This is a genomic window from Acidovorax sp. PRC11 (assembly GCF_031844105.1).
Lineage (GTDB): Bacteria > Pseudomonadota > Gammaproteobacteria > Burkholderiales > Burkholderiaceae_C > Paracidovorax.
Map to the genome: position 1 here is coordinate 1 of NZ_JAUZUQ010000004.1, position 108,572 is coordinate 108,572.

The 108,572-nt window shown below is 67.7% G+C and carries 115 protein-coding genes, 1 tRNA gene and 3 pseudogenes; 33 read left to right on the forward strand and 86 right to left on the reverse strand.

What is annotated here, in order from left to right; translation table 11 throughout:
- On the forward strand, positions 1-1,012 hold a 1,012-nt coding region (locus Q9R47_RS05605), incomplete at its 5' end, for a hypothetical protein (RefSeq protein ID WP_311232225.1).
- Positions 1,013-1,040: 28 nt separating this feature from the next.
- On the opposite strand, the gene Q9R47_RS05610 is transcribed toward Q9R47_RS05605, so the two are convergent.
- From Q9R47_RS05610 to Q9R47_RS05650, 9 genes are all read right to left on the reverse strand, one after another.
- Complete coding sequence (locus Q9R47_RS05610) at positions 1,041-1,400, reverse strand: 5-carboxymethyl-2-hydroxymuconate Delta-isomerase (RefSeq protein ID WP_311232226.1); 360 nt, start codon at positions 1,398-1,400, stop codon at positions 1,041-1,043.
- 103 nt (positions 1,401-1,503) lie between these two features.
- Positions 1,504-1,881, reverse strand: a complete 378-nt coding sequence (locus Q9R47_RS05615; protein ID WP_311232227.1) for a 6-carboxytetrahydropterin synthase — start codon at positions 1,879-1,881, stop codon at positions 1,504-1,506.
- Between the two features lie 42 nt (positions 1,882-1,923).
- Positions 1,924-2,562 carry a 7-carboxy-7-deazaguanine synthase gene (gene queE, locus Q9R47_RS05620; RefSeq protein WP_311232228.1) on the reverse strand — a complete coding sequence of 213 codons (639 nt, stop codon included), beginning with the start codon at positions 2,560-2,562 and terminating at the stop codon, positions 1,924-1,926.
- Positions 2,559-3,794, reverse strand: a complete 1,236-nt coding sequence (gene bioF, locus Q9R47_RS05625) for an 8-amino-7-oxononanoate synthase (RefSeq protein ID WP_311232229.1) — start codon at positions 3,792-3,794, stop codon at positions 2,559-2,561. The genes queE and bioF overlap by 4 nt, the downstream gene beginning before the upstream one ends.
- Positions 3,791-4,480 carry a dethiobiotin synthase gene (gene bioD, locus Q9R47_RS05630; RefSeq protein WP_311232230.1) on the reverse strand — a complete coding sequence of 230 codons (690 nt, stop codon included), beginning with the start codon at positions 4,478-4,480 and terminating at the stop codon, positions 3,791-3,793. The genes bioF and bioD overlap by 4 nt, the downstream gene beginning before the upstream one ends.
- Positions 4,477-5,844 (reverse strand): adenosylmethionine--8-amino-7-oxononanoate transaminase, encoded by a 1,368-nt coding sequence (bioA, locus tag Q9R47_RS05635; RefSeq protein WP_311232231.1) that lies wholly within the window; start codon positions 5,842-5,844, stop codon positions 4,477-4,479. Before bioA ends, bioD begins: the two co-directional genes overlap by 4 nt.
- Positions 5,845-5,899: 55 nt before the next feature.
- Positions 5,900-7,489 (reverse strand): L-aspartate oxidase, encoded by a 1,590-nt coding sequence (gene nadB, locus Q9R47_RS05640; protein WP_311232232.1) that lies wholly within the window; start codon positions 7,487-7,489, stop codon positions 5,900-5,902.
- Positions 7,490-7,601: 112 nt separating this feature from the next.
- Positions 7,602-8,459 carry a ScpA family protein gene (locus tag Q9R47_RS05645; protein ID WP_311232233.1) on the reverse strand — a complete coding sequence of 286 codons (858 nt, stop codon included), beginning with the start codon at positions 8,457-8,459 and terminating at the stop codon, positions 7,602-7,604.
- A 73-nt stretch (positions 8,460-8,532) separates the two neighbouring features.
- Entirely contained in the window at positions 8,533-8,736 is a 204-nt protein-coding gene (locus tag Q9R47_RS05650; protein WP_311232234.1) for a DUF3460 family protein, read from the reverse strand.
- Between the two features lie 148 nt (positions 8,737-8,884).
- On the opposite strand from Q9R47_RS05650, the gene Q9R47_RS05655 reads away from it, so the two are divergent.
- Both Q9R47_RS05655 and Q9R47_RS05660 read left to right on the forward strand, forming a co-directional pair.
- Entirely contained in the window at positions 8,885-9,439 is a 555-nt protein-coding gene (locus Q9R47_RS05655; protein WP_311232235.1) for an outer membrane protein assembly factor BamE, read from the forward strand.
- Positions 9,440-9,522: 83 nt separating this feature from the next.
- Complete coding sequence (locus Q9R47_RS05660; protein ID WP_311232236.1) at positions 9,523-10,158, forward strand: YitT family protein; 636 nt, start codon at positions 9,523-9,525, stop codon at positions 10,156-10,158.
- 19 nt (positions 10,159-10,177) lie between these two features.
- Here Q9R47_RS05660 and Q9R47_RS05665 read toward each other — a convergent pair whose 3' ends face one another.
- The 4 genes from Q9R47_RS05665 to Q9R47_RS05680 form a co-directional block, all read right to left on the reverse strand.
- Positions 10,178-10,450 (reverse strand): hypothetical protein, encoded by a 273-nt coding sequence (locus tag Q9R47_RS05665; RefSeq protein ID WP_311232237.1) that lies wholly within the window; start codon positions 10,448-10,450, stop codon positions 10,178-10,180.
- 11 nt (positions 10,451-10,461) lie between these two features.
- Positions 10,462-12,606 (reverse strand): methionine--tRNA ligase, encoded by a 2,145-nt coding sequence (metG, locus tag Q9R47_RS05670; RefSeq protein WP_311232238.1) that lies wholly within the window; start codon positions 12,604-12,606, stop codon positions 10,462-10,464.
- A gap of 99 nt (positions 12,607-12,705) precedes the next feature.
- Positions 12,706-14,457, reverse strand: coding sequence for a ubiquinone-dependent pyruvate dehydrogenase (poxB, locus tag Q9R47_RS05675; RefSeq protein ID WP_311232239.1), 1,752 nt, complete (start codon positions 14,455-14,457; stop codon positions 12,706-12,708).
- Between the two features lie 128 nt (positions 14,458-14,585).
- Positions 14,586-15,158: a restriction endonuclease gene (locus Q9R47_RS05680; protein WP_311232483.1), complete on the reverse strand. Its 573-nt coding sequence runs from the start codon at positions 15,156-15,158 to the stop codon at positions 14,586-14,588.
- 160 nt (positions 15,159-15,318) lie between these two features.
- On the opposite strand from Q9R47_RS05680, the gene apbC reads away from it, so the two are divergent.
- The 8 genes from apbC (at position 15,319) to Q9R47_RS05720 (ending at position 27,245) form a co-directional block, all read left to right on the forward strand.
- Positions 15,319-16,410: an iron-sulfur cluster carrier protein ApbC gene (gene apbC / locus Q9R47_RS05685; protein ID WP_311232240.1), complete on the forward strand. Its 1,092-nt coding sequence runs from the start codon at positions 15,319-15,321 to the stop codon at positions 16,408-16,410.
- Between the two features lie 170 nt (positions 16,411-16,580).
- On the forward strand, positions 16,581-18,224 hold the full coding sequence (locus Q9R47_RS05690; protein WP_311232241.1) for an OFA family MFS transporter: 1,644 nt from the start codon (positions 16,581-16,583) through the stop codon (positions 18,222-18,224).
- Between the two features lie 14 nt (positions 18,225-18,238).
- Positions 18,239-19,759 carry a methyl-accepting chemotaxis protein gene (locus tag Q9R47_RS05695; RefSeq protein ID WP_311232242.1) on the forward strand — a complete coding sequence of 507 codons (1,521 nt, stop codon included), beginning with the start codon at positions 18,239-18,241 and terminating at the stop codon, positions 19,757-19,759.
- Positions 19,760-19,915: 156 nt separating this feature from the next.
- A complete protein-coding gene (locus tag Q9R47_RS05700) occupies positions 19,916-22,276 on the forward strand; it encodes an FdhF/YdeP family oxidoreductase (RefSeq protein ID WP_311232243.1) in 2,361 nt (786 codons plus the stop codon).
- 367 nt (positions 22,277-22,643) lie between these two features.
- Positions 22,644-23,516: a formate dehydrogenase accessory sulfurtransferase FdhD gene (fdhD, locus tag Q9R47_RS05705; protein WP_404977107.1), complete on the forward strand. Its 873-nt coding sequence runs from the start codon at positions 22,644-22,646 to the stop codon at positions 23,514-23,516.
- Between the two features lie 149 nt (positions 23,517-23,665).
- Positions 23,666-24,064: a hypothetical protein gene (locus tag Q9R47_RS05710; RefSeq protein WP_311232244.1), complete on the forward strand. Its 399-nt coding sequence runs from the start codon at positions 23,666-23,668 to the stop codon at positions 24,062-24,064.
- A gap of 65 nt (positions 24,065-24,129) precedes the next feature.
- Entirely contained in the window at positions 24,130-26,655 is a 2,526-nt protein-coding gene (locus Q9R47_RS05715) for an FtsX-like permease family protein (protein ID WP_311232245.1), read from the forward strand.
- A 95-nt stretch (positions 26,656-26,750) separates the two neighbouring features.
- On the forward strand, positions 26,751-27,245 hold the full coding sequence (locus tag Q9R47_RS05720) for a group II truncated hemoglobin (protein ID WP_311232246.1): 495 nt from the start codon (positions 26,751-26,753) through the stop codon (positions 27,243-27,245).
- Between the two features lie 92 nt (positions 27,246-27,337).
- Here the strand turns inward: Q9R47_RS05720 and Q9R47_RS05725 are convergent, their stop codons facing one another.
- The 16 genes and pseudogenes from Q9R47_RS05725 to Q9R47_RS05795 all read right to left on the reverse strand — a co-directional run bounded on the left by Q9R47_RS05725 (position 27,338) and on the right by Q9R47_RS05795 (position 44,138).
- The gene (locus tag Q9R47_RS05725; RefSeq protein ID WP_311232247.1) at positions 27,338-27,646 is read right to left on the reverse strand and encodes a hypothetical protein; all 309 of its coding nucleotides are present in this window, start codon (positions 27,644-27,646) and stop codon (positions 27,338-27,340) included.
- Positions 27,647-27,813: 167 nt separating this feature from the next.
- Positions 27,814-27,984: an RHS repeat domain-containing protein gene (locus Q9R47_RS05730; RefSeq protein WP_311232248.1), complete on the reverse strand. Its 171-nt coding sequence runs from the start codon at positions 27,982-27,984 to the stop codon at positions 27,814-27,816.
- A 162-nt stretch (positions 27,985-28,146) separates the two neighbouring features.
- A complete protein-coding gene (locus Q9R47_RS05735) occupies positions 28,147-28,731 on the reverse strand; it encodes a hypothetical protein (protein ID WP_311232249.1) in 585 nt (194 codons plus the stop codon).
- Between the two features lie 296 nt (positions 28,732-29,027).
- Positions 29,028-29,213 (reverse strand): annotated as a pseudogene (locus Q9R47_RS24285) (RHS repeat-associated core domain-containing protein); the annotation flags it as partial.
- Between the two features lie 147 nt (positions 29,214-29,360).
- Positions 29,361-29,429: a hypothetical protein gene (locus tag Q9R47_RS24290; RefSeq protein WP_404977108.1), complete on the reverse strand. Its 69-nt coding sequence runs from the start codon at positions 29,427-29,429 to the stop codon at positions 29,361-29,363.
- Between the two features lie 193 nt (positions 29,430-29,622).
- Positions 29,623-29,955 (reverse strand): hypothetical protein, encoded by a 333-nt coding sequence (locus tag Q9R47_RS05745; protein WP_311232251.1) that lies wholly within the window; start codon positions 29,953-29,955, stop codon positions 29,623-29,625.
- On the reverse strand, positions 29,956-31,101 hold the full coding sequence (locus Q9R47_RS05750; RefSeq protein ID WP_311232252.1) for an RHS repeat-associated core domain-containing protein: 1,146 nt from the start codon (positions 31,099-31,101) through the stop codon (positions 29,956-29,958). It abuts the gene before it with no gap.
- Positions 31,102-31,206: 105 nt separating this feature from the next.
- On the reverse strand, positions 31,207-31,653 hold the full coding sequence (locus tag Q9R47_RS05755) for a hypothetical protein (protein ID WP_311232253.1): 447 nt from the start codon (positions 31,651-31,653) through the stop codon (positions 31,207-31,209).
- 30 nt (positions 31,654-31,683) lie between these two features.
- A pseudogene (locus Q9R47_RS05760) lies at positions 31,684-32,497 on the reverse strand (IS5 family transposase).
- A gap of 129 nt (positions 32,498-32,626) precedes the next feature.
- Positions 32,627-33,061 carry a hypothetical protein gene (locus tag Q9R47_RS05765; protein ID WP_311232254.1) on the reverse strand — a complete coding sequence of 145 codons (435 nt, stop codon included), beginning with the start codon at positions 33,059-33,061 and terminating at the stop codon, positions 32,627-32,629.
- Entirely contained in the window at positions 33,046-37,686 is a 4,641-nt protein-coding gene (locus Q9R47_RS05770; protein WP_311232255.1) for a DUF6531 domain-containing protein, read from the reverse strand. The genes Q9R47_RS05765 and Q9R47_RS05770 overlap by 16 nt, the downstream gene beginning before the upstream one ends.
- Positions 37,687-37,729: 43 nt before the next feature.
- A complete protein-coding gene (locus Q9R47_RS05775) occupies positions 37,730-38,833 on the reverse strand; it encodes a hypothetical protein (RefSeq protein WP_311232256.1) in 1,104 nt (367 codons plus the stop codon).
- Between the two features lie 24 nt (positions 38,834-38,857).
- A complete protein-coding gene (locus tag Q9R47_RS05780; RefSeq protein ID WP_311232257.1) occupies positions 38,858-39,889 on the reverse strand; it encodes a DUF2169 domain-containing protein in 1,032 nt (343 codons plus the stop codon).
- Entirely contained in the window at positions 39,886-41,238 is a 1,353-nt protein-coding gene (locus Q9R47_RS05785) for a hypothetical protein (protein WP_311232258.1), read from the reverse strand. Before Q9R47_RS05785 ends, Q9R47_RS05780 begins: the two co-directional genes overlap by 4 nt.
- Positions 41,239-41,251: 13 nt before the next feature.
- The gene (locus Q9R47_RS05790; protein WP_311232259.1) at positions 41,252-41,737 is read right to left on the reverse strand and encodes a hypothetical protein; all 486 of its coding nucleotides are present in this window, start codon (positions 41,735-41,737) and stop codon (positions 41,252-41,254) included.
- Between the two features lie 55 nt (positions 41,738-41,792).
- Positions 41,793-44,138 (reverse strand): type VI secretion system tip protein TssI/VgrG, encoded by a 2,346-nt coding sequence (locus Q9R47_RS05795; RefSeq protein ID WP_311232260.1) that lies wholly within the window; start codon positions 44,136-44,138, stop codon positions 41,793-41,795.
- Between the two features lie 215 nt (positions 44,139-44,353).
- Here Q9R47_RS05795 and Q9R47_RS05800 point away from each other — a divergent pair, with 215 nt between their 5' ends.
- Positions 44,354-46,420, forward strand: coding sequence for a bifunctional 2',3'-cyclic-nucleotide 2'-phosphodiesterase/3'-nucleotidase (locus tag Q9R47_RS05800; protein WP_311232261.1), 2,067 nt, complete (start codon positions 44,354-44,356; stop codon positions 46,418-46,420).
- Between the two features lie 79 nt (positions 46,421-46,499).
- On the opposite strand, the gene Q9R47_RS05805 is transcribed toward Q9R47_RS05800, so the two are convergent.
- Positions 46,500-47,147, reverse strand: coding sequence for a PepSY domain-containing protein (locus Q9R47_RS05805; RefSeq protein WP_311232262.1), 648 nt, complete (start codon positions 47,145-47,147; stop codon positions 46,500-46,502).
- 123 nt (positions 47,148-47,270) lie between these two features.
- Between Q9R47_RS05805 and Q9R47_RS05810 the strand changes: the two genes are divergently transcribed.
- From Q9R47_RS05810 to Q9R47_RS05820, 3 genes are read left to right on the forward strand one after another with little or no spacing between them, the layout of a single operon-like run.
- Positions 47,271-48,008, forward strand: coding sequence for a PepSY domain-containing protein (locus Q9R47_RS05810; RefSeq protein WP_311232263.1), 738 nt, complete (start codon positions 47,271-47,273; stop codon positions 48,006-48,008).
- Complete coding sequence (locus Q9R47_RS05815) at positions 48,008-48,682, forward strand: response regulator transcription factor (protein ID WP_311232264.1); 675 nt, start codon at positions 48,008-48,010, stop codon at positions 48,680-48,682. Before Q9R47_RS05810 ends, Q9R47_RS05815 begins: the two co-directional genes overlap by 1 nt.
- Positions 48,675-50,111, forward strand: coding sequence for a sensor histidine kinase (locus Q9R47_RS05820; RefSeq protein ID WP_311232265.1), 1,437 nt, complete (start codon positions 48,675-48,677; stop codon positions 50,109-50,111). The genes Q9R47_RS05815 and Q9R47_RS05820 overlap by 8 nt, the downstream gene beginning before the upstream one ends.
- Here the strand turns inward: Q9R47_RS05820 and Q9R47_RS05825 are convergent.
- The 5 genes from Q9R47_RS05825 to radC all read right to left on the reverse strand — a co-directional run bounded on the left by Q9R47_RS05825 (position 50,108) and on the right by radC (position 53,531).
- Positions 50,108-50,773, reverse strand: a complete 666-nt coding sequence (locus Q9R47_RS05825; RefSeq protein ID WP_311232266.1) for a Smr/MutS family protein — start codon at positions 50,771-50,773, stop codon at positions 50,108-50,110. The genes Q9R47_RS05820 and Q9R47_RS05825 overlap by 4 nt on opposite strands.
- Before the next feature lie 150 nt (positions 50,774-50,923).
- Positions 50,924-51,292: a hypothetical protein gene (locus tag Q9R47_RS05830; protein ID WP_311232267.1), complete on the reverse strand. Its 369-nt coding sequence runs from the start codon at positions 51,290-51,292 to the stop codon at positions 50,924-50,926.
- Between the two features lie 21 nt (positions 51,293-51,313).
- Entirely contained in the window at positions 51,314-51,556 is a 243-nt protein-coding gene (locus Q9R47_RS05835; RefSeq protein WP_311232268.1) for an AraC family ligand binding domain-containing protein, read from the reverse strand.
- Positions 51,553-52,818 (reverse strand): esterase-like activity of phytase family protein, encoded by a 1,266-nt coding sequence (locus tag Q9R47_RS05840; RefSeq protein WP_311232269.1) that lies wholly within the window; start codon positions 52,816-52,818, stop codon positions 51,553-51,555. The genes Q9R47_RS05835 and Q9R47_RS05840 overlap by 4 nt, the downstream gene beginning before the upstream one ends.
- Entirely contained in the window at positions 52,815-53,531 is a 717-nt protein-coding gene (radC, locus tag Q9R47_RS05845) for a DNA repair protein RadC (protein ID WP_311232270.1), read from the reverse strand. Before radC ends, Q9R47_RS05840 begins: the two co-directional genes overlap by 4 nt.
- A 110-nt stretch (positions 53,532-53,641) precedes the next feature.
- Here radC and Q9R47_RS05850 point away from each other — a divergent pair, with 110 nt between their 5' ends.
- The 3 genes from Q9R47_RS05850 to Q9R47_RS05860 all read left to right on the forward strand — a co-directional run bounded on the left by Q9R47_RS05850 (position 53,642) and on the right by Q9R47_RS05860 (position 56,559).
- The gene (locus tag Q9R47_RS05850) at positions 53,642-54,109 is read left to right on the forward strand and encodes an FKBP-type peptidyl-prolyl cis-trans isomerase (protein ID WP_311232271.1); all 468 of its coding nucleotides are present in this window, start codon (positions 53,642-53,644) and stop codon (positions 54,107-54,109) included.
- Between the two features lie 4 nt (positions 54,110-54,113).
- Positions 54,114-55,112 (forward strand): 4-hydroxy-3-methylbut-2-enyl diphosphate reductase, encoded by a 999-nt coding sequence (ispH, locus tag Q9R47_RS05855; protein WP_311232272.1) that lies wholly within the window; start codon positions 54,114-54,116, stop codon positions 55,110-55,112.
- Between the two features lie 121 nt (positions 55,113-55,233).
- Positions 55,234-56,559, forward strand: coding sequence for a hemolysin family protein (locus tag Q9R47_RS05860; protein WP_311232273.1), 1,326 nt, complete (start codon positions 55,234-55,236; stop codon positions 56,557-56,559).
- 48 nt (positions 56,560-56,607) lie between these two features.
- Here Q9R47_RS05860 and Q9R47_RS05865 read toward each other — a convergent pair whose 3' ends face one another.
- On the reverse strand, positions 56,608-57,321 hold the full coding sequence (locus Q9R47_RS05865) for a CBS domain-containing protein (RefSeq protein WP_311232274.1): 714 nt from the start codon (positions 57,319-57,321) through the stop codon (positions 56,608-56,610).
- Positions 57,322-57,490: 169 nt separating this feature from the next.
- Here Q9R47_RS05865 and Q9R47_RS05870 point away from each other — a divergent pair, with 169 nt between their 5' ends.
- Positions 57,491-58,432: a threonine/serine dehydratase gene (locus Q9R47_RS05870; RefSeq protein ID WP_311232275.1), complete on the forward strand. Its 942-nt coding sequence runs from the start codon at positions 57,491-57,493 to the stop codon at positions 58,430-58,432.
- 24 nt (positions 58,433-58,456) lie between these two features.
- On the opposite strand, the gene Q9R47_RS05875 is transcribed toward Q9R47_RS05870, so the two are convergent.
- Positions 58,457-58,894 (reverse strand): VOC family protein, encoded by a 438-nt coding sequence (locus Q9R47_RS05875; protein ID WP_311232276.1) that lies wholly within the window; start codon positions 58,892-58,894, stop codon positions 58,457-58,459.
- Positions 58,895-59,029: 135 nt separating this feature from the next.
- Here Q9R47_RS05875 and serS point away from each other — a divergent pair, with 135 nt between their 5' ends.
- The 5 genes from serS to Q9R47_RS05900 all read left to right on the forward strand — a co-directional run bounded on the left by serS (position 59,030) and on the right by Q9R47_RS05900 (position 63,112).
- Entirely contained in the window at positions 59,030-60,349 is a 1,320-nt protein-coding gene (serS, locus tag Q9R47_RS05880; RefSeq protein ID WP_311232277.1) for a serine--tRNA ligase, read from the forward strand.
- Between the two features lie 95 nt (positions 60,350-60,444).
- Positions 60,445-61,017 carry a hypothetical protein gene (locus Q9R47_RS05885; protein ID WP_311232278.1) on the forward strand — a complete coding sequence of 191 codons (573 nt, stop codon included), beginning with the start codon at positions 60,445-60,447 and terminating at the stop codon, positions 61,015-61,017.
- Between the two features lie 108 nt (positions 61,018-61,125).
- On the forward strand, positions 61,126-61,542 hold the full coding sequence (locus tag Q9R47_RS05890) for a VOC family protein (protein ID WP_311232279.1): 417 nt from the start codon (positions 61,126-61,128) through the stop codon (positions 61,540-61,542).
- 91 nt (positions 61,543-61,633) lie between these two features.
- Positions 61,634-61,723 (forward strand) — tRNA-Ser (locus Q9R47_RS05895).
- A gap of 183 nt (positions 61,724-61,906) precedes the next feature.
- Positions 61,907-63,112, forward strand: coding sequence for a phage integrase central domain-containing protein (locus Q9R47_RS05900; RefSeq protein ID WP_311232280.1), 1,206 nt, complete (start codon positions 61,907-61,909; stop codon positions 63,110-63,112).
- A 15-nt stretch (positions 63,113-63,127) separates the two neighbouring features.
- Here Q9R47_RS05900 and Q9R47_RS05905 read toward each other — a convergent pair whose 3' ends face one another.
- The 20 genes and pseudogenes from Q9R47_RS05905 to Q9R47_RS06000 form a co-directional block, all read right to left on the reverse strand.
- Entirely contained in the window at positions 63,128-63,892 is a 765-nt protein-coding gene (locus tag Q9R47_RS05905; RefSeq protein ID WP_311232281.1) for a hypothetical protein, read from the reverse strand.
- A 137-nt stretch (positions 63,893-64,029) separates the two neighbouring features.
- Positions 64,030-64,248 carry an AlpA family phage regulatory protein gene (locus Q9R47_RS05910; protein ID WP_311232282.1) on the reverse strand — a complete coding sequence of 73 codons (219 nt, stop codon included), beginning with the start codon at positions 64,246-64,248 and terminating at the stop codon, positions 64,030-64,032.
- A 5-nt stretch (positions 64,249-64,253) separates the two neighbouring features.
- The gene (locus Q9R47_RS05915; protein ID WP_311232283.1) at positions 64,254-65,372 is read right to left on the reverse strand and encodes a phosphoadenosine phosphosulfate reductase family protein; all 1,119 of its coding nucleotides are present in this window, start codon (positions 65,370-65,372) and stop codon (positions 64,254-64,256) included.
- On the reverse strand, positions 65,369-65,998 hold the full coding sequence (locus Q9R47_RS05920; protein ID WP_311232487.1) for a hypothetical protein: 630 nt from the start codon (positions 65,996-65,998) through the stop codon (positions 65,369-65,371). The genes Q9R47_RS05915 and Q9R47_RS05920 overlap by 4 nt, the downstream gene beginning before the upstream one ends.
- A gap of 190 nt (positions 65,999-66,188) precedes the next feature.
- Positions 66,189-66,743: pseudogene (locus tag Q9R47_RS05925) on the reverse strand (DNA cytosine methyltransferase); the annotation flags it as partial.
- 1 nt (position 66,744) lies between these two features.
- Positions 66,745-67,428, reverse strand: a complete 684-nt coding sequence (locus Q9R47_RS05930; protein WP_311232284.1) for a DUF4406 domain-containing protein — start codon at positions 67,426-67,428, stop codon at positions 66,745-66,747.
- Between the two features lie 19 nt (positions 67,429-67,447).
- Positions 67,448-67,675, reverse strand: coding sequence for a hypothetical protein (locus Q9R47_RS05935; protein ID WP_311232285.1), 228 nt, complete (start codon positions 67,673-67,675; stop codon positions 67,448-67,450).
- 3 nt (positions 67,676-67,678) lie between these two features.
- Positions 67,679-67,957, reverse strand: a complete 279-nt coding sequence (locus Q9R47_RS05940) for a hypothetical protein (protein ID WP_311232286.1) — start codon at positions 67,955-67,957, stop codon at positions 67,679-67,681.
- Between the two features lie 29 nt (positions 67,958-67,986).
- Positions 67,987-68,193: a hypothetical protein gene (locus tag Q9R47_RS05945; protein ID WP_311232287.1), complete on the reverse strand. Its 207-nt coding sequence runs from the start codon at positions 68,191-68,193 to the stop codon at positions 67,987-67,989.
- On the reverse strand, positions 68,193-68,414 hold the full coding sequence (locus tag Q9R47_RS05950; RefSeq protein ID WP_311232288.1) for a hypothetical protein: 222 nt from the start codon (positions 68,412-68,414) through the stop codon (positions 68,193-68,195). The genes Q9R47_RS05945 and Q9R47_RS05950 overlap by 1 nt, the downstream gene beginning before the upstream one ends.
- A complete protein-coding gene (locus Q9R47_RS05955) occupies positions 68,411-68,695 on the reverse strand; it encodes a hypothetical protein (RefSeq protein WP_311232289.1) in 285 nt (94 codons plus the stop codon). The genes Q9R47_RS05950 and Q9R47_RS05955 overlap by 4 nt, the downstream gene beginning before the upstream one ends.
- Positions 68,695-70,647 (reverse strand): replication endonuclease, encoded by a 1,953-nt coding sequence (locus tag Q9R47_RS05960; protein ID WP_311232290.1) that lies wholly within the window; start codon positions 70,645-70,647, stop codon positions 68,695-68,697. Before Q9R47_RS05960 ends, Q9R47_RS05955 begins: the two co-directional genes overlap by 1 nt.
- Positions 70,648-70,650: 3 nt before the next feature.
- The gene (locus Q9R47_RS05965; RefSeq protein WP_311232291.1) at positions 70,651-70,980 is read right to left on the reverse strand and encodes a hypothetical protein; all 330 of its coding nucleotides are present in this window, start codon (positions 70,978-70,980) and stop codon (positions 70,651-70,653) included.
- On the reverse strand, positions 70,977-71,132 hold the full coding sequence (locus tag Q9R47_RS05970) for a hypothetical protein (RefSeq protein ID WP_311232292.1): 156 nt from the start codon (positions 71,130-71,132) through the stop codon (positions 70,977-70,979). Before Q9R47_RS05970 ends, Q9R47_RS05965 begins: the two co-directional genes overlap by 4 nt.
- Complete coding sequence (locus Q9R47_RS05975) at positions 71,129-71,281, reverse strand: hypothetical protein (RefSeq protein ID WP_311232293.1); 153 nt, start codon at positions 71,279-71,281, stop codon at positions 71,129-71,131. Before Q9R47_RS05975 ends, Q9R47_RS05970 begins: the two co-directional genes overlap by 4 nt.
- The gene (locus Q9R47_RS05980; protein ID WP_311232294.1) at positions 71,272-71,733 is read right to left on the reverse strand and encodes a hypothetical protein; all 462 of its coding nucleotides are present in this window, start codon (positions 71,731-71,733) and stop codon (positions 71,272-71,274) included. The genes Q9R47_RS05975 and Q9R47_RS05980 overlap by 10 nt, the downstream gene beginning before the upstream one ends.
- Before the next feature lie 90 nt (positions 71,734-71,823).
- Positions 71,824-72,228, reverse strand: coding sequence for an ogr/Delta-like zinc finger family protein (locus Q9R47_RS05985; protein WP_311232295.1), 405 nt, complete (start codon positions 72,226-72,228; stop codon positions 71,824-71,826).
- A 68-nt stretch (positions 72,229-72,296) separates the two neighbouring features.
- Positions 72,297-72,566 carry a hypothetical protein gene (locus Q9R47_RS05990; protein ID WP_311232296.1) on the reverse strand — a complete coding sequence of 90 codons (270 nt, stop codon included), beginning with the start codon at positions 72,564-72,566 and terminating at the stop codon, positions 72,297-72,299.
- Entirely contained in the window at positions 72,559-72,765 is a 207-nt protein-coding gene (locus Q9R47_RS05995; RefSeq protein ID WP_271450664.1) for a hypothetical protein, read from the reverse strand. Before Q9R47_RS05995 ends, Q9R47_RS05990 begins: the two co-directional genes overlap by 8 nt.
- A 38-nt stretch (positions 72,766-72,803) precedes the next feature.
- Entirely contained in the window at positions 72,804-73,031 is a 228-nt protein-coding gene (locus Q9R47_RS06000; RefSeq protein ID WP_311232297.1) for a hypothetical protein, read from the reverse strand.
- A gap of 112 nt (positions 73,032-73,143) precedes the next feature.
- On the opposite strand from Q9R47_RS06000, the gene Q9R47_RS06005 reads away from it, so the two are divergent.
- From Q9R47_RS06005 to Q9R47_RS06020, 4 genes are all read left to right on the forward strand, one after another.
- Complete coding sequence (locus tag Q9R47_RS06005) at positions 73,144-73,812, forward strand: S24 family peptidase (RefSeq protein WP_311232298.1); 669 nt, start codon at positions 73,144-73,146, stop codon at positions 73,810-73,812.
- A gap of 70 nt (positions 73,813-73,882) precedes the next feature.
- Positions 73,883-74,311, forward strand: coding sequence for a hypothetical protein (locus Q9R47_RS06010; protein WP_311232299.1), 429 nt, complete (start codon positions 73,883-73,885; stop codon positions 74,309-74,311).
- Positions 74,298-74,693: a hypothetical protein gene (locus Q9R47_RS06015; protein WP_311232300.1), complete on the forward strand. Its 396-nt coding sequence runs from the start codon at positions 74,298-74,300 to the stop codon at positions 74,691-74,693. The genes Q9R47_RS06010 and Q9R47_RS06015 overlap by 14 nt, the downstream gene beginning before the upstream one ends.
- Positions 74,690-75,118, forward strand: a complete 429-nt coding sequence (locus Q9R47_RS06020; protein ID WP_311232301.1) for a hypothetical protein — start codon at positions 74,690-74,692, stop codon at positions 75,116-75,118. The genes Q9R47_RS06015 and Q9R47_RS06020 overlap by 4 nt, the downstream gene beginning before the upstream one ends.
- A gap of 58 nt (positions 75,119-75,176) precedes the next feature.
- On the opposite strand, the gene Q9R47_RS06025 is transcribed toward Q9R47_RS06020, so the two are convergent.
- From Q9R47_RS06025 to Q9R47_RS06150, 26 genes are all read right to left on the reverse strand, one after another.
- Entirely contained in the window at positions 75,177-76,226 is a 1,050-nt protein-coding gene (locus tag Q9R47_RS06025) for a contractile injection system protein, VgrG/Pvc8 family (protein ID WP_311232302.1), read from the reverse strand.
- Positions 76,223-76,729, reverse strand: coding sequence for a phage tail protein (locus tag Q9R47_RS06030; RefSeq protein ID WP_311232303.1), 507 nt, complete (start codon positions 76,727-76,729; stop codon positions 76,223-76,225). The genes Q9R47_RS06025 and Q9R47_RS06030 overlap by 4 nt, the downstream gene beginning before the upstream one ends.
- 24 nt (positions 76,730-76,753) lie before the next feature.
- Positions 76,754-79,366, reverse strand: a complete 2,613-nt coding sequence (locus Q9R47_RS06035) for a phage tail tape measure protein (protein ID WP_311232304.1) — start codon at positions 79,364-79,366, stop codon at positions 76,754-76,756.
- 36 nt (positions 79,367-79,402) lie between these two features.
- Complete coding sequence (locus tag Q9R47_RS06040) at positions 79,403-79,609, reverse strand: hypothetical protein (RefSeq protein WP_311232305.1); 207 nt, start codon at positions 79,607-79,609, stop codon at positions 79,403-79,405.
- Positions 79,610-79,620: 11 nt separating this feature from the next.
- A complete protein-coding gene (locus tag Q9R47_RS06045) occupies positions 79,621-79,740 on the reverse strand; it encodes a GpE family phage tail protein (protein ID WP_404977101.1) in 120 nt (39 codons plus the stop codon).
- 17 nt (positions 79,741-79,757) lie between these two features.
- Complete coding sequence (locus Q9R47_RS06050; RefSeq protein WP_311232306.1) at positions 79,758-80,093, reverse strand: phage tail assembly protein; 336 nt, start codon at positions 80,091-80,093, stop codon at positions 79,758-79,760.
- Positions 80,094-80,191: 98 nt separating this feature from the next.
- The gene (locus Q9R47_RS06055; protein WP_311232307.1) at positions 80,192-80,701 is read right to left on the reverse strand and encodes a phage major tail tube protein; all 510 of its coding nucleotides are present in this window, start codon (positions 80,699-80,701) and stop codon (positions 80,192-80,194) included.
- Positions 80,702-80,738: 37 nt separating this feature from the next.
- Positions 80,739-81,929 carry a phage tail sheath subtilisin-like domain-containing protein gene (locus tag Q9R47_RS06060; protein WP_404977109.1) on the reverse strand — a complete coding sequence of 397 codons (1,191 nt, stop codon included), beginning with the start codon at positions 81,927-81,929 and terminating at the stop codon, positions 80,739-80,741.
- Positions 81,930-82,079: 150 nt separating this feature from the next.
- Complete coding sequence (locus tag Q9R47_RS06065; RefSeq protein WP_311232309.1) at positions 82,080-82,709, reverse strand: DUF4376 domain-containing protein; 630 nt, start codon at positions 82,707-82,709, stop codon at positions 82,080-82,082.
- Between the two features lie 697 nt (positions 82,710-83,406).
- Positions 83,407-84,429 (reverse strand): pyocin knob domain-containing protein, encoded by a 1,023-nt coding sequence (locus tag Q9R47_RS06070; protein WP_311232310.1) that lies wholly within the window; start codon positions 84,427-84,429, stop codon positions 83,407-83,409.
- Between the two features lie 10 nt (positions 84,430-84,439).
- A complete protein-coding gene (locus Q9R47_RS06075; RefSeq protein ID WP_311232311.1) occupies positions 84,440-87,763 on the reverse strand; it encodes a DUF4815 domain-containing protein in 3,324 nt (1,107 codons plus the stop codon).
- Between the two features lie 9 nt (positions 87,764-87,772).
- Positions 87,773-88,264: a hypothetical protein gene (locus Q9R47_RS06080; RefSeq protein ID WP_311232312.1), complete on the reverse strand. Its 492-nt coding sequence runs from the start codon at positions 88,262-88,264 to the stop codon at positions 87,773-87,775.
- A 3-nt stretch (positions 88,265-88,267) separates the two neighbouring features.
- On the reverse strand, positions 88,268-89,200 hold the full coding sequence (locus Q9R47_RS06085; protein WP_311232313.1) for a phage tail protein: 933 nt from the start codon (positions 89,198-89,200) through the stop codon (positions 88,268-88,270).
- A complete protein-coding gene (locus tag Q9R47_RS06090) occupies positions 89,200-90,051 on the reverse strand; it encodes a baseplate J/gp47 family protein (RefSeq protein WP_311232314.1) in 852 nt (283 codons plus the stop codon). Before Q9R47_RS06090 ends, Q9R47_RS06085 begins: the two co-directional genes overlap by 1 nt.
- Positions 90,048-90,413 carry a GPW/gp25 family protein gene (locus Q9R47_RS06095; RefSeq protein WP_311232315.1) on the reverse strand — a complete coding sequence of 122 codons (366 nt, stop codon included), beginning with the start codon at positions 90,411-90,413 and terminating at the stop codon, positions 90,048-90,050. The genes Q9R47_RS06090 and Q9R47_RS06095 overlap by 4 nt, the downstream gene beginning before the upstream one ends.
- Positions 90,410-91,006 carry a phage baseplate assembly protein V gene (locus Q9R47_RS06100; protein WP_311232316.1) on the reverse strand — a complete coding sequence of 199 codons (597 nt, stop codon included), beginning with the start codon at positions 91,004-91,006 and terminating at the stop codon, positions 90,410-90,412. Before Q9R47_RS06100 ends, Q9R47_RS06095 begins: the two co-directional genes overlap by 4 nt.
- 75 nt (positions 91,007-91,081) lie before the next feature.
- On the reverse strand, positions 91,082-91,555 hold the full coding sequence (locus Q9R47_RS06105; RefSeq protein WP_311232317.1) for a phage virion morphogenesis protein: 474 nt from the start codon (positions 91,553-91,555) through the stop codon (positions 91,082-91,084).
- A gap of 3 nt (positions 91,556-91,558) precedes the next feature.
- Positions 91,559-92,068 (reverse strand): phage tail protein, encoded by a 510-nt coding sequence (locus Q9R47_RS06110; RefSeq protein WP_311232318.1) that lies wholly within the window; start codon positions 92,066-92,068, stop codon positions 91,559-91,561.
- A 2-nt stretch (positions 92,069-92,070) separates the two neighbouring features.
- Positions 92,071-92,607 (reverse strand): DUF2514 family protein, encoded by a 537-nt coding sequence (locus tag Q9R47_RS06115; RefSeq protein WP_311232319.1) that lies wholly within the window; start codon positions 92,605-92,607, stop codon positions 92,071-92,073.
- On the reverse strand, positions 92,604-93,143 hold the full coding sequence (locus Q9R47_RS06120) for a glycoside hydrolase family protein (RefSeq protein ID WP_311232320.1): 540 nt from the start codon (positions 93,141-93,143) through the stop codon (positions 92,604-92,606). Before Q9R47_RS06120 ends, Q9R47_RS06115 begins: the two co-directional genes overlap by 4 nt.
- Before the next feature lie 2 nt (positions 93,144-93,145).
- Positions 93,146-93,352 carry a hypothetical protein gene (locus Q9R47_RS06125; protein ID WP_311232321.1) on the reverse strand — a complete coding sequence of 69 codons (207 nt, stop codon included), beginning with the start codon at positions 93,350-93,352 and terminating at the stop codon, positions 93,146-93,148.
- 5 nt (positions 93,353-93,357) lie between these two features.
- Positions 93,358-93,576 (reverse strand): tail protein X, encoded by a 219-nt coding sequence (locus Q9R47_RS06130; protein ID WP_311232322.1) that lies wholly within the window; start codon positions 93,574-93,576, stop codon positions 93,358-93,360.
- Complete coding sequence (locus tag Q9R47_RS06135) at positions 93,576-94,058, reverse strand: head completion/stabilization protein (RefSeq protein WP_311232323.1); 483 nt, start codon at positions 94,056-94,058, stop codon at positions 93,576-93,578. The genes Q9R47_RS06130 and Q9R47_RS06135 overlap by 1 nt, the downstream gene beginning before the upstream one ends.
- 112 nt (positions 94,059-94,170) lie before the next feature.
- The gene (gene gpM, locus Q9R47_RS06140) at positions 94,171-94,881 is read right to left on the reverse strand and encodes a phage terminase small subunit (protein ID WP_311232324.1); all 711 of its coding nucleotides are present in this window, start codon (positions 94,879-94,881) and stop codon (positions 94,171-94,173) included.
- A gap of 88 nt (positions 94,882-94,969) precedes the next feature.
- Positions 94,970-95,983, reverse strand: coding sequence for a phage major capsid protein, P2 family (locus Q9R47_RS06145; protein ID WP_311232325.1), 1,014 nt, complete (start codon positions 95,981-95,983; stop codon positions 94,970-94,972).
- A 50-nt stretch (positions 95,984-96,033) separates the two neighbouring features.
- Positions 96,034-96,849 carry a GPO family capsid scaffolding protein gene (locus tag Q9R47_RS06150; protein ID WP_311232326.1) on the reverse strand — a complete coding sequence of 272 codons (816 nt, stop codon included), beginning with the start codon at positions 96,847-96,849 and terminating at the stop codon, positions 96,034-96,036.
- Positions 96,850-96,991: 142 nt separating this feature from the next.
- Between Q9R47_RS06150 and Q9R47_RS06155 the strand changes: the two genes are divergently transcribed.
- The 5 genes from Q9R47_RS06155 (at position 96,992) to Q9R47_RS06175 (ending at position 103,328) form a co-directional block, all read left to right on the forward strand.
- Positions 96,992-98,830: a terminase large subunit domain-containing protein gene (locus Q9R47_RS06155; protein WP_311232327.1), complete on the forward strand. Its 1,839-nt coding sequence runs from the start codon at positions 96,992-96,994 to the stop codon at positions 98,828-98,830.
- Positions 98,831-98,832: 2 nt separating this feature from the next.
- The gene (locus Q9R47_RS06160) at positions 98,833-99,906 is read left to right on the forward strand and encodes a phage portal protein (protein WP_311232328.1); all 1,074 of its coding nucleotides are present in this window, start codon (positions 98,833-98,835) and stop codon (positions 99,904-99,906) included.
- A 46-nt stretch (positions 99,907-99,952) separates the two neighbouring features.
- Positions 99,953-100,393 (forward strand): hypothetical protein, encoded by a 441-nt coding sequence (locus tag Q9R47_RS06165; protein WP_311232329.1) that lies wholly within the window; start codon positions 99,953-99,955, stop codon positions 100,391-100,393.
- 943 nt (positions 100,394-101,336) lie between these two features.
- Positions 101,337-102,074 carry a hypothetical protein gene (locus tag Q9R47_RS06170; protein ID WP_311232330.1) on the forward strand — a complete coding sequence of 246 codons (738 nt, stop codon included), beginning with the start codon at positions 101,337-101,339 and terminating at the stop codon, positions 102,072-102,074.
- Between the two features lie 81 nt (positions 102,075-102,155).
- Positions 102,156-103,328 (forward strand): hypothetical protein, encoded by a 1,173-nt coding sequence (locus tag Q9R47_RS06175; protein WP_311232331.1) that lies wholly within the window; start codon positions 102,156-102,158, stop codon positions 103,326-103,328.
- Between the two features lie 161 nt (positions 103,329-103,489).
- Here the strand turns inward: Q9R47_RS06175 and Q9R47_RS06180 are convergent, their stop codons facing one another.
- The 3 genes from Q9R47_RS06180 to Q9R47_RS06190 are packed head-to-tail and all read right to left on the reverse strand — an operon-like array spanning position 103,490 to position 108,303.
- Positions 103,490-106,531 carry a diguanylate cyclase domain-containing protein gene (locus Q9R47_RS06180; RefSeq protein WP_311232332.1) on the reverse strand — a complete coding sequence of 1,014 codons (3,042 nt, stop codon included), beginning with the start codon at positions 106,529-106,531 and terminating at the stop codon, positions 103,490-103,492.
- Between the two features lie 36 nt (positions 106,532-106,567).
- Positions 106,568-107,014 carry a hypothetical protein gene (locus Q9R47_RS06185; RefSeq protein ID WP_311232333.1) on the reverse strand — a complete coding sequence of 149 codons (447 nt, stop codon included), beginning with the start codon at positions 107,012-107,014 and terminating at the stop codon, positions 106,568-106,570.
- A complete protein-coding gene (locus tag Q9R47_RS06190) occupies positions 107,014-108,303 on the reverse strand; it encodes a hypothetical protein (protein ID WP_311232334.1) in 1,290 nt (429 codons plus the stop codon). The genes Q9R47_RS06185 and Q9R47_RS06190 overlap by 1 nt, the downstream gene beginning before the upstream one ends.
- Between the last annotated feature and the right edge of the window lie 269 nt (positions 108,304-108,572).

The following is a 108,572-nucleotide window of genomic DNA, read 5'->3' on the forward strand; positions in this document are numbered from 1 at the left end:
CGGGCCTCCCGGCGTGTCGCACCCCTCCCGCGCCGCCGGAGCGGCCGCGGCGCGGTTGCTGGACGCATTGCGGCAGGATCTGTCGGTGCCCGGCCACCAGGTGGCCGCACATGTCCAGGCCCTGCGGTACGGGCAGGCGGCGGAGGCAGTGCTGGACCGCTCGCTGCCTCCCCATCTGGCGGGCGCGCGCGGCGGGGCGCGTCTGGCGGCCGAGGTGTTCGGCGCGGCGCTGGGCGCGCGCCCCCTGACCCCCGACGCCGCCGCAGGGGTGATGGATGCCGCGGCCGGCCGCCGCGCCGAGGCCCTGCTGGCGCAGGCGGCGCCCATGGGGCCGCTGCCGTTCGAACCGGTCGACGAGCGTGCCGTCGTGCCGGACGAGATGGTGCAGCTCATGCACGCATTGCAGCCGTCGTCGGGCACGGCGCTGCGCCAGCAGGTGCGGGCGCTGCAGCACGACATCACCGACCCGGGCAGCGACGGCAACGTACTGGCGGTGCAGGTGGCCCTGGCATCTGCGGCCCGGTCGCCCGACGGCGCGCCGCGCTCCGTGGCGGCCGCCGCTGCCGGCGAGGTGGTGGGCGCCACGCTGGTGCTGCGCCAGGCGGCCTCGGCGATCGCGGTGCCGGCGCTCGCGGCCTTGCGCGAAGCGGCCGCCTCACCGATGCCGGACGGGGGCGGGGCGGCAGTGCTGGAGAAGGTGATGGCGGGTGCGGCGCAGGCCCCGCTCTTCGTCGTGGAGCCGCTGTCCGCGCCGGACGTGGGCGCCGCCACGCCGGCACAGCGCGGCCAGGCGGCGCGTGCCGCCCGGGGCGTGCGGGAGTCCGCCACGGCCCTGCAGGCGGCGGTCCGTGCGGCCCCTGCCGTGGGCGACGCACGGGCGCGTGCGCTGCCGCCCGGTTCGCCGGATCACGGCAGGCTGCTGCGCAGCGCCCAGGCCACGGGGCGGTCGATCGGGGCGTTCCGCGCCCTGGCGGCGCTTCCGCAACCGTCGGCCCTGTCGGTCGCGGGCTGATCCGGGTCCGTGCCGGCCCGCGGCGGTCTCAGCGCCGTTCCTTGACGTAGGAGGCGCGGTCCATGTCCACGATCTCGACGCTGATCTGCACCATCACGCCCTCGGGCTTCGGGGTGTGCTCGCGCAGGACCGCGCCCACGCGCCCGGCGAGTTCCTTCTTCGTCTCGGGCGAGCGGCCGGAGAGCAGGCGCAATTGCGCGTGCACGAAACCGCGGTTTGCGGTACGGGTGCCGATGGCGTAGCGGTCGGCCGTGATGAAGCGGCTCTTGAGGTCGGCTTCGTCCTGGATCTCGGGGCTCGCCGTGAGCGACGCGTTGACGGCTTCCAGCACTTCGGCTTCGGGGAAGGGGCGGAGGTTGTCGGTGTATTCGATGACGAGGTGGGGCATGGCGTTGGCGGAGCGAGGGAAATGGGCGAGGGGGATGAGGGGGAGAGGGAAGTGGAGCGTCCGGTCCGGGAGGCCGGCAGCCGTGGCCGGCGGGCCGCAGGCGTCAGCCGCGCGGGCGCGCGAGGTCCAGCACGCAGCCGTCGCCGACCGCCTCGCGCCAGACACGCACACGGCTGGGTGGCGGGTCCAGGTCGGCGAGCGCGTCGGCGATGAACACGCACAGGTTCTCCAGCGTGGCGGGGCCCAGGCCCGGCACCTCGTCGAGCAGGTGGTGGTCGAGCCGTTCGCGCAGCTGGCTGCAGCGTGCGCGCAGGTGGCCGAGGTCGATCACCATGCCGTTGGCGGGATGGCGCGGGCCGGTGATGGAAACCTCGGCGTGGTAGGTGTGGCCGTGGATGCGGCGGCTGCCCTCGGTCTCGATCTCGCGCTGCAGCGTGTGCGCGGCGTCGAAGAAGAAGCGTTGGTGGACGGTGAACAGCATGGTCGGGGAAACGGAAAGGAAGGAGGGGCGCGCTGGTTCGCTTCAGCGGATGCCCGTGAGTTTGTGGGTCTGCAGGCTCAGGCGCCACGCCGGGCGCTCCATGCAGGCGGCGATGCAGGCGACGGTGTTCCCGGCCTGCGCGGGACCGTCCATGGGCTGCAGGAAGCGGTGCGCGAAGCGGGTCGCGCCCTCGATCTCCGCGAGGTCGAACCCGGGCTGCGGCCAGACCAGCTTGAGCTCCTGGCCCTCGCGCTGCACCCAGGGCGCGCCGGCCTTGGGGCTCACGCAGAGCCAGTCGATGCCCGGCGGCGCGGCGATGGTGCCGTTGCTCTCCACGGCGATGCGGAAGCCCCGCGCGTGCAGCGCATCGATGAGGGGCGCGTCGAGCTGCAGCAGCGGCTCTCCGCCCGTGACCACGGCGAGGCGGTGGTCGGCGTCGTGCGCCGGCCACTGCGCCGCGATCACGTCGGCCAGCGCATCGGCCTGCGCGAATTTGCCGCCCAGCGTGCCGTCGGTGCCGACGAAGTCGGTGTCGCAGAAACGGCACACGGCGCTCGCGCGGTCTTCCTCGCGGCCGCTCCAGAGGTTGCAGCCCGCGAAGCGGCAGAACACGGCGGGCATGCCGGCCTGGCCGCCCTCGCCCTGCAGGGTGTAGAAGATTTCCTTGACGCTGTAGGTCATGCGGCCTCCCGGCGCAGCTGGTGGGGGGTGGAAGGGGCGAGTTCAGCCAGCGCCTCCACGAGCCGTGCGACGTCCGCCTCGGTGTGCGCGGCCGAGAGCGCGATGCGCAGGCGGGCCGTGCCTTCGGGCACCGTGGGCGGGCGGATCGCCGGCACCCACAGGCCGCGGGCGCGCAGCGCCTCCATGAGGTCCAGCGCCTCGCCGTTGCCGCCGACCACGAGCGCCTGCACGGCCGTGCGCGAGGCGCCCAGCGTCCAGTGCGTGCCCGGCAGCACGGAGCCCAGGCCCGCGCGCAGTTGCGCGATGCGGGCGTCCAGGTGCGCGCGCAGCGCATCGCCGCGCTCGATCAGCTCCAGGCTGGCCTGCAGCGTGCGCGCGAGCAGCGCGGGCGCGGCAGTGGCGAAGATGTAGCTGCGCGTCTTCTGCAGCAGCCATTCGACGAGCACCTCGCTGCCGGCGACGAAGGCACCGGCGGCGCCCGCCGCCTTGCCCAGCGTGGCCATGTAGAGCACGCGCGGCGAGGCCTGCGCGCCCGTCAGCCCCGCTTCGGCGAGCGCCCCCCGGCCCTGCGGCCCGAGCACGCCGAAGCCGTGGGCGTCGTCGAGCAGCAGCAGCGCGTCGTGGCGCTCGCAGAGCGCATGCAGCGTGCGGATGTCGGCCACGTCGCCGTCCATGCTGAACACCGCATCGGTGACCACGAGCTTGCGCCGTGCCGGGCTGGCGGCGAGCAGGGCCTCCAGCGCCGCGAGGTCGGCGTGCGGGTAGCGGTGGATCGTGGCGCGCGAGAGCCGGGCGCCGTCGATCAGGCAGGCATGGTTGAGCGCGTCCGAGAAGATCGCGTCGCCCACGCCCACGAGCGCGGGCACGATGCCGATGTTGGTGGCGTAGCCCGCGTAGAAGTAGAGCGCCCGCGGCAGCTGCACGAAGCGGGCGAGGTCGTCCTCCAGCGCGGCGTTGGCCTGGCTGTGCCCGCTCACGAGCGGCGATCCGCCCGAGCCCACGCCGTACTCGCGCGCACCCGCGCAGGCGGCATCGGTGAGCGCCGGATGGCCCGCCAGGCCCAGGTAATCGTTGCTGCAGAAGGCCAGCATGGGCTGCCCGTCCACGTCCAGGTGCGCGCCCTGCAGCGGCCGCACGGCGCGCCGGCGGCGGCGCAGCTGGGCATCGTCCAGCTCCGCCAGGCGTGCGGGCAGTTCGTCGAGCCAGGAAGGGGCGAAGGGGAAGGTGGTCATGCGGCGGGCGTGGTCCAGGGGGCGGGCAGCGTGAAGCGCGCAGTGCGCGGGTCCGGTGACTGCTGGTGGGGAATGTCCGCCAGCAGCGGGGCCTGCAGGCGCTGGCGCAGCCAGGCGATATTGTCCTCCGCGGCCAGCATGGCCGGGTCGACGCGGCTCGCGATCCAGCCGGCGAGGGGCAGCCCGCGCGCGCGGATCGCGTCGGCGGTGAGCGCCGCGTGGCTGAGGCACCCGAGGCGCAGGCCCACGACGAGCACCACGGGCAGGCGGAGCGCCTCGGCCAGGTCGGCGCCGGTTTCCGTGTCCGAGAGCGGCACGTGGAAGCCGCCTGCGCCTTCGACCACGACGGCGTCGGCCTGCGCGGCCAGTGCCGCGTATGCCTGCACGATGGTGGAAATGTCGATGCGGGTGCCCGCACGCTGTGCGGCGATGTGGGGCGAGAGCGGGTCGGGCAGCAGCACGGGGTTGTCCAGCGCGGGCGCCACGGCCCGCGTGGAGGCGGCGCGCAGCGCGAGCACGTCCTCGTTGGCGAGCGTGCCGCCGGGGCCGATGGGCTCCGCGCCCGCGGCGATGGCCTTCATGCCCACCACGCGCTCGTGGTGGCGCGCCAGCGCATGCAGCAGGCCGGCGCTGGCGAGCGTCTTGCCCACGCCGGTGTCGGTGCCGGTGACGAAGCAGCCGATCATGGCAGGTTCCTTTCCGTGGTGGGGGAGGCCGGGCCGTGCGTGCCTTCCTCGGCCAGCGTGGCCTCCAGGGCCGCGAACGCGGTGCGGCCCAGGTGCGCGATGGCGTCGTCGTCCAGCACGTAGGGCGGCAGGGCGTAGAGCGTGCGGCCGATGGGGCGCAGCAGCAGTCCGCGCGCCAGCGCGTGGCGGTGGTAGCGGCGCGCGAAATCGGGCGCGGTGCCTTCCACGTCCCAGGCCCAGAGCATGCCGAGGTGGCGCGCATGCCGCACCCGCGGATGCGCGGTGAGCGGCGCGAAGGCCGCATGGAAGAGCGGCGCGCGCTGCGCGTTGCGGGCGAGCGCATCGGTCTGCGCGAACAGCTCGAGCGTGGCCAGCGCCGCGCGGCAGGCGAGCGGGTTGCCGGTATAGGAATGCGAATGCAGGAAGCCGCGCGCCACGTCGTCGTCGTAGAACGCGGCATACACCGCATCGGTGGCGAGCACGGCCGAGAGCGGCAGCGTGCCGCCCGTGAGGCCCTTGGAGAGGCAGATGAAATCCGGCCGGATGCCCGCCTGCTGGTGCGCGAACATCGTGCCGGTGCGGCCGAAGCCCGTGGCGATCTCGTCCACGACGAGGTGCACGGCGTAGCGGTCGCACAGCGCGCGGGCCTGCCGCAGGTAGTCGGCGTCGTGCATCGCCATGCCGGCGGCGCATTGCACCAGCGGCTCCACGATGAGCGCGGCGGTGGTGGCGTGGTGCTCCTCCAGCCAGGCCTGCAGTGCCGCGGCGGCGCGGCGCGCCACGGCGGCGGCGTCTTCGCCGGGCAGGGCGCCGCGCGCATCGGGGCTCGGCACGGTGGCGCCCAGGCGCACGAGGGGCGCGTAGGCCTCGCGGAACAGGCCGATGTCGGTCACCGCCAGCGCGCCCACGGTCTCGCCGTGGTAGCCGCCCGCGAGGCCGATGAACCGGCATTTCTCCGGCCGCCCGTGGTTGCGCCAGAAATGCGCGCTCATCTTGAGCGCGATCTCGGTGGCGGCCGAGCCGTCGCTGCCGTAGAACGCGTGGCCCAGCCCGGTGAGCGCGGCCAGGCGCTCGGAAAGGTCCACCACGGGCGCATGGGTGAAGCCCGCGAGCATCACGTGGTCCAGCCGCGCCAGCTGGTCGGCGATGGCTTCGCGGATGTGCGGATGCCCATGGCCGAAGAGGTTCACCCACCAGGAGCTGATGCCGTCCAGGTAGCGCCGGCCGTCCGTGCCTTCGAGCCACGGACCCTCGGCGCGCGCGATGGCCACGGGCGGATCGGCCTCGTGGCGTTTCATCTGGGTGCACGGGTGCCAGACGCTGGCGAGGCTGCGTGCGGCGAGGGAGGAATCGGAGGGGGCCATGCGTGGACGCCGGGAAACGGGATAGGGGCGATCGGAAGGGGCGGCGGGCCGCGCGTCAGCGCACCGGCGGCACCAGCAGCGTGGGCGCTGCGGGCGCGGCCATGGCAGGCCAGTCGCGGCTGTAGTGCAGGCCGCGGCTCTCGCGTCGCTGCTGGGCCGAGCGCACGATCAGCTCGGCCACCTGCACGAGATTGCGCAGCTCCAGCAGATCGCGGCAGACGTGGAAGTTCGCATAGAACTCGCCGATCTCGGCCTGCAGCAGCGCGATCCGGTGCGCGGCGCGCTCCAGGCGCTTGTCGGTGCGCACGATGCCCACGTAGTCCCACATGAAGCGGCGCAGCTCGTCCCAGTTGTGCGAGATGACCACGCGTTCGTCGGCGTCGGTCACGCGGCTGTCGTCCCAGGCCGGCAGGGCGGGCGCCGCCGCCCCGCCGCCGGGCACGGCCAGGATCGCATCGGCCGCCGCGCGCGCGAACACCATGCACTCGACGAGCGAATTGCTCGCCAGGCGGTTGGCGCCGTGCAGGCCGGTGCAGGCCGTCTCGCCGATGGCGTAGAGGCCCGCGAGGTCCGTGCGCCCCGCCAGGTCGGTGAGCACGCCGCCGCAGGTGTAGTGCGCGGCAGGCACCACCGGAATCGGCTCGCGCGTGATGTCGATGCCCAGCTCCGCGCAGCGCGCGAGGATGGTGGGGAAATGCGCCTGCAGGAATTCCGGGCTCTGGTGCGAGATGTCCAGGTGCACGCAGTCGAGCCCGTGGGTCTTCATCTCGTAGTCGATGGCGCGGGCGACCACGTCGCGCGGGGCGAGTTCGGCGCGCTCGTCGTGCTCCGGCATGAAGCGCGTGCCGTCGGGCCGCAGCAGGCGCCCGCCCTCGCCGCGCACCGCCTCGCTGATCAGGAAGGACTTGGCCTGCGGGTGGTAGAGGCAGGTCGGGTGGAACTGGATGAACTCCATGTTCTGCACCCGGCAGCCCGCGCGCCATGCGGCGGCGATGCCGTCGCCCGTGGCCGTGTCGGGGTTGCTGGTGTAGAGGTACACCTTGCCCGCGCCGCCCGTCGCCAGCACGGTGTGCGGCGCGCGGAAGGTGTGCACCGTGTCGGTGGTTTCATCGAACGCGTACAGGCCCAGGCAGCGCTGCGGCCCGGGCAGGCCGAGCTTGCGCGCGGTGATCAGGTCCACCAGCGTGTGCTGCTCCAGCAGGGTGATGTTCGGCGCGGCGCGCACGGTCTCCAGCAGGGTGCGCTGCACGGCCGCGCCGGTGGCATCGGTGGCGTGCACGATGCGCCGCGCACCATGGCCACCCTCGCGCGTCAGGTGCAGCCGGCCGGCTTCCTCTTCGGAAAAAGGCACGCCCAGCGTCTGCAGCCAGCGGATGGCCTGCGGCGCGCCCTCGACTACCGCGCGCGTGGCGGCGAGGTCGCACAGGCCGGCGCCGGCCACCAGCGTGTCCTGCACATGCGCATCGAACGTGTCGCCCTCGGCCAGCACGGCGGCGATGCCACCCTGGGCCCAGCCGCTCGCGCCGTCGGCGAGTCCGCGCTTGGTGAGCACGGCCACCCGGTGCGTGGGCGCGAGGTGCAGCGCGGCCGAGAGGCCCGCCAGGCCGCTGCCGATGATGAGAACGTCGAAGTCGTGTGACTGCATGGGTGGCTCCGTGGGCCCGGGACGGGGGTGGGGTCCGATGACCGGGCCGCCGTGGCGCACGCTGTGCCTGGCCACCTGCTGCGTTCCCCGTCCGCGGACGACTCAGGGGGTGTTATGCCGGTACATAGGCCAGGCGCACGTAGATCGGCGCGAAGGCCTCGGCCTGCGTGATCTCGATCAGGGTTTCCTTGCCCAGTTCCAGCAGGGCGATGAAGGTCACCACCAGCACGGTGGAGCCCTTGGACGGATCGAACAGTTCCTCGAACTCCACGAACCGCCGGCCCTGCAGCGTCTTGAGCACGGCGCTCATGTATTCGCGCACGCTCAGTTCCTCGCGGGTGATGCGGTGGTGCTGCACGAGCTTCGCGCGCTTGAGGATGTCGCGCCAGGCCTCCTGCAGGTCGGCCACGTGCACGTCGGGGAAGCGCTGCACGACGCTCTGCTCGATGTGCACCTGCGCGCGCAGGAAGTCGCGGCCGTACTGCGGGGCGCTGCCCAGGCCCGCGGCGGCGAGCTTGATCTGCTCGTACTCCAGCAGGCGCCGCACCAGCTCGGCGCGCGGGTCTTCCGCCTCCTGCGCGCCTTCCTGCTTCTTCGGCGGCAGCAGCATGCGCGACTTGATCTCGATGAGCATCGCCGCCATGAGCAGATACTCGGCCGCCAGCTCCAGGTTGCGGCTGCGGATCTCGTCCACGTAGCGCAGGTACTGCCGCGTCACATCCACCATCGGGATGTCGAGGATGTTGAAGTTCTGCTTGCGGATCAGGTAGAGCAGCAGATCGAGCGGACCCTCGAAGGCCTCGAGGAACACCTCGAGCGCATCGGGCGGAATGTAGAGGTCCTGCGGCAGCGCGAACAGCGGCTCGCCGTACAGCCGCGCCACGGCATCCACAGCCGCCGAGCCGCCGGCGGCGGCATCCTCCGGCGCGCCCGCGGCGGCCGGTGGGGCCTGCACGGCGTCGGCGTTCATGCGATGCTTCTACTTCCGTAGCAACGAATGCAGGCGTGGCGGGGCCGTGGCCGTGACAGGGCGATCGCGGGGCTCAGCCCTGGGTCTGGTAGACGTAGGGCTTCTGCGACACGCGGGCTTCGTCGTACTCCTGCCAGATGTCGCGGTCGACCTGCTTGTCCCACAGCAGCGCGCGGCCCGCCACCTGCTGGGCGTCGAGTTCGGGCCGGTCGGACTTGAGCTTCTGGATGAACTGCGTGGCGTCGGACTGGTAGTCGGGGCGGCGGAAGAAGGACATGGTGATCTGGTGGACTCGGAAGGACAGCGCGGGATTTTACCGGCGCCGCCGCCGGGCTACATTTCCGGCATCGGCGGACAGGCTTTTCCGGCCCGGCCGGCGATGATCCCGGACATCCCGCGCCCCGCGCGCCTTCACCGATGCAGCCATGTCCTCTCACCTCCCGTCCGCCGCTCCCTCCCGCATTCCCCGCCCCGCCGAGCCCGGCCGGCGGCGTGCCCTGGCCGTCGCTGCCGCCCTGGCGGGCGCTGCATCGTGGCTGCTCGCCGGCTGCGATCCGCAGCGCATCCGCGAGCTGGAGGAGGGCGTTTCCACCGAGGCCGACGTGCGCGCCCGCTTCGGCGAGCCCGAGCGCGTCTGGGACGAGCCCGGCGGCGCCCGCACGCTCGAATACAACCGCCAGCCCGCGGGGCAGCAGAACTACATGATCACCATCGGCCCCGACGGCCGGATGAGCGCGCTGCGGCAGGTGCTCGCCCCGCACGTCTTCGAGACGATCGTGGCCGGCATGCCGATGGGGGAGGTGCGCCGCCGCCTCGGCAAGCCCGCGAAGATGATGACCTTCGAGCGCAAGGGCGAGACCGTCTGGGACTGGCGCTGGAACGACGGCGGCACCCAGCCCATGGTGTTCACCGTGACGTTCGACGACCGGGACCGGGTGCTGCGCAGCGGCAGCACGGCGGAGCTGCCGGACGGGCGTTGACCGATGCCGGCCCGGCTGGCCTGACGTTTGCATGTCCGCCCCCGCGCCCGCGCAAGTTCCCCTGCCACCCTCTCCAGCACGCCATGTCCGACGCCCCGCCCGATCCCATCCCGGTTCCCGTACCGTCGCTGCGCCATGGCCGCTACGAGGATGCGCAGGCGATCTTCGCCGGCACGCTGTTCGTGGCCATGGCGCTCATGCTGTTCGGGCAGGCGGGCCTGCTCATCGGCAGCACGGCCGGCATCGCCTTCCTGCTGCACTACCTGACGGACGTCTCCTTCGGCAAGCTGTTCTTCGCCCTCAACCTGCCGTTCTACTGGTTCGCCTGGACGCGCATGGGCCGCGAGTTCACCGTGAAGACTTTTCTCAGCGTGGCGCTGCTCTCTGCGCTCACGGAGATGTTCCCGCACGTGATGCACGTGGACTACCTCGATCCGCTGTTCGCCGCGGTGCTGGGCGGCCTGCTGCTCGGCACGGGCTGCCTGTTCCTCGCGCGGCACAAGTCCTGCCTGGGCGGGGCCACGATCGTCGCGCTCTACCTGCAGAACCGGCACGGCATGCGCGCGGGCAAGGTGCAGCTGGTCATCGACTGCACCGTGCTGGCGCTGGCGCTCTTCGTGGTGCCGCCGGAGCGTGTCGGCTACTCGGTGCTGGCGGCGGTGGTGATGGGCGTGTTCCTGTGGATCAGCCACCGGCCCGGGCGCTACGTGGGCGAGTAGGAGCGTCTCTGCCCGTGTGTCAGGAGCCCGGCGCCGGCCGGATGGACTCGCGGATCTGGATGCCGCTGTTGTCGGCGGAGCCACCCGTGACCGCATCCGCGGCCATGCCCACGCCCTTGCCGACGATCTTCACCGTGCCGATGGCGGCATCGGCCGCGAGGCCCACGGCGCTCGCGGTGACGCCGACGGCGGTGGTGGCCACGCTGACCGCGGTGCAGCCGGCGAGCAGGGCCAGCGCGGCCGGCAAGGTCAGCCGCAGCAGGACGGCCGGGCCATGGGGTCGGACGGGCATGGCCGGTCCGATCAGCGCACGCGCATGCCGGGCGTGGCCCCCGGCCACGGATTCAGCACGTGGATGCCCGGATGCGCCTTTTCGTCGCCATGGCTGGCGGCGAGCACCATGCCCTCGCTGACGCCGAATTTCATCTTGCGCGGCGCGAGGTTGGCGACCATCACGGTCAGCTTGCCCACGAGTTCCTCGGGGCGGTAGGCGCTCGCGATGCCGGAGAAGACGTTGCGGTGGCGGCCTTCTCCCACATCGAGCGTGAGGCGCAGCAGCTTCGTGGAGCCCTCGACCGGCTCGCAGTTCACGATCAGCGCGATGCGCAGGTCGATCTTCGCGAAGTCGTCGATGGTGATGGTGGGGGCGATGTCCTCGCCGCCGGGGGCCTCCGTGGCGGCGCCGGCAGCGGCACCGGCACCGGATGCTGCGTTCGCCGCAGCCGCAGCCGCAGCCGCAGCCGGAGCCGGCGCCGGCGCCGCAGCGGCCGCCGGTGCCTCGAACAGCGCTTCGAGCTGCTTGATGTCCACGCGCTGCATCAGGTGCTGGTAGGCACCGATGGCGTGTCCATCGCCCAGCAGGGCGGGCGCATCGGCGAAGGTGAGCGGGGCGACGTTCAGGAACGCCTCCACCTGCGCCGCCAGCGCCGGCAGCACGGGCTTGAGGTAGAGCGTGAGCAGGCGGAAGGCCTCGATGCAGGTGGTGCAGGCGGCCTGCAGCGCGGCCTCCTGGCCTTCCTGCTTGGCGAGTTCCCAGGGCTTGCGCGCATCCACGTACCCGTTCACGCGGTCGGCCAGCAGCATGGTCTCGCGCACGGCGCGGGCGGTGTCGCGCCGCTCGTACGCCTCGGCAATGGCGCCGGCCTGGGCGCGCAGGGCCTCCAGCAGTGCCGCGCCATCGGCATCGGGCGTGCCGAGATTGCCGCCGAACCGTTTGGTGAGGAAGCCCGCGGCGCGGCTCGCGATGTTCACGAACTTGCCGATCAGGTCGCTGTTGACGCGCGCCATGAAGTCTTCGGCATTGAAGTCGATGTCCTCGTTGCGGCCGTTGAGCTTGGCCGCGAGGTAGTAGCGCAGCCATTCGGCGTTCATCCCCAGGCCCAGGTACTTGAGCGGGTCGAGCCCCGTGCCGCGGCTCTTGCTCATCTTCTCGCCGTTGTTCACGGTGAGGAAGCCGTGCACGAAGACCGCATCCGGCGTCTTGCGGCCGCTGAACTTCAGCATCGCGGGCCAGAACAGCGTGTGGAAGGTGACGATGTCCTTGCCGATGAAGTGGTACTGCTCCAGCTGCGGATCGGCCACGTAGTCGTCGTAGCTCTGGCCGCGCTTTTCCAGCAGGTTCTTGAGCGAGGCGAGGTAGCCCACGGGCGCGTCCAGCCAGACGTAGAAGTACTTGCCCGGCGCGTCCGGGATCTCGATGCCGAAGTAGGGCGCGTCGCGGCTGATGTCCCAGTCGCCCAGGCCTTCGCTGGTGGTGCCGTCGGGGTTGGTGCGCACCGAGAACCACTCCTTGACCTTGTTGGCCACCTCGGGCTGCAGGCGGCCGTCCTGCGTCCATTCCTGCAGGAAGGCGACGCAGCGCGGGTCGGAGAGCTGGAAGAAGAAATGGTCGGAGCTCTTCAGCACCGGCTTGGCACCGGACAGCGCCGAATAGGGCTCGATCAGGTCGGTGGGCGCGTACACCGCGCCGCAGTTCTCGCAGTTGTCGCCGTACTGGTCCTTGGCGTGGCAGCGCGGGCATTCGCCCTTGATGAAGCGGTCCGGCAGGAACATGTTCTTCTCGGGGTCGAAGAACTGCTCGATGGTGCGCGTCTCGATCAGGCCCGCGGCCTGCAGGTCGCGGTAGATCTGGCGGGCGAGCTCGTGGTTCTCGGGCGCGTCCGTGCTGTGCCAGTTGTCGAAGCGGATGTGGAAGCCCTCCAGGTAGGGCTTGCGGCCGGCGGCGATGTCGGCCACGAACTGCTGCGGCGTCTTGCCGGCCTTCTCGGCGGCGATCATGATCGGCGCGCCGTGCGTGTCGTCCGCGCCTACGAAGTTCACCTTGGCGCCCTGCATGCGCTGGAACCGCACCCAGATGTCGGCCTGGATGTATTCCATGATGTGGCCGATGTGGAAGTTGCCGTTGGCATACGGCAGGGCGGTGGTGACGAAGATCTTGCGTGCGGGCATCGGGGGCGGCTTTCTGAGGAGGCGCGGCCCGGGCGGACGGCTCCGGGCGCAACGGATGATTTTAAGAGCCTCCCCGGTCCGGCGCCGCGCCGGCCGCCGTCACCTGCGGCGCAGCAGGTTGGTTTTCGCCAGCTCGACGATCTCGTCGCCCCGGCCGTTCATCACCGCCCGCGCGGCGTACAGGCTGAAGCCCTTCACCTGCGCGGCCCGGATCTTCGGCGGCATCGACAGCTCCATCGGGTCCACCCGCACGTCCACCAGGGCCGGGCCCTCGTGTGCCAGCGCCCGCACCAGGGCCGGCTCGAGTTCGTCCGAACGGGCGACGCGCAGGCCCAGGAAGCCCATGCCGTTCGCGATGGCGCTGAAATCCGGGTTCTGCAGCGCGACGTTGGTGTCGAGGTAGCCAGAGGCCTTCTGCTCCATCTGCACGAAGCCGAGCACGCCGTTGTTGATCAGCACGATCTTGATCGGCAGCTTCATCTGCACGGCCGTGAGCATGTCGCCCATCAGCATCGCGAGGCCGCCGTCGCCGGAGATCGACACCACCTGGCGGTCGGGCCGTACGGCCTGCGCGCCGAGCGCCTGCGGCATCGCGTTGGCCATCGAGCCGTGGTTGAACGAGCCGATCAGCCGCCGCCGGCCGTTCATGCGCAGGTAGCGCGCGGCCCAGATGGCCGGCGTGCCGACATCGAAGGTGAAGACCGCGTCGTCGGCCGCCAGCCGGTCGAGCGTGGCCGCGACGAACTGCGGGTGCAGCGGCTCGTCGCCGGCGCGCGGGGTGGCGAGTTCGTCCAGCTCCTTGCGGGCCGCGAGGTAGTGCTCGCGCGCCTTGTCGAGGAAGCGCGTATCGCGGCCCGGCTCGATCAGCGGGGCCAGCAGGGCCGCGGCCTCGCGCACGTCGGCCACCAGCCCCAGGCGCAGCTGCGCGCGCCGGCCCAGCGCACCGGGGTCGCGGTCGATCTGCGCGATGGCCGCGCCCTCCGGATAGAAGTCGCGGTAGGGGAAGTCCGTGCCCAGCATGAGCAGCGTGTCGCACTCGCGCATCGCGTGGTAGCCGGACGAGAAGCCGATCAGGCCGGTCATGCCGACGTCGAACGGGTTGTCCCACTCCATGTGCTCCTTGCCGCGGAAGGCGTGCACGATCGGCGCGGCCAGGGCCTTCGCCAGCGCCACCACCTCGTCGTGCGCACCGGCGGTGCCGGCGCCGGCCAGGATGGTCACGGCCTCGGAGCCGTTCAGCAGCGCGGCGAGCTCGGAGAGCGCGGCGGGGTCGGGCAGCAGCCGGGGCAGGGCCGGCGGCGCGAAGTCCGGCCGGGCATGCTCGGGCGCGTCGAGGGTGGACACGTCGCCGGGCAGCACGATCACGGCGACGCCGTGGCGGCCGATCGCCGTGCGCATCGCGCGGTGCAGCACCTCGGGCAATTGCTTCGGGTCCTGCACCATCTCGCAGAAATGGCTGCATTCGCGGAACAGTTCGGTCGGATGGGTTTCCTGGAAATACCCCAGGCCGATCTCGCTGCTGGGGATGTGGCTGGCGATGGCCAGCACCGGCTGGTGGTTGCGCTGGCAGTCGTAGAGACCGTTGATCAGGTGCAGGTTGCCCGGGCCGCAACTGCCCGCGCACACCGCGAGCTGCCCCGTGACCTGGGCCTCCGCACCCGCGGCGAAGGCACCGGCCTCCTCGTGGCGCACGTGCATCCACTCGATGCCGCCATGGCGGCGCAGGCTGTCGTTGATGGCGTTCAGGCTGTCGCCGGTGACGCCCCAGATGCGCTGGACGCCGGCATCCGCCAGCGTTTCGACCAGCAGGTCGGCCACCGATTTGGAGGTGGAGGAACCGAAAATGCCCATCGCGCAGGACTCCCGTGGTGTTGCGGTCGAGCCATTCTAGGGATGGGGCGCCATTGGTGGAAACCCTTGGCTGTAGGAAGAATTCGCCTCCGAACAGGCTTCACGAAGGGTGCCGGAGAGGTCCGGGCCTATGCGCCGGCCGGGGCCTTGAGCAGCAGCGTGGCCACCGCGGGGCCGTCCAGAAGGGTGAGGCCGTGGGTGCGCGCGTAATCCCGGGCCGCATCGCTCACGGCGCCCAGCGGCGCGAGGTAGGCGCAGGTGCTGCCCTCCTGCGCCCGGACCGCGGCCTGCAGTTCGCGCAGCGGCTCCACCCCGTGGGTGGCGGCCTTCCATCGGCGGGCGCTGACCAGCACCGGATGCCCGCCCTTGTCGAGCCTGAAGTCCGCCGCGCCGCCGGCGAGCCGCTGGACGGTGTAGCCCTCGGCCCGCCAGGCGCTCTCGAGCCGGTCGGCGAGCTGGCGCCAGGGCAGGGCGCCGGCCTCGTCCAGCGCCGCCTGCAGCCGCGAAGGGCTCGGCGCCTTCCATTGCCGCCAGGCGGCCATGCTGCCCACCGCCACCAGCGGCAGCACACCCACGGCCGCGAAGGGCGCCACGTGCGCCGGCAGCAGGGCGCCGCAGGCCAGGGCGATCGCGCCCGCGGCGGCGAAGCTCACCCACCAGGGCGAGCGCAGCAGGATGGCGAACAGCGAGTTGGGGGCCATCTTGAATTTCACGGAAAGCAGTCCTTCGGTCAGTGCGGCCATCGGAGCGACGGCAGGGGGTGGGAAGTGGGGCGGAGCCGGCCCGGCGCGGCATTGTCCTGCGGCCTGCGGGGCCGGGGGGCAGGGAATAGACTACCGGCCCCCAAGGAGATTTACCGATATGGCAGTGACTGAACAGGCGCTCCTCGCGGCGCTCGCGAGCGTACGCGATCCGCACACCGGCAAGGATTTCGTTTCCACGCGCGCGCTGCGCGACCTGCGCATCGACGGCGGCGCCGTGTCCTTCACCGTGGAACTGGGCTACCCCGCCCGCAGCCTGGAAGCCGCCCTGGCGGGCGAGCTGGAGGCTGCCGCGCGCACCGTGCCGGGGGTGGAGCGGGCGTCCGCCGCCATCGCCACGCGCATCGTCGCGCATGCGGTGCAGCGCGGCGTGCAGGTGCTGCCGCAGGTGCGCAACATCATCGCCGTGGCCTCGGGCAAGGGCGGCGTGGGCAAGAGCACCACGGCCGCCAACCTGGCGCTCGCGCTGGCGGCCGAGGGCGCCCGCGTGGGCGTGCTCGACGCGGACATCTACGGGCCCAGCCAGCCGATGATGCTCGGCATCTCGGACCGGCCCGAGAGCGCCGACGGCAAGACCATGGAGCCGCTGCGCAACCACGGCGTGCAGGTGATGTCCATCGGCTTCCTCGTGGAGCCCGACCAGGCCATGATCTGGCGCGGGCCGATGGCCACGCAGGCGCTGGAGCAGCTGCTGCGGCAGACGAACTGGCAGGACCTGGACTACCTCGTCGTGGACATGCCCCCCGGCACCGGCGACATCCAGCTCACGCTCTCGCAGCGCGTGCCGATCACGGGCGCCGTCATCGTCACCACGCCGCAGGACATCGCGCTGCTCGATGCGCGCAAGGGCATCAGGATGTTCGAGAAGGTGGGCGTGCCGATCCTGGGCATCGTCGAGAACATGGCGGCGCACGTCTGCAGCCAGTGCGGCCACGTCGAGCACATCTTCGGCGAGGGGGGAGGCCGCCGCATGGCCGAGGAGAGCGGCATGGACTACCTCGGTGCCCTGCCGCTGGACCTGCAGATCCGGCTGCAGGCCGACAGCGGCACGCCCACGGTGGCGGCCGCGCCGGACGGCGAGGTGGCGGGCATCTACCGGCAGCTGGCCCGCCAGGTGGCCGTGAAGGTGGCGCAGCAGGCCAAGGATTTCTCCTCGAAATTCCCCACCATCGCGGTCAGCAAGGACACCTGAGGGGCGAGGCGCCCGGCGGCCTCCAGCCCATCGATACCACGAGTTGCTCCCGTTCCAGAAGTCAATCACACTTCATTTCGCGGTGTATTGACTTGTATCAACTGTTGCGTTGACACTTTCCTGCTGCGCGTTTCACGTTGCGGAAAGTCAACAATCACAGAGGAGTGGGCATGGCGGACACACGACCGGGATTTCTGGACAAGGAGCGCATCATCGCGGGACCGGGGTTCAACCGATGGCTCGTGCCGCCGGCCGCGCTGGCCATCCACCTGTGCATCGGCATGGCCTACGGCTTCTCGGTGTTCTGGCTGCCCCTGTCGAAGGCGCTGTCCACCGCCGGCAAGGGCGCCGCGTGTCCGAAGGACATGAGCTTCTTCGCCGAGCTGTTCGCCACTGGCTGCGACTGGCGCGTGGCGACCCTGGGCTGGATGTACACGCTGTTCTTCGTGTTCCTCGGCTGCTCCGCGGCGCTCTGGGGCGGCTGGCTGGAGCGCGCCGGCCCGCGCAAGGCCGGCGTGGTGTCGGCCGTGTGCTGGTGCGGCGGCATGCTGCTGTCGGCGCTCGGCATCCACCTGCACCAGTTCTGGCTGATGATCCTCGGCTCCGGCGTGATCGGTGGCATCGGGCTCGGGCTGGGCTACATCTCGCCCGTCTCCACCCTCATCAAGTGGTTCCCCGACCGCCGCGGCATGGCGACCGGCATGGCCATCATGGGCTTCGGCGGCGGCGCGATGATCGGTTCGCCCCTGGCCGTCGACCTGATGAAGCACTTCTCCACCCCGACCGACGTCGGCGTGATGCAGACCTTCGTCGTCATGGCCCTGATCTACTTCGTCTTCATGATGGCCGGCGCGCTCGGCTACCGCGTGCCGCCCACGGGCTGGAAGCCGGCCGGCTGGACGCCGCCGCCACCGTCCGCCAACGCGATGATCACGCAGCGCCACGTGCACGTGAAGCACGTCTGGGGCATTCCGCAGTTCTGGCTCGTGTGGATCGTGCTGTGCATGAACGTGAGCGCCGGCATCGGCGTGATCGGCATGGCTTCGCCGATGCTGCAGGAAGTGTTCGGCGGCGCGCTCATCGACGTGCCGGTCCGGTTCGGCGACCTCGACAAGGGCCAGTTCGCCGCCATCGCGGCGGTGGCCGGCGGCTTCACGGCGCTGCTGTCGCTGTTCAACATCGGCGGCCGCTTCTTCTGGGCGAGCCTTTCCGACAGGCTCGGCCGCAAGATGACCTACGTGGTGTTCTTCGTGCTGGGCGGCCTGCTCTACGCGAGCATCCCGGGTTCCGCCAGCGCCGGCCACAAGCTGCTGTTCGTGGGCGCCTTCTGCATCATCCTGTCGATGTACGGCGGCGGCTTCGCCACGGTGCCGGCCTACCTGGCCGACCTGTTCGGCACCCAGTTCGTGGGCGCCATCCACGGCCGCCTGCTCACCGCCTGGGCCACGGCCGGCATCCTCGGGCCGGTGGTGGTGAACTACATGCGCGAGTACCAGCTCGGCCTGGGCCTGCCGCGCGAGCAGGTCTACAACCAGACCATGTTCATCCTGGTGGGCATGCTGGTCATCGGCCTCGTCGCCAACCTGATGGTGCGCCCGCTGGCGGACAAGTGGTTCATGAGCGACGCGGAGCTGGCGCACGAGAAGAAGCTCGCCCACGAGAAGGCCGCCGCGGCCGAGGTCGGCTCCGGCGCGGGCGGTGCCGCGGGCGCGACCAGCCCTGCACTGGTGGCCTTCGCTTGGGCCGCCGTCGGCATCCCGCTCGCCTGGGGCATCTACAAGACCCTGGTGAGCGCGGCGAAGTTCTTCCATTGAACGGGGGCCGAGGCATGCTCCCCGGAGCCCTGGCCCGGCGGATCGGCGCGGCGGCGCGGCGCTTCGCGTCAGGCTACCCGGGCGCGTTCGAACTGCAGCCCGCGTCAGCAGGCCAGGCGCCGGTGCTGCGCTGCGGCGGCCGGGTGCTGAACGGTGATGTCGATGCCATCGACCGCTTCACCGAAGACACCGGCGTGCGGGCCACCGTCTTCGCGCGCCAGGGCGACGACTTCGTGCGCGTCGCCACCTCGGTGCGCAAGCAGGACGGCGAGCGCGCCGCCGGCACGCTGCTGGACCGCTCGCATCCCGCCTACCGCCTGCTCGTGGCCGGGCGCCACTACGTGGGCTACGCATCGGTGTTCGGGCGCCAGAACATGACCCGCTACGACCCGGTGCGCGATGCCGCGGGCCAGGTCGTGGCCGTGCTCTACGTGGGGCTGGACGTGAGCGGCATGCCGTCGCTGGGGGCCGCGGAGCGGCTGGCCCTCTGCGTGATCGCGGCCCAGTACGCCGTGGGCGCCGTGGCGTGGCTGCTGCTGCCGCCGCTGCCGCCGGCCTGGCTCGCGGTGTCGGTCGCGCTGCCTCTGCTGGTCGCGGCGCTGGTCTACGGACTGGCGCGCCGGGGCATCACCGGCCCCGTGGCCGAGGGCTGCGCCGCGGCGCAGCGCATCGCCGCGGGCGATCTCACCACGCAGCTCAACGTCGGCCGCCGCGACGAGGTGGGCCGGATGCTGCAGGCGATCAACGGCATCGGCGTCGGCCTCGCGGGACTGGTCGGGCAGGTGCGGCAGGGCGCCGAAGGGCTGCGCATCGCCACGCGCGAGATCGCCGACGGCAACGGCGATCTGGCAGCGCGCACCGAACGGCAGGCGGCCGAGGTGAACGAGGCCGCATCGACGCTGCAGCAGATCACCGCCACGGTGGTGCAGACCGCGGGCCATGCACGGCAGGTGGACGGCCTCATGCACCAGGTGTCGCGCGCGTCGGTCCGGGGCAGCGAGGCGGTGGAGCGCGTGGTGTCCACCATGGTCGACATGCGCGACGATGCCCACCGCATCCGCGACATCATCGGGGTCATCGACAGCATCGCCTTCCAGACCAACATCCTCGCACTCAACGCGGCGGTGGAGGCCGCGCGCGCGGGCGAGCAGGGCAAGGGCTTCGCCGTGGTGGCCGCGGAAGTGCGGGCGCTCGCGCAGCGTTCGTCGGGCGCGGCCCGCGAGATCCGCACGCTCATCGCCGCATCGGTGGAGCGCGCGGACGCAAGCGGAGGCGTGGCCGACGCGGCCCGGGCATCGATGCAGGGCGTCGCCGGATCGATCGGCGAGGTCACGCGCCTCATCGAAGGCATCGCCGCGGCGGGCGAAGAGCAGAGCACCGGCATCGAGGGCGTGCACCAGAGCGTGGGACGCATCGACCAGATGACACAGCAGAATGCGGCCCTGGTGGAGCAGGCCGCCGCCGCTGCGCTGCGCATGCGGGAACAGGCCGCGGGCCTGGCCGACGCGGCCGCGAAATTCAAGACCGCGTCCTGAGCGGTTCCAGGGCCTGCCATGCGCCACCGCCGCGGCAAGGCCCCGCCGCCCGCAAGGGATGCGGCAAGCGCGTAGCCTTCGGGCTGTGCGGCCCGGCGCTCCGCAAGGGTGGGCGCTTTTTCTCCATCCGCCATGTTTTCTTGAAGGGAGACCACGATGAGCGACCAGAAAATCGAGTTCTACAAAGGTCCTGCGGGAGGCTGGGGGGCGCTCAACAGCGTGAAGAACACCCTTCTGCGGCAGGACATCCCCGTCAAGGGCGCCAAGACGCTGCTTTCGGCCAACCAGCCCGACGGCTTCGACTGCCCCGGCTGCGCCTGGCCCGATCGCAACCACGCCTCCACGTTCGAGTTCTGCGAGAACGGTGCCAAGGCCGTGGCGGCCGAGGCCACGGCGCGGCGCGCGGGCCCCGAGCTGTTCGCGCGCCACACGGTGGCCGAACTGGCGGCGCAGAGCGATTTCTGGCTGGAAGACCAGGGCCGCCTGACGCACCCCATGGCGTATGACGCCGCCAGCGACCATTACGTGCCCATCGCCTGGGACGACGCTTTCGCCCTCATCGCCCGGCACCTGAACGCGCTGCCGGACCCCGACCAGGCCATCTTCTACACCTCGGGCCGCGCGAGCAACGAGGCCGCGTTCCTCTACCAGCTGTTCGTGCGCGAGTACGGCACCAACAATTTTCCCGACTGCTCCAACATGTGTCACGAGCCCAGCGGCAGCGCCATGCGCCCGCAGATCGGCGTGGGCAAGGGCACGGTCACGCTGCAGGACTTCGAAGAGGCCGACGCGATCTTCATCTTCGGCCAGAACCCCGGCACCAACCATCCGCGCATGCTCGGCGAGCTGCGCGCGGCCCACAAGCGCGGCGCGCAGATCGTGAGCTTCAACCCGCTGCGCGAGCGCGGCCTGGAGCGTTTCGCCGATCCGCAGAGCAAGATGGAGATGGCGACGCTCGGCTCCACGCCCATCAGCACGCACTACTTCCAGGTACGGGTCGGGGGCGACCTCGCCGTCGTCAAGGGCATGATGAAGCACCTGGCCGAGATCGAGGACCGCCAGGGCGGCGTGTTCGACCACGCCTTCATCCAGCAGCACACCACCGGCATCGAGGCGCTGCTGGCGGACCTGCGCGCGGAATCCTGGTCCGTCATCGAAGAGGAATCCGGGCTCGCCGAGGCGCAGATCCGCGCCGCCGCCGAGGTGTACCGCAATGCCCGCAGCGTGATCGCCTGCTGGGGCATGGGCATCACCCAGCACATGCACTCGGTGGCCACCATCCAGATGATCGTCAACTGGCTGCTGCTGCGCGGCAACATCGGCCGTCCGGGCGCGGGCCCGTGCCCGGTGCGCGGCCACAGCAACGTGCAGGGCGACCGCACCATGGGCATCTGGGAGAAGCCCCCGGCCGCCTTGCTGGACCGGCTCCAGGAGGTCTTCGGCTTCGAGCCGCCGCGCGAGCCCGGGGTGGACACGGTGGAGGCGATCCAGGCCATGCTGGACGGCAAGGGGCGCGTGTTCTTCGCGCTGGGCGGCAATTTCGCCGCGGCCACGCCCGACACCTACGAAACCTGGAAGGCGCTGCGGCGCTGCGACCTCACGGTGCATGTGACCACCAAGCTCAACCGCAGCCACATCGTGCATGGCCGCGAGGCGCTGATCCTGCCCTGCCTGGGCCGCACCGAGATCGACATGCAGGCCGCCGGTCCGCAGGGCGTGACGGTGGAGGACTCCATGAGCATGGTGCACATCTCGATGGGCATCAACCCGCCGGCCTCCGAGCACCTGCTCTCCGAGCCCGCCATCGTCGCCCGGCTGGCCGCGGCCACGCTCGGGGCGCGCAGCCGCGTGCCGTGGCTCTGGCTCATCGAGGACTACGCGCGCATCCGCGACAAGATCGAGGAAGTGTTCGCCGACTTCAAGGACTTCAACCAGCGCATCGCCGCGCCCGGAGGGTTCCGCCTGCGCAACACGGCCAGCGAGCGCATCTGGGCCACGGCCACGCGCAAGGCCGGCTTCGTGCCACACCCCGTGCCGCAGGACACGCCCGTGCACCAGGCGCGCGCCCGCCACCGCGACGCGATCGTGTTCACGCTGCTCACCACGCGCTCGCACGACCAGTACAACACCACCATCTACGGCCACGACGACCGCTACCGCGGCGTCTACGGGCAGCGCCGCGTCGTCTTCATCCATCCGGAAGACATCCGTGCGCTGGGCCTCAAGGACGGCGACCGGGTCGACATCCGGACCGTGTGGAGCGACGGCCAGGAGCGCCGCGCCGACCGTTTCAAGCTCGTGGGCTACGACATCCCGCGCGGCAACCTCGCGGCCTACTACCCCGAGACGAACCCGCTGGTGCCGCTCTCGTCCGTGGCGCTCAACGCCGGCACGCCCACGTCCAAGTCCATCCCCGTGGTGCTCGTGCCCAGCGCGGCCGGTGCCGGCACCGACGCCGCCGCCGCTTCGTCACGGCCCGACGCGGCCGCATCCGCCGTGCCCGTGGGCGCGATCTGAGCCTGCCTTGACCGTTCCGGACGACGACCTCACCGCCGCGCTGCTCGCGGCCCTCGCCGAACTCGATGCGTCCCAGGGCGTGTCGCTGCCGCGCCTCGCCAAGCACCTCGACCTGCCCGGCAGCGCCATCATGCGCCGCCTGACGCTGCTCGGTGATGCGGTGCTGGGCGGCCAGCCGGGGCCGGGGTGGGTGCGCGTGGTCCAGGAGGGCGACCGATGGCTGGCACGGCTCACCGATGCCGGGCGCGCCCAGGTGGCCGGGCGGCACGCCTGCGCATCCGCATCCGAATCCGCGTCCCCATGCGCCTTGCCGGGCCCGGCCGGTGCTTCCGGCGACCGGGGGCAGGGCGACGGCCTCGATGGCGGCATGGATCAGGGCGCGTCCTCGGCCCCCTCGCCGGAGCCGGTGGTGTCACGCAGGGTGCAGCGCCACGGCACGAACCCCGACGCGGAGCCGTCCCCCTGGAAGGACGATGCCGTGGCCTCGGAAGTGCCCGTCGCCCTGGTCTTCAACGGCCTCTCGCACGCCGTCATGATGGCCACGCCGGCCGACCTGGAAGCGTTCGCCCTCGGCTTCGCGCTCAGCGAGGGCCTGATCGACACGCCCGCCGACTGCCGCGGCATCGAGGTGTTCGCGCGCAACGCGCCGCAGGGCGGCGGCGGTGGTGGCGGCACGGCCTGCGAGGTGCACCTGGACATCGCGCCGCGCTGCTTCGCCCGCCTCAAGGAACGGCGCCGGGCGCTGGCAGGGCGCACGGGCTGCGGCCTGTGCGGCATCGACAGCCTGCAGGCACTCGACCTCGTGCCGGAACGGGTGACGCCGCGGCCCTGGGCCACCGACCTGCCGGCGGCCACGGTGCTGCGCCCGGTCTCCGCCATGCCGGCGCTGCAGGTGATGAACGCCGCCGCCGGGGCCCTGCACGCGGCCGCCTGGGCCACGCCGCAGGGCGAGCTCACCGACCTGCTCGAGGACGTGGGCCGCCACAACGCGCTCGACAAGCTCATCGGCCGCCTCGCGCTGCAGGGCCGCTCGGGTGCGGACGGGTTCGTCGTCATGTCCAGCCGTGCCAGCTACGAACTCGTGCGCAAATGCGCGCGCCTGGACATTCCCCTTCTGGCGACCGTCTCCGCGCCCACCTCCCTGGCCGTCGATCTGGCGGCCGAGGCGGGCATGGCGCTCTGGGGCCTGTGCCGGCCGCCGCGCGCCGTGCGCTACGCACCCCTGCCGGCCGACGGCTGATCCGCACGCGGGAATGCGGATTGCCGGGGAAGGAAAGGCGATCGGGCCGGTGCAGCGTGCTGCGGCATGCGCTTCCGGCCTTTCTTCACGCGGCAGCAGGCTGCCGCATTCCTCCGGCCTTTCGGCACTGTTTTCAAAAAGGGCACCCCATGGCTTCCGCTTCCTCCGGTCCTTCCGCTCCACCAGCCTCCACCGCCTCCCCCGCGTCGCCCCAGCCTCCAGGCGGCCAGCCGCGCGATCCGCTCTCCTTCGGCATTTCGGTCGCGGGCGAGGAAGACCCTGGCGCCGCCTTCGACAACGACGAACCCGGCACCGGAGCGCCCGCGCCGCGGCCGGGTGCCTCGGACCAGCCGGCGGGACAGGGCAGCGGCAGCGCGTCCCGCCCGGCCGCCCCTCCGCTGGCCCCAGGCGACGAGGCCGCACCCGGCACCCCGGGCACGGGAGAAAACCTCTGCCCCGCCTGCGGCGGCACCGGCCGCCTGGACGGCGCCCCCTGTGCCGAGTGCGCGGGCACCGGCCGCGTCACGGTCGGCATCGGCGGGGCCTGAGCCTTCGGCCCGCCGGGTGCCCCGGCGCCGCGGAGGGCTGCGCGGTTTGAGCTATCGTGCCGCCCATGATCCCGTCCTTCTTCCTGCTCGGCTGGCGCATGCTGCGGCGCGACCTGCGCGCGGGCGGCCTGCGCCTGCTCACCGTTGCCGTGGCGCTGGCCGTGGCGGCCCTCACGTCCGTGGGTTTTTTCTCCGACCGGCTGCAGGGCGGCCTGGAGCGCGATGCGCTGCAGCTGCTGGGCGGCGACGTGGTCATCGCGAGCGACCAGCCCACACCCCGCAACTTCATCGACGAGGCACGCTCGCTGGGCCTGAAAGGCGTGACCACGCTCAGCTTTCCCACCATGGGCCGCGCCACCGACGAGCAGGGCGGGGCGAGCCGCCTCGTCGCGCTCAAGAGCGTGGAGCCCGGCTACCCCCTGCGCGGCAGCCTGCAGACCGCCGATGCACCCGGCGCGCCCGGAGCCGTCACGCGCGACATCCCCGCGCCCGGCGAGGTCTGGGTGGACCCGGCCCTGCTCGAAGCCCTGGGCCTCAAAATCGGCGACCCGCTGCTGCTCGGCGACGGCCGCCTGCGCATCGCCCGCACCATCACCGTCGAGCCCGACCGCGGCGCCGGCTTCATGAGCTTCGCGCCCCGTGCCCTGCTCAACGCCGCCGACCTGCCCGCCACCGGTCTCGTGCAGCCCGCCAGCCGGCTCACCTACCGCTTCGCCGTGGCCGGCGACACACCCGCCGCCGTGCAGCAATACACCGCCTGGGCCACCCAGGCCGCGCAGGACCCGTCCCTGCACGGCGTGCGCGTGGAATCGCTCGACAGCGGCCGCCCGGAAATGCGCCAGACGCTCGACCGCGCCCGCAAATTCCTGAGCCTCGTGGCCCTGCTCGCCGCCTTGCTCTCCGCCGTGGCCGTGGCCCTGGCCGCGCGCGGCTTCGCCAGCGACCACCTGGATGCCGCCGCGCTGCTGCGCGTGCTCGGGCAGAGCCAGCGCGGCATCGCGGGCGGCTACGTGGTGGAGTTCGCGCTGGTGGGCCTGTTCGCGAGCGCCGTGGGCGTGGCGCTGGGCTATGCGGTGCACCACGTCTTCGTGCTGCTGCTCGCCGGTCTCGTCGAGGCCGCCTTGCCCGCGCCCAGTTTCTGGCCGGTGGCCTTCGGCTTCGGCATGGGGCTCACGCTGATGTTCGCCTTCGGCCTGCCGCCCGTGCTGCAGCTCGCCCGCGTGCCGCCGCTGCGCGTCATCCGGCGGGACCTGGGCGCGCTCAAGCCCGCGTCGCTCGCCGTGCTCGGCGTCGGCGTGGCCGGCTTCGCCGCGCTGCTGCTGGCCGTGAGCAGCGACCGCAAGCTCGGCCTCATCGCCGTGGGCGGCTTCGCGGGGGCCGTGGTGCTGTTCGCGCTGCTGGCCTGGGTGGCCGTCAAGCTGCTGCGCGCCAGCGTCAACGAGGCCACGGCCCCGCGCTGGCTGGTGCTCGCCACGCGCCAGATCGCCGCCCGGCCCATCTACGCTGTCGTGCAGGTCAGCAGCCTGGCCGTGGGCCTGCTGGCCCTGGTGCTGCTCGTGCTGCTGCGCACCGACCTCATCGACAGCTGGCAGCGCGCCACCCCGGCCGACGCGCCGGACCGGTTCGTCATCAACGTCATGCCCGACCAGGCCGATGCCTTCCAGGCCGCGCTGCGCGACGCGGGCGTGCAGCGCTACGACTGGTTCCCCATGATCCGCGGCCGCCTCGTCGCCATCAACGGCCGCGAAGTGGGCCCGCAGGACTACACCGACGACCGCGCCAAACGCCTCGTGGACCGCGAATTCAACCTCTCCAATGCGGCCAGGGCGCCGGACCACAACACCGTCGTGGCCGGCCGCTGGACGGACGGCGCCGACGGCGAGATCAGCGTGGAGGACGGCATCGCCGAAACCCTGGGCCTGAAGCTCGGCGACACCCTGCGCTTCGACATCGCCGGCGTGCCCAGCGAGGCGCGCGTCACCAGCCTGCGCAAGGTGGACTGGAGCTCCCTGCGCGCCAATTTCTTCGTCATGTACACCACCGACCGTATGCCGCCCGAGCTGCCCGTCACCTACCTGGCGGCCTACCGCGCGCCCGCCACGCCCGGCTTCGACAACCGCCTGGTGCAGGCCTTCCCCAACATCACCAACGTGGACATGGGCGCCACCCTGGCCCAGGTGCAGCGCGTGCTCGGGCAGGTGGTGCGGGCCGTGGAATTCCTGTTCGGCTTCACGCTCGCCGCCGGCCTCGTCGTGCTGTTCGCGGCCGTCACCGCCACCCGCGAAGAGCGCGCCCGCGAATTCGCCATCATGCGCGCCGTCGGCGCCCGCGCCAGCCTGCTGCGCCAGGTGCAGCGCGCCGAACTCGCCGGCATCGGCCTGCTCGCCGGCTTCCTGGCCAGCGCCGTCGCCGTCGCCGTGGGCTGGGCCCTGGCCCGCTACGTGTTCGACTTCCAATGGACCGCCTCCCCCTGGGTGCCCCTGGCCGGCGCCCTGGCCGGTGCGCTGCTCGCCCTGGCCGCCGGGTGGTGGGGGCTGCGCGAAGTGCTGCGGCGGCCGGTGGTGGAGACGCTGCGGCGGGCGGCGGAGTGAGTGATTGAGTGAGAAGAAGGAGGGCAGGGCACGGATCGACCGGATGAGGGCCCGGGACCTGCGGAGGCTTCGGCGAGGCGTGCCATAGTCCGCGGATGACGACGATCGACCCTTCTTCTTCCCAAGACCCGGCCTCCGTTTCCACCTCCGCTCCTACTCCGGCCCCGTCCCCGGCAGCCTCTGTCGAGGCAGCAGAGCAGCCATCTCCTGCCGCCACGCCCTTCGACTGGATCGGCGGCGAACCCGCCGTGCGCACCCTCGTGGACCGCTTCTACGACCTGATGGACCTGGAGCCCGCCTACCGCGAACTGCGCGCTGCCCACGGCACCACCCTGGCCGATGCGCGCGACAAGCTCTTCTGGTTCCTCTGCGGCTGGCTCGGCGGCCCGGACCACTACATCGAACGCTTCGGCCACCCGCGCCTGCGCATGCGGCACATGCCGTTTTCCATCGGCATCAAGGAGCGCGACCAGTGGGTGGCGTGCATGGACCAGGCAATGGGAGAGACCGGCGTTCCCGAGGCGCTGCGGGTGAGATTGCGAGAGAGTTTTATGGGGACGGCGGATTGGATGAGGAATCGGGGTGGGTGAGACGATTACGGGTGCTGGGGGCAGCCTGTTCTACTTTATGGCTTGTGCTCATTAAGCTATATCGTGGTATTCGTCTGGGGCGAAAATTTGAGTTATCTTTCCGATGGATCTTGCATCGCTTCTCTTGCTGCATCGCAAAATTTATCGAACAGACGCATCGTTTTACCCTTCTCTTCATCATTCATCCAATCTATGGATGAGTAGAACGCTGTCGATAGATCGAAAAGAATTGCTGCCAGATTTTTGGGAATGGTTGACTCTTTTCTGAGTGCATGACCTATTTGGTGCAGATCATTGATAAGACCAAGAAATTCTTCTTCTTGAATCAACTCATTGGAGTGTATTCGATAGACGTGGGAGATGCTGATGCAATCCTCTATAAATTTTTCGATAATATTCATGGGTTTTGAGGGTTCTGAACGTAAGTGCTCTAAGCCAGTGCATAGCTTGGAATTCTCACTTTATGGGTAAGCATATGAAGGAAATGCCATCTTTTTGCTTCACATGCCAAAGAATTGATCCCCTGGTCCAGCAATTAGGTGATCTGGTCAACCTGACTAGTACCTTATCATCGTTTTGCCGTAATCGATGCAGGTCGCGTGCCGGCGGCATCCAGGTGCAGCGTCAGGTTGCCGCGGCGGTCGAACACGGCACGCGTCTCTCGGCCCACGGCATCCACGGCCGCCTCGGGGTGGCCATTGGCGTCGAAGGGTGTGCGGCTCACGTGCGCAAGAGGCATTCGCGTAGTGTTTACCTATGTGCACATCACCACTCTGGGGAAACACATAGCGAAGTCAATTACCTGAGATTCAAGTGTTGCACTTCGGGATTGAGGCTGACTATATTGTTCATGAGTAGGACTAATTGGAATAGGGGTAGCCTATTTCCTCAAGATCTTCTATTAGTTTTTTTTGTCTAATTCGACTCCAAGTTTAGATAATGAGGATAGATCAAGTGGTTGGAAATTAAAGACTAGACTGACTAGTCCAGCGTTTACTTCTTTTTCGTAGTACTTCTCCGCCCAATTTTTGTAAAAATCAGGTCCTTTTTTTAGCCAGTTCAGCAAATAGCTTCTGCCATCTATGTCTGGGGATGAGTTTGGGTTTGCCGATTTCCATTTTTCAATTTTTTCGTCAAACCAAGTTATGAAAGAGGCTTCCTCTATTGAAAATGCAGGCTCTGTGATGAATTCTGAAAATCTTTCGGGTACTTGATTTTTTTTGGATGCTGCCAAATCAAGTAAAACCGATGAGTTGCTTTTGGAGTAGCATCCTTTTATAGCGCACCCATAAGATGAAAAAATTGCAAAGTAATCACTGCCTTCCCCATCTCTCATGGATCCCATCTCTTCATCTTCAGCCCATTTTGAGTTGTGACTAAAATACCTCAACTCCCATTCTTGGCAAAATATGGCGTCGAGAGCAGCAAGAGACTTTGAAATCTTTAACAGCGTCGCCGGAACTGGGAGGGTTTCTGCGTCGTTCATTTATTGCAATAGGTCCGAAAAGAATCTTCCGATTCGTTTAGTAGCTTGAAATTGGGTTTTTCCTTGTCGGAATAAAGACGGTTGCAACTTCATCCTTAAGATATTTCTTCTCAGCTCTGGTCAGATCTGAAACATCTCATCTTGATCCGTGGCTCTGAGCCCCGTCTTTGTTGATGACTACTTCTTTTTTTCTGGTTGGGCACTGACAATGTGCATGGTACTGCTGGTTTGTATTTCCACGTGAGGGGGTCAATGCGTATTTGGCCTTGCCCAACGCTCTCCCACCTTCCTAATTTTGCGAGGCCCCACGGGTCAATCCATGAGAAAGGATTAGGAGCATAGACGAATAAGTTTGTTCCCCCCATCAACTTTATAGGATCTTCGCTAATGAATCGTCCTACAACAGGGTCATAGTATATAGGGCGGTTATAATGCAACCCGGTTTCTTCGTCGAATTGCTGCCCCTGAAGTCTCAGGGGTTGCTATAAGAGTGGCGAAACAACCCTCTCTTCAATCGACTTATCGAATTCACATCCAATTGCTTTAAGTCCGTGTTCCATAAGTTGCTGATTAGACATGCCTTTCGTACCCATCGCCGATCTTGGCACGGCGCTCAGTATTGCCTCTCCTCACACTTTGCAATCAACTGCCCAGGCAATCTGCCCTTGACCATCAGTTAGCTCCAGCGGCGCTCCGATCTGGTCGCGGTGGTACCAGTGTGTTGTTCCTCTGCCTTACCTTGGACGGTGGCAAGGGATACGAAACTATCCGGCTCGTAGATTTACAGGTTGGCTTTGCTCCTACGCTGGCTGTGCATCATGAGACCTTCATCCCACGAGAAGCAGCCCGGTGCCAAAAGCACCGGCCTTGACCGCTAGCTAACTGAGCTTTTTATTTATTATTCGCTTCTCGCACCTTTTGCAAAGCCTTTTCTAAAACGACCATGTCACTTTGTTTCATGGGTCGACCATTGAAACGCTTCAGCCATTTAGCCATTCCAGCTTTAATTACTTTTAGTCCTTCTTCCGTGAGGTCGCTAGCGCGGATTTCAAAATCCTCTCCAATTTCGCTCTCGTTTGATGCGAGGTGACGTGTTGTTAAACTGTTCTTCTGAAGAAAATTTATGAGTGCAAAAAAATAATCGGCAATTTCTTTGTGTGAGTTTCTAATGGCACCCTCTTGTTTTGTGTGCCATGAAACTTTAGTGATTGTGAAATCTTTCAATTATTTTCTCCGAATTATCTTTGTGGGTTTATCTTTGACGTCTAGTAGCTCGTTGGTTTTTCGATCTCTAATATAATGCCCGCCATTTTCTCTTATGCGATTCTCTTTGTCTGTTTGCTCTCGCTTATCAGCTGTCAAGCTAGTAGTTTCGCAGCAGCATATTACTGTTCCATTAATGTTGTCAATCACAACGTGATCGATTCTTCGGCCTGTCCCTGTAAGTGGGTCGATTGCACGTTTTCCGTCTTTTGTTCTTAAGTAAACCTCATTTTGAACCCTGGCTCCAGAATGTTGATTGGTTAGATCAACTGTACTCTCTTGCTCTCGCCTTGATCCCTCAATTTTTTGGGGAATACATGCAAGCCCCAAGGGATCGGCCCAGTAAATAGGGTTTGGTCCAAATAATAGGGTGTTAACTCCTCCAGCTAATCCAATAGGATCTTGACCTACGAACCGACCAACACTTGGATCGTAGTACCGAAACCGGTTGTAGTGCAGCCCCGTCTCTTCGTCGAACTGCTGCCCTTGAAACCGGAATGGCTGCTCGATCAGCCGAGGCGCAGCCGAACGCATCGGAGGCATGGCATCTGGTCCATGCCCATGCCGTCGCGGCTTTGCCATTCCGTCAGTGCCTGTTGCCTGGCTCGGCAACGCCCGCAGCGTGGCCTCACCCCACACCTTGTAATCCGCAGCCCAGGCAATGTGCCCCCGGGCATCGGTCAGTTCCAGCGGAGCGCCGATCTGGTCGCACTGGTACCAGTAGATGCGACTATCCCCTGGCTGCTGCATGCCCTGCACGGTGGCCAAAGGCACGAAGCTGCCCGGCTCGTAGACGAACAGGCTGGCTTTGCCCCCGCGCTGGCTGTGCACCATGAGGTCGCCGTCCCACAGGTAGCGCGTGGTGCCGAAGACATCGGCCTTGGCCACTCGCCGTCCGAGCGCATCGTAGGCATAGCGCGTGGCCTGGGTGACGCCGTTACGGTGGGAGGTGGCCTCCACCAACTGGTGGTCGGCATTCCAGCGCAGCTCGGCGGTTTCGTGGTGGCCGGCGCGGCGGTTGCCGCGCGTGCGGCGCACGACATTGCCATGCACGTCGTACTCGAAGTGCAGGTCTTGGTAGAAGCGTAGGCGGTTGTCGCCGACCACACCGAGGCCCTGGAGCGTGGCTTGCCCTGGCTGCTAGCGCTGCATTTGAGCCTCAGCGGCATCCAGCAGGTTGCCCTGGCCCTTACTGCTACCTCATGCTTCAGATCACCGATGGAGCGGTGCAGAGTCGTCTTTGATCAGCATGTTAAATAATTTGATTTTTGAAAATACTACTTCTCCTTCGTGATATTTTTCAATTATCCAGTTTTCTCCGATGATCCAGAAATCCCAATCTTCAATTGTTATTTCAATGGAGAAATCTTTTATAAAATCTATATTGCAACTTATATCGGCAATATTGGCATTTGTCCAAATAATAGCTGCGGCTTTGTCAGAAATTTTTGTCGAAACAATTTCTTTTATAATTTTTGCCGCATGCAGGTCGTCTGTGAATTTATGTGTTTCTTTTTTATTTTCCGGCAAGTTAAGCCTGCCCCATGATGTTATAGGTATCTTGCGATTGTTTAGTTCTTTTTCTATATCCAAATCAGTCAATTTTAAATTGTATTTTTCTCGATTGATTTTTTTTATGAATTCAGGCAGTGTTTTCATGAATTTTCTTAAGAAGACTCTTAGGGCGTGTTATGAACTTCCCCCTGCAGCCAGCACCCGTGCGGCAGCGGGCAACATGAGCACCGCAAACACCAGGAAGTGCAGTCCGCTGAGCACTTCGGGCAGGCGCTCGTAGTCCCGAGAGAGCCTGCGGAATCTCGCCAGCCAGCCGAAGCTTCTCTCCACTACCCAGCGACGGGGCAGCAGCACGAAGCCCTTCTTCGCCTCAGGCAGCTTCACGATCTGCAGGTCGATGCCGTTGCTCTGCGCTGCCTTGGATGCCGTTTCACCCGTGTAGCCTTGGTCTGCCCAGGCCAGTTGTACCGTTTGGCCCGTGGCCTGCTGTACGTCTTCGCACAGGCGCTGCACCTGCGCACGTTCCTGTTCGTCTGCCGGCGTGACATGCACTGCCAGCAAGTGGCCCAGCGTGTCCACGGCCATGTGCACCTTGCTGCCGCGCTTGCGTTTGTAGCCGTCGTAGCCGGCGCGTGGACCACTCTCGCAACTCGATTGCAGCGTGCGCCCATCCATCACCACTGCGCTGGGCTGGCCCTGGCGCCCCTGTGCTACGCGGATGATGGAGCGCAGGTCCGAGACCATTGCCTCGAAGCAGCCCGAATCCAGCCAGCGCCGGCTTTGCTGGTAAATCGCCTCCCACGGCGGCAGGTCATTGGGGAGCATCCGCCAGGGTGCTCCCGCACGTACCAGCACAACGCAGGGCGTTGAAGACTTCGCGCAGATCATGCTCGCGCTGAGGCGCTTGCGGGTCCATCAAGGTCAAGTACGGCGCAGCGAAGCTCCATTCTTCATCGCTGACGTCCGTCGGGTAAGGCTTGCGGGGCATCTGCAAACTCTACCCTTGGCTTCACCCTCTCGAAGCAAAGTTCATAACACGCTCTAAGGTTCAGATGTTGCACTTCAGGTCTAAGACCGCCAGATGGTTTCGTTTGCTGATACCAGAGAAACCCATAAATCATTTTGGACTGATGCTGCAAGATGATACCCAAAGCCCTTCTTCCTTGTCCAGTCCGCTTTCAATATTATTATTTAGATACTCAATAATTATTTTTTTTAAGCTGACATTATTAATTTTTGTTTTGAATGATTTTGTAAGATCGTTGGATGAGATGATGCTAAGCCTAAGCTCATTTGCTAGAGAGTCTAGCCAGAAATAAATGGTTGAATTTTCCTTAATCTTTTCGGCAGCTATTTTTTTGATGGTTTCAAGGAAGTTTTCGAAATCAGCATATTCAATATTTAATCTATATTCATCCTCAATGCTGATGGAGTATAAGTTATCCCTGGCCTGATTTTTCGATTCAATTAATGATAGAGGAATATAATCGCATTTGAAATCTTTGGCAATTTTTCTGAGTGTTGGCGGCAATGGTGTTAAACGTTTTTGCATTTCATCTTACTCGTGTCAATGGTTTTTCCTGCTTCACCTTTATGCTTGCTCATGATGTCCCCATACTCATCCAGATCTGCTTCCCAACTCATGTTTTTTTCTGTGCCTTTAAAAACTTTCCAGGCGCTTCCGCCGTGGCCAGTTTGATCCTCCGAATACCAGCGCCCATCTTTTGGGTCTCTCATAATTTTCACTCGTCCTACCCCAGGAACGTGACCTTCACAAACTCTGTCAACTCTTTCAATTTTCCATTTCTCGCAATCGCAGTAGCGTAGCGCTTGATTGGGTTTTTCAGATCTTTTTCTAGAATTTAATCCCAATGGATCGAGCCAGCCAAGTGCATTGGCTCCATATAAAAATAAATTCGAACCGCCCTTCAAGCCGATTGGATCTTCACAGATAAATCTGCCTACAGCTGAATCATAATATCTAAATCTGTTGTAATGTAGTCCAGTTTCCGCATCGAACTGCTGCCCCTGCAACCGGAAAGGTTGTTCGAGGATCGGCGGCGATAGTGTCCGGCCTACCGGTTCTCCGCTAAGCCTCTGTATGCCATCGTCCGGTCCATGCCCCCAACGTCGTTCACTAAACAACCCGTCGGTTCCAGTAGCCGTCGACGGCACGGCTCTCAGCGTGGCTTCGCCCCAGACTTTGTAATCGACCGCCCAGGCGATCTGCCCTTGGGCATCAGTCAACTCCAGCGGCGCCCCGATCTGATCGCAGTGGTACCAATAGATGTGTTGTTTCTCTGCCGTACCCTGGACGGTAGCCAGCGGCACGAAGCTGTCCGGCTCGTAAATGAACAGCGCCTCTCGTCCCCCGCGCTGGCTGTGCACCATCAGGTCGCCATCCCAAAGATAGTGCGTGGTGCCGAACCGGTCGCTCTTGGCCACGCGCCGGCCGAGCGCATCGTAGGCGTAGCGCGTAGCCTGCGTCACGCCGTGTCGGGTGGTGGTGGATTCGACCAACTGGTGGTCGGCGTTCCAGCGCAGCTCGATGGTTTCGTGGTGACCTGCCTTGCGGTTGCCGCGCGTGCGCTTCGTCACGTTGCCATGGATGTCGTACTCGAAGTGCAGATCCTGGTAGAAGCGCAGGCGGTTGTCGCCGACCACGCCGAGGCCTTGGGGCGTGGCCTGCCCTGGCTGGTGGCGCTGCATCTGCGCATCGCTGGCGTCCAGCAGGTTGCCAGCAGGATCGAACGCGAACAACTCCCTGGCGAGTGAGCTGCCCTGCGCAGGGAGCGCGGCGAGTATGCGTCCCGTGGGGTCGTAGCGGAAGTCCTGCCGGCCGCGCAAGGTGTCGGCACGCGTGACGAGTTGGCCCGTGGCGTCGTAGGCATAGGCACGCTCGAGCAGCGTGCCCGAGGCCGCAGGTGCGGCGGAACCCGCTGGCGGCACGTTGTCGTTACCGTTTCCGCGCAGGCTGGCGCGGTGACGTACGAGGCGGCCCGCCGGGTCCCAGCCGTAGTGACTGGTGGCGGCACCCTGGCTGCGCTCCGTCTCGCGGTGCAGGGCGTCGCGTTCGATGTCGGTGATGACTTCAGCAGTCCCACCAGCTTCCGCTGGAGCGATGTTGATCTGGTGCAGGTGCCCAGAGCCGTAGAGCAGCCAGTTCAGCGTGCGCCCATCGGGCAGGGTGGTGCTGATGCGGTTGCCCAATGGGTCGTAGGCGTGGGCTAACATGCGCACCAGATCGTTGGAAGCCGGATGGCCGGGGCGGGAATGGCCTGCGCTCGTTCCGCCTTGCCCGATCAGCGTCTGCATCTCCGACAGCAACTGCCCCACCGGGTCATAGGCAAAAGCGAGGTGCGCCGCTCCGTTGTTCGCCTGAGTCAGGCGGCCCAGCGCGTCATAGCGATAGCTGGATTCCTCCACGGTGCCATGCCCGTGCGATCGCTTGGTCAGCAACCTGCCGAGCGCATCACGCTCCAGGTGCGTGACCTTGCCAGGGCCGGCATCGCTGCCTCCGGTCTCGATGACGTGGGTCAGCTCGCCCGCGGCGTTGTACACGTAGCGCTGCCAGCGGCCGTCGAAGCCGATCTCGTCGGTGAGGTGGTCGGCCGCGTCGTAGAAGAAACGCGTGTGCGCGCCGTTCTCGTTGGTGAGGGCGACGAGCCGTTCGCCCAGGTCATAGTGGTAGCGCAGCACGCCGCCGCGCGCGTCGGTGCGCTCGGCGGGCTGGCCCGAGCCGTGGTAGCGGTAGCGCGTGGTGCCGCCGAGCGGGTCGGTGTAGGCGAGCAACTGGCCTTCGCCGCCCCATTCGTAGCGGTGGGTGGCGCCCGTGGGTTCGGTCACTTCGCGCAGGCGGCCCTGCGCGTCGTGCCGGTAGCGGGTGGTGTGGCCCAGGGCATCGACGCTCGTGGCCAGGTGGCCCAGGGCGTCGTAGGCATAGCGGCTGGCGCGGCCCGAGCAATCCGTGTAGGCGACGAGCTGTGCGGAGGCGTCCCACTGCAGCCGGCGGGTGCGGCCGGCGGCATCGGTGAGGGCGATCGGCAGGCCCCGGGCGTTGTATTCGGTGGTGGTGCTGCGGCCCAGGGGATCGGTGGATCGGATGCGGTTGCCGCGCGCATCGTATTCATGCGTCCACGTGTGGCCCAGGGCATCGGTGACGCGCACGGGGCGGTCCCGGGCGCCGCCCTCGGTGCCGTAGTCGATGCGGGTCGCGGGGCCGGCGGCATCCAGGTGCAGCGTGAGGTTGCCGCGGCGGTCGAACACGGTGCGTGTCTCTCGGCCCAGGGCGTCCACGGCCGCTTCGGGGTGGCCGTTGGCGTCGAAGGGCGTGCGGCTCACGTGGCCCAGGGCATCGCGCACGGCCACGATGTCGCGGCGCTCGTCGAAGGCGAAACCCAGGGTGCGGCCGAGCGCATCGTGCATCCAGGTGCGGTGCCGCTCGTAGGTGAACTGGTGGGCCGCGCCGCTGTCGAGGTTGCGCGACACGGTGACGCGGCCCTGCGGGCTCAGCGTGTCGTATTCGTTGTGGTGGCTCGCACCGTCCGCCAGGGTGTAGCCGACGAGCAGGTGCCTGCTCCATTCGAAGCGCCGCATGCCACCAGCGGCATTGGTGTGGGCCACGAGGTTGGGTGGAGCCAGTTCGCCGCGCGGATCCTGTGCGTCGGGGGCATAGTGGTAGCGCGCCAGCAGCGTTTCCTCGCCGCCGGCATGCAGGGCGTGGACGGCCTCCAGCTGGCCCTGCGGGCTCCAGTCGAGGCGGAACCAGCGGCCCGCGCTGTCAGCGATGCGCCCGGGGCGGGGCGGCGTGGCGAAAGGGCGGAAGCCCGGGCCGTAGGCGCTCTGATCGAAGTGCAGCTGGATGCGATTGCCGTTGCGGTCGCTGAGGGCCCCCAAGGGAAGGCGCCACTGGCCCGCCGCCTGGCGCGTGAAATGGTGGATCTGCCCATCGGTATGAACGAGTTCCCACGCATCGGGCGCAGTGCGGCGCACCGTGAAGCGCTCGTAGGCCTCGAAATGCTCCTCGCCTTCCTCCAGGCCGGGCAAGCGGACGGCGCGGCCCTGGCCATCGTGGTAGAGCAACTGGTCCGCCTGCAGCCACAGTTCGGTGGCAAGGGGATGGCTCCAGCCCTGGCCGAACCAGCCGTCGGTGCGCGCATCCCCGCTGCGGTAGTGGCGCAGCCATCCCATGGGGATCGGCCCGCCGAGCGAGAAATCCGTCTGCGTGAGGGTCTTCTCGCCCGTGGCGAGGACCACGGGGCGCTTGCTCGCACAGGGGCACTGCGTCGGATTGCTTTCTCCCTTCTTCGACGTCTGGACGTTGGTGCTGTCGTTCTCGCGCTTCTTCGCCGGCCGGGATTTCTTGGTGATGATGGAGATGCCCACGCCCACGGTGCTGCGCGCGAGGATGCCCGCGGCGCGTTTGGCCATGTCGCGCTTTTCCTGCTGGGACAGGTCGGGCCGTGTGAGATCGGCGATGAGGCCGCCCAGTTCCTCCTGGAGGGCGGCGGCGGTCTGCACCCCGGCTTCCACGCGCTGGCCCACGCGCACGCCGGTGGCGGCCCCGGTCATGATCGCGCCCGCGCCGGAGCCCCCGGCCGTCACCGGGGCGGCTGCCGTGAGGGCGGCGGTGGCGAGCGCCATGCCGCCATCGGCCGCCAGCCCGCCGAGTGTTTCCCAGGTGAACAGGTCCTTGAGGCTGGCCAGCACCTCGTCGCCGAACTCGCTGGCGATCTCCGATGCCAAGTCGCCGTCCAGCTCCTTGGCGATGTCCCAGGTGTTGGACATCGCGGTTCTCACGGCGCCGAAGCTGGCCCAGATCGACGTGGTGCCCACCTCCGTTTCGTGCCGCACCGTTTTGTGGCCTTCGATCCAGACCTGCTTGCCCCAGTTGCCCGTGAAGGTGGCCGGCCCGTCGCGCACCAGGGTGACGACGCCCCCCTTGGACACCTGGGGCGCATGCCATCCGTTCATCAGCGCACTCTCGGCCGTGGCCACGTCGGTGCCCGAGTGGAAGGTGGAGCCCGCGGGGTTGTCGATCGAACCGCTGTCGTTGCGGTAGGGCGCCACGCCCGGAAGGTCCTTCTTGCGGAGGAAGACGAAATCGTCCGGCTTGAACACCCTGCCCGCCGCGGCTTGCGACACGACCTCCTTGCCGTCTATGTAAGTCTTCCCCACGTCAACTTTCCTCTCTGCCTTGTCTGTCGTTTTTTTCGATGGTTCATGCCGCCGCGCATTCGATGGCGCCTGCACTGCAGGGCCCGGCGATGTCCTGCGTGCTGCACAGGGCCTGCCCGACATCCATCAGCCCGTGCCGGTGCAGGCCTGCGGCCAGGGCCCACTGCACGGCGCCCCAGGCGGCGCCCAGCTGTCCCAGCAATTCGGCGGGCTGGAGGGGGCCGGCGCGCCAGCCGTGCCCGCTGTCGGATGCGGACAGGCGGCCCAGCGCCGCGGCCATGTCTTCCTGCCGCCACGGGCTGCCGTCGCTGTCGCTGATGTGCTGCCGGACGTCGTGCAGGGGCAGGCCTGCGGCCTGAAGCGCTGCCTGCACGGCCTGCTCCAGGGCGCGCCCATCGCCCGCCCGCTGGCTGGGCCAGCGCGGAGAGGCCTCCGGCGCATCGGCGACCGCCGGTGTGTGCAACACCGTGCCGCCGGCGCGCTTGCGCTCAGCAGCGGCGACAGGTTGCAGCAGGAGCGCTGCCGCGGCCTCCCCGGGTACCCAGCCGCTGCTGTTGTTCCTGGCGTAGATGCGTTCCGCGCGCCAGTCGCGCAGCAGCACGTCCTGGTCGCACAGGGAGTCCGCCGCCAGCAGGACGACCTGTGCGGGAGGGCTGTCGTGCCGGAGCGCCAGGAAGGCATGGGCCAGCGCCCGGTGGCAGGTTTCGGCGCCGCCCGCGAATGCCCGGGTTCCGTGCACCGGCAGCCCCGCCTGGCGGCAGGCGTGGCCCAGGTCCTGGCCGAATGCCTGGAGGGCCGGGTCGTCCCTGGACAGGTCGCGCGAGGTAGCCGCGGTGGTGGTGGACGCCCACGCGGGCAGCGCCAGCAGATAGAGGGTGGGTACCTGCGGCAGCGCATGCAGGTGCGCCATCATCGGGCGCCAGGCGGCCCGGATGAGCGCGTTCAGGCGGTCGCGCCCGCGGGTGGGGCCGGCCACGTCGTCGGCAGGCGCCGTCAGCAACTTGACGCCGTCCACCTCGCGGTAGCGGAACTGCTTGCGCTGTGCGGAGAACGCCACGACGCTGGTCAGCCAGTCGTCGCCCAGGCTGGTGGACAGGGTGGCGTGCTCGATGCGGAGCGCTTGTGCGGGATGGGGCGGTGGAGCCATGGAAGCGTTGGACCGGAAAGGGGTTCAGGCATCGCACGCACGCAGCGTGATGTGGCCTTCAGGGGGCAGCAGGCAGCGCCAGACGATGGCACAGCGCCCTTCGTCCGGCAGCACGATGCAGGTGTCCGCTTTCAGCGGAACGACGGTTTGCGTATCCAGCAGCGCCACGGGCCTGGCGGAAGGCCACACGACCTGCGCGATGCCGTTCGCCGTGAGCCCGTGCAGGGCGATCGCCTCGCCCGGCGATGGCGCCTCCGGCCATTGCAGCCGCGGGTCCGCCTGGTTGTGGAAGAGCGGGTGGAAATCCCGCGGCGGGCGCGGGGCGCGCTCCCGCTGCCATGGCACGTCGCGGGTTCCCATATGGGCCAGGCGATGCCCGGCGTTTTCCGGCCAGGGGCCGAACCCCGCGGGCAGCGGGTTGCCGGTGATGTCGGTGACCGGGTGGTCCGGGTGCTCCACCCAGGGCAGTGCGATGCGGTTCAGCGCTTCACCGGCATGGCCCGCCGGGCCGCCCATGCCCTGGGGGTTGTGGGGCGTTGCGGATGCCGGCGTGTCTCCGCCGAAGGAAAGGCAGGGATGGACCGGCACGCGGTGCACGGCGCTCACGAAGTCTCCCGCGACACCGCCACCGCCCGACAGCAGGGTCCGGCGCCAGAACCGGGGAGCGCACAGCGTGAGCGCGGCCACCTGCCGGTGGCGCGCGACCGCGGCAATGAACCGGTATTCGGCCTTGCCGGTCCGCGGATACCCGTAACCGCTGACGATGAAGTCGAATCGCGGCTTGGGCGGAACGACGTCGGAAGGAATCCACTCGATCTCCTCCTCCAGCCGCGGGCCGAGAGCGGCGCGCTGCGCTGTATCCAGCACCAGGTCCGCCATCCTGACCATCAGGGGCGCATCGCGGAAGCCGAGGCAGCCCGGCTCGGCAGACAGCGTGTCCGGCCGGCCCAGATCCCAGACACCTTTCACGATCAGCAGGCGCACCACGTGCCCGTCGGCATCCGCGTGGGGGCGCACCGCCGCGGCAAAGGGTGTCAGGTTCAGCACCTGGCTCATGCCGCAGGCTCCGCACTCCGCGTTTCCGCGATCCAGGACGACAGGCCGATGACCTGGACCTGGTGCCGGCTGGGCGCATGGGCCGACAACCCGGCACCGACGGCCTTCTTCGACTGCACCGATTGCTCGATGTACAGCGCCTGCCGCATCAGCGTCGTGAGCTGGAGCACGGCCGATCCCAATGCGGCGCCGCCGTCTTCCTGCCGGCGGAGTGCGCGGCCGAAGCGCAGGCGGCGGCTCTGCCCGGGGTCGGTCTCCGCCAGCATCGCCTCGGGCGTCCACTCGGCGTGCCTCGCCTGGTTCGTGACGCCGACGTGTGCGTTGCGCAGGGCCTGCAGCACGGCAAGGCGCAAGGCCTGCTCGCGGATCTCCGCTGGCGCTGTCTTGTCCCGCACTTCGGCAGGCACTTCGCCCAGGAACGTCCACAGGGCGTCCAGTTGCGCGGGAGTGGGTTCCGATCCCCGTTGGAGAACGCTGCGTCCCAGATGGACCAGCCCCTCGGGAAACCCTGCCAATGCCAGCACGCGCCAGCGCGTTCCATCGTCCAGGGTGGCGTCTTCCAGGGCCCGTTGGTGGGCCTGCACGGGGTCGCTGAGTGTGGCGAGGCACCATGCCAGCCGCTGCAGCGCAGGGTGCTGCATGCGGGTGCATTGCAGGTACCCCGACGTCGGGATGAGGTCCAGCCGGCCGCTGGTGGCCACCAGGCGCAGGGCGTGCAGCAGCGCGTCTGCATCCCCGGTACCGCGCCGGTGGATGCGCGCCGGCAAGTCCGAGGGAGGATGGTTCAGGCGGCACAGCGCCAACTCGCAGGCGCGCAGCAGGGGACCATCGGGCAACTCCGTCGCCAGCGCGGCGATGCGCGGAACATTGGCGGCGATGCCGCACCGGCCTGCCAGCTCCACCCCCAGGGTTTGGATGGATTCGGCGTTCGACGTCAGCAGCGCCGCGGTGCGGGCGATGCGCGCAACATCCCCTTGCCGGGACTGCGGAAAGAACCACCATGCATCCCTGAAGGCCGTGCGATGGTGCTCACCGTACCGGCTGAACCAACGTACCGCCATGTCGTCTGCCCGCGCGTGGCCATGCATCTCCATACCGCAGGCCACGGCGACGTGGACGAGCGCATCGAGTGCCGGGCCGGGCGTGCAGGCCGACAACTCCTTGTCCAGGGCTTCCAGGGTGTGCTGTCCGAATACCGAGAGCGCCCGCAGGTTGCGGTCGATCTTGCGGTCCACGGTCTGCAGTGCCAGGAGGCGGAAATCCATCGTTCCGGTGATGTGCAGCCGGCGGCGGCGGGCACGTACGGTTTCCTCCAGAAGCTCTGCGATGAGCTGATCACGGCTGGGCATGGGGGCGTCGCGTTCAGTTCAGATCGATGGATGCGCCCTCGATCCGATACGGGCCGATGGAGGATTGGGTGATGGCCTGGGCCTCCAGCACGACGCTTCCCTGCGCGTTGAAGCGGAGCACGGAGTCGCCGCAGCGGATCTCCACCGACCCGAGCGCCGTCAGGTCCAGGCGCCGGGCGTGGATGCGGAGGGTGCCGGTCGCGGGATCGAAGCCCACGCCCGCTGCCTCGATGCCGCCGTCTCGACCGGGGGACGCGGCTGCGGCGTCTCGCAGAGGGTAGGCGGCCAGGACCAGCGCCGGCGCTTCGGCATCCTGCATGACGGCCACCCGCTGTCCGGGGACGGGCCAGGGCAGATGCGTCGCGATCTCCGCAGGGATGGCCTGGCCATCGATCTCGACGATCGCTGCGCCGCCCGAGTCGATGCGGAGGATTTTCCCGACGCACATGGGCCCTTGGACGGGCGACGCAACGGGGGTGTTTCGTTGTGGAATGGCCATGGTGGATGCAATCTGAAGCGAAGCGGCACGAGCAGCCGCCGAAGCGGAGCCGGTGTCAGTCGTTGTCCCGGACCTGCGGGCTGACGGAGAGGATCTTGTTCTCGCCGACGAAGGTGATGTCTTTGCCGTTGAGCGTGATGGTTCCGTCCGCTTTGAGCACGAGGCTGCTGCTGCCGACGGTGATCGATACGCTCTGTGCATCCATGGTGATGCTGGAGCCACCGCCCCCCGAGCCCGAGGAGCCCTTGGACGACGCGACGATGTTCTTGGGGCCTCCTGCCGCCGCCGCGCCACCGCCGCCTCCACCCACGCTGAGCGTGTATTTCGTTCCGACCGTGGTGGACTGGTCGCTGCCGACCGTCGTGGTCTGCGTGCTTCCGACGACGGTGGCCATCATGGCCCCCACATTGAGGTTGTAGGCCACTCCCACGTTCTCCATCCGCCCCACGCCCACGTTCTGCATGTAGGCGATGCCGACGGTCTCGGTCTTCATCTTGCCGACCTTGACCGACCAATTGCTGCCGATCTTGTCCTTCTCATTGCGGCCGATGCGCTTCGTGCGGTTCTTGCCAATGGACACCGTCTCGTCGATGCCCACGTCTTCCCGGCGGTTGTCGCCAATGGAGATCGTCTCGTCGTGATCGACCCGCTCCTTGCGGTTGGAGTGGATCGTGATGGTCTCGTCGCCATCGACTTCTTCGGTGCGCCAGCCGTGCACCGTGATCTTCTCGTTCCGGTCGACGGTCTCCGTACGGTCCCGGTGGATGACGTTCGTCTCGTCCCGGTCGATCGTCTTGCGGCGATCCTGACCTACCCAATGGTCCTCATCGTTCTCCACTTCGACGAGCTGGTCCTTCTGCGCATGCAGCCACAGCTGCTCTGCGCCCTTCTTGTCTTCGAAGCGGATCGCGTTGGCGTCGCCCGCACCGTTCTTCATCCCGTCGCCGGCCGCGCCGCCCTTGCTCGAGTTGGTTTTGATGCCGGATTGCGTGGCGTTGCCCGGCAGGCCCCAGGGCGGCATGTTGGCGGCGTTGTAGACGCAGCCCAGGATGATCGGGTAGTCCGGGTCCCCGTTCAGGAAATCCACGATAACTTCCATCCCGATGCGCGGCGTGAACACGGCACCGAAGCCGGGGCCGGCCCAGCTGGTCGAGACGCGCACCCAGCAGCTGGAGTTCTCGTTCATCGCGCCGATGCGGTCCCAGTGGAACTGCACTTTCACGCGGCCGTACTGGTCGGTCCAGATCTCCTCGCCGGGCGGGCCCACCACCACGGCGGTCTGTGGGCCGGTGGTGCGCGGGCGCGGGGTGGTCACCTGCGGGCGGTAGGGCACGGAGGTGGGATGCACTTCCATGCGGAACTTCTGCACCGAGCCGGCCTGCGTCTGCCCGACGCCGCCCGTGCCCTGCGTGGCCTGCACGTTCTCTTCCAGGTGGTAGCGCACGCGGGTGACGAGGTACTGCCGGTTCTGGTCCGCGCGCGGATAGTTCTCCAGCACGATGGTGTAGCCCGGCGCGATGGTGCGCTTGTTCAGTTCGGCATGCGCCCGTTCTCGGCCGGCCAGGCCTTCTTCCATGTGCAGCCGGGTGTAGGTCTCGCCGTCGGTGAATTCGGTGTAGCCGCCCGGCCATTCGTAGCGCTCGTAGGCATCGTGCGCATGGCCCGGGGGCGACTGGCGCATCTCCGACAGGTCGGCGCGCGGCTTGGTGAAATCGTAGTCGTCCAGGTAGGCGCGGCCGGACGCGACGTCCTGGCCCATGCGCCAGGCGTGGATGTGTTCGCGGTCGGCGATCGCCGACTTGCCCGGCGGGTGGAAGGGAATCGCGTGGCCCCCGGGCAGCGGCGCGTGCGAGCCGACCACGTCGTCGGCGAAGACCACCGTGTGGCTGCCGCTGGCGTGCTCCACGAACCAGTAGATGCCCTCGGATTCGCAGAGCCGGGCGACGAACTGGTAGTCGCTCTCGTGGTACTGCACCGTATAGGGCCGTGTGCGGTAGCCGCGCGTGAGGCGCTGCACGAAGGGCCGGCCGTAGCGCGAGAGCACCTGCGTGACGATGGCCGGCACGTCCATTTCCTGGAAGATGCGGAAATCCGTGCGGCGCGTGGCGAGCCACAGCCAGGGCTGCAGCGTGAGCCGGTAGGCGAACTGGGCGGACGTGTCCTGCCCGCGCATGCCGAAGCCGGTCACGATGCCGTCGAGATACCGGCGGCCCAGGCCCTCGGTTTCGACGACGACGGTGGCGCCGAGCCCCAGCAGGGCCTTGGGGTCGATGCCCTTGTCCTTGGAGAGCAGGTCGATCTCCAGGGCGTAGAGCGCCGAGAGCGCCTCCTCCCCCTGCAGCTGGCGGAACTGCAGGGCCTCTCCCAAAGGCGTTTGAATGGTTACGCGACGGTTCGTCATGCGGTCAACTGTTTCCAGCCGTGTTTTTGTTGGCGCGGATTATGGGGCGGGCGGCGCACGGATGAGCTGCGGTTTTTCGGTCAATTGCATCCAAATGTTCTGCAGTTCACGCCAATAGGCGGATGTAGCAGGCTGTTCATGCCTATCGTGCATGGAGTCATGGCGATGTCACACGGGCCCCCAACACTGGCGGCTTTCGTAACTCGAGCTCCCACATGTCTGCGCATTTCTTCTCCACCGCTCCCTGCCGGCCCCGCCTGCCCGTGATCGCCCTGTGCGCCATCCCCTCGCTGTTCCTGGCCGCCTGCGGCGGCGGCAGTGGCGACGGCGGCTTCTCCAGCAACCAGCCGGCCACCGCCACGCTGGCCGTGCTGGAAACCACCGACCTGCACTTCAACGTGCGCAGCTACGACTACTTCAAGCTCGCCGAAGACAAGTCCTACGGCTTCGAGCGCACGGCCACGCTGGTGCGCCAGGCCCGCAAGGAATTCCCGAACACGCTGCTGGTGGACAACGGCGACACCATCCAGGGCACGGCCCTGGCGGACTACGAAGCCGTCGTGAAGACGATCCCCTGCAACCAGCAGCTCTCGATGTACAAGGCGATGGGCGCGCTGGGCTTCGACGTGGGCACGCTGGGCAACCACGAGTTCAACTACGGCCTGCCGTTCCTGAACCAGGTGCTCGGCGGCGGCATGCAGGTCGACGGCGTGGATGCCGGCGTGAAGTGCGCCGGTGCGGGCTACCCGACGGTGCTCGCCAACGTGTACAGCAGCAAGACCCGCCAGCCACTGATCCAGCCCTACACGCTGATCCAGAAGACCGTGGTGGCCACCGGCACCGACGGCAAGGAAGTGAAGCTGCCGATCAGGATCGGCGTGATCGGCTTCACCACGCCCGGCATCATGAACTGGGACAAGCGCTACCTGGAAGGCAAGGTCTACACGGAAGGCGCCGTCGAGGCCGCCACCAGGTACGTGCCGGAGCTGCGCGCCAAGGGGGCCGACGTGGTCGTGGCGCTGCTGCACGGCGGCCTGGACGCCAGCCCGTACTCGGCCACGATGGAGAATCCGGGCCTGTACCTCTCGAAGGTGTCGGGCATCGACGCGATGGTGATGGGCCACCAGCACAGCGTGTTCCCCGACACCGCCGCCACGCCGGCCTACACCCAGGCGGGCGTGGACAACAAGGCCGGCACCATCAACGGCGTGCCGGCCGTGATGGCCAGCTCGTGGGGCAAGGCGCTGGGTGTCATCAGCCTCCAAATGAAGTGGGACGGCAAGGCCTGGTCCGTGGACAAGGGCGCATCGAAGAGCGAGCTGCGCAATATCCAGACCGGCAAGGATGCCGCGGGCAAGGCCGTGTTCGTGGATGCCGACAGCAGCATCGCGCCGCTGATCGAGACACAGCACCAGGCCACCATCGGCTACGTGAAGACGCCGATCGGCAACACGGATTTCCGCATGAGCACGCTGTTCGCCGACGTCGGTGATCCGGGCGCGATCCAGATCGTGAACCAGGCGCAGCAGGCCTACGTGTCGGCCTACATCCAGGCCAACCTGCCGCAGTACAAGGGCCTGCCGGTGCTGTCGGTGAGCGCGCCCTTCAAGTCCGGCTTCCAGGGCGGCGCCGACTACACCGACGTGGCCGTGGGCCCGCTCGCGATCTTCAACGCGGCCGACCTGTACCTCTACCCGAACACCGTCTATGCGGTGAAGGTGAACGGTGCGGACATCAAGAACTGGCTGGAGGCCGCGGCCAAGCGCTTCAACCAGATCGACCCGGCCAAGACGTCCGAGCAGGCGCTGATCAGCACCTTCCCGGGCTACAACTTCGACATGTTCACCACGGCCGACGTGCAGTACGAGATCGACGTCACCCAGGCCGTCGGCAGCCGCATCAGGAACCTGGCCTACAAGGGCCAGGCGATCGACCCGGCGCAGGAATTCGTGATCGCCACGAACAACTACCGCGCCACCAGCGGCAAGAGCTTCATCGACAAGCTGGATGGCTCGGGCACGATCTGGGCGTCGCCCGACGCGAACCGCGACGTGGTGATCGACTACATCCGCAAGAACCCGTCGGTGACCCGCACGGCCAACGGCAGCGCCAAGAGCTGGCGCTTCACGAAGGTGAAGACCGCCGGCCCGGTGGTGTTCACCTCCGGCGCCAACGGCCTGCCCGTGGCGCAGGCGGCCGGCCTGTCGAACATCTCCGTGCTGGCCGCGGACGACGGCTCGGGCAAGGGCACGTCGAAGTACGCGGTCGACCTGTCGAAGTAGCAAAGAGGGCGGCAGGCATCCTGCTGGCAGCGCCGGCGGCCTTTTCGGGTCGCCGGCGCTGTTGTGCTTGGAAAAAGCGTCAGTCGTCCAGCTTCTCGCGCAGCACCTTGCCCGTGGTCGGTTCCACGCGCAGTTCCACCGGCAGGTTGGCGGCATTGGTGGCCTCGGCCTCCCAGAAGCCGTCGTCGTAGTCGACATCGCGGATGCGGGTGTAGCCCGCCACCTGCAGCGCCTGGCGCACCTGGTCCGCGCTCAGGATCGGCAGGCCGTTGACCGTGCCGCCGGTGCGCCCCACCTGGCTCAGCACTTCGAGCGTCGTGGGGTGCAGCACGAACTCCACCTTCTCGCCCTGGTAGGCCGACGTGCGGGCCTTGGCTTCCCAGAAACCGTCGTCCAGTTCCACGTCGTAGACGACGGCGAAGCCGGCGGCGCGCAGCTTTTGCGTCACCTGCTCGACGCCGGGCAGCCCGCCGCCGATGTCGTTCTTGCGCACGGCGGTGAAGCTGCCGTCGGCGTCCTTCACCAGCACGGTGGCACGGGCCCCGTCGTTGGACACGGCCTGGGCCGTCCAGTAGCCGTATTGCTTCTGCAGATCGTGCGGCGCCACGTACTGGTTGCGGGCCATCACCTCGACGGCTTCGGAGGCGGTCAGGGCCCAGGCCAGGGAGGGCAGGGCGGTGGCGGCTGCGGCGGAGAGAGCGAGCGTCACGAGGGTCTTCTTCTTCACGGTGCGTCCTTTCGGTGTCGGGTTGGTTCGGTAGGAGATGGCGGCAGTGTGGGCCGCGGTTCCTAAATCCACCGTGAAGCGCCCGTTCATGGAGCGTTTAACGCGCGCCGCAATAATCGCGCGATGACACCACCGACCCGGGGCGCCTTCCTGCGGGCCGCGGCCCTCGCCGCGGCGGCGCTCGCGTGCGCGCAGGTGCCCGCCGCCGAGCAGGATGCCGCGCGGCGCGGCGTGCTCGCCGGACAGCTCAAGCCCCTCAACAGCATCATCGCGGACATCGGCCGCAAATACGGGGGGCGCGTCATCGAGGTGGAGACCAAGAGGGGGCGCAAGGGCGAACTCCGCTACGAGATCAAGGTCATCGATGCGCGCGGCGAGAAGCATGAGGTGCTGGTGGACGCGGCCTCCGGCGCGGTCGTCGCGCAGGAGCGCGAGTGGCCCACGCAGCCGGTGCCGCCGGCGCAGATGGCCCGCTACATCCGGCAGCTGGAGCAGAAGTACGGCGCGCGCGTGGTGAACGCCGAATTCGAGCGCGACGGCCAGGGCAAGGCGGTGTACGAGGTCAAGCTCTCGGAGCGGCCCGCGGGCGAGATGAAGCTGCTGCTCGACGTGCGCACCGGCGAAGTGCTGCATCCGCCCGAGTCTGCCGCTCCGCAGGCCCCGCCGAAATCCATGGCCGCCCTGCTCGAGTCGCTGCCGCCGAAATTCTCCGGGCTGGTGCTGGAGGTGGAACTCGAGACCGACCACCGGCGGCGCCCCTACTACAGTGTCGAGCTGCTGCAGCCCAATGGCTTCAAGCTGGAACTCGAAGTGGATGCCGCCACGCTGGAAGTGACGCGGCAGAAAGTGGACGACGACTGATGCGCGTACTGGTGGTGGAAGACGATGCGGCGCTGGCGCGGCAGCTGCGCGAAGCGCTGGAGGCCGCGGGTTTCGCGGTGGATGTGGAGCACGACGGCGAATCCGCGTCGTTCGCCGGCAGCGTGGAGGCCTACAGCGCCGCGGTGCTGGATCTGGGCCTGCCGCGCAAGGATGGCCTGAGCGTGCTGCACGACTGGCGCGAGGCTGGCCGGGGCTGGCCCGTGCTGGTGCTCACGGCGCGCAACCGCTGGAGCGACAAGCTCGCCGGCTTCAACGCGGGCGCCGATGATTACCTGACCAAGCCGTTCCTGGTGGACGAGGTGGTGCTGCGGCTGCGCGCCATGCTGCGCCGCACGGCCGGCTCGGCCACCGCGACGCTGCGTTCGGGCCCGCTGGCGTACGACGTGGTGCAGGGCCGTTTCGCGCTCCACGGGCAGGCGCTGCAGCTCACCGCGCAGGAGCACAAGATCCTGGCGTACTTCATCCACCATCCGGGCAAGCTGCTCACGCGCACCGACATCGCCGAGCACGTCTACGCCCGCGATCTCGACCCGGACTCCAACACGCTGGACGTGCTGATCGGCCGCATCCGCCGCAAGCTCGGCGGCGCGCCGCAGCTGGTGACGGAACGCGGCCAGGGGTTCCGGCTCGTGGCGGCCGATGCGGATGGCTGAGGCACAAGAAACAACATCCGCCTGGGCGCTGAAGGTGGCCCAGTGGCCCATGGCGACGCGCATCGCGCTGCTGGTGCTTATCCCGATGCTGCTGCTGGTGTCCACCGGCGGGCTGTGGCTGCGCGGCCAGATGCACCGCAGCCTGCTGGACAGCTTCGAGCAGTCGCTGCGCGACAAGGCCCAGCGCGTGGGAGCCCGGCTGCAGCGCGATGCGCAGGGCGTGCTTCGCGAGGCCGCGGGCGGTGCGGACGAATTCAGCGCGATCTACGCCGGCTGGTACTGGCGTGCCGAGGTGGGCCGCGAGGTGCTGCGCTCGCGCTCGCTCTGGGACATGGACCGCCTGCCCACGGACGACCGCCCCGTGCCCGGATCGGCCGTGCTCCACCCGGCCACGGGCCCGCAGCAGGAACCGCTGCTGGCGTTCACCGTGCCCGTCGCGCTCGGCCCGTCCGCCGCCCCGGTGGCACTCACGGTGTACGGCCCGGCCGCCCAGCTGCAGAGCAGCGTGCGGCAGATCGACCGCAACCTGCTGCTGGCCGGGTGGGTGCTGCTGGCGCTGGCGGGCGTGCTGGCGTGGCTGCAGGTGCGCGTGGGGCTCGCGCCGCTGCGCCGTCTGGAAGCGCTGCTGGCGGCGCTTCGCGACCCACAGGGTGCCGGAGGCGACGTGGCACGGCACCTGGCCGCGCCCACGGGCAAGGACCTGCAGCCGCTGCAGAACGAGCTGTCGGGCCTGCTGGCCCACAACGCGCACGTGGTGGCCCGCGCACGTGCCCATGCGGTGGATCTGAACCATGCGCTCAAGAAACCCCTGGCGCTGCTGAGCGCCCAGGCGAGTGCGCAGCCCCACGTGCCGAGCGGCGAGGTACGGCAGCAGGTGGAGGCGATGGCGCAGCTGGTGGACCGCTACCAGGCCCGCACCCTGAGCGATGCGCTGCACGCCCACCCGGGTGCCGGCGGGCAGGCGGTGGATGTGCGCGAGTGCGCGGCGCAGATCCTGCACATGATGCGGCGCCTGCATGCCGCGCAGGAACTGGACTGGGAACTGGCCGACCGCGCACCGGGCGCCCTGCTGTGGCGCGGCGAGCGGGCCGACCTGGAGGAAGTGCTGGGCAACCTGCTGGACAACGCCGGCAAGTGGGCCGCCTCCCGCGTGCGGTTGACGCTGTCGCTGTCTTCGGAGGGGGCCCATGCCGGGCAGCCCTGCCTCGGCCTGGACGTGGAAGACGACGGCCCGGGCATGACGCCGGAGCAATTGCAGGCGGCGGGACAGCGCGGCGTGCGTTTCGACGAGTCGGTGCAGGGCAGCGGGCTGGGTCTGGCGATCGCGAGCCAGATCGCGCAGGCCTATGGCGGGCAACTGCAGTTGTACAAGAGCAGCGCGTTCCGCGGCCTGGGCGTGCGGCTGGCGATGCGGGGGCTGGCGCTCTAGCCCTGTGCGAAGCGGCGCCGGCCCGGCTGCAGCAGCACCACCAGCGCCCCCGCGCCGCCCTCGGCCGGGCGGGCCTGCACGAAGGCGAGCACCTCTTTCTTCTGCACCAGCCAGCGCTGCACGCGGGACTTGAGCACCGGCGTCTTGCCGGGAGAGCCCAGGCCCTTGCCGTGCACGACACGCACGCAGCGCAGGCCCGTGCGGTGCGCGAGGCGGATGAACTCGCCCAGGGCCTCGCGCGCCTCGTCGGTGCGCAGGCCGTGCAGGTCGAGCTGGCGCTGGATGCTCCAGTGCCCCGCGCGCAGGCGGCGCGTCACGTCGGTGCCGATGCCGGTGCGTCGGAAGCTGAGCTGGTCGTCCACGTCCAGCAGCGTGCCCACGTCGAATTCGTCGCTCAGCGATTCGCGCAGCACGCGCTCTTCGTCGAGCTCGCGCTGCACGGGCTGCGGCTCGGGCGGCTCGGGCACGTGCCAGCGGCGCTCGTGCATGCCGCGCAGTGCCTGCACCGGGCCCACGGCATCCTGGAACAGCATGCGTTCGGCCCGGGCACGGCGCGCGGCCTCCTGCCGCTCGCGCTGGCGCTGCGCTTCGCGCTCGGCGGCCTCGGCCAGCGCCTTGCGAAGCGGTTGCAGGTCCTGGAGGGAGCGGGCTTTCACGGTCATGGAATGGCGGTTGTATCCGATCCGCGCCGCAGGCCGCCGCGGAGGGGAAAGTAACCGGGGTGTCCGTGCGGGCGCGGGACCTGCTCGCGCGGCACGCTGGCCACCGGCGCCTGCCTGCTTCCCGGTGGAAAGAGGCGCGACGGGCGTGCGCTACACCCGGATGTCATTGGCCGCGGTGCGCTCCCCGCCGCTGCCGCCCGTGTTGAGCACGCCGCGCGGCTCCACCAGCATCAGCCAGACCTCGCCCTGCCGCGTTCCACGGGGCACCACGAACATCGCCCGCGCCCACGTGCACGGCCCGGTCCGGTCGATGCGCAGCTCGCCCTTCATGACGATGAAGGCCTCGTCCGTATCGGCGTGCCTTCGCAGGAGCAGGTACCGGTAGGGACTGGTGCCGTACAGCGCCCGGAAGTCGAGCGACAGGCGCCAGCGGTCCTGCCCGCTGGCCCGTTCGAGGTCCGCCGGCGTGACGGGGGGCGGACGCGTGCAGGGGGTCGTGCAGGAAGTGGCGGGCCGCACTGCCCGCCACTGCGCAAAAGGTTACGGCCAGGAACGGCAGGGCCGGCCGCCGAGCATGGACTGCAGGGTCTGGCCCGGCAGGCTGTGCCGATGCTCTCCCCGGTAGCGGAAGCTCCGCACGCCCGCCAGCGTGCTTCCCACCGCACAGGTGTCGTGCCGGTGCGGCGCATAGCCGTGGCCATGGAAATACGCCTCGATGCACGGCAGGCGCTCGCTCCCGCCGGCCTGCCGGACCCCGTCGCGGTGTCCGGGCGCCACGCTCATGGCGCTTCCGGTTCCAGGTATTCCGCGGCGATGAACTGCGTGGCCTGGGCGGGGTTGAAGTTGTCGTCGCTCGCGAAGACGATCACGCGCCGGCCGCCCGGCAGGGGCGGGCCCCAGGCCATCGCTTCGAGGTTGTCCGCCTCCGGCAGGCCCGGGCCCGGAAAGCTGCCGACCAGTGTCTTGAGGGCGGGGGTGTGGTTGTCGGGCGTGAGCCGGTCGAGCGCGAGCGTGTCGCTCGCGGCCCGCGTGTCGATGCGGTAGAGGCGCGAGAGGAAGCCCGCACCGGCGCTGTAGGCGCGTTCGAGCACCAGCAGGTGATCGGGGCCGTCCGCGAGGATTTCGCTCACGCCGTTGAGGCGCGGGCCCCAGGGAATGCGCCGCGCGCGGGGCACGGCGTCCGGCACGTAGGCGACCTGGCGCACGGCCCGCCCGCTCGAAAGATCGAGCGCCGTGATGCGCAGCGGCCCGCCGGGCGAGTGCGCTGTCGGCATCGGGCCGTCCTGGCGCCATGCAGCCTCCATCGCGAGCCAGGCCGTGCGGCCGTCGGGAGAGAGGGCCAGGCCTTCGAGCGTCGCATTGGCGCGCGGGCCGCTGTCGCCGCCGGGCCGCGGCTGGAAGGCCGGGGGCAGTGCGTACTCCCGCGCCGCCGCGCCGTCCGCATGGCTCTCCCGCAGCGCGGGGCCGTAGCCGCGCGCGAAGTCGCCTTCGCTGGTCCAGAGCAGCGATGCCCCACCGGGCAGCCAGCGCACGGCCTCGGGGTCGGGCACCTCGCCCGCGTCCGGGCCTTCGCGGTGCGCCTGCAGCCGCGACGGGAACGGCCGGCCGTCCGGCTGCCGCAGCGTGAACAGGCCCGTGAGGCGGGGCGGCGCGAGCGCATCGTCGCCGTAGCGCAGTTGCGCGGTGTAGAAGCGCGCGGGCTGCAGCGCGGAACGGTCGTCGCTCAGCAGCACCCACCGGTCCTGCAGCGGGTCGTAGTCGATGCCCGAGATGCCCCCCACCGTGCTGCCGAGGAACTCCAGGCCGTGCGGGAGGGTGGCGATGCCGATCAGCCGCAGCCCCGGGCCCGCCGGGCGGGTGCGCTGGGCTGCCTGCGCGGCGACCTGGCCGGGCGGGGCGGCAGCGACGGCTGTGCCGGGCCCCGTCGGCCGCACCGGCTGCGGCGCGCAGGCCGCGAGCAGCCCGACGATCCCGGCCGCCAGCAGGGTGGCCGGCCACCGGACCCAGGGCCGGCCGGCAGGCCGGCAGGCGGCGGGACGGATCATCGGAGCAGCCCCTCCTCCGCCATGGAAAGGGACGCGCCCGGCGCCACGATGATGTGGTCGAGCACGCGGACGTCGACGAGGCGCAGGGCCTCGGTGAGCGCGCGCGTGAGGTCCTGGTCCGCCCGGCTCGGCTGCACCTGGCCGCTGGGATGGTTGTGCACCAGCACCACCGAAGCCGCCTGGTGGTGGAGCGCGCGCACCACGATCTCGCGCGGGTAGACGCTGGCCTGCGACAGTGTGCCGCGGAACATCTCGTCCATGGCGATCAGCCCGTTCTGGCTGTCGAGGAACAGCACCGAGAACACCTCGTGGGGCTTGCCTCCGAGGTGCAGCTGCAGGTAGTCGCGCACCGCGCGGGGCGAGTGGAACAGGTCCCGTTTGGGCAGCGCCTGGGCCAGCACGCGGCGTGCGAGTTCCAGCACCGCGACCAGCGCCGTGCGCTTGGCCGGACCCAGGCCCTTGATGCGCTTGAGTGCGTCGGCATCGGCCTGCAGCAGGCCGCCGATGCCGCCGAATCCGCCCTGCAGGGTGCCGGTGGCGGGATCGGGGAGCGCGGGAGACAGCAGCTCCTGGGCCATCTGCATCACGCCCTTGCCCACGATGCCCGTGCGCAGGAGGATGGCCAGGAGTTCGGTATCCGACAGGGCGGACGGGCCGCGCGCGAGCAGGCGTTCCCGCGGGCGGGCATCGATGGGCAGAGTCTTGAGAGCCATAGGGTTGCAAAGAAGGAAGGACAATCAGGCACACACCCAGACCGTGGAATCGCGGTCAGGACACTGTGTTTTTATACACCATCTGCAGGCCGAGCGGCCCTTTTTCGTCCATGACTTCCAACGCTTCTTCCTCCGTGGCCACCGTGCAGCCCGGGTCCTTCCTGACGCTGCACTACCGCCTCGCAGGCCCTTCGGGCGACGTCATCAATACGTTCGGCGACAAGCCCGCCACGCTGTCGCTGGGCGCCGGGGAACTGTCCCCCGCGATGGAGCAGCGCCTGATCGGCCTGCCGGAGGGCACGCGCACCACGTTCGAGCTGCCGGCCGGCGAAGCCTTCGGCGAACGCAACTCCGAGATGCAGCAGTGGGTGGCGCGCCGCCTGCTCGCCGAACTCGGCGATCCCGACGAGCAGTACACCCTCGGCGACGTGGTGCAGTTTCCCACGCCGGACGGCACGGGCAGCTACGCCGGCGTGGTGCTGGAGGTGCGGGACGACGGCGCGGTGCGCTTCGACTTCAACCATCCGCTCGCGGGCCAGCCCGTCACCTTCGAAGTGCAGCTCATCGGAGTGCTCTGACGCCATGGCCATCCAACCCCAGGAAATCGTTCTGGCCGAGCCGCGCGGCTTCTGCGCCGGTGTGGACCGTGCCATCGAGATCGTGGAGCGCGCGCTGCAGAAGTTCGGCGCCCCGATCTACGTGCGCCACGAGATCGTGCACAACACCTACGTGGTGAACGACCTCAAATCCAAGGGTGCGATCTTCATCGAGGACCTGGCCGACGTGCCGCCCGGCGCCACGCTGGTGTTCAGCGCGCACGGCGTGAGCAAGGCGGTGCAGGCCGAGGCCGAGGCGCGCGGCTTCAGCATCTTCGACGCCACCTGCCCGCTCGTCACCAAAGTGCACGTGGAAGTGGCCAAGCTCGCGCGCGAGGGCTACGAGTTCATCATGATCGGCCACAAGGGGCATCCTGAGGTCGAGGGCACGATGGGGCAGCTGGACCACGGCATCCATCTCGTGGAGGATGTGCAGGACGTGTCCCGGGTGCAGCCGGCGCAGACCGAAAAGCTCGCCGTGGTCACGCAGACCACGCTGTCGGTGGACGACGCGGCCGAAATCACGGCCGCCGTGCGCGCGCGCTTTCCGCAGGTGCGCGAGCCCAAGCAGCAGGACATCTGCTATGCGACGCAGAACCGCCAGGACGCCGTGAAAGTGCTTTCGGCGCAGGTGGAACTCGTCATCGTGGTCGGCAGCCCGACCAGCTCCAACAGCAACCGCCTGCGCGAGCTGGCGGTGCGGCTGGGCACGCCGTCGCACATGGTGGACAGCGCCGACGAGCTCCTGCCCGAATGGTTCGAGGGCGTGACCCGCGTGGGCCTGACGGCGGGGGCGTCGGCGCCGGAAGTGCTGGTGCGGCAGGTGATCGACCGCATCCGGGCGCTGGGCGCCGTGGCGGTGCGCCGGATGGAAGGCATCGAGGAGACCGTGAAGTTCCCGCTGCCCAAGGGCCTGAAGATCGACGCGGCCACCGGGCTGGAGATCTCGCAGCGCGTGCCGGAAACCGGGGCAGGGCGAGGCTAGCCGGCTTTCCTGCGCTGCCGTGCCAAATCCCTACGCTGCCGGGCATTGAATCCCCCATCGGCGGTAGGACTTCTTACAATTTGCGTCCCGACCACTCCGAGGGAGCCACCACTCCCTGTCTATGGAAATAGCAATACTTTTCGCCCTCATCCTTCTGAATGGCCTTTTCGCCATGTCCGAGCTGGCGCTGGTTTCAGCGCGCAAGACCCGGTTGCAGAAGCTCATCGATGAGGGCGATTCCGGCGCGATCGCCGCCATGAAGCTCGGCGAAGACCCAACGCGCTTCCTCTCCACCATCCAGATCGGCATCACCTCGATCGGCGTGCTGAACGGCATCGTCGGCGAGGCTGCCCTGGCCGCGCCGCTGGGAGAGTGGCTGCTCTCGGTGGGCGTGCCCGAGAAAACCGCCGGCTATGCTGCGACGGGCCTCGTGGTGGTGGTGATCACTTACTTCTCGATCGTCGTCGGCGAACTGGTGCCCAAGCGCCTGGGCCAGAGCTACCCTGAGACGCTGGCGCGGCTCGTCGCGCGGCCCATCAACTGGCTGGCGCTCGCGACCAAGCCGTTCGTGAAGCTGCTGTCGGTTTCCACGCAGGCGCTGCTGCGGTTGCTGGGCGTGAAGGAGAACACCGCGAGCGCGGTGACCGAGGCCGAGATCCATGCCGTGCTGGCCGAAGGCACGAGCGCGGGCGTGATCGAATCCCACGAGCACCAGATGGTGCGCAACGTGTTCCGCCTGGACGACCGCCAGATCGGCTCGCTGATGGTGCCCCGCGCCGACGTGGTGGTGCTCGACGTGGAGGACAGCTTCGAGGAGAACCTGCGGCTCGTCGAGTCGTCGGACCACGGCCGCTTCCCGGTGGTGCGCGGCGGCATGGAGAACGTGCTGGGCGTGCTCAATGCCCGCCAGTGGCTGTCGCGCTCGCTGCGCGAGGACGTGCGCGACCTGTCGGCCCAGCCGCTGCAGTCGGCGCTCTACGTGCCCGAGACCATCACGGGCATGGAGCTGCTCGACAACTTCCGCCAGTCCGATCTGCAGATGGCCTTCGTGATCGACGAGTACGGCGAAGTGCAGGGCATCGTCACGCTGCGCGACCTGATCGAGGCGATCACCGGCGAATTCCATGCGCGCGATCCGGCCACCTCCTGGGCCGTGCAGCGCGAGGACGGCAGCTGGCTGCTCGACGGCCACATCCCGGTGCCCGAACTGAAGGACCGGCTCGACCTCGACGCCGTGCCCGAGGAGGAGCGCGGCCGCTACCACACGCTGAGCGGCATGGTGATGCTGCTGACCGGCAAGCTGCCCAAGGTGACCGACACCGTGCAGTGGGAAGGCTGGCAGTTCGAGGTGGTCGACATGGACGGCAAGACCATCGACAAGGTGCTCGCGAGCCCGCTGCCGCGCGTGCAGATCGCCGAGTCGCAGGGCGCCGCCCTGGCCGAATGACCTGCTGACCCGGGGGGGGCGCTCCGCCCCGCCCGCGGGCCCGGCGCCTCAGCTCCAGAGGTCCAGCGGCGGATCGGCCGCCACCGCGCGCAGGATGTCCGTGCGCGAGATGAATCCGGCGAGCGTTCCGTACTCGTCCGTCACCGGCAGGCCGGGCATGCCCGTGTCCAGCAGCACGCGCGCCACGCGGCGCAGCTCGGTGTCGGGCGCGACCGTGGGCACCGGGCTCACCATCACCTCCGACACCGGCCGCCGCGCCAGCTCGATCGCGGCCTTGACGCTGCCCGGCTCGGGCAGCAGGTCGAGCGGCGCCATGTCGGCGCGCAGCAGCAGCCCGACCACATGGCCCTGCGCATCCACCACCGGCGCCTGTGCCACGTGGTATTCCGCCAGCGTCTGCCAGGCGTCGTTCACGCGCACGTCGGGCGGCACCGAGAGCGATCCGGTCGTCATCACGTCGCTCACGCGCGTGAGCGGCTGGCGTGCCTGCTGCGGCCCCTGCTCGGTCTGCGCGTAGGCGCTCACGGCCACCTGCGCGAGCACGTTCACGGGCGCCGCCGGCGCGGCGTGCGGTGCGGCCGGCTGCGGTCGCGCCTGTGCCTGCTGGGCCCATGCCTGGGCCATCGGCGGCTCGTCCCCCACGTCGGGCCCACGGGTGCGCAGGGCCTGCGGCCGCTGCACGCGGCGCACGGGCGACACCTGGGCCAGCTGCTCCGGGCCGCCGCGGTACATCTGCCCCATGGGGCCGAACACGAAGAACATGCGCCATCTCCTGCGAAAAGGCCGCGGTGCGCGGCCCCTGGCCATGTTATCGGCATGTGCCGCGCGGGCTGCAGCCGGACGGGGCAGCCGCGGCCTGCATACACTGTCAGGTTTCGCCCCGACGACGCGGGGCGCCGTAACCACCGACTTCTCGCTGCTGCCCTTGTCCATGATCGACCGTTCCGCCATCTCCTCCGCCCGGCTGCGCCTGGCCGCGCGCCCCGACTTCCTGCGTACCACGCCGCTCATGCGCCTTTCGGGCCGCTCGCTCGGCATCGAGTGCGCCGAGGTGTGGCTCAAGCTGGAGCACCTGCAGGTGGGCGGCAGCTTCAAGGCGCGCGGCATGCTGAACCGCCTGCTCGCCAACACCATTCCCGAGAGCGGCGTGATCGTCGCCTCCGGCGGCAATGCCGGCATCGCCACCGCCGCCGCCGCGCGCTCGCTCGGCATCCGCTGCGAGGTCTACGTGCCCGAGGTGTCGCCCGAAGCGAAGCGGGCCCGCCTGCGTTCGCTCGATGCCACGGTGGTCGTCGGCGGCGCGACCTATGCCGAGGCGCTGCAGGCCTGCCTCGCGCGCCAGCAGGAGACGGGCGCACTGCTCACCCACGCCTACGATCAGCCCGAAGTGGCGGCGGGTGCCGGCACGCTGGCGCTGGAAATGGAGGAGCAGGCCCGGCGGCTGCCCGACAGCGTGCTCGTGAGCGTGGGCGGCGGCGGCCTGATCGCCGGCATCGCCGCCTGGTGCGAGGGGCGCGCCCGCGTCATCGCGCTGGAGCCCGAAGGCGCGCCCACGCTGCATGCCGCGCGCGCGGCCGGCCAGCCGGTGGACGTGACGGTGGGCGGCATCGCCGCCGACTCGCTGGGCGCGCGGCGCATCGGCGACATCGCCTGGCAGGTCTCGCAGCGCCACGTGCATGACACCCTGCTGCTGACCGATGAATCCATCCGTTCGGCCCAGCAATGGCTGTGGCGCGAACTCAAGCTCGCCGTCGAGCCTGCCGCCGCCCTGGGCATCGCCGCGCTGCAGAGCGGCGTGTACCGGCCCCGCCCCGACGAGACCGTGGGGCTCATCCTCTGCGGTGCCAACTGCGATCCGGCCGCCGTCGCCTGAGCGCCGCAGCCGCCGGGCGGGGGATCAGGCGCTGCCGGGCGACGCATGGCCGCCCTCGCAATTGATCATCCAGCCCACGCCGAAGCGGTCCACCAGCGTGCCGAAGTGCGCGCCCCAGAACGTGACGGTGAAGGGCATGGTCACCGTGCCGCCCTCGGACAGGCTGCGGAAGATGCGCTCGCCGTGTTCCGCGTCCGACGGACAGTGGATGGATAGCGCGAACCCGCCGTGTCCGCCCGAGGCCTGGCCGGGCATGCGGTCGCAGGCCATCAGCCGGTGCCCGCCGGGGGCCTCCAGCGTGGCGTGCATGATCTTGGCGTGCCACTGGGCGGGCAACTGCTCTTCCAGCGGCGAGCCGGCGTAGCGCTGCATCGCCAGCACCTCGCCCCCCAGGCTGTGCGCGTAGAACGCGAGCGCTTCCTCGCAGCAGCCATCGAAGAAAAGATACGGTTCCATCTGCATGGCGGGCCTCCCTGTCGTGTGATGGCCCTATCTTAGGAATTCGGCGCGCGGTGCGCACCCGTGTTCGGCCCGATACGTGACGGGCGCGTACGTGGCATGCCGGCGCGAGGGAAGGGCGCCGTAAAATCGCCGGCTATGCTCGACATCCTCCTCCTCCGCAAAGACCTCGATTCCGCCATCGCGCGGCTGGAAACCCGCAAGAAGCCCCAGGCCTTCCTTCCGGTCGACACCTTCCAGGCGCTGGAGTCCGAGCGCAAGACGCTGCAGACGCGCACCGAGGAGCTGCAGTCGCGCCGCAACCAGCTCTCCAAGCAGATCGGCCAGTTGAAGGCCAAGGGCGAGAACGCCGATGCGGTGATGGCCGAGGTCGGCAGCCTCAAGGCCGAGCTGGAGACCTCCGCCACGCGCCTGGAGCAGCTCCAGGCCGAGCTGCACGCGCTGCTAGTGGCCGTGCCGAACCTGCCGCACGAGAGCGTGCCTGTCGGCGGCGACGAATCCGGCAACGTGGAAGTGCGCCGCTGGAGCCCGGATGGCCAGGATCCGGCGCCGCTCGGCTTCACCGCGAAGGACCACGTGGACCTGGGCGAACCCCTGGGCCTCGACTTCGACATGGGCGTCAAGCTCTCGGGCGCGCGCTTCACCGTGATGAAGGGCCCGATCGCCCGCCTGCACCGCGCGCTCGCGCAGTTCATGCTGGACGTGCAGACGCGCGAGCACGGCTATACCGAGTGCTACGTGCCCTACCTGGTGAACGCCGATTCGCTGCGCGGCACGGGCCAGCTGCCGAAGTTCGAAGGCGACCTGTTCGCTGCGAAGAAGGGCGGCCAGGACGGCGAGCCGGTGCCCGACAACGCCGCGCTCTACCTGATCCCCACCAGCGAAGTGCCGCTCACCAACTTCGTGCGCGACCAGGTCGTGGCCGAAGCCGAGCTGCCCATCCGCCTCACGGCCCACACCCCGTGCTTCCGCTCCGAGGCCGGCAGCTACGGCCGCGACACGCGCGGCATGATCCGCCAGCACCAGTTCGACAAGGTCGAGATGGTGCAGATCACCCATCCGGACCGCAGCTACGAGGCCCTGGAGGAGATGACCGGCCACGCCGAGGCCGTGCTGCAGAAGCTCGGCCTGCCGTACCGCGTGATGTCGCTCTGCACGGGCGACATGGGCTTCGGTGCCGCCAAGACCTACGACCTGGAAGTGTGGCTGCCCGCGCAGAACACCTACCGCGAGATCAGCTCCGTGAGCAACTGCGAAGCCTTCCAGGCCCGCCGCCTGCAGGCGCGCTTCAAGAACGCGCAGGGCAAGAACGAACTCGTGCACACGCTCAACGGTTCCGGCCTCGCCGTGGGCCGCACGCTGGTCGCGGTGGTCGAGAACTACCAGCAGGCCGACGGCAGCGTGGTGGTGCCCGAGGTGCTGCGCCCCTACCTGGGCGGCGACGCCGTCCTGGCCTGAGCCGCGCCACTCCGCTCGCGACCGCGACCGCCACGCGATTCCCGCCGGCACGATTCCCTGACCGGCCCCGCCTTCCGGCCCCGACAGCACCCGACATGGATCTCCCCAAAAAGCTCAACGTCGGCTGCGGCCGCAGGATCGTCGAAGGCTGGGTGAACCTCGACTGGCAGGCCACGCCGGGCGTGGACATCGTCGCCGACCTCAACGAGTGCGCGCGCACGCCGCTGCCGCTCGCCGACGACAGCATCGGGGAATTCCTGCTCTCGCACGTGATGGAGCACATCCCCAACGTGCTGCCGATGATGCAGGAGCTGCACCGCGTGGCCCGCGACGGCGCGCGCATGGAGATCCGCGTGCCGCACGGCGCGAGCGACGACGCCTTCGAGGATCCGACCCACGTGCGCCCGCTGTTCCCCGGCTCGTTCGGCTATTTCTCGCAGCCGTATTACTGGCGCGCGGACTACGGCTACCGCGGCGACTGGGTCACCGAGCGCGTCGAACTCACGCTCGGCCAGCGCTACCGCGGCCTGACCGTGGAGCAGGCCTGGGAATGCGTCTACAGCCAGCGCAACGTGGTGGACGAGATGGTCGCCCACCTGCGCGCCGTGAAGCCCGCGCGCGCGCCGCTGCGCGAACTGCAGACCGTGCCGCAGCTGGTGCTGGTCTGACGCCTGGGCAGCAGGTTTTTTCGGCCTTCGGGTGAGGGCGGCCGATGGTCTAATGCGATGCCGATGTCGATCCCGATCCCGGCTCCTCTACCCGGCGATCCCCCCACCATGCGCAGCATCTTCCATCTGGCCTACAACGTCCGCGACCTGACCGAAGCCCGGCGCTTCTATGGACAGGTGCTCGGCTGCTCCGAAGGGCGCAGCACCGCCACCTGGGTCGATTTCGACTTCTTCGGCCATCAGCTATCCCTGCACCTGGGCGAACCCTTCGCCACCGCGCGCACCGGACGCGTGGGCGATGTCCTGGTTCCGATGCCCCACCTGGGCCTGGTTCTGGCGCTGCCGGACTGGCAGGCCATGGCGGACCGCCTCCAGGCCGCTGGCACGGAATTCGTGCTGGAGCCGCAGGTTCGCTTCGAAGGCCAGCCTGGCGAGCAATGGACGATGTTCTTCATGGACCCCTTCGGCAACCCCATCGAAATGAAGGGGTTCCGCAGCCTGGACGATTTGTACAAGACCGCCTGAGTCGATCCGGTGTTGTGGAGATGTCTGGAACTGCATGCGTTTGGCGCGGTGCTTGCAGATTTTCTGCTACAATCGCAGGCTTCGACACACAGGAGAGGTGGCAGAGTGGTCGAATGTACCTGACTCGAAATCAGGCGTAGTGGCAACACTACCGTGGGTTCGAATCCCACCCTCTCCGCCAGAACAGAAAAAGCATCCCGCAAGGGGTGCTTTTTTTTCGCCTGTACGGCTCCGTTGACTCATAAAAATCAACGTGTTACGCTGCGTATTCTGTTGTTATATACAGTATTAGTGCAGCGGCGGTTCAGCCGCTCCTCATCCCCAATTCAACTTTTTATGGCCTACAGCATGGCCCACAGATTCAATGCCTAAGCGCATTCTGGAGATGACGGCCTTGGAGGTGTCGCGGCTCAAGGTAGAGGGATCGCACGCTGTTGGGGGAGCGACCGGGCTCTATCTCCGGATCGAGGGAGGGTCGCGCACCTGGGTGCTGCGCTACGTATTCATGCGCGGCCGGCGCCGCATGGGACTAGGGAGCTATCCAGGCGTATCGCTCTCCACCGCGCGTGACGATGCCCGGGCAGCTCTCCGGCTACGGGACGCGGGTAAAGATCCTCTGGCGGTGAGGCAAGCAGAGCGCGATGCAGCCCGGCGAGCTGCGGCCGAACGTGTAGCGTTCGACGTGGCGGCCGAGGCGTTCATCCGCGAGCACGAAACCACATGGCGTAGCCTGAAACACGCCCAGCAGTGGCGCAACACGCTCGCTACCTACGCGTCGCCGCACTTCGGCACTGTGCCCGTGTCGGAAATCGACCAGCCGCGAGTGCTGCGCGCCCTCACTCCTATCTGGAAAAAGAAGACGGAGACGGCGGCCCGGCTGCGAGGCCGGATCGAACAGATTCTGGACTGGGCGACCGCTCACGGCTACCGCACCGGGCCGAACCCTGCGCGATGGCGCGGGCAGCTGGAGCACATCTTGGCCGATCCTTCGAAGGTGGCCCCCGTGAAGCACCACCCGGCCGTGGACGTTGCGGACCTACCGGCCGTGTACATGCAGATTTCCGCGATCGACGGGCAGAGCGCGCGAGCGCTGTGCTTCTTGGTGCTGACCGCTGCGCGGTCGGGGGAAGTGCGGGGCGCAACCTGGTCGGAAGTGGATCTGGACAGCGCTTTGTGGATCGTGCCGGCGGAACGGATGAAGGGGAAGAAGGACCACCGCGTGCCGCTTTCGCGGCAGGCCGTGGCGTTGCTTAAGGCACAGCCGCGGCTGCCCGATGTGGACTATGTGTTTCCCTCCAACAGGCGCGGACCGCTGTCGGACATGGCATTGACTCAGCTCATGCGTCGGCACGACTTCGAGGCCGTGCCGCACGGCTTTCGGAGTACGTTCAGAGATTGGGCGGGTGAGATGACCGGGCACCCCCGTGACGCTATCGAACTGTGTCTGGCACACGCGATCGATACGAAGACGGAAGCCGCGTACCGGCGCGGCGACATGCTCGAAAAGCGCACCGTCATCATGCAAGAGTGGGCCGATTACGCATGCCCGCTATCCCCTACGCGCGCATAAAGTTTTGACTCAGTTTCAACGGTCTGCGAACTGATCCGCTGGCCCACTGGTTTGCGATGGCGTCGCCTCTTGGATCGCATGCAACAACCGTTGAAGTTTGGCTGATTGGCTAGTGAATGTGACGGTTTCTTTCTGTATGACCGTGAACGCTCTTTCAAAGCAGTCAAACGCGTAGTCTTTTTCAAGACCGGCGCTTTCTTGAAAGGCTGCCCTCAGTACACCGGCAGCATGCGCAAATGATTTATAAGTTTCATAAAGCGAGAGCAGATAAGACGCGCTTATCTTTTTAGGATCGCCATTTTCCAAAAGTTCATCCAGAAGGTTTAGGCCTGCAACAAGTCTTGACGCTGTTGTGTTGAACCTGTGGTACATGAAAATTGCCACCTCCGACATTTTCGCCAAATCACTCTGTTTAACCTCGAACTTACGCAGCTCACCTGCCAGCGCGACTAAGAATGGCTTTAGAAACACGCGAATTCCTTCCGTGTCTTCTGTCTTTAAATCGGCGACAGCGGACCCGATAACAACAGCCGCAGCATGCGGCGTATTCACCCTTGAGTCGGAAAAACCGTGCTTCTTGACAGCGCTTGCAATCAATTGCGAAGCGAAGTGATGGAATGCCACCGTATTTGTCAAGAGTAAGAAATTTACCTTGGCTATCCTCTTCCGCTCTTCTTCATCTTCCTTCCTTTTCGCTCGAAGTCGGACGATGTAGCTCAAAAAGGCCGAGATTAGAGCGCCGAATAGGCCCGCAAGCATCGCGGTCGGGAGATCTTTCATGCGGTCCTCAATGCAGTGTTTCTCGCTATTCTCCAGCTTTCTTGATCGGGAGTACGGCTGCAACGCGCTGCTGCGGTCTTTCGAAGGAAATCCGCGGGGTTGGCGCCGTCAATGCGCGAGAGTGGACTAGCAACGCGTCAAGGTCGCGCCTCGTCCTCCTGACCGGGCGCAAGGTTGGTCCAGGCCTTCGGCTGGGCCTGCAGCCATTCCAGCACTTCGGCAACCAGCCACCGAATTTTCGTGGGGCCGATCTTGCGAGGGTGGGGGAACGCGCGCTTGTCGATGAGCGCGCGCAGCGTGTTTTCTACGATGTCCAGCTCTTCCAGGAGCTGTTCTTTCGAAAGCGTGATGCGCATGGTGGTCATTCGCACAGCCCGTATGCCGAGCTGCAGGAGGCCGGTTCGTCCAGCGTGGCCAGCAGATCGAACTGGCGGCCGCCGCGCGTGGTCTTCGCCCATTCGATCCGGGCCCACACATTGAGGTCGGCAAACACCTGCCGGCGATCCTGGGCGGCGTGGGCATCGGTCATGAAAGTGGAGTAGCCGCGCTTCGAGCACATGCCCACGATGCGCTCCCACTCGCTGATGCGCTCAGGATGCTCGGGGAAGCGCACCGCGATCTGTCGCAGCTCCGCCTTGTTCACGTTGATGCAAGGCATGCACCCGACGCGGGACATACCCTGCAGGTACAGCGGGTTCGGCTCGATGCCGGCGGACTTGGCCAAGGCGAACACCTGGGCTGCCGTCCATTCCACGATGGGCCGGAACTGCCAGTACCTGGCGGCCACGCGCTCGGCCTTTTTGGCGTGCCTGCGGTTCTCGGATTCGTCACGTCGGACGCCCTGCCAGCTGATGACCTTGTGGCCGGCCTCCAGCAGATCGAGGTGGAAGCCCACGGCCATATTCCGTTTCAGCTCCTGCGTGCAGAACTGCGCGAGGCGCGAGGGGAATCGGCCCTTCCACATGCACAAGTCCAAGAACGGATTGCCGCTCGGGTACATCACCGACAGGGCGCGGCGCTTGGCCTTGTTCGTCCAGCGGATCTTCCGGCCGCCGTCCCATCCCCAGGCCTGGCGCGGCTGCACCTCGCCGGTGGGCACGCCCGATTCGTCCAGCACGGGAAACAGGCGCACGGCGCCTGCTCGGTCGCGCAGGTAGACGGGGTTTCCATGCCGGTCGGTCTTCGGCACCTTGCGGTATTCGCGGCCACGGCGGACGTCTCGCGCGATGAACACGCGCTTGGCGGCGAGCTGCTCGGTGAAGTCCGCGCGCAGGACGTGGATGGTGGCGCCCAGCGCTCCTTCCAGATAACGGAGATAGGCGTATGTGGCTTCGTGCTCGTTTCCGGTGTCGCAGAAGATGGGCAGCACGCTACCGGCCGGGCACTTCGCGAGTGCCAGCAGGAGCGTGGCCAGGGAATCCTTGCCACCGGACACCGACACGACGTGCAGCACGCGCGGGGTAGATTGGGGTGCAGTCACAGCGGATTTCCTTCAAGCTGCGGCGCGCCGCACAAGTTCGACAAGTGCCACTGAAGCCTGCAGCGGTACGACTCCATTTCCACCCTGGCGCAGCTGGTGAGCGCGGGATTCGTCCACCAGATAGGCCATCCCATCAGCCAGCAGACAAACGCCGGGTTCAACCGCCGGGGCAAGGTCCGGCCGGTGGGCGACAACGGCCGGCCATCGTGGATCGATAGGACCGGGTGCGAAAAGTGGTGTTCCACGTAGTTCGGCAGCTGCTCGCCGCCCGTGTGGTTGCGGCTGGCTTGGCTGGCCTCGCTGTTCGGCGTGCGGTAATCCCGGCTGGCCGGCGTCGGCCACTGTGCTGCCGCACTCGGCAGCATCAAGTCCCCCTTGCTGCCCGCCTGATTCGGGCCGCCCTTCGTGCCGTCCGTCGCTCGCGGTGTGGGCCAATGCTTGCTCGCATCCTTGAGCCCAGGTCGCCCCGCCTGGTCGCTGTCGCTGCCGCAACTCGCCATGCTCGCGCGGGGCGTCGGCCACTTCTGTGCCTGGCCCGTCAGCGTCAGCCGCTCCTGTCCCGGTATTCCTCGATCGCGCGTGTATTCGTTGCCCTGGCTGTTCGACACGCTGGGCGTCATCCACATCGCCGCATCCCTGTTCAGGTTCGCGCCCTGCGTTGATGCCAAGTCCGCACCCGGGCGCCGGCCGTCGTGCGCGGTGGGACTGGCCCACAGCTTCGCTGCCAGCGCAATGGTGGGCCGGTCGGCCGCCCCCGGCGATGCCGAGCGATTCGTTCGCTCGTGCCCGGTGTCTGGTGTCGGCCACGCGCCGCCATGCGAGGCAGAACCACCGGGCACGCCCGTGGCTGGCGCCCACGTCGGACGCGGAAAGAGTGAGCCATTCCGCGTCCCACCCGCGGTCGGCCAGTTCTCCCAGGACGCGGGCGGCGGCGCGCTCTTCGAGCGTTCCCTCGGCTTCGTCCACAGCGGTGGCGGTGGCAGTAGCGATGGCGCTGACGTTCTCCAGAAAGAGGCCTGACGCGTCGCAATCGTCGGCGATGTCGAGGATGTCGAAGAAGAGCCCGGAGCGCTTTCCATCCAGACCGGCGCGGCGGCCGGCGATGCTGATGTCCTGGCACGGGAAGCCCGCAACGAGGAAATCCACGCATCCGCGCCACGCTGCGCCGTCGAAGGTGAGCAGGTCAGACCAGATAGGCGCCGAATCAAGGGCTCCCGCTTCCATAAGCGCGGCAAGCTGCGCGGCTGCAGGAGCTTCCCGCTCCACGTAGCAAACGGTGCGGTGCTCGATGCCGAGTAGCTCGAATCCGGCGCGGACGCCTTCGCCGAGCATGCCGACGCCGGCGCAGAGTTCGATGGAATGTAGAGCCACATCACGCCACCTTTCCCGAGGCGGCGGGCTGCGCGCGGGCGGCCACGGCCGGGCGCTTGCGCTTCGCCGCGCGTTTGCGCGCCGGACGCTGGGCCTTGTCTTCGAGGTACTTTTTCCGGCGGTCCGCCACGACCTGGGCCCACGCGTCGCCGTACATCTTGGCGCGCTCGCGATAGGCACGCACGGCCTCGGCCATGCTGCTGCCGGATGCCATGCGCGCGCCGGATACCGCGTCGGTGACAGCCCATGCGTCGTCGCTGAACTGGCGGTATTTTTCTCCGGCCAACGGCGAGCGATGCAGCACGGCGCCGCATGCCAGCGTCCACCCCGGCACCGCTACTTCGTAGCTCCTGCAGTCGCACCGGGCCACCGTGCGACGGCGGGCCCGGTCCTGCGGTTGCCGGGCGATCAGCACCTGCAGGCCCAGGCCGGTGGCCAGCGTGTGTTCCACGAGGGCCCCGCGCGAGTTCTGCCAGCCGGGCAGCATGTAGACGGCATCGCACGTGACCAGCCGGGCGATGTCCATGCGCATGCAGTCCAGCCACTGCGCTTCGGGATCGGCGTTGATTTCGGCGGGGTTCTCGACGTGGTGGCCTTCGGCGCGCAGCGCGGCGGCGGCAGCGTGGAAGGCGGGGAAGTTCAGTTCGGGGATGCCCGTCATCGGGCCGGCGACGTAGATACGCATGGCGTGTTCCTCCTGTTGGTCAGCGGTACACCCGGCGGCCCGAAATCAGGCTGGGGTGGTTGTCGGCACGGCTGCGGTGGCGCAGCTCCGGGCACGTGTAGGGCCCCCCGTCCTTCCACGACATCTGCGGCGGCTGCGCGACGCCGCAGGGGCCGCTGTAGCTCACGCGCTCCGCGGCGCGGATCTGCGCCCACTTCTCGGCGCCCACTGGATGGCCCAAGGCGGCGGGCTTGCTCTTGATGGCCATGGCTCAGGCCTCCACGCGATCGGCGCGCAGCACGGCTTTGCCGCTCACGAGGTGCGCGCGGTGCTGGGCCTGTTCGGCGTTGGCGGCCTTCACGCGGATCGTGGGCAGCAGGCCTTCGTCCGCGAGGTCTTCCACGTCGTCGGGGTGGACGGAATCGGGCACGAGGTGCACGCGGTAGCTGTGCAGGGCCTGGACGTGCGGGACGGGCTGCGGTGCCGGCGGTACCGGGATGTGCTTGGCGTGGTACTTCTCCACGTAACGGCTGGCTGGGTTCTGGTTCATGGTTCTCTCTCGGTGGTGGGTGGTTGGGATCAGTGAAGGACGAATGGCTGCAGGTCGCGATGCGCCGCCGCGGCGCCGCATGCGTCCGCGCGGCCGCGCATCCAGCGCACGGGCTGCACGCCGTGGCGCTGCACCAGCGGCGCGCAGAGGCACATCACGCGCGCCCCGTCGCTCCAGCCGTGCCGGCACAGCTCGCAGATCGGCGGCGTGGTGGGCGCGTGTGCGGATGCGGTCATCACGCGACCAGCTGCAGCTGGGCCTGATGGGGGTGGTCGGCCGGTGCCGGCTCGACCCGGCGGCGGCGGCGCGCCGGCTTCGCGGCTTGGGCCAGGCGCTGGCGCTCGGCGTCGAACACGGCGCGGAGGTGGTTGGGCGTGGTGCCGCTGGATGGCACGTAGTCGCCATCGACGCGGCGCTTGAAGCAGTGCACGCGCGGTTCGGTGCGGGTGGCGGTCATGGGGTGGCGCTCCTTTCGGTGGTGGTGGTCGGGAAGAGGTCCGCGCGCGTGTAGCGCAGGGTGGTGAGGGCGGTGAGCAGGTCGGCGAGCAGCTCGGGCGGCATGGCCAGCACGTCGGCCTTCATCGCGGCACGGGCTTCGGGCCCGTCGCCCACGTCATCGCAGCGGCGGCGGGCGGCTTGCAGCACCATCGAGCGCAGCGGCGTGAGCTTTTCGCCCTCCGCGCCCATGCCGCGGCGCGCCTGGCTGGCGGTGGTGCGGGTGGATGCCTGTTTTTTCATCAATCCCACCTCGCGAAGGTGGGCGCGGCGCGCAGGGCGCGGAACTGCTGGACGACTTCGGGCGTCGCCCAGTCGCTCATTTCGTGCTCGCCGCGGCCGAAAGCTGCCCGGGAAAGCTCGTGCGTGATGCGGGCCGTACAGTTATTGAAACCAGTCCAAGCGCGCGGCAGAGCCGCGCGTTTCGGGGCCTCGGCCGGCGCCGGCTGTGCTGCATCGGTCGCATGCTCGGCCACGGCCTCGCCGACCACCGGGGACCAGACGATGCGGCGCGACACCAGCCACCGGCCGCACATGCGGCCCTGCTGGGCCTTGAGGCCGACGATGCGGCCCACGGTGACGGGCTCGGCGTATTTGTTGACCTGGCCCTCTTGCAGCGTGCGGTGCGCGGTGCGGAGGTGCCAGCGATCGCGGCGCAGGGCGTGGCCGCCCATGCTCTCCATGAAGATGCGCCAGTCCGCCCGGATGTCGCCACGCCGGTGGCATGCGTGGAAGGCGCGGACCGTGGCCCGGTCGCCTTCGCGGGCAAACAGTTCCAGCTGATCGGGCGTCACGTGGCGCAGCTCGCGCCAGACGGTGACGGACGGCATGCCGATGGTCTGGAATTGGCGGATGCCCCACGTGGCAGCCCATGCGTCCACGCGGCGGAAGCCCACGCCGGTTTCCTTCACGTCTGGCTTCCCGGGCTTGCCGTCCGCGCCGAAGTCCAGGCTGATCTGCTGGCCGTCCACCACGTCGCGGTGTTCGGCGAGGGCGAGGTGGCCGACGCTCTTGGCGATGTATTTGGCGACGTAGCCGGCCGCGCCGCCGGCCGTCATGCGCTTGATGTTGACGCGGTTGGCTACAGCGCCACGCTCGCCGCCGTCGTCGCTCAGCCAGTAGTGGCGAATGCGTTCCTCGATCGCCTGCGCGCCGGCCTCGTCCTCAGCCCAGATGAGGGCATGCCAGTGGGGAGTGGCGTCGTGGTGCGGCTCTGCGACGCGCAGGCCGTACATGCGCACGCCGCGGCGTGCCAGGGCGGCGCGGGTCTTGCCCCACATGTCGCGCAGCCACAGCTGACCATCGCGCGGGGTGCTTCCGTCGTGGTTGCGGTTGGGGAACGGCCGGCCACCGCTGCCCAGCTTCATCGCGTGGTACCGGCTGGGCAATGTGAGCGTCACGAACAGGCCGACATGGCCGCGCGAGTCCGCATATTCCTCGGCGCCGCGGATGCGCGTCATCAGCTCGCCGCCGCGGATGATCGGGTTGGCGGTGCCCAGCTCGGCGAGGTCGCGCAGCGTGTAGACCTGGCCGGCCTCATTGCGATAGAGCGTGCGGCCCAGGGCTTCCGCATTGCGCTTGATCTGCGCTCCCCGGCGCAGCAGGCCGTCGCCGCTGATGTAGCCGCCCGCGGCCTTGTGCACAAGGCCCAGGCCCACGGCGCCGGCTTCGACGACGCGCGCGACGTGCACGCGCAGGCGGCGGCGCCACCACGCGGCATCCTGCGCGCGCAGGATGGCGGGCAGGCCGTGGATGGGCTTGTCTTCGGTGATGCCGGCGCAGCGCACCAGCATGCGGATGGAATCCACACGGGCGGCCAGATCGTCGCCGCGCCCGATGGCCAGGGCGTCGAGTTCTTCGGCCTCGGCGGCCAGCTTCTTGGCCATCGCGCAGATGTCGGCGTCCGGCAGGTTCCAGAGCGATGCGGCGCCATAGGCGTCTTCGAAGTCGGCGATGGACTGCATCAAGTCCCACGCCACCGCCCAATCCGGAGGGCTCGCCAGATACTCTTCCGCCGACTGCGGCGCGGCCGGCGCTGCCTGCGGCGCGAAGCGCGAGCGGACGGCGGCCTGCCAGCTGGCGGGCGCGCACTTGATGACCCGTTCCATGTGGCCGTGCGCGGCATGCATGGTGGGCTTCTCGCGCTCCCACTGGGCGAGGCTGGCGATGGGCGGTTTACGCGGGATGCGGGCCATGGCCTAGACCTTCGCGGCCAGGGCGACGAGGGCGCCCAAATGCTTCTTGGCGGAGCGGACGACGCCGCGCAGCTCATCGCGCTCGGGCGGCGGCATTTCGAGCCAGTCGCGTTCGGCCAGGTCGGAGAGGTTGTCCACGTCGAGGCCGAGGCCGGCAATCAGCAGCAGCGCCATACGCCAGTTCATCGGCAGGCGGCGCCATTCGCGTGAGGCGGAGTCGTTGAACCGGCCGCGGGTGGCCAGCGAAACGAACTCGTCGCGCAGCGTCATGAGGCGGGCCAATTCGTCGTCCTTCACGGTGCTGCTCGGCTCGGGCTGGGGCTGGTCGCTCATGCACCACCCAGGCGGCGAAGGCCGAAGCCACGCACGTCGAGCTGCTGGCACAGGTCGAATGCCCGCTCCCATGCGGCGGCCATGTCGGGCGCCTGCACGGGCTGCATGCGCAGACCCGCGGGCGTGCGATAGGTCATGGCGTAGACGCTCATCGAGCACCCCACAGGGCGGAAGCCATGGCACCGGCCGCCACGACGCCGAAAGCGCTGGCCAGCCAGAAGACGGGGGTGCTGTGCGTGCTGGCGCCGAGGGCCGCCAGGGCGCAGGCCAGCACCGCCACGGGAGCAGCAATCACGCGCATGCCTTGCCCTCCTGCATGCGGTTCAGGCGGTGGGCTTCCACCGTGATGGACACAGTGAGTCGGCCTTTTTTCAGCTTCACCGTGTAGGCGCCGGTCGGGCATGGCGTGCGCTCGATTTCTTCCATGCCTTGCTCGCGCAGCACCTTTTCGAGGGTGGCATTGCGTCGCGGGTCCAGGGTGACGCCGCCGACGTAGAGCGCGCTAAGGGCGCTGGTGCCCCAGCAGTGGATCTCGTCGCCATGCACATTGATGCCGGCGCCGCGGACGGCCGGCATGAAGGCGTCGAACATCCGCAGGCGCGCGTCCATGCGCCTGACGCCCGCGATTCGGCACGCGTGGCGGGCCTCTTCGGCCTGCAGGGCCTGCGCGGCCAGCGTGGGCGATGTGTCGCCGGCAGCGCGGCGGGCGGTGCTACGTGAAGACATGGCGATACCTCCGGTTTCTTCGGGCAAGACGAATCCCTGCAGGCGTTTCCGCCGTGCAAATCAGTGGGGTGGTGGTGAGGGGTGGCCGCTGCTATTCAGCGGCTCGGGAGCGGCGCGCTACGACGTGCCGCGGGGCCCGGCGAAGAGATCGCCTGTGGTGGGCGCGGTGTACTGCGGCTGGTGGGCCGATTCGGCGGCGTGGTCGAGGACGATGCGCACCATGTCGCGGTTCACATGCGAGGACAGCGGGATGTTGACGGTGGGGTCTGGCGTGGCGCTCGGGCTCAGGGTGCGCAGCACTTCGGTAGCGGCGACAAATGTGTGACCGCACTCGACATTCGTGCAGGCGTAGATCAGTTCGCGCATCGTCTTGCTGACCACCCGGCTCGTGCGGATTTCTGCCTGCGCTTCGCAGTGGGGGCACGCCATGCGGGTGCCTTCGTTTTTCAGCTTGCGGCCCTGATGGCTGGTGCGCTGTCGAGCGCCTGCCGCATCGCGCGCGGCGCTGGCTTCTGGTTGCATCACGGCCCGTACCCCCGGTGTGTGTTTTGGTGCTTTTGAGCGGCTCTTGAGCAGCTATTTGCGGTGCGCTACTGCTGCACCGTGGCCGAATCGGCGACCGGCTGGTGCTCTGCGCGGTAGAGGGCAAGGCCCATCAGGTACACGCGGCGGAGGAAGTTGGCCGTGGGGCGTTCATCGGCGGCGGCCATGGCCTTGGCCTCGTCCATTTCTTCCGGGGACAGGCGCATGCCCGCCAGGATCATGGTTTTGCGCTGCTCGGGCGCGGCCGGCGGCTGCAGGTTGCCCGCACGGCGGTTGGCGGCCACCAGGGCCTGGAAACTCTGTTCTGCTTTAGCCATGCTGGCCCCCTTCGCGCCCCTCTGGCGCCTGCGTGTTGTCGATGGCCAGTTTTGGGCCTGGCCGGATTCCCGTCATCCGGTAAACGGTGTCGTCTATGGCGGCGCTAATGAGCCGCTCCAGCACTGCCGTGGTGCTCGGCAAGCCATGGGCCTGCCTGAGCGCTTCCAGCCGCTCCTGCAGCTCGGCGGAGACTTCCACCGTTCGTTCTTTCGTCCGCATTGCGCATGGCTTTCGCGTCAGCGGTTGGCGGACATGCCGGGCGCGGTGCCGCGCTGGGCCGTGCTGGGCGCGGTGCACAAGGCCTGCAGCTCTGCTTCCGCCTGCCGGATCGCCATGTTCTCGATGAGCGTGGCCTTCTGCATTCCCAGGCGGTCAGCCAGTACGGAAATCAGCGCGTCGTCAGCGGCCTTAAAGCGCACTGTGTGGCGGACGTTTCGACGGTGCTCCGGGTTGTCGTAGGCCATGGGCGTTCTCCTGCCAGAAGTGGCGCGTGTACCATCTTGTTAGATGGCGTTATGTTTAGATGACTTGCGCCGCATTGTTGTATGCATTCGCATACCTGTCAAGCGACTTGTTATGCATTCAAATAATTTTTCGGCACGACTGAGGGAAGAGCGCGAACGCATCGGCCTGTCTCAGGCGGCTTTGGCGGAGGCCGGGGGGGTGAAGAAGTTGGCGCAGCACACGTATGAGAAAGGGGAACGCTCCCCGTCTTCCGACTACCTTTTGAAGGTCGCGGATGCGGGGGTGGACGTGTCCTACCTGCTCACGGGCTCTCGCTCGCTTACGGGCCCAACGCCTCCCCCAGCGGACGACGAGGACGCCATTTCATTGCCGCTGCTCAGCGCCACCGGCAGCATGGGCCCGGGCCACGACTTCACCCCGGAAGACGTCATCCTCGGCCGCGTGCCCGTCTCGCGTCATTGGCTGTCCGTGAATCTGCCGCGCAGCCGTCCCGAGGCGCTGCAGCTGGTACATGCCTACGGCGACTCCATGGGCGATACGCTGCGCTCGGGCGACTTCGCCATCGTAGACACGGACTACACGGTTGCCGACGTGAGCGGCGTGTATGTGCTCCAGGCCAACGGGCAGCTGTACATCAAGCGGGTTTCGAGGCGGCTGGATGGTCGGCACGAAATCACCAGCGACAACCCGAACGTTCGCACCGTGGAGGTGCTCGACGGCTCGCAACAGGTCAGGATCTGTGGGAGAGTCGTCTACGGGTGGAATGGTCGGCGATTCTGAGTGCGAAACTTTACGCGAGCGTCTCTTTATTACCCAAAACCATGAAGCTCACTATTCGCATAGGTGCCGAATGCTAAAGAAAGAAACTATAAAGCGTTGGTTTTTGGAGGAAGGCCTCCAGTCCTACGGTTTTATATTAATCGGAATGGCCGTAGCCGGCGGTTTTGGTGAGCCAGAAATGATTATGGCAGCCCTGCAAGCGTGCACAAGCACCGATTTCATAGCAACATCATTTGGTTTTTTGTTTGCTGCAATGTTTGTTGGGGCACGTGGCCGTTCTGATGGAATCCCCATCGTATGGGGGCTGATTTGTTGCGCGGTCTTCTACACTGTTATGAAGATATTTCCACTAAATATTCCGGCGCGCTTTTCCGCTTTTAATGAAATCCAGCCAAAAGTTAGGATTTTGTGGTATTCGCTGTTTTCGCTTGCTTCGGTTGTATATACTTTGGCTGTCATTTCTTCAATCAAGAATGGGGATAGCAATGCAAGTTCTTGATATTATTTTGGGGCTCACGTCAGTAGCAAGCGTTGTGAGTGCAATAGCAGTGCTCGCGGCGCAAATAAGAATACGAAGACAACTCAAAAGGGATGTTAGTTATTCTGAAATTCTCGGAGCTTTTAATAGAAGAGATTCGAACGCAATCACTACTAGCATGCCCTTCGAAGTAAATGTTCGTGATGCCGTGGATTCTTTTGCAAGCCATGAAAAAGAACTAGCGGCCGCGGTTTCCTCTTATCAAGGAAAAATTCTGTTTGAGAGTAAAACCGACCCTGTTAAAAAGGATGAAGATATTAATCTTCTGGACTTCACAATGGATTTGATACCGCCGCGCTACCCTAGCAATGGTGCAATTAATCGAATTGAGGAAACAAAATGACGCCTGAAAAGCAGATCGATAGCGCAGAGCTTTTTTCGCACGTAATGAATTGCCTCAATTCAATCTCTTTTAAATATCAGTCCGATCCCGCGAATAAAAGCTTCCGCCTCGCTTTCGCCAGTGAAGTTTTCACCTATGAGGCAATAATTATCTGCGGCAATCAATTTCTTACAGTGAATTCGCGATTACCGCTCACTGTTCAAGAGCACCATGTGGATGAGGTGCTGAAGCTCATTAACGGAAGGAATATTCGGACTCCTATCGGAAATTATGAGTTTAACGAAGAATTTCACTTCGTCAACTCGAGGAACGGCATGTATATCGATGAGTTGCCTCGCGCTGCCGTCGTAAAAAATCTGATCGAGCGAGCTGTTGGGAATGCAGATTTAATATCCAAGGAATTATCCAAAATATTACTTAACTGAAGATTTTTTTATACATAAAATCCTCCACCTCGGTATGTATGTTAAGTACAACATACAATTATCCGTGCAATCTGCGCTTTCGCAGGATGTGGTTTTTCTTATTCGGCACGCCGCCCCGGCACTCCATCTCCAGCCGCGTCGCCAAGCCTTCGCCCTCTATGAAGTGTTCCACGTTCTTGCATAGCCAGTCTGTGCCGTCGATCTCTTCTTTCCAGCCCTCCACGTACACGGGCGTCTGCGGGGCCAGCGCGGGCTGGCCTATCGCCAGCTGCAGTTCGAAGGTGGCCCCGCCGCGCTGGATGCGGCCTTGTTCTGCGCGCGCGGCGGCCAGGGCGTCGGCCTCGGTGGCGTAGCTGTCGCGAAGCGTCTTCACGTTGCTTTCCTCGCCCGCGATCGCGGCGCGCTTGCCGGCGCTGCCCGCGTCGTGCCAGTAAGCGCGCACGCCGGTGTAGCTGTCACGCGCCGCGGTGTGGTAGCGGTGGCGGTCGCCCTTACTGCGGGTGATGGTGACGGCCTCGATGGCCTTGCCTGCGGCGTTGTTGGTGCTGCCCAGGGGGAGGAACACCAGCCGACCCTTTTTGACCGTGGCCACAGCGTCGTGCTGGCGGCCGAGGCGCGAGAGGAAGTGCACGTCCGATTCGTTGGTCTGGTCGATGTGCTGCACGACGATGGCGGCCAGCGCCTCGTCCACCTTGGCGGTGAGCTTATTCCGCGCCGCGATGTCTCGCACGATGGTGCCGAGCGTGGCGCCGTGCCACGACTGGCTGGCCCGCTGGCGCAACGTGCTGCGCAGCTCGGCGCTGCGGCAGCGAAGGGAAACGGAGTCTGGCGCGCCGCTGTGCTCGATCTCGTCCACGGTGAAGGTGCCCTTGTCCACCATGCCGGTGTGCGCGTAGCCTAGCTGCAGGGCGATGACGGCGCCCACGGGCGGCAAGGCCAGATCGCCGCGCGAGTCGTCCAGCTCGATGTCGAGCTGGTCGGCTTTCTCGCCGCGGCTCTCGCGCAAGCGCAGGCGCTTGAGGCGTGGCCGCACGGCCTGGGACACGTCCTTTCCGTTGACGATCAGGGTGTAGCGCACCTGGCGGTAAACGGCGGTGCTTTCGGTCATGGTGCGTCATCCTCCTGTCCACCGGCTTCGGGGCCTGCGCTGTCGGCCCACCAATCCCACTCGTCGCCTTCCCACCAATCGCCCCAGTCTTCGCCGCCGTCTGTGCCCCCGGCCGGGTCGGCCAGTTCGTCTTCCACGCGGGCGAGTTGGATACTGAATTCGATTCGCCGCGCGACGCCCTCGCGCACAAAGATGCTGCCGGTTTCCTCCAGGCTTTCGATCACCCAGGCGCCGAAGGCTTCGCCCGCGCCGTTGACCAGCGCGTAGGCCGCGCCGCGGTCGGCCATTTCTCGCAGGCGATCGAGGGCGCGGCGGTCGCCCATGAACTCGGGCGCCTGCAGGCCGGTGAGCGTGATGGTGTCATCGCCTGGCCCGATGTACTGGCGGGCCGGCATGGCGCCTACACGGCTGTTGCTGGGGTGCCGCCAGGAGGTGCTGCGGCGCAACTCCTGGAAGGCGATGGTGTCGAGGGCGAAGACGAATTGCCCGAGTGCTGCGAGCATGTGCCGCGTCCTTTCGTAGTGGGGTCAGTCGATGTCGTCCATGCGGCTGTAGCGCCGGCTGGCGGCGTCGCGCTCGCGCCGGTCCAGCTCTGCTGACACGGCGCGTGCGATGGCCTGAGGGTCCATGCCCGGGGCCGCGTTGATCGTGACTTGGATGGTGCTGCGAGCCATTGCGCCAGCTGCTGCGGGCGCCGCTATGGTGGAGGGGCGCGCCGCGGCATACGGAGCGATGGCGGGCCCTGCAACCGCCGCAGGCACGGCCATGGGAACCATTGCAGCGGCGGCCATGCCCAGCGCGGCCGCGCGCACGCCTGCAGAGCCTTGCGCGATGCCGAGCGCGGCGCCCTCGCCGACGTAGCTCCCCAGCTCCAGGAAAACACGGCTCGGGCTGTGGATGCCCAGCTTTTCCTTAAACCAATCCACCGCGTCGCCGGCCACCATGCTGATGGCGTCGCGCACGGCTGAGGCCCGCCCCACGATGCCGTTCACAAGCCCTTCCATGAGGCTGTTTCCCAGCTCCACGAATTTCACGGGCAGCAGCACCAATTCGTTCAGCAGGCCGCCCAGTACCTGCCCCACCAGCTCGCCGATGGAACGCACCTTGTCGAGGCCCTGGGCGGACATGTCCATCGGGCCTATCAGGTTCGTGAACCACTGCCACGCGGACTGCAGGCCGCCGGCGATGGCGCTCCACAACGGGAGCAGCGGCGCCAAGGTGCCCTTCAGCGTTTCGATGGCCGGCTGCAGGGCCTGCACGATTCCTTCGGCCACACCGGCGAAGAATGCGGCGATCGGCTGCCAGTATTTCCAGAGCAGGCCAGCGGCGAGGATGAGCCACCCCACCGGGCCAGCCAGCCGGAAGAGCCAGGGCGCGACCCGGGCCAGGACAGGGCCCAGGCCCGAGAAAGCGAACATCACGCGCGCCCACATGAGCCGCAGCAGCATGCCCTTCACCATCAGAAGGCCGATGGGGATGAGTAGCGCGCCCATGGCCGCCGACAGCACGCCAACGCCCACGACAAGTTTCAGGACGCCGCCGACCAATTGGGGATTGGCCTGCATCCAGGCCGTGAGCCTTTCGAGCAGTGGATTGACCGCCTTGAACAGATCCAGCAGGGGCGCTTTCAGCGTCTCCCCAGCCACGGAGAGGGCATTGAATTGCCGATTGCGCTGCATCTGCAGCTGGGCGCTCAACGTGCTGTTGCGGGCCGCGGCCTCGCGCCCCATGCTGCCCTTCGCCTCGCCGCCGTTGGCCAGCTGCATCTGGCGCTGCAGTTCCTCGGGTTTGTCCACCAGCTTGGCGAGGGTGTCGCTGTGCTCCAGGCCGACAAGCTCCGCCATGACGCCGATGCGGCTGTCTTCCGGCAGCGCTCGGATGGCTTCGGCAACCTTCATCAGGGTTCCCGCCGCGTCTTTTGCCATGCCCTTCTGGATGAATTCGGGCGTCATGCCCATTTCCTTCACGGCGGCCTTGAACTTCTTCGTTCCCTTGGTGGCGGCGGCGAACTTCGTGAAGATGGCATTGATCGCCGTCGAGGCGGTTTCAGCGCGCTCGCCCAGGGTGAGCAAGGTGCTGCCCAGCGCCGCGGCGTTTTCGGCGGTGATGCCTACCGTGGACGCTACGCCGCTCACGCGGTTCAGCACGTCGATGATGTCGGCGCCCTTGCTGATGGCGTTGTCGTCCAGGTAGTTGATGGCGTCCGCGAGGCCACGAATTTCCGTGACCGGCCGTTTGAAGTTCTTGGCCACCTTGCCCATGCTCTCGGCGATGTGGTCCGGCACGGCGTCGAAGGCGGTGGCCATTTCGCTGGCCAGCTCCACGAACGTTCCCAGCTCGCGCGTGGGCACTTCCATGCGCGCCGCGGCGGTCATCATTTCCGCGATCTGAACGGTGGTCTGTGGGATGCGTGTAGACAGGTCGCGCACCTGAGCTTCGGCGTCTCGATACACCTTGGTCAAGTTACCCGCGTCGTCCCGCGCGCCTTGGACCTGGCGGGCAATGCCCAGCATCGCGTCCTCGTGCTGCATGAAGCTGCCGACCGGCGCCAGTCCGGTCTGGATGGTGCGCCGGCCTGCAGCTACGGCACCCGCGCCCCCGGCCGCCATCATGGCGCCGTGCATGGTGGCACGGCCGTGGGCCTTCTCCAGCGCGGCCATGCGCTGGTAGGCGGCCTGTTTGCGCTGCAGCGCCTGGGTGGTCTTGTCGATCTGCGCGGCGAGCAGCGCCTCGGCGGTGGCCGGGTTGCTGATGCCGCGCGATTCCATCACGGCCCGCGCGCGCCGCGCCGCGCTGGTCTGCCGGTCGAAACTGGCGGCCAGTCGCTTCACGACGGCATCGGCCGCGGCGAGCTGCTTGGCGTGGTCCTTCTGCGCCGCCGCGCTGGTGTGTGTCTGCGCAGCGAGTTCGGCGTAGCCCTGGCGGGCCGCCTGCAGCTGGGTGCGGGTCTGCCGCAGTTGATCTGTGGCGCGGCGGAATCCTTCCAGGGCGCGCTGCTGGCCCTCCAGCTTCTTGAGCGCGGTTTCTGCGGTGCTGACTTCTCCGGCCAGCGCCCGGGCGCCGAGGCCGATGCGCTTGAGCGGGGCGGTTACCTTGTCCACCGCCGCCAGCAGCACTTCCAGGCGCAGCTTATCGGCCATGGCGCGCCCCTGCAGTGGGGAGCGCCGGGCGGCGGCTCAGTTGATGGGCGGCAGGCCGCCGGCCTTGCGGGTGCGGCGGATGAGCGCTGCGATGCGTGCCGCGTCGTGTGATGCCTGCACCTCGGGCTGGGCCGGGCGAAACACGCGCCGCGCCACCAACGCGCACAGCCAGGCGAAGCCGCCCACGGCGCCCAGGAGCAGGAGGCCGAATGCAGCAAGCAACAGGAGGTAGCCGGGATTCATGGGAATGCATATTACCGCTCGGGTGGATGCAGTGCCTTGTGCCGCTCCACGGCGAGCTGCCGCCACTGCATCAGTTCAGCCAGGGACATGGCGTCCATCGTGGCCGGTGGCCAATGCAGGAGGATGGCCACATCGGCCATCACCGCCTCTACGTGCTCAGGGATTCCATCGCCGACTTCGGCGCCAAAAAAGCAGCCACCTCGATGGAGAGGGCCACGAGGTCGGCGGGGTCCAGGTCTTCCACCTCGGCCGCGATGAGCGTGGGCACCGTGATGCGGGGCAGCAGCTTGGCGATCACCTCCACCTTCATCTGGAGGATCTCCGCGAGCAGCAGGCCGCGCATATCGCCGACGCGGGGGCGCATGACCTGCAGCGTGGTGATGGTTTCAGCTTTCCGGACGATGGGAGTCTGCAGATCGACGGCAACGGTGGGGCGCCCTGCGGCTTGGGCAGGCGCGGTGCTGGTGGTCTTCTCGGTGGTCATGGCGGTGCGGTGTGGTGCTGGTGAGAAAGCGCAGCGGGCGGGAATCGTGGTGAGTTGCGCTTACCGCCCGCCCGCTGCTGGAAAAACTGGCGGCCGGGTCAGATGCCGAGCGCGGCGCGCATGGCGGCGAGGTTGTCCACGCCGTTGACGATTTCCACCATGTTCACGAGGTCGATCTCGATTTCCACGCGGCCGTCCACCACTTCCTTGTAGTAGGACAGGTGGAACTTGTACGTGCGTTCGGTGTTGTCGCCGGCCTTGGCGGTGCCGGGGTCGATTTCCTGCAGGCGGCCACGCATGACGACTTCGACGGGGATCACGGCGCCGTCGTCGTCGGCCTGGATGCCGCCGACGAAGCGCAGCTGGTTCGCGTCGTGCGTGCGCGCCCCCCACTTGTCGGCCATCCCCTTGATCCAGCCGGCGGCCTTGATTTCGGCTTCCATCTTTTCCTGGCCGAAGTCGAGGCCCACCGGGCCGTTCATGCCGCCGGAGCGGTATTCCTCCAGCTTGCGCGAGAGGGTGGGCAGCTTCACTTCCGGCACCTCGCCCCGGTAGTTGTTGCCGTCACCGAACACGGCGAAATTCTTCAAGACGCGGGGCAGTCCCATGGCGTTTTCCTTGGTGTGTGGTCAGGTGGTGCCGGGCTCAGTTGCCGGCGGCGACGCGGACGGCCCAATCGGCGTAGTAGCGATCGGTGATGCGCTGGACGAATCCCAGGTCTTCCAGCGGCGGGAGCGGCGTGTAGTCGTAGTCGATGATGAGTTTTCCGGACTTGAGGCTTTCCGTGGTGTTCACTTCGAAGTCGACCCAGGCCCGGCCGTCGAGGATGTAGCCGCCGGCCTTGAGCGAGCGGAAGCGCGCATTGATGCCCTCGAGGATGTCTTTCACCAGCGCGGGCGTCAGCGGCTTGTCGATGAACTCGAAATGGCCCTCGGCCATGGTGTCGGCGAGCACGTGCGCCGTGCGCGTTGCCGTTTCGAAGGAAAACTGCTCGATCGCGCTGCACGTGCGGTTGCCCCAGAAGCGGAAGCCGTTTTTGCGGATCAACGTGGTGACGTGCCCGTCGTTGAGCAGCGTTGCATCGCTGGCGGGGTTCTGCAGGTCGAAGAAGACGTCTTTGCTGATGCCGGTGGGGCCGTTCACGGGGACGTTCGAAAGGCTCTTGTGCCAGCCCTGGGTCTGGTCGATGGCGGCGCGCAGGCCCAGGGCGTGGGCCACGGCGGGCACTTCCACCACCTTCTTTTCGGCGGTGCTCCACTGCGTGAAGTTGGGCCAGAGCACCATGGTTTCGCGCTTGCCGAAGCCCTCGGCGTAGGCCAGGGCTTCGCTCACGTCCTCGGCGCCGTGGGCGTACACGTAGGCCATCGCGCGGAGCTTTTCGGCCACGGCGGTCAGAGCTTCGGCTACGGGCTTGTTGTCCAGGCCAGGCGCACCCAGGATGCGCGGCTTGACGCCCAGCTGCTGTTCTGCGGCCAGCAGGGCCTGAATGCCGGTGCGCGTACCGCCCACGTAGTCGCCCACCACCTTGCTGGTCTGGTCGGCTTCCTTTTCGGCCTCGGTGGCGCCGACGCCATCGGCCACGCGCACGATGACCAGCACGGGCCGCGCCTGGTCGGCGATGGCCGCCAGGGCGGTGGACAGCGTGCCCTTCGTTCCGGCCTTGGCCTGGGCCTTGGCGATCGAAGTGAACAGCACCGGCTTGTTCAGCGGGAAGGCGGCGGCGTCGGCGTCGCTGGCGGTAGCCACCAGCCCGATGATGGCGGTGGAAACGAGGCGCAGGGTGTTGGTGCCCTCGGTCACTTCGGTGACGCGCACGCCGTGGTGGAAATCTGCGATGGCCATTGGTGGAGCCCTTGGAACGTGATGGCTCCAATGTGCCGCCGGGCTCGCGCGAAGGCCAGCAGGTGCTGCTGTGGGCGGCGCGGGGAGAAAAAGAAAAGCCCGCTCGGCGTGATGCCGGCGGGCCTGTGTCATTGTGCCGCGCGCTCATCCGCCGGATGGCCACCCCTGGGTCACATCGTATGCCTCGGCCTGCGCTCTGGTGCTGACGGCATCGATTGCTTCGTGGTGAGCGCGCTCGGCGCTGAAACACGCCTGCACGTGCTGTGCGATGGCTGAGGCAATGCCGCGCAGTTCATCCAGCGTCAGTGACACCCAGCCGCTCTTCGCCTTGAAATCCACCTCCGTGACGCCGGCCAATTGGGCATTGGCGATCACGGTGGTGATCCGGTTTTGGTCTTCCACGGTGGTGCCCACGCGCGCGCCCGTTGCCAGCGTGACGCCGCCGGTTTCTACCGCCCAGCGGTGCGCCGTGGCGGCCGCCTGCAGACGGTCCTTGTCGGCCTGCAGAGCGGCCGTGGTTTCCTCTGCCGACAGGGGGCGCACCGCGAAATCTTGGAACCAGTGGCCGTCCTCATCCGGCTCTGGCGGCAGCTCGACGATGGCTTCGGCGAGCGGGTCGCATGCAGGCTGATCGCGGATGGTCACCACGCGATACGGCCCATGCCCTTCATATCCATCGCCGATGACGATGATGGTGCCGGCCGCATGCTCTTCGGCCATCACGTCGTGCACGGACATGGGCCAGCGGCTGGTCTCGGTGTTGATGATCTGCATCAGGCTACTCTCGTTGCATTCGAAGGGAAGGACCGGCCTTGGCCCCACAAGATGCGCACGATGGCGCCCAAGCCGGCAGAGTTGTCACGCACCCAGTGGTCGAGGGTGACTGTGAGTGTTTCGCCAGGCGCGACGGCCACGGCATTGCGGTACCGGAGGTTGCCGCCTGGTTTCCAGGCTCCGGCATCTCCGGCTCCAGGGTCGTTTGGGTTTCCGCCAGCGCCTGCGCGCAACGCGGAGTCGATGCCGGGACCATAGATGCCCACGCTGCCCCCGCGGTCTGGTGGATAACCTCCGTTTCCTCCACCTCCTTGGCCTGCCGTGCCTGGGAAGTACGAGATGTTCCCGAACGCATCTCTTTCCGATCGTCCGCCCGTGCCGCCGTTGCCCGAGTAGCCGCCGGCCCCGCCGCCGCCTCTATACGGCCCCCCGGTGTTAGGACCACTATCGCCACCGTCGCCACCCGCGACACCACTGGTGCCGGAAGCCCAGTAGGTATTGAGCAGGTCGGTACCTCCGCGTGAGATGCGTGTGCCGAAGGCGCGGTGGCTGGAGATGCCCAGCATGCAGACTTCGTACACGCCAACGGGTACCACCCAGCTAAAGACGGTCTGCGAGCTCGACTTGCCCGCGCTCTCGAAGACCACCTCACCCGGTGCCGCCATCCAGAGTTCCGCGCTGTACATCTGCGGCCGGATCATGCGATGTATCCCGTGATCGCCGAGACGTACCAGCCTGCCGTGTAGCCCGCGATGCACTTTTCGAAGAAGAACAGGTGCCGCTTTCCCGCGGCGATCTCGGGCACGCGGCCGTTGGCCCAAATGGAGCCAGCGGGCAGAGAGAAGCCGCCGGCCGCGTAGTTGATTTCCAGCACGACGGATACGGCACCAGCCGGAACATTGGTGAACGACAGCGCCACCATGCTCCCAACGCCCAGAATAAACCGCGTCCCCAGCGAGAGGTCCATCACGCCGTCGGTCGCGACGGCCCGATCGTTCTGGTATGCCACGCGCCTCCACGTCGCCGCCCCCACCCGTGTCGTCGCGTCCGTCAGGACGCCGTTGATGATGACGCCGCTGCGGACGAACATCGCGCCCGAGTAATAGTCCACCAACATTTGCGCGCAGGTGTCCACCGACCGGAACACCAGCAGGGGCGAGTACAGGACGCCCGGCGGGTTGTCAGCCGCGGTGTTGTACCGATAGATGCCAGAAGTCACCACAGTGGCGAGGTGCACGTTTTCTGCCAGCCCTTCGCCCGCCCTGAAGTTCTGAATGCCATAGCCTGCCAGGCTATCGGGCCTGCCGCCCAGGTCCGCGAAGACGGGAGCGATGTCGCCTCTTCGGCCCGCCCACGACTTCACCACCCCATTCGCATCGGCCTTTAGGCCCAACGCATTGCGCAGCTCGGCGGCGATGTCCTGTAGGTCTTTTGCGGCAGCTTTCAGGCCCAGCGTGTTGCGCAGCTCGGCCGCGGTGTCCTGCAGTTCCTTCGCGCCGGCTTTGAGGCCCAGGGCGTTGCGCAGCTCGCCGGCCAGGGCATTGAGGTCTGCTGCGCCGGCCTTTTCCGCCTGCAGTGCGGCAATGATGAAGTCGAGCAACACCAGCGCTCCGCGCAGGCGCGGCACGTCGTCGTCCTGCCAGTTGTCGAGGTGCGGGAGCGGCAGATTCAATGCCGCTGTCTTCTGGTCGATGGGCTGGCCTTTGATGGTCTGTGGCATGGTCAGCCTTTCACAGGGTAGCGCCGCGCAGGTTGCGGACGTAGGGGCGGGCCGTGGTGCTGCCGGTGAGGGTCAGCCGCACGCGGACTGCCGCGGCCTGCAGGCCGGTCAGCTCGCACGTGATTTCCCGCACGCCGCGGGTGTTGGCGGACGCGGAGAGGTAGGGCACCAGCACCCACGGAGCGCCGTCGTATGCGGCCTGGGCGTGCACCTGCACCGCCGCCCCGCCGGGGATGTCGCCCTCATAGACGACGCGCAGGCGGCTCGCGCCGGTCGCGTTCACCGTGCGCGATACGTAGGTGGCCGATTCCTCGATGTGCCCGGCGATGAGCTGCACGCCGTTCTGGAGGACCGCGGCCAGCCTCGTGTCCCCGGTAATGCGCGCGCGCACCTTGAGGCGGCCGGTGAAGGGAGCGGCGAGCCAGACGATTTGCCCGTCGTTGAGCCGCACCACCTCGCTCTTCATGGCCTCGGGGAACTGCACTTCGAAGACGACACCCGAGGCTGCGGAGGGACGTTCGGCGAAGCCCAGCACCATCAGGTCGGTCATGCCCACCACGTCGGCCGTGCCGAGGTCGATTACCCGTTCGCTCGCGGTGTAGCTAGCCGCGAGCAGCTGGAACCACTGGTCAACGTCCTGGTGTACGGTCCATGCGCTGTTGTTCGAAGAGGTGGAGAACACGCCCACCTGGTAGGGCTGCGCCACAACGTAGCCGCGCTGGGGGTCTTGCTTGCCCAGCTCGGCTACCGCGATGGCGGTCTGCGCTTCGTCGCACAGCGTGACGATGCAGTATTCACGCCCTGCCAGCAGTAGGGCGGGCGTCCACGTGATGGTGGTGGGCGCGTCGATCTGGATGCCGGCCAGGGGCACGCGGGCCTCGGCGACGACTGCGGGCGTTGGCACGCCGGCAGCGGCCTCGCGGATCTGCACCGTGACCGGGCCGCCCGCTGCCGTGAACAGCAGGCGCACGCCGCTGCACTGGGTGTCCTCGTCCAGCACGAAGGACTGGGCCGAGGGGTCGAAATAGCCGTCGTACAACCAACGCGCGCAGGCCGATGTGTTCTGCGGCGCGGTGGTGCCGCTGCTCGCTGGGCCCCACACAGCGCCGCCGCCCGTGCTGATTGGCGTGTAGACCGGGATGCTCGGCCCTGGTCCCCACACGGCGCCGCCGCCGCTGGATGCCTCGGCCTGCGGCACGGGCTTGTTCCACCGGGAGTAGCTTTCGGTGACCACGTTCTGCTGCGACCGCAGGATGTTCGTTCCCTGGCCGTAAAAGGTCTGCGACCCGCGGCTGCCCAGCGGCCCACGGAACACCACGGCCTTTGCACCCGCCGTGACCTTCTCGGGCACGGTGAAGGTGCCCGACAGCTTGCCAGCGGCATCGCCCTTCAACGTGCCGCCCTCGATCGGCTGCGCTGCGACGGCGATACCGTCGAAGGTGATGGACTGGAGCCCTTCACCCGGCCCCCATCCCGAGATGTCGAAGCGCACCGCGATGGATCGCAAGTATTCGATGGGGCGCGACTCTTCGGACAGCGTGCGCACTGCGGTCGCCGTCGCCGTGAGCGTGCTTTCGCTGCCTGCGCCGGTATAGAAGCGTTCCGTGATGGCCGATTGCCACGTCTTGTCAACGGTAGTCCAGCGGTCCACGTTCGGCGCCAGCGCGATGGCGGCCGGCACCGGATCGAATGCCATGTAAGGGTTCACCAGCCGGGAGCCCGTGCGCCAAGTCTGTTCCAGCACCACGCGGTGGGTGTGCTCGATGGCCACGCGCTCGGGCAGTGCGGTGCCGAGCTGGTGCACGGTGGTGGTGATGGGGAGCTGCAGCGCGCCGTTCACGGCCGCGGCGGTTTGCGCGATGCCGGCATCGCGCTGGCGGTCGGTCAGGAACGGATCGGCGATCAGGCCTTTCTTTATCCCCGAGTCCATGCCCTGCGCGCTGGTGGCCAGGCGCAGTTCCGCCAGGTCGATCATCACTGCGTCCATGCGCTGCTCTTGCAGCGCGATGCGGTGCGGGGACTGGATCTTCACGCCGTCGCTGACCACTTGGCGCGCACCGTCCCAGGTCTGGAAGACGCTTGCCAGCGCGAGCATGTCGTCCGGCACCTGCGGCGGCGTGGGCGTCCAGGCGCTGGACACGCCGCGCAGCCATTCGAACGCGCCTTCGCGGTTGATGCAGAGGCGGTCCACGCGGCGCAGCTGCTGCTGGTAGCTCACGAGGATCGTGGAATCCTTGATCGCGCCCTCGACGGTGGCGCCGCGCGGGTCGGCGGCGGTGGCCTCGGCGCGCTTGATGTAGAGGTACGTCACCTGGTAGGACGAACCGGGCGCCGGCTCTGCCCCCTGTGGGCTCCAGTCCACTTGCCCGGCGGTGAGGCGGTAGTCCGCGTCCTTAGCGAAGTTGGTGCCGCCCTGCTTCACGGCCTCGATGGAAATCACGCTGGCATCGGGGAGCACGTCGGCCACCCCCGCGAAGCCGCCGTGCACGATCGTGACCGTGCGGCGCGCGGTGATACGGAATTCCGGCACGCCCTTGCACGGGGGCCGTCCGATGTCGATGCGTTGCGGGCCTTCCGTGGTGGACAGGTGCGGTTCGCTGTCCACCGCGAACAGCTCGGGCGTGGCCAGGGTGACGAGGCGGCGGCCGGCCTGGAAGATGCGGCTGCGTCCGGCGACGCGCGCGGCGCCTTCGGCCACGGTGTAGACCTGCTCGCCCGTGGGCAGGTCGGGCGCCATGGCCACCTGCAGGCCCTCCACGATGTACGAGCCGCCCCCGGTGCTGGCCACGTCGTAGTCCTCGATCGCGCGGGTGATGGCCGACAGGTGCGGCGGCGCGGCTTTCGCGCGCAGCACTCCATCCTCCACCACGTAGACGCCGAAGAAGGTTCCGGCTTGGCCGTCACCCTGGAAGCCCCAGGCGGTGCTGACTTCGCGGCGCGCGGCGCCGGGCTTCTTGTAGCTGGGCGTGCCCTTGGCGGGGTTGAGCAGTGAAGGGTCTTCCGCAGCCGTGACGATCCGGGTGCGAAGGTACACGCCCACGGCCACATTGCCCTGCACCGGGATGACAAACGAGGCCGGCGGGACGCCGCGCACGGCGCCCTGCAGGTAGATTGCCCCGCTTTCCGCTACGGCTTGGCCGGTCTGCGGGTTGACGGTCAGGCGCGCATCGCGCACCACGTCGCCGTTCGCATAGATGCCGTCGGCGATGCCCTTGATCCGGTGGGCCAGGATCTCCTGCGCATCGATCAGCTCCCGCGACTGAATTACGCGGTCCGCTTCGAACAGCACAGAGTCGTGGTTCTTCGTCTCGTCGAAATAGTTGTAGATGGTCATAGTGCGAGGTCAGAACGGAAGGACGAAGCCCTGGCCTTCCAGGGTGTTGCCGACGCGCTTGAACGGCTCGGCCAGGTGCTCCAGCGTGTAGAGGTCGCCGGGCGATGTGACCTGTTCCGCCGGGAAGTAGCGCTGGCCCGCGGGGAGGCCCGCTGCGACGGTGCCGCCGAGGAAGACGCCCAGCTCCCGCACGGTTTCGCCCGCCGCGTCGTCATACCGGAAATCCCAGCTCACGTAGAGCCACTGTGTGGGCACCGCACTGAGGGCGTAACGATTGCCGCCGGGCATCTCGATGGCTCCCGCGTCGTCGGGCACGACGAACTGGACCGACGTAGCGATGATCCGGCCGATTTCGCTGATCAGGCCCGTGTGGGTGGTGGTTTCGGGCTCAGGGCCCGCCGCGTCCCACGCCGGGCGCCCGCGGCCCCAGGCAAGGTAGATGGGCTGGGTGGCGACGAGGCGGGCGACCTTGATACGCCCGGCGTCCTGCAAAACGGCCATGGGTCAATCCTTCCGGAATCGGTTGATGAAGTAGATGGGGGTGCGCCACGGGCCGCCCCACGGGCCGCCCCAGCGCCGCGGCGGGCTGACCGGCACGGGCGCCAGCGCCACGCGCAGGCGGCGAGCTGCAGCGGTGGGTGCCGCCCTGAGCGCGGCCGGTGCGACCGCATTGCGCACGGGCTTGCGCCGGAACGTGCCGGCACCCAGCGGCGGCGCGCTTGTGGTGTTGGACCGTTGCTTGCGCAGGCCACCCGCCACGACTTGGAGCAACCGGGAGTCCAGGCGCCAGGTGTCCAGTACCGGCTGATCGTCGTAACGCGAAATGTCCATGCGCCGGTTCGTGCGCCGGCCTGCTGGTGCTGCCTGCATCGGCGCTGTGGTGGTCGCGGCGCGGTTGCGGCCGAAGGACAGCACCACCCCGTGCTCGGGATCGAAAACGCCGGAGTACCCATCCAGCAATCCTGTGTCCAGCGGTGGGCCCGCGTCGAGCACGACGGGCCGCAGATCCAGACCGTGAACGATGCGGTACAGCGCGACGTGCGCCGGCATGGATGCGCGCACCACGTGCACGATCTGGCGCACGCCCTCGGGCGTGGGCAGGCGCCCCGGGTGGATGTGGAGGTAGGGGCCGTCCTCTTCGACACGCGCGGCGGCGAAGCCGATCCAGCGCAGCGCGCGCTCGGCGCCGGCCGCGGTGCCTCGCTCCATGAGCCAGGGCACAGCCTCTTCGAGCAGCGCGTCCACGGTGTCGAAATACGGCGCGAACTGTGCCACCTGCCACTGCTGCGCCAGCCACGGGCGCATGGCCGCGTTGCGGCCGGTGGCGGTCGGCTCTGCGGCATCCGCGAGCGCGCCCCAGCCACGCGGAAACGTGGTGTCCAGCACCACTTCCAGCGTGGTGGAGCCCGAGGGCAGGACGGTGCGCGGCAGAGCCATTACGCCATGCCCCCGTCGATGAGCTGCACGGTGCCGAGGGCGGGGAACTCGCCCACGGCGAGCGGCGTGAGTTCGGCGGGCGTGGTCGGGTCCGGGTATTCGACCGCGTGCACCCCGCTGACGTGCAGCACGGTGGTGAGGTAAGAGCGCGCGACGCTGCCGGCCAGCGCGTCGATTCCGGCGACGGCGGCGGCCAGCCGGGCGCGCAGCTGGGGCAACAGGTCGGCCGGCGCGCTGCGGGTGCGCACGATGCGCGCGGTGATGTCGATCGCGCGGGGCACGGCCACCTGCACTTCCACGGGCACGCCGAGGATGCGCACGCCGCGGGCGGCGATCGCCTGCACCACGGCGACGCGTGCCGCCTCAGCCTGCGCCTGGTCGGAGATCCACAGCATCAGCACCACGGCGCCGGGCTCGGCCTGGCTGGCGCGGGCGGTGCGCACCAGCGGCGAGGCTGACATGGCGTGGTATTCGTAGTGCTCGGCAGTGCCCTGGGCGCCGAGGGCGGCGATTCGGCGCTGCAGGCGCTCGCGCAGGCGGTCATCAGCTTCCCCGGCCATGCGCGCCACGCCGAACAGGGCGGCGAGCTGGTCGAGGTCGGCCCCCGTCGCGAACGCCAGCAGGTGGGCCCGGGCGGCATCGTTGATGCGGGCGCGAATCAGCAGCTCGCGGAACGCGTGGGACTGCAGCAGCACCACCACCGGGTCGGACTCCAGCGCGAGGATGTCGTCCACAGCCGGCAGGTGCGGGCGGATGCGCTCCGCGAAGTCGGCTTTGCCGGCGGCCAGGATCGCTTCGTAGGAGAGTTCTTCCACCACGCTGGGCGCGGGCAGGGCCTGCAGGTCGATCATTCGCGCGCCCCCTGGCCCGTGAGCGGCACGGACAGCGCGATAGGCGCTGGATCGCGCCCGTAGCTGTTCACGTAGCTGCCGGTGATGTGCAGGTGCGCGCGGCCTGGGCGTTCAGCGTCGCGCTGCAGCTCCATCTTGTCGATGCGCAGTCGTGGTTCCCAACGCATGAGGGCCGAGACACTGGCGGCGAACACGCGCGTTTGCGTGTCGGCGTTGAGCGGCTTGTCGATAAGGGCGGGCACGAGGCTGCCGAACTCGCGACGCATCACGCGGCTGCCGATGGGCGTGGCTAGGATGGTGGCGATGCTCTGCTGCAGATGCTGCATGGCGGTCAGGCGCCCGCCGGTGTTGCGGTCCATCATCGAAGCGGCTCCTGCGTCGGGTCGGTGCCGCGGCGCACGCCGCCATGCACGTGGTGCACGGCGCTGACGCCCTCCGCGCGAATGTCCACGGTGCTGGTGATGCCGTCCGGGCCGATGTGCAGCACGGCGCCGCCCACCTGCAGGGTGATGCCGTCGGGGCCCATGGCGATGCGGCAGCCGTCGCCGGCCTCCAGCACGATGGCGCTTTCCGTCCGGATGGTGAGCTGCTCGCGGCGGTATTCGGCGAAGGCATCGGCCGTCCACTGCGTGCGGTTGACGCCGGGCTCTTGGGCGGGTGCCGGCATGGCGTCGCTGTACGTGCCGAGCATGACGACGCCCTGCGCGAGGTCGCCGCCGGGAGCGAGCACCACGCACTGCTCGCCGGGCTCTGGCGGCCACCAGCAGCTGCCGCGGTTGCCCGCGGCGCGGCCGGCGATCCAGGGGAGCCAGTCGGTGGTGTTGTCGCCCAGGCGCACGCGGCAGCGTGGGCGGCCCGTGTGCCGCACCTCGGTGATGGTGCCGACACGCGCGAGGTTTTCTAGCCGGCGGATGGTTTCCTGCGGGCTGTCTTGCTGGGGCGTGTCGAAGTGCATGCCCTGGATGTTGCTGCCGCGCGCGCGCGGAAGCCAGCAGGGCCTGCTGTGGGGGGGCGGGTCACATTTCAGCGCTTACGCGAGGTGCCGCAGCACCACGTCGCGCACGGTCTGCAGGTCGGCTTCGGTGATGCCGAGCAGCGGGCGGGCCGGGTATTGGTAGCGCGGGCCGCCGGGCTTCACCGCGTCGCTTTCGCCGAAATGGTGGACACGCGCGATGCGCTCGGCGCGGCCGGCGAATTCCACCACGGCGGCGGCGCCGCCTTCGCTCCTGGCCTTGAGGTTCTTCGCCTGGCGCAGCTTGGCCATCATGGGTTGCCGCTGCTTCGCGGCCTGGCGGATGCGTTCGCGGCGGCTGCGCAGTGCCGGGCCCGGCGGCTTGCGCGGCTCCCAGGCCTGGCCCGCCGGGTCTTGCTGCGCGCGCATGCGCTGTGCGTTGGCGGTGCGCAGCCGGCGCGCCACGTCCACCAGCAGGCGGCGGCGCTGCACGGGCTCCAGCTTGGCCAGCAGATCGCCGGCCCAGGTTTCGAGGGCGGAGAGGTCGGCCATGGGCTACAGCGCGAAGCGCGCTTTCTCGTCCGGCAGGGGGATGTCCCATTCCGCCAGCTTCACGTCTTGCAACCACAGCTCCCAATGCTCGGGCAGGCATTGCCCGCCCGGGTGGCAGGGCTCGGGCGGGTGGCTGACGTGGTACCGCGTTTCGTGGTCCGGGTCGGCCTTGACGATGGCGCGTTCGGTGAGCGGCACGCGGATGCCGATGTCCACGGCGGCCGTGTTGAGGTGGTCCACGTCAAACTCGATGCGGCGGCCCGCCGGGTTGTCGAGCAGCTCGGATTGATGCACGCGAGCCCACGCGAGGATGGGCACGAACAGGGCATCGGTGTGGCCGGTGTAGTCCAGCACCGTAATGGCCGCGGTGTACTGGTAGACGAAGGACAGGCCACCGGCGAGGGTGGATACGGCGGCGCCCTCGGCGGCCATGACGATGAGGCGTTCCGGGTCGCGCGCAAGGTCGGGGACGGCGGCCTCGATCACGCGGCGCAGGCTGGCCAGCTTCCACATGGCTACTCGCTCCGGGCCGCGTCGATCATCTTGCGGGCGCTGTCGTGCTCGCGCTCGCAGCCCTTGCCGCGGGCGCGGGCATCGTCAGCGATTGCCGCCAGCGCTCCCGCTCGATCGTCAGCGCTGCGCTGCAGCTCGGCGAGCAGATCGAGGGCGCCGGTGTCTGCCGGGCAGCTTCCGGCAGCGGCTCGATTCTGGGCGGCTTGACGGTGGGCTGTGATGAAGGCGGCGAGGTCGTTGCGCAGCCGGTCGCGAGCAGCGAGGGCAGCGTCAGCATCAGCGCGAGCGCCCGCAAGGTCCGCCGCGCCCTGGGCGCGCGAGGTGTTGAGTTCTTCACGGTGGGTTCCTTCCAGCCCGCGGAGGTGTTCGGATTGTTCGCGCGCGGTGCGGTCGGCCGCGGCGCGCTCGGTTTGCAGATCGGCGTGGGCGTGGGCGGCGTCCACCTCCGCGTCGGCCAGCCGCAGCGTCTGCCACAGCAGCAAGCCGGCGAGGCCGAGGGCGGCGAGCTGCCAGGCGTATGCCTTGACCGCGCCGATCACTGCTGCAGCTCCATGCAGGCGTCGTGCCGGCGCAGCTGGCGCAGCCACACACCGCGGCATCCCGTCGGGCCCCAGTTGCGCGGCTCGCGGCAGTCGCGGCCGGCCTGGAAGCGCCACTGCAGCAGATCGCCGCAGGCTCGCACGTAGTCGCCCCGCAGCAGGGATGTGCGCGGGCTTCCTGGCTTGCGCCAGTTGCCGATTCCGTACTGGCCGACGAAATCCATGTAGATGTCGATTTCGCCCGGGTAAAGGGTGACGCCCGGCAGGGACGCGACGAACCTGCGTTCGTCTTCCTGCGCGAGGTTGCGGGCGAGCGCCGCCGCGCGTTGGCGCGAAATCGGTGGATCGCTCATGCGCACCGGGGTGCCGTCTTCGTAGCGGGTGGACCCGTGCCCGATGGTGGGCACGTCGCCCGCCACCGGGATGATGGGCGTAGCGCTGAATCCCTCGTTCGCCTGCCACGCGCCGAAGCCCGCGGCCGACAGGGTGAGGGCCGCGACTGCCACGCGCAGCGCTGATTGCTTCGCCTGTTCCATCCTCATTCCTCCACGATGGGGCCGCCGCGTGCGGCGCGGCGCCAGCGCCAGACCAACCACGCGATCTGCAGCAGCAGATAGACGATGGTGAGCGCCGCCACGGTGTGGTTGATGGTCCAGTCCTTCGCGATGGACGTTCCCACCACCGCGATGGGTGGCGACACCTTCGCGGCCTCTCCTGCAATGTCTTTCAGCATTTCTTTGCTCATGGTCGTTAATCCCACAGGTGCACCATCGCCCGGGCGGGCTCGGGTGCTTGGACGAGGCGCACGGCCTGGCCCTCGGAGAGGTCGGCCGCCGATCGGGCGAGGCCAGGATTTGCGGCCAGGGTGGCTTCGACGTGGCCGGCCGTGGTGCCGAGCCGGCGCCACGCGAGCGCGTCGAGCGTGTCGTGTGCAGCGGCCCGCACGGTGATGCCGTCGCGCGTAGCCATCACAACAGCGCCGCGATGACGCGGGACCGGCTCTGCACGTCCGCGATGGCCCAGCGCAGCTGCTGCTGGAAGCCCTCGACGCGGCCATCCAGCGCCGCCTGCACGCGGGCGTTCTTGCCGTCGCCCTGGGGCAGCTTGTCCATATCGCGGTAGGCCTCGGCCAGCGCCGCCTGCACGTACCAGTAGATGGCGTTGCGGTACTGCATCACCTTGATGCTCTTTCCGCCGACCTGCGGGGCGGGCACGTCGGCGAGCTTGGTGTGGCCGGCCGCTCGTTGCTCTGCGGCCCACTCCTGCAGCTCAGCGTTCACGGAAGCCATGGCGGCTTCCACCGCAATCGCGAGGCGCTCCACGGTCGCGGTGCCGTCCAGGCGGATGTCTTTGCGCAGCTGCTCGCGCTCGATGTCGGGGAACCAACCGTCGTTGGCCACGGCCGGCTCAGCACCGCGGGCGGGGGGATTGGCGGTGGCGACGAAGGACATGGCTGTTTCTCGAATAGGTGTGGCGGTGGCCCAGGGCCTGCGGCGATGCATGCATGCCTCGGCCCTGGGGCCGCCACGGTGCGGGGGTACGCTCGGTTTGCAGCGACTGGGCCTATTCCTGGTCTTTTCCTGCCAGGCGACGGTCCAGCCGCTCGATGTCTTTTTTCACGCCGGCCCGGGGGTCCAGCTCCATGGCGCGCTGCAGCAGCGGCAGCGCTTCCTTGCACGTCTTGAGGGGGCGCGTCTTCATGTCCACGTCATGGGTGCCGGTCTTGCCCAGCACGGCCCAGCCGGCCGCCTTGTACAGCTTGCTCTTCGCCTGGTCTGGCGTGTCTGCCGCCTCGGTCATGGCAATGGCCTGCGCGGCCAGCAGGATCGCCGCCGGGCCTTGCTTCTTGCCAGCCAGGATCGCTTCGGCGATTTCGTCCTGCACGATGGTGGGTAGGTTCCGGTTGTATTGGTCCGGCGGCTTGATGCCGCTGGCCATGGCGTAGTCGGCAAGCTGCATGGCGCGTTCGTAGTTGCCCGCGTCGATGTGCCACACCAGCACCGTGGCCAGCACATCGTCCTGCGTGCCCGGCCGCGCTTCGAGCACGCCGTCCAGATAGGTGTCGTAGTCCGGCAGCATCGCGCGCTTCGCTTCGATCTTGCGTTCCACGCTGTGCATGTCTTTCAGGGCCAGTCGGTGCTGGTGCAGCTGCGCCAGCTGCAGTTCGTAGGCGGTGCCCACGGTCTGGCCATGGACGTTCGAGGCCTCGGCCAGCGCGGCCTGCTGCAGGGCGAGGTGGTGCATTCGGTGGCGCTGTGCCGGGGTCTGTCGCATGTCGGTTCCAGGGGATGTGGCGGGTTGCTGCCCGCAAATAGCGGCCCCTTTTTTTAGAGCGGCTATTTGCGGCTGGTGGTGCTTTGGCTCAGGAAGCCACGATCTCGATGTTCTCGACCAGACAGGCCTTGCCGAAGTCTTCGACCACGAAGGCGTCATTGCTGCTTTCGTAGGTTTCGATCTGGTCCCGCTTCGGGTTGTCGATCACGCTGCGGCGGCGCGCACCTTCCTGGTAGTAGATGGACAGGTTGTCCAGGCTGGTGATGAGCACCTTGTTCTCGGGAAAGAACGGCACCGACATGGCCTGCAATTCGCCCAGCCGCATCTGGCTGACCACGATGCTGGCGGCCAGCATCTCGGTGGGCGCCTTCTGGCCGTCCACCAGCGGGAACAGCTTGTCATGCATCAGCCCGCGGCCGACGATGGCCACGAGGTCGCCGGCACCGGCATGCCAGGGGTCCAGCAGTGACTTGTAGGCATCGAGCACGAGGCCATCGAGCGACTTGTAGTCGGGCGTGCCGCCCCCCACCACGACCTTGCCGGCCGTCTTCCCGCCAGCGAGCACGCGGCCCGCTGCCTGCTCGCGCAGCTGCTGCAGCCACCCCTTGTTCACGTCCTGCAGCAGCGGCGCGGTGTCACGGTTCGTGTCCGGCAAGGCCTGCTGGCCGTTGAAGCCGATCATGATGCGGTCCAGTGCGCACTGCTGCTGCACTGCGCGGGAAATGCGCAGCTGGAAGTCCTTGAACTTCGCCCACATGTCGAGCTTCGCATAGCGCAGGTGCGTGTCGTAGTTGGTCTGCTCGCAGCTGTAGCCGTGCTTGTCGATCGAAGACACGTCACGGGTGGCCCGGTCGTTCTTGGTCGTGTCGGTGCGGCTCGCCACCGGCCCGTCGGTGCCCAGGCCCAGCTTTTCGCCCTGCTTCTCGTCCACGGGAACGATGTTGATCAGCTTGAGGAAGCCGCTGCTTTCCTGAATGCGGCTCTCCAGGCGCTGCTGCACGCTGGGCGCAACGTTGAATTTCACGTTGGCGTTGGGCACGCCGTTCAGTTTCGCCTGGTCGTCCAGATACTGGTTGAACAGGACGCGGGTTTCGTTCTTCATGGAATCCTCTGTGTGGTGCTGGTGGGTAGTCGATCGCGCCGCGCGCCGCGTCAGCAGTCCGCCTTCATGGAAGCGTCAGCGCCGGTGGCGTGGGGGCGCTGTGACGTGTTGCCGTCCTGGTTGCTCAGCTTTTGCGTGAGCGCGTTGAACTCACCCTGCAGCTTCTCGAGCGCCGCCTTGTCGGCCGCCCGCTCGCGGGCTTGCTGTTGGATCACGGCGTCTGCGGCACCCAGCGCTTCTAGCGTCCGCGTGGCGAAGGCCTCGGGCTTGTCGGGCGCGGGCGCCTGCTTGGGTGCGATCGCCGCGCGCAGCTCGCCCAGCATGTCGGTGAACTTCGTGAGCAGGCCGGCCGCGATGCTTTCCGCTTCACCTTCCAGGCCCAGGTCCGTTTCGACGGCGGCCGAGAACAGGGCACCTTCGCTGTGCTTCTTCCCAGCGAAGGGGTTGCCGGCAGGGTTGCCCGCGGCGAACTTGAGCACCTCGGTGCCGAGGCTCGCCGGGCTGTCGGTGACGGCGAGGCCCGTCATGTAGGCCTCGCCGGTCTTCGCGAAGTTCGGGTCCACCTCGATGCTGGAGAACAGCTTCTGCTTCGCCTTGTTCATGGCCACGAGGGAGGGAAGCGCCTCGATCTGGGCGAACAGCGCCAGCTTGCCGTCTTCGACCGTGCGCGACTCCAGCGCCAGCACGTCGCCCAGCGCGGCGAACGCGCTGTCAGCGGTGACGCCGCGGATGTGCTCCAGCCACACACGGGCGCTGTACGTCGCGGGCTTGTAGTTCTTGGCCATCTGCTCGATCCAGGTGCGCTGGATTTCGCGGCCGTCGGTGGTGGCCCCCTCGGTTGCCACGCGGAAGAATTTGCTGGGCATGTGCGGCTCGGTGCGGTGAAGTTGATCTGTTGTCTATGTTCCGCACACGGGCCCTGCCGCGCAATTTGCGCGCGCTGTGGGGGGGCGAAGCACACTTCGCCGCGCGTGCTTTCCGCGCGCGCGCGAAACACACTGCCCAGGCATGACCGAAGCAGCAGCCACGCCCACCACCAGTGCCCCACGCCGCCCGAGGAAGCGGCCCAGCGCGAGCGCGGCCACCCAGCTCGCCGACTCCATCGACGGTGGCGCGAGCAAACGCCGTGACGCGCGCACGCTGTTCTGGAGCGGCTGGAAACTCACGCACATCTCGGAGCACCTCGGCGTTCCACGCGCCACCCTGCACGGCTGGCACAAGGCGGAGAAATGGGCCGAGGCATCGCCCGCGCAGCGCGTCGAAGGCGCACTGGAAGTTCGCCTGGCCACGTTGATCGCGAAGGACTGCAAGACGGGGGGCGACTACAAGGAAATCGACTTGCTGGGCCGGCAGTTGGAGCGGCTTGCGCGCATTGGCAAGTACCAGCAGACGGGCCGCGAAGTGGATCTGAATCCCGCGATCGCGTCGCGCAACGCGAACCCGAAAAAGCCGCCTGTGAAGAACTTCCTTTCACCCGAGCAGGTGCAGAAACTCAAAGACGCGTTCCGCGGGTCGCTCTACGACTATCAGCGGGTGTGGTGGGAGGAGAAAGATCAGCGCACGCGCGCCATCCTCAAGAGCCGCCAGATCGGGGCCACGTGGTATTTCGCCCGTGAAGCGCTCATCGACGCACTGGAGACGGGCCGGAATCAGATTTTCCTCTCCGCCAGCAAGGCACAGGCGTATCTCTTCCGCCAGTACATCCGCGCATTCGTCTTCCAAGTCCTGGGCGTCGAACTGAAGGGCGATCCCATCGTTCTGGCCAACGGCGCGGAGCTGTACTTCCTCGGGAGCAATGCGCGCACGGCTCAGGGCTACCACGGCAATTTTTATTTCGACGAGTTCTTCTGGGCGCAGGACTTCGAGCTGCTCAACTCGGTGGCCAGCGGCATGGCCACGCACAAGAAGTGGCGGAGAACCTACTTCAGCACGCCCAGCAGCATCCAGCACCCGGCCTATAAGTTCTGGAGCGGCGAGCGCGTCAAGAAGAAAAGCAAGATCGAGGTGGACATTACCCACGGCAGGCTGGCGGGTGGCTTCACCGGCGAGGATCGCATGTGGCGGCACATCGTCACAGTCATCGATGCGCTCGCGGGCGGCTGCAACCTGATCGATCTGGATGAAGTGCGCGAGGAGCGCTCGGACTCCGAGTTTTCCAATCTGTTCATGTGCGAGTTTCTGGATGACTCGCACTCTGTGTTTCCGCTGGTTTCGCTGCAGCCCTGCATGGTCGACAGCTGGGGCCTGTGGAGCGACTTCAAGCCGTTCAGCGAACGCCCCTTTGGATGGGCGCCGGTGTGGGTCGGCTATGACCCCTCGCACAAGGGCGACAGCGCCGGTCTCGTGGTGGTGGCACCGCCTGCTATGCCGGGCGGCCCGCTTCGTGTGCTTCACACCGAGCAGTTCAAGGGCCATGACTTCGAGGCCCAGGCCAAAGCCATCAAGGCCATCACCGCCCGCTACAACGTCGTCGCCATCACGGTGGACACCACCGGTATCGGCCAGGGCGTTTTCCAGCTGGTCCAAAAGTTCTTCCCGGCCGCGCGCGGGATCAATTACAGCGTGGACAGCAAAACGCTTTTGGTGCTCAAGGCGCAGCAAGTCATCGCCGCCCGCCGGCTGCAGTTCGACGCCGGGAACCGCGACTTGGCCGTGAGCTTCATGGCTATCAAGCGCGAGCTGACGGCGAGCGGTCGCAACGTGACCTATGCCGCGGGCCGAAGCGAAGACGCGGGGCATGCCGACCTGGCATGGGCCTGCATGAATGCGCTGTCGAATGAGCCGCTCGACGTGGGCACCGGCCTAGCCAACGTGCAGGGCCAATCCTTCCTTGAAATCTCCGAATGACCATGACGAAACGACAACGCCGGTCCGCCCCGCGGGCATTCAACGCACCTGCAACCGCTGCGCCTGCGGTGGCCGCGTCCGCGCCCCCACAGTCCCAGTCCTTTACCTTCGACCTGGGGGAGCCCGAACCCGTCATCGGTGGGCGGTCGGCGCTGCTGGAGTACGCGGAGTGCATGCAGTCCGGCGAGTGGTACGAACCGCCCGTGTCCCTTGCCGCCCTCGCGCGGCTGCTGCGCGTGGGCGCGCACCATGAATCGGCGTTGCGCTTCAAATGCAACGTGCTGGCCAGCACGCTGGAGCCTTCCCCGTGGCTCGGCGCAGCGGCCTTCCGCGGCTTCGCGCTGGATTTTCTGGTGCTGGGCAATGCCTACTTGGAGCGTCGGCGGAACGCCCTCGGCGGCCTGCTGGAGCTGCGCCACGCGCTGGGCAAGTACGTGCGCCGGGGCGTCGATCTGGACCGCTTCTTTTTCGTCACCGATCTGCAGAGCCCGCACGAATTTCCGCGGGGTGAGGTGCTGCAGTTGCGCGAACAGGACATCCATCAGGAGGTGTACGGCCTGCCCCCGTATCTCGGCGCGTTGCAGTCTGCAATGCTCAACGAATCGGCGACGCTGTTCCGGCGCCGGTACTACAACAACGGCAGCCACGCGGGGTTCATCTTGTACGTGACCGATGCGGCACAGTCCCAGGGCGACATCGACAAGATGCGGGAGCAGCTCACGAAAACGAAGGGCGCAGGTAATTTCCGCAATCTCTTCTACTACGCGCCGGGCGGAAAAAAGGAAGGCATCCAGCTGATCCCCATCAGCGAGGTGGCGGCGAAGGATGACTTTCTGAACATCAAGAACACGACGCGCGACGACGTGCTGGCCGCCCACCGCGTGCCGCCGCAGCTGATGGGCATGCTGCCCAACAACGTGGGCGGGTTCGGCGACGTGGAGAAAGCGGCGACGGTCTTTGCGCGGAATGAGATCGAACCGCTGCAGGCGGCTATGGGCCACGCGATCAACACCTGGGCAGGGCAGGAGGTATGCCGATTCCGGCCGTACCTGCTACAGGCTGCCCCGGCCGCGTAGGCCCCATCCTGCGTGCACGCCCTGGCGGGCGCGCTACCCTGCGGGCATGGAACCGCCTGCCATTCTCCGATCCGACTCCGCGCCAGGCAGCGCCGCCCGCCTGGCCGACACCGCGGCGACCGCTTGGCGTTGCCACGTTGCGCAGCTGCGCTTCTGCGGCGTCTACATGCCGGCCGCGCTGGTGTGGGAGCACCATGCGTGCGCGGGGTGGTTCATCTGCCAGACCACAGGCACTCAGGAGTGGAGCGCCAATCTGTCGAGCGACCAGACAGGCCAGAACTCTCTGACGTTCCCGCTGTTTCGGATCGGCGCGGCGGGTGTCGCGGAGCGGGATGGGGTGTACCTGCTGCGCGGGCAGCAGTGGGACGCCGGGCGCCTGCAGTGCTGGCCGCAGGATTGGCTGTGCGGCCCGACCGCCGAAGCCACGCGCGCGGCGTTGATGCCCCTGGATGGATGGCTTCGGGCGCGCTACACGGGCACGGTGTGACGCCTCCTATCCGGGCTCGCTCGGCGTGTCCTGTTCGGCCGCTATCGGCGCCCACTCTCCGAGCCCGGCGGAAAGCGCAGAGCACGCGAGTGCCGTGCGCCGGTTGATCCTCTCGGCCCCGGAAAGCATGTCCGCGTAGGTCGAGCTGCCTACGCCCAGCCCTGTCCTGTGGCCCTCAGCCGGCACTTCCCGCCAGGGCCTCCAAGGACTGTGTACCCCTCCGGCCCCTGCCACGCCTCCGATCGTCCCTCTACGGCCCTCCTGGGGGCCTTCGCGCACCCCCTCGACGCCCCCCGCCCCCTCCCGCCCCTGCCTCATAGGGGCGGGTTTGACCTTCGGCGCGCGGTCGAGACCCCGCCGCGCCCGCTCGCTTGATGTGTCGATTTCGTCGGCAGTGCCGGCACAGCGCCCCGCGAGGCCCGGCGCGGGCCCGTGGGCGGCTGGAGGGTGGCTTTTCATGTCGGGATTCGTCGGAATCTGACGTGTTGGCAGATGCCCGCATGCATCCCGCCGCCAAATGCCCAGGAAGGCCCTTCCCCGGCCCGTGGAGGCGCCAATTCTTGATGGCCCACGGTATGGCCTACAAAAACGCCTCATCGCGCTCTATGGCGCTTACTTGCTTGATCCATGGATGACACCCTCTCCGCCAAATGAACAAAGCCCTTGGATGATTTCAAGGGCTTTTTTCTTTGTGCGGCGCCCGGCCACCGTGACGCGTCCAACACGGACCCTTCTGGCTCGTCACCTCGCCTCGGTGCTGCCATCTTTCCAAGAATGCCAGCCGCATCTGGCAACCGTAGGGGGAGCGCGCGGAACCCCATCACACGGTGCAGCAGCGAAAGACGGTTATCCCCCTAGCCTTGTCGGTAGCCGTGCGCTATAAAGGCATCGCGGGTGATCTGTCATTCGCGCCCAAAAAAAGCTACACACGAGGGAGGGATCTATGCGTGCACTCAGACTGCTGGTCGCATGTCTTGTTTTCATCGGTGTTACTGGCTGCAGCGCAATTCGCAGCTACACCATGCCAGAAGAAGAAAATCTGTTGAGTGGGGCGGGATCGATTGTCGTCCAAAGTGCCAAGAAAAATGAGAAAGCCCGAGCGGAGAGCTATGAACTGGTTCACATAGATGAACTGCTCCATACTTATGAACTGGACGATATTGCAGCGGTCAGCGAAAACACGAACCAAGAGAGTTTCAAGTACCGCCGCAATGATTTGCAGGATCGCCTCATTGCCGCCTCGAATCAGCGTTGCGCAACGTATCTGAGAGTACTGACCGCTTCGAAGTCGCAAACCCAGATGGGATGGAGTGGCCTTGCGACGCTGCTGTCGGGGGCAGCCGCCGTGACAACGCCTGCTGCTGCGGCCAAAGTCCTCGCCGCTGGAAGCACTGTTTCGAACGGCCTGCTGAGCCAGTTCAACGAGGCCTATTTCAGCAACCTGACGGTGCAGGTGATTTCCACGGGGATCGCAAAGCAGAGAGAAGCGGCTCTGGTGAATATTCAATCTCAGCGCAATGCGTCTTTGGTGGACTATCCCGTGAACCGGGCAGTGGCGGACGCTTTGAACTACCACGCCATGTGCAACCTCGTCACAGGCTTGGAAACTGCCGCTGCTGCCACGAAAAACGCCACCGCAGCAGACGTGGCAAGAATGTCCGCGGTAGTTCCTCTGCAGTGAAGCTCGCCCCCTTCAAGGGGGAGAATCACCGAGGCCGGTCAGGCGGGGCTTTGAATATCTGCGGTCGGAAGGAGGGGAGTCATGCAGTTCTCGAAAACTTTTAAAGGAATATTGGTCGCTGGCTTGTTGCTGGTGGGCACCTGGGTGGGGGCTTTTCAGATCGGTCCCTTGGGGACGCAGCATGAAGAGCGCCTGACCAACGAGACGAACTCGACGCTGGCGCGCATCGCGGGATCTCTGGGGGTGCTGATCAAGACGCCGGTCCATGAGGAAATCACCCACCTCGGCAAGTGGTGCCATGTGGCGCAAGCCGATCTCGCCACCGACACCTACTGCAGTGGGCGCGATGTGGGGTTCGCTTCGCCCTATGTGATCTACGGCGTCCGGTGGAACGACCTGCCGCCGTTTCGGCTGGAGAAAGACCAGGGCAATTGCGATTACCTGGGGAAGAAGAATGTCTGCCGTGCGGACCAGACCATCCGCTTTTCCACGCAACCTGCGTGCTGGTATTGCCTCTTCAAGGACGCCGAGCGCCAGGCCCGGACGAAGACCATCGCGGGCTGCAACAAAACGGAGAACAGTGTCCCCGGCAACCTGATGACGCGGTCGCACTTCGGCGACTTGCAGTTCCTGCATGGGATGGCCAACGCGTCCGGTATCCATCCCGTGGCTACGAGAGCCCAGATCCTGGACTGGCTGGAGTTCGCATGGAAGGTGTCGTCCAAGGAGATCCTCCCTCAAACCTTCCTGAAGGACATCGACAATCCGTCCATCAAAAATCACTTCGGTTGCACCGAGTGGAGGGTCGTGGACCTGTATCTGCTGGGGCGACAGGATGCTGCCAGCGGCCTGGTTTCCCAGATTCGCGAGATCGCCTTCGGCTCGGTGCTGCACACCGTCCAGGATTCGTTCGCTGCCGCCCATGCCGAGCGGGAGCCGCAACCTGCCGGGGCGCAGTGTGAAGGCTCGGTGTATGCCATGCCTGCCAGGATCGTGGAGTTCCACGCCTATGGCGCTCAAGATGGCGTGCTGCATGACCACGACGACAGCCGGGAAGCGATGACGGCGGTTGCCAAGGACCGGTGGCCCGAAGCCGTGGAAGTCACTCGCAACCTGTTTGAACTCCAGGCGGACGGAGCCAAATGGGCGGACGCCAGCAGTTACCTCCAATGTGTTTTTACGCTGAGTGATGACCGCCGGGCTTCTTCGCCGGGGGATGCCTACCGGCGCGCCGACATGCCCTACAGGCAATGATGGTCATTGTGTGTTCCTGGATGATGGCCGGGTGATGGCCGGGTGATGGCCGGGTGATGGCAGGCGCTGCGGTGGCTGCCGTGGGCACTCAACGTTGGCTTGAGGCTGGTTGCTGAGGTTCAGCGGAGACCATTGAACCGCACCCGAAGCTGTCCACGCGCTTACCCCGCGATCCGCGGCACTCCACCCGGCGCAACCATGTCCCCCGCCGAAGGCGCCATCCGCGGCCGGGCCGCCCGCACGTTCTCCACGAAACTGTCGGCCGGCAGGGGCCTGCCGTGCAGCCAGCCCTGCTGCGACGGGCAGTGGTTGGCATGCAGGAAGTCGGATTGCTCCTGCGTCTCGACGCCTTCGGCCACGACGTGCAGGCCGAGGTGGGAGCCCATGGACAAAATCGAGCAGACGATTCCGACGCTGGCGGTGTCGTCGGGCAGCCCGGTGATGAAGCTGCGGTCGATCTTGATCTCGTAGAGCGGCAGCTGTCGCAGGTAGGAGAGGCTCGAGAAGCCCGTGCCGAAATCGTCGATCGAGAAACGCACGCCCAGCTCGACCAGTTCCGCGAGGCGTTCCGCCGCATGGTTCACGTCGGTGATCAGCAGGCCTTCCGTGATCTCCAGTATCAGGCCCGAGGCGCGGGCACCGCTCGTCTCCAGGGCGTGCCGGACTTCGTCGACGAAGCCCGGATGCTTGAATTGCGCCGGGCTGATGTTGACCGCCAGGGTGAGCGAGGGGTCTTCGCGGTGGAGGTCGAACAGGATCCCGCAGCCGGTCCTCAGCACCCAGGCGCCCAGTTCGATGATGAGGCCGGAGGCTTCCGCCAGTGCGATGAACTGGTCCGGGGGCACCATGCCGCGGCTTGGATGGCGCCACCGCAGCAGGGCCTCGCCGCCGGTCAGCCGGCGGTGGGCGTCGTGCTGCGGCTGCACGTGCAGGAACAGCTGGTCGGAGCCGATGGCCGCGCGCAGGTCCTGCTCCAGCGCCAGCCGTTCATGGAAGCCCGCCAGCATGTTGTGCTCGAAGAACACGGGATGGTTGCCGCCCTGCGTCTTGGAGCGGCGCAGCGCCAACTGCGCTTCGCGCAGGGCGTCGAGGCCGTCCCGGGTATCGGCATGGATGAGGCTGATGCCCGCGCTGGCCTGGATGTGGAAGGACTCCGGGCCCAGGTGGAACGGTGCGGCCAGGCTGCGCAGCAGTTTCGCCGCGACGCCTTCCGTCAGCGCGCGGATGTCGGCGTCGGTGCGGCCTTCCATGCGCAGCACCACCACGAATTCGTCGCTGCCGGTACGCGCCAGCGTGTCTCCGCGGCGCAGCACGCTTTTCAGGCGCCGCGCGGTCTCGCACAGGACGTCGTCGCCGATCTGGGTGCCGCGCGCCACGTTGAGCAGCTTGAACTGGTCGATGTCCACGCAGATGACCCCCGCGGAGCCTGCGCCGCCCGCCACCTGGATCTGCTCCGACGCCAGTTGCTCGAGCAGGTGCCTGCGGTCCATCAGGCCCGTCAGCGCGTCGCGTTGCCACGGTGCCCTGGATGCCGGTGGGACGGCGCTGTCCGGGGGGCCGGAGGGCTGCCCGTCCGGGCGCGCATGCCGGGTTTCGGCAATGGCGACGCCCCCCTTGCCGGCCTGCTTGACGGCGTACATCGCGGCATCGGCGGCATGGATCAGGGTCTCGACGCTGGTGGCGTGCCGCGGGTAGCTGGCCACGCCCACGCTTGCGCCGACCTGGGCGGATTCCTCGTTGGGCAGCACGAACGGCTGCTCGAAGCTGTCGATCAGCTCCCGGGCCAGCGCCGAGACGCTGGGGTGGAGCGCGTCCACGCCCATGATGACCACCACCAGCTCGTCGCCGCCCAGCCGGCCCACGACGTCGCCGTTGCGCTGGAAGAGCGTGCGCAGGCGCCGGGCGGCCTCCACCAGCACGGCATCGCCCGCGGCATGCCCCCAGCGGTCGTTGACGGACTTGAATCCGTCGAGGTCGATGAACATCAGGGTGACGTCGCCCAGGTCCTGGCTGAGGGTAGCGTCGTCGACGTGCTGGCCGAGCAGGGTTTCGATGTAGGCGCGGCTCTTGAGCCCCGTGAGCGCATCGTGCTCCGCACGGTGCTGCGCAGCGCTCTCCTCGTTCTTGCGCCGCGTGATGTCGTAGAGCACGCCCTCGACGCGCTGCTCGCTGCTTTCCGACCGCTCCATGCACGACACCATGCAGTGCACCCACAGTTTCGTGCCGTCCGGGCGGATCAGTTCGAGGTCGGCGGACTCCGGTTCCAGGGAGCTGCAGGCTTCGTCGATCAGCTCCTGCAGCTGCGCTGGGCGGAGGAAGAAGGCGGAAATGAAATCCTCGGCGTGCGCGGCCGCCACCTGGCCGGCCTGCAGGTTGAGCAGGCGCTCGAAGGCCGGGTTGGCGTGCAGCAGCCGGCCGGCCGCGGAGAGGATGAAGATGCCCGCGCTCGTGGAGTCGAAGATGCCCCGGTAGCGGGCCTCCAGGCCCGAGATCTCCTCGCGCATGGCGCGTTCGCGTTCGAGCGCGCCCTGCTGCATTTCCAGCAGGCGGTTGACGGCCGTGGTGACGATGCCCACCTCGTCGACCGCGTGGCGCGGATCGATCGATACCCGGCGCGACGTACCCGGCGCGATCGTGGCCAGCTCCGCGGCCAGCTGGTGCATCGGGCGCGACAGCATGCGCCGGGCCAGCATGCTGAACACGCCCAGCACGCCGACGAGCAGCACGGTGATCGCCGCCACCACCAGGGCGGCCTGCCGGCCGGCCTCGGACGTCAGCCGCTGGTAGTCGAGCCAGACCTGCAGATCGCCGATCCGTCCTTCGTACCGGAAGGGCGACATCAGGGGCGACTCGAAGGTCGGCGCGGCCGTGGCGCTCCGGCCGACGGCGGCAGGCTCGGCTTCCGGGTTGGAGTTGGTGGCCATCGTCACGCCGGCCGCGTCGCGCACCCCCACGCGGGCGACGGCGGGATGGCGGGCCAGGCCGTCCACCAGTTCCTTGAGCAGCAGTTCGTCGCGCGCATACACCCCGACAGCCATCGTCTGCTGCACGGCCGCGGCGATGGCGCGCGCGGAGGCTTCGGAGTTCTCCAGGTAGTGCGACCGGGCGCTGAGGTAGAGGATGACGGCGACCAGGATCGCCATCACGCCCGCGACGCCCACGACCGCCCACTGGAACCGGCGATGGAGGCTTCTACTGCGCATGGGGAGCGGGGCGGCGAAAGGAGCGCACGTGCGGCATCACGGCAGGTGCATCACCACCCGCACGGAATTGTCCTGCGGGGGGCGGGTGAGGTAGCCGATGGCGGACGGATCGCTGCGCAGGCGCTGCAGCATGGCCGTGTCGTCTTCGGCGGTCTGCGGCGGACGCACCTGGCCGGTGAAATGCAGGCGCGCCCAGTAGCTGTTGATGCGCGCGATGTCCATGCCGGTGAGCAGCTGGTAGAACTCGGCGCGCGCCGGGCCGTCGCGCTTCTGGTCCAGCGGCGTGGCGATGCTGCCGTCGGAGAATGCGCGGGTCCTGCCGGTGTAGATGGCCACCAGTTCGTTCTGGTTCACGGACCGCAGCGGGCTTTGCGCGGACACCACCACATAGAGGGGGGCTGCGGCCACGGTGCACTGCAGCGCATGGACCGCCAGCGCGGTGGCGGTCAGTACGCAGGGAAGTTTCGGGAATGCGCGCGGCATCACTGGCCCCAGACGAAGTCGACCAGCAGGGACACGAGGGTGCCTTTCGCGGCCTGCCCGTCGTGGTTGCGCCAGCCCGCTGCGCCGTTCTGCCGGACATGGAACCGGTCGACCTGGAATTTGAGCGCGGCGTTCGATGCGAAATCCCACCGGAAACCCACGCCGACCGTGCGCTGGTCGAACCGGAACTGGTTGGCCGCATAGGTCGCGTAGCCTGCCAGCATCTGCGCCTGCTGGGCCGCGGCAGGCCCCGCCACGGGAGCGAGCGAGGAGGCGACATCGGGAGTGGCCAGTGCTGCCTCCCGCGGCCTGGTGCGGCTGGCGAGGGCGTAATAGGTCACGGTGTCCTTGCGCCACGCCGCGCTGACGTAGCCCCGGTAGGCATCCAGCGTGCTTCTTGGAACGCCCAGCCGGCTGCCTTCGGCCACGAAGGTCCAGGGGCCGCTGTCGTATTGGGCGGCGAGCGCCAGGTAAGTGGTGGCGCCGCCGGTCCAGAGCTTCTGGTGCAGGGGGGCGATCGCCTCGCGCACGCCGGGGACGGGAGACTGATGCAGGGCGCCGACGCCCTGGAGCAGCGCCCTGTATTCCGGGCCGTGGTCCATGTTCACCCGGGACTGCATATAGCTGAGTTTGAGCAGGAGCCCGCCCGACTCCCGCGACAGGCCCACCGCCAGGATGTCGTCCACGCTCACCGGACTGTAGGAGCGGCCGCCGTCGGTGGCACTCGTTCTGATCGTGCCGGTGGTGGCACGCAGGCGCCACGACGCACTGCCCATGTTCCAGCGCTGCTCCACGTCCAGGCCATCGACGTTCACGACCGGCGCGAAGGCGTAGAAGTCGGTGGGCGGGCGCGCCCAGGTGAAGGCATAGCCGACATTGCGGCTTTCGGAATACAGGAACAGGTCCGGGCTGACCCGGCCCAGGCGCAGGCGGGTGTTCGCCCACGGCCGGTAGCCGACGTAGGCCTGCTCGATCGCTTCGCCGGAGAGTGCTCCCCGGGCCCGGTGCAACAGGACGCCCTGGACCGCGGCCTCCCAATCGTTGCCGTGGGTCCAGTCGATCTGTGCGCCGAGCCGGGAGTCGATGGTGGCGCTGAGGTCGGACGCGGCGCCCTTCTGCGCGGTGCTGCGGATCAGCCCCCAGCGCGGGGCACCGGTCTTGTCGACCAGGCCCACGGTGCCGAAGCCGCTGAGGGTGAGGCTGTCGTCCGCCGCTTCCTGGGCCTGGGCCTGGACAGCCAGGCCCGAACCACATGCGAGCACCAGGGTGACGAAAGAGATGCTGCGCACGGAACGGATACCTGGATGTGAAAAAGAGTCGCTGGAAATCCACGCGGCAGGGGAAATGGCCGATGGGATGGTCGAGGCAGAGGTGGGGCAGGGTGCCTCGGCCCTTCCGGGACGGCGGGGCATGTGCTGAGACGGCCCGGAAGCGGCGGACAAATGTTTCTACCGACCCACCAAAATTTATCAGAATTTTACTTATTGATGCATTTGTCAATCATCAAGTTATATTTTTGCTGATTTATTCCTGTTGTTTTTTGGTTGCCGTGTCATCT

Bases quoted from the DNA above. Each gene is read 5' to 3' on its own strand.
- Q9R47_RS05610 (WP_311232226.1), bottom strand. From the start codon at position 1,400: ATGCCCCACCTCGTCATCGAATACACCGACAACCTCCGCCCCTTCCCC.
- Q9R47_RS05615 (WP_311232227.1), bottom strand. From the start codon at position 1,881: ATGCTGTTCACCGTCCACCAACGCTTCTTCTTCGACGCCGCGCACACG.
- queE (WP_311232228.1), bottom strand. From the start codon at position 2,562: ATGACCTACAGCGTCAAGGAAATCTTCTACACCCTGCAGGGCGAGGGC.
- bioF (WP_311232229.1), bottom strand. From the start codon at position 3,794: ATGACCACCTTCCCCTTCGCCCCTTCCTGGCTCGACGAACTGCCCGCA.
- bioD (WP_311232230.1), bottom strand. From the start codon at position 4,480: ATGATCGGCTGCTTCGTCACCGGCACCGACACCGGCGTGGGCAAGACG.
- bioA (WP_311232231.1), bottom strand. From the start codon at position 5,844: ATGGCCCCCTCCGATTCCTCCCTCGCCGCACGCAGCCTCGCCAGCGTC.
- nadB (WP_311232232.1), bottom strand. From the start codon at position 7,489: ATGCAGTCACACGACTTCGACGTTCTCATCATCGGCAGCGGCCTGGCG.
- Q9R47_RS05645 (WP_311232233.1), bottom strand. From the start codon at position 8,459: ATGAACGCCGACGCCGTGCAGGCCCCACCGGCCGCCGCGGGCGCGCCG.
- Q9R47_RS05650 (WP_311232234.1), bottom strand. From the start codon at position 8,736: ATGTCCTTCTTCCGCCGCCCCGACTACCAGTCCGACGCCACGCAGTTC.
- Q9R47_RS05655 (WP_311232235.1), top strand. From the start codon at position 8,885: ATGTCCTCTCACCTCCCGTCCGCCGCTCCCTCCCGCATTCCCCGCCCC.
- Q9R47_RS05660 (WP_311232236.1), top strand. From the start codon at position 9,523: ATGTCCGACGCCCCGCCCGATCCCATCCCGGTTCCCGTACCGTCGCTG.
- Q9R47_RS05665 (WP_311232237.1), bottom strand. From the start codon at position 10,450: ATGCCCGTCCGACCCCATGGCCCGGCCGTCCTGCTGCGGCTGACCTTG.
- metG (WP_311232238.1), bottom strand. From the start codon at position 12,606: ATGCCCGCACGCAAGATCTTCGTCACCACCGCCCTGCCGTATGCCAAC.
- poxB (WP_311232239.1), bottom strand. From the start codon at position 14,457: ATGGGCATTTTCGGTTCCTCCACCTCCAAATCGGTGGCCGACCTGCTG.
- Q9R47_RS05680 (WP_311232483.1), bottom strand. From the start codon at position 15,158: ATGGCCCCCAACTCGCTGTTCGCCATCCTGCTGCGCTCGCCCTGGTGG.
- apbC (WP_311232240.1), top strand. From the start codon at position 15,319: ATGGCAGTGACTGAACAGGCGCTCCTCGCGGCGCTCGCGAGCGTACGC.
- Q9R47_RS05690 (WP_311232241.1), top strand. From the start codon at position 16,581: ATGGCGGACACACGACCGGGATTTCTGGACAAGGAGCGCATCATCGCG.
- Q9R47_RS05695 (WP_311232242.1), top strand. From the start codon at position 18,239: ATGCTCCCCGGAGCCCTGGCCCGGCGGATCGGCGCGGCGGCGCGGCGC.
- Q9R47_RS05700 (WP_311232243.1), top strand. From the start codon at position 19,916: ATGAGCGACCAGAAAATCGAGTTCTACAAAGGTCCTGCGGGAGGCTGG.
- fdhD (WP_404977107.1), top strand. From the start codon at position 22,644: ATGGATCAGGGCGCGTCCTCGGCCCCCTCGCCGGAGCCGGTGGTGTCA.
- Q9R47_RS05710 (WP_311232244.1), top strand. From the start codon at position 23,666: ATGGCTTCCGCTTCCTCCGGTCCTTCCGCTCCACCAGCCTCCACCGCC.
- Q9R47_RS05715 (WP_311232245.1), top strand. From the start codon at position 24,130: ATGATCCCGTCCTTCTTCCTGCTCGGCTGGCGCATGCTGCGGCGCGAC.
- Q9R47_RS05720 (WP_311232246.1), top strand. From the start codon at position 26,751: ATGACGACGATCGACCCTTCTTCTTCCCAAGACCCGGCCTCCGTTTCC.
- Q9R47_RS05725 (WP_311232247.1), bottom strand. From the start codon at position 27,646: ATGAATATTATCGAAAAATTTATAGAGGATTGCATCAGCATCTCCCAC.
- Q9R47_RS05730 (WP_311232248.1), bottom strand. From the start codon at position 27,984: ATGCCTCTTGCGCACGTGAGCCGCACACCCTTCGACGCCAATGGCCAC.
- Q9R47_RS05735 (WP_311232249.1), bottom strand. From the start codon at position 28,731: ATGAACGACGCAGAAACCCTCCCAGTTCCGGCGACGCTGTTAAAGATT.
- Q9R47_RS05755 (WP_311232253.1), bottom strand. From the start codon at position 31,653: ATGAAAACACTGCCTGAATTCATAAAAAAAATCAATCGAGAAAAATAC.
- Q9R47_RS05765 (WP_311232254.1), bottom strand. From the start codon at position 33,061: ATGCAAAAACGTTTAACACCATTGCCGCCAACACTCAGAAAAATTGCC.
- Q9R47_RS05775 (WP_311232256.1), bottom strand. From the start codon at position 38,833: ATGGCTCCACCGCCCCATCCCGCACAAGCGCTCCGCATCGAGCACGCC.
- Q9R47_RS05780 (WP_311232257.1), bottom strand. From the start codon at position 39,889: ATGAGCCAGGTGCTGAACCTGACACCCTTTGCCGCGGCGGTGCGCCCC.
- Q9R47_RS05785 (WP_311232258.1), bottom strand. From the start codon at position 41,238: ATGCCCAGCCGTGATCAGCTCATCGCAGAGCTTCTGGAGGAAACCGTA.
- Q9R47_RS05790 (WP_311232259.1), bottom strand. From the start codon at position 41,737: ATGGCCATTCCACAACGAAACACCCCCGTTGCGTCGCCCGTCCAAGGG.
- Q9R47_RS05795 (WP_311232260.1), bottom strand. From the start codon at position 44,138: ATGACGAACCGTCGCGTAACCATTCAAACGCCTTTGGGAGAGGCCCTG.
- Q9R47_RS05800 (WP_311232261.1), top strand. From the start codon at position 44,354: ATGTCTGCGCATTTCTTCTCCACCGCTCCCTGCCGGCCCCGCCTGCCC.
- Q9R47_RS05810 (WP_311232263.1), top strand. From the start codon at position 47,271: ATGACACCACCGACCCGGGGCGCCTTCCTGCGGGCCGCGGCCCTCGCC.
- Q9R47_RS05815 (WP_311232264.1), top strand. From the start codon at position 48,008: ATGCGCGTACTGGTGGTGGAAGACGATGCGGCGCTGGCGCGGCAGCTG.
- Q9R47_RS05820 (WP_311232265.1), top strand. From the start codon at position 48,675: ATGGCTGAGGCACAAGAAACAACATCCGCCTGGGCGCTGAAGGTGGCC.
- Q9R47_RS05825 (WP_311232266.1), bottom strand. From the start codon at position 50,773: ATGACCGTGAAAGCCCGCTCCCTCCAGGACCTGCAACCGCTTCGCAAG.
- Q9R47_RS05835 (WP_311232268.1), bottom strand. From the start codon at position 51,556: ATGAGCGTGGCGCCCGGACACCGCGACGGGGTCCGGCAGGCCGGCGGG.
- Q9R47_RS05840 (WP_311232269.1), bottom strand. From the start codon at position 52,818: ATGATCCGTCCCGCCGCCTGCCGGCCTGCCGGCCGGCCCTGGGTCCGG.
- radC (WP_311232270.1), bottom strand. From the start codon at position 53,531: ATGGCTCTCAAGACTCTGCCCATCGATGCCCGCCCGCGGGAACGCCTG.
- Q9R47_RS05850 (WP_311232271.1), top strand. From the start codon at position 53,642: ATGACTTCCAACGCTTCTTCCTCCGTGGCCACCGTGCAGCCCGGGTCC.
- ispH (WP_311232272.1), top strand. From the start codon at position 54,114: ATGGCCATCCAACCCCAGGAAATCGTTCTGGCCGAGCCGCGCGGCTTC.
- Q9R47_RS05860 (WP_311232273.1), top strand. From the start codon at position 55,234: ATGGAAATAGCAATACTTTTCGCCCTCATCCTTCTGAATGGCCTTTTC.
- Q9R47_RS05865 (WP_311232274.1), bottom strand. From the start codon at position 57,321: ATGTTCTTCGTGTTCGGCCCCATGGGGCAGATGTACCGCGGCGGCCCG.
- Q9R47_RS05870 (WP_311232275.1), top strand. From the start codon at position 57,491: ATGATCGACCGTTCCGCCATCTCCTCCGCCCGGCTGCGCCTGGCCGCG.
- Q9R47_RS05875 (WP_311232276.1), bottom strand. From the start codon at position 58,894: ATGCAGATGGAACCGTATCTTTTCTTCGATGGCTGCTGCGAGGAAGCG.
- serS (WP_311232277.1), top strand. From the start codon at position 59,030: ATGCTCGACATCCTCCTCCTCCGCAAAGACCTCGATTCCGCCATCGCG.
- Q9R47_RS05885 (WP_311232278.1), top strand. From the start codon at position 60,445: ATGGATCTCCCCAAAAAGCTCAACGTCGGCTGCGGCCGCAGGATCGTC.
- Q9R47_RS05890 (WP_311232279.1), top strand. From the start codon at position 61,126: ATGCGCAGCATCTTCCATCTGGCCTACAACGTCCGCGACCTGACCGAA.
- Q9R47_RS05900 (WP_311232280.1), top strand. From the start codon at position 61,907: ATGCCTAAGCGCATTCTGGAGATGACGGCCTTGGAGGTGTCGCGGCTC.
- Q9R47_RS05905 (WP_311232281.1), bottom strand. From the start codon at position 63,892: ATGAAAGATCTCCCGACCGCGATGCTTGCGGGCCTATTCGGCGCTCTA.
- Q9R47_RS05910 (WP_311232282.1), bottom strand. From the start codon at position 64,248: ATGCGCATCACGCTTTCGAAAGAACAGCTCCTGGAAGAGCTGGACATC.
- Q9R47_RS05920 (WP_311232487.1), bottom strand. From the start codon at position 65,998: ATGTGGATGACGCCCAGCGTGTCGAACAGCCAGGGCAACGAATACACG.
- Q9R47_RS05930 (WP_311232284.1), bottom strand. From the start codon at position 67,428: ATGCGTATCTACGTCGCCGGCCCGATGACGGGCATCCCCGAACTGAAC.
- Q9R47_RS05935 (WP_311232285.1), bottom strand. From the start codon at position 67,675: ATGGCCATCAAGAGCAAGCCCGCCGCCTTGGGCCATCCAGTGGGCGCC.
- Q9R47_RS05940 (WP_311232286.1), bottom strand. From the start codon at position 67,957: ATGAACCAGAACCCAGCCAGCCGTTACGTGGAGAAGTACCACGCCAAG.
- Q9R47_RS05945 (WP_311232287.1), bottom strand. From the start codon at position 68,193: ATGACCGCATCCGCACACGCGCCCACCACGCCGCCGATCTGCGAGCTG.
- Q9R47_RS05950 (WP_311232288.1), bottom strand. From the start codon at position 68,414: ATGACCGCCACCCGCACCGAACCGCGCGTGCACTGCTTCAAGCGCCGC.
- Q9R47_RS05955 (WP_311232289.1), bottom strand. From the start codon at position 68,695: ATGAAAAAACAGGCATCCACCCGCACCACCGCCAGCCAGGCGCGCCGC.
- Q9R47_RS05960 (WP_311232290.1), bottom strand. From the start codon at position 70,647: ATGGCCCGCATCCCGCGTAAACCGCCCATCGCCAGCCTCGCCCAGTGG.
- Q9R47_RS05965 (WP_311232291.1), bottom strand. From the start codon at position 70,980: ATGAGCGACCAGCCCCAGCCCGAGCCGAGCAGCACCGTGAAGGACGAC.
- Q9R47_RS05970 (WP_311232292.1), bottom strand. From the start codon at position 71,132: ATGAGCGTCTACGCCATGACCTATCGCACGCCCGCGGGTCTGCGCATG.
- Q9R47_RS05975 (WP_311232293.1), bottom strand. From the start codon at position 71,281: ATGCGCGTGATTGCTGCTCCCGTGGCGGTGCTGGCCTGCGCCCTGGCG.
- Q9R47_RS05985 (WP_311232295.1), bottom strand. From the start codon at position 72,228: ATGCAACCAGAAGCCAGCGCCGCGCGCGATGCGGCAGGCGCTCGACAG.
- Q9R47_RS05990 (WP_311232296.1), bottom strand. From the start codon at position 72,566: ATGGCTAAAGCAGAACAGAGTTTCCAGGCCCTGGTGGCCGCCAACCGC.
- Q9R47_RS06000 (WP_311232297.1), bottom strand. From the start codon at position 73,031: ATGGCCTACGACAACCCGGAGCACCGTCGAAACGTCCGCCACACAGTG.
- Q9R47_RS06005 (WP_311232298.1), top strand. From the start codon at position 73,144: ATGCATTCAAATAATTTTTCGGCACGACTGAGGGAAGAGCGCGAACGC.
- Q9R47_RS06010 (WP_311232299.1), top strand. From the start codon at position 73,883: ATGCTAAAGAAAGAAACTATAAAGCGTTGGTTTTTGGAGGAAGGCCTC.
- Q9R47_RS06015 (WP_311232300.1), top strand. From the start codon at position 74,298: ATGCAAGTTCTTGATATTATTTTGGGGCTCACGTCAGTAGCAAGCGTT.
- Q9R47_RS06020 (WP_311232301.1), top strand. From the start codon at position 74,690: ATGACGCCTGAAAAGCAGATCGATAGCGCAGAGCTTTTTTCGCACGTA.
- Q9R47_RS06025 (WP_311232302.1), bottom strand. From the start codon at position 76,226: ATGACCGAAAGCACCGCCGTTTACCGCCAGGTGCGCTACACCCTGATC.
- Q9R47_RS06030 (WP_311232303.1), bottom strand. From the start codon at position 76,729: ATGCTCGCAGCACTCGGGCAATTCGTCTTCGCCCTCGACACCATCGCC.
- Q9R47_RS06035 (WP_311232304.1), bottom strand. From the start codon at position 79,366: ATGGCCGATAAGCTGCGCCTGGAAGTGCTGCTGGCGGCGGTGGACAAG.
- Q9R47_RS06040 (WP_311232305.1), bottom strand. From the start codon at position 79,609: ATGAATCCCGGCTACCTCCTGTTGCTTGCTGCATTCGGCCTCCTGCTC.
- Q9R47_RS06050 (WP_311232306.1), bottom strand. From the start codon at position 80,093: ATGACCACCGAGAAGACCACCAGCACCGCGCCTGCCCAAGCCGCAGGG.
- Q9R47_RS06055 (WP_311232307.1), bottom strand. From the start codon at position 80,701: ATGGGACTGCCCCGCGTCTTGAAGAATTTCGCCGTGTTCGGTGACGGC.
- Q9R47_RS06065 (WP_311232309.1), bottom strand. From the start codon at position 82,709: ATGCAGATCATCAACACCGAGACCAGCCGCTGGCCCATGTCCGTGCAC.
- Q9R47_RS06070 (WP_311232310.1), bottom strand. From the start codon at position 84,429: ATGCCACAGACCATCAAAGGCCAGCCCATCGACCAGAAGACAGCGGCA.
- Q9R47_RS06075 (WP_311232311.1), bottom strand. From the start codon at position 87,763: ATGACCATCTACAACTATTTCGACGAGACGAAGAACCACGACTCTGTG.
- Q9R47_RS06080 (WP_311232312.1), bottom strand. From the start codon at position 88,264: ATGGCCGTTTTGCAGGACGCCGGGCGTATCAAGGTCGCCCGCCTCGTC.
- Q9R47_RS06085 (WP_311232313.1), bottom strand. From the start codon at position 89,200: ATGGCTCTGCCGCGCACCGTCCTGCCCTCGGGCTCCACCACGCTGGAA.
- Q9R47_RS06090 (WP_311232314.1), bottom strand. From the start codon at position 90,051: ATGATCGACCTGCAGGCCCTGCCCGCGCCCAGCGTGGTGGAAGAACTC.
- Q9R47_RS06095 (WP_311232315.1), bottom strand. From the start codon at position 90,413: ATGATGGACCGCAACACCGGCGGGCGCCTGACCGCCATGCAGCATCTG.
- Q9R47_RS06100 (WP_311232316.1), bottom strand. From the start codon at position 91,006: ATGCACTTCGACACGCCCCAGCAAGACAGCCCGCAGGAAACCATCCGC.
- Q9R47_RS06105 (WP_311232317.1), bottom strand. From the start codon at position 91,555: ATGGCCGACCTCTCCGCCCTCGAAACCTGGGCCGGCGATCTGCTGGCC.
- Q9R47_RS06110 (WP_311232318.1), bottom strand. From the start codon at position 92,068: ATGTGGAAGCTGGCCAGCCTGCGCCGCGTGATCGAGGCCGCCGTCCCC.
- Q9R47_RS06120 (WP_311232320.1), bottom strand. From the start codon at position 93,143: ATGGAACAGGCGAAGCAATCAGCGCTGCGCGTGGCAGTCGCGGCCCTC.
- Q9R47_RS06125 (WP_311232321.1), bottom strand. From the start codon at position 93,352: ATGAGCAAAGAAATGCTGAAAGACATTGCAGGAGAGGCCGCGAAGGTG.
- Q9R47_RS06130 (WP_311232322.1), bottom strand. From the start codon at position 93,576: ATGGCTACGCGCGACGGCATCACCGTGCGGGCCGCTGCACACGACACG.
- Q9R47_RS06135 (WP_311232323.1), bottom strand. From the start codon at position 94,058: ATGTCCTTCGTCGCCACCGCCAATCCCCCCGCCCGCGGTGCTGAGCCG.
- gpM (WP_311232324.1), bottom strand. From the start codon at position 94,881: ATGCGACAGACCCCGGCACAGCGCCACCGAATGCACCACCTCGCCCTG.
- Q9R47_RS06145 (WP_311232325.1), bottom strand. From the start codon at position 95,983: ATGAAGAACGAAACCCGCGTCCTGTTCAACCAGTATCTGGACGACCAG.
- Q9R47_RS06150 (WP_311232326.1), bottom strand. From the start codon at position 96,849: ATGCCCAGCAAATTCTTCCGCGTGGCAACCGAGGGGGCCACCACCGAC.
- Q9R47_RS06155 (WP_311232327.1), top strand. From the start codon at position 96,992: ATGACCGAAGCAGCAGCCACGCCCACCACCAGTGCCCCACGCCGCCCG.
- Q9R47_RS06160 (WP_311232328.1), top strand. From the start codon at position 98,833: ATGACGAAACGACAACGCCGGTCCGCCCCGCGGGCATTCAACGCACCT.
- Q9R47_RS06165 (WP_311232329.1), top strand. From the start codon at position 99,953: ATGGAACCGCCTGCCATTCTCCGATCCGACTCCGCGCCAGGCAGCGCC.
- Q9R47_RS06170 (WP_311232330.1), top strand. From the start codon at position 101,337: ATGCGTGCACTCAGACTGCTGGTCGCATGTCTTGTTTTCATCGGTGTT.
- Q9R47_RS06175 (WP_311232331.1), top strand. From the start codon at position 102,156: ATGCAGTTCTCGAAAACTTTTAAAGGAATATTGGTCGCTGGCTTGTTG.
- Q9R47_RS06180 (WP_311232332.1), bottom strand. From the start codon at position 106,531: ATGCGCAGTAGAAGCCTCCATCGCCGGTTCCAGTGGGCGGTCGTGGGC.
- Q9R47_RS06185 (WP_311232333.1), bottom strand. From the start codon at position 107,014: ATGCCGCGCGCATTCCCGAAACTTCCCTGCGTACTGACCGCCACCGCG.